A 112861-nucleotide genomic window follows, 5' to 3' on the forward strand; every position below is an offset into this window, starting at 1 on the left:
GTTCAGCGCGACGAACGCGACGACCAGCACCGCCGAGCCGGCGACCACGGCCTGCGCCTCGCCGCCGCCGTCCACGACCCCGCGCATCAGGATCATGATCCCGACGGACTGGAAGGTCGCCACGAACAGCAGCGGAATCCGCGCGACCCGGGCCCGCGACAGCTGCGCCCGGTAGACGGCCGCCAGCGACGGCCACAGCCGCGCCCGGGGGCCGAGCCCGGCCGGTTCCGGCGCGGCCTCCTCCACGGCCAGGGCGCCGCCCGGCACGACATCGGCGGGTACGACACTCACGTCGTGCTGCTCCCCTTCGCTCGGACGTTCTGCGGCGCTCGCCCTGTTCCGTACGGATGACGGGGCCCATGTGCTCACGCCTTCACCAGCCCCTGTCGAACGGCCCCGCCCAGCGCCAGGTAGACGTCCTCCAGGCTGGGCGTGGCGAGCGTGAAGTCGTCCAGGGCGGCGAAGGCGGCCCCGCCGGTGACGGTGGCGACGACCGTACGCGCCTCCTCGGGCGCGAGCCGCAGGGTCCAGCGGCGGCCCGACTCGACGACCCGGTCGCGCAGCGCGGCGACCTCGGGCACGTGCAGGGGGGCCGCCTCGCGCCACACCAGGTCGACCCGGACCTCGCCGGCGACCCGCTCCTTGAGGCCGGCCGGGCTGTCGCAGGCGATGACGCGGCCCCGGTCGAGCACGGCGACCCGGTCGAGGACGGTCTCGGCCTCGATGACGTTGTGGGTGACCAGCAGGACGGTCGAGCCGTGCTCGGCGCGGCGCCGGTCGACGGCGGACCACACCGCGCGCCGGGCCACCGGGTCCATGCCGGTGGTGGGTTCGTCGAGGACGAGCAGGGGGCGCTCCCCCACCAGCGCGGCGGCGAAGCAGGCGAGCCTGCGCTGGCCGCCGGAGAGCTTCTTCAGCGGGCGTCCGGCGATCGTGGCGAGCCCCAGTTCGTCGAGGACGTCGTCCCGCTCGGCCCGCGCCCGCCGGGCGTCGAGCCCGCGCAGTCGGCCGGTGGTCTCGGCGGCGAGCGACACGGTCAGTTCGTCGAGGGCGCTGGACTCCTGGCCGAGGTAGGCGAGGATGCGGGCGGCCCGCTCGGGGTGGCGCACGATGTCGTGGCCGAGGATCTCCACACTGCCGCGGTCGGGCCGCATCAGCCCGGTCAGCTGGCGTACGAGGGTGGACTTGCCGGCGCCGTTCGGCCCGAGCAGCCCGAAGATCTCACCGCGCCGGATGTCGAGTTCGACGTCGTCGGTGGCCCGGACCTCGGGCGTCGCGGGAACCCCGCGTCTGCCGCGTACCGCCGGATAGGTCTTGGTCAGCCCGCGCACCGCACACACGACATCACCACCGTGCCGGAATCCCTGTGCCGCGCGCGTACTCACAAGGGACGAGCCTACGGGGTCGGGGAGCCCGCCCGGTCTCCGGGGCGCCCAGTACCCGCCAAACGCACGCCAACCGTGCATTGCCCCGCCTTTCGGCGGACCGAGTCGGGTGGCGGGTGGGCATAGGCCGGGGGTCCAGGGGCGGGAGCCCTCTGGCGGGGGCACGGGGGCGGAGCCCCCGAACCGGGGCGGAGCACCGCCGGCCGCCTACTCCCCGGCGGGAGCCCTCTCCGTACCGGTACGCAGGTCCAGCTCCCGCCAGAACCCCGCCCGGATGGCGTAACGGTCCCGTTCGTCGATCTGGTCGTCCTTGTGGGCGAGCAGCCCGAAGCGCGCCGCGTAGCGCAGCAGCTCCCCGTCGACGCGGTGCGGGATGCGGGGGTACATGGCGGACAGCTTCTGGATGTGGCTCTGGTCGCCGAGCCGTTCCACCCAGCGCCGGGCGAAGACCTGCCCGACCTCGAACGGGTCCCCGCCGACGGTGGTGATGTCCTCCTCGCGGTCGGCCCACCGCTGCTCGGCCGTGGTCAGCTGGGCGAGCGTGGGCATGGAGGCGGCGTCGGCCGGCTCGGCGACGGGCCGGTCGACCCAGCCCTTGTCGGAGGACCAGCGCAGGGTCGCGGAGGCGGGCTGCTGGGGCTGGTGCGGGCCGGGGCTGCGCAGCGCGGCCAGGTCCTTGGGGGTGGGTACGCCCTTGGCCGTGGGGGTCCTCTCGGCGGTGCCGTTGTGCGCGGCGGCGGGGTGCTGCGGCTCCTGGGCGGCCCGCTCGGCCGCCGCGCCGAGCGCGGAGTCGGGCAGCGGGGCGGAGAGGATCGCGGCGATCTCCGGCCGGGGCACGGGCGGCGGGGCGCACACCCCGGTGTACTCCTTGGCCCGTACCGCCTGGGTGATCCACGCACGGTCAAGCACTCGGCGCTCGTCGGCCTCGGCGACCAGGTCCTCGGACTGGTTGTAGTCGCCGTCGGCGGCCTGGACGGCCCACAGGTGCACGGCGACGCCGTGCTCCTTGGCGGCCATCATGCCGGGCAGCAGATCGCCGTCGCCGGTGACCAGCACGATGTCGGAGCAGGCGCGGTTGCGGGCCAGCTCGGTCAGCTCGGCGTGCATCGCTGCGTCGACGCCCTTCTGCGCCCAGCGTCCGTCGCTGCGGGTCAGCGCGCCGAGCCGGACGGTGACCCGGGGCATCACGCGCAGCCTGCGGTGCTCGGGCTGCGGGACGCGGTCGGGGGCGCCGTCGAACCAGTAGATGCGCAGCAGCGGCTGCCGTGTGTCGGACTCCGCGCGCTCCCGCAGCCCCTGGATGAGGGCCGCGTGGTCGACGGTGATGCGGGACCGCGAGGGCTCCCCGGCGAGGAGACTGGCGGCGGCCCCCAGCAGATACCCGGCGTCCACCAGGACGATGCAGCGGTCCACGCGATCCACCCTCTTTCCGGGAGGTTTGCTTCGGGCTTGCTTCGAGTCTGCCCGACCACGCCAGGGTTAACGGCCCGAACTCGATCTTCGGCGTGGCGTTTCCACACTTCCTCCCCGATCACCCCGGTCACACACGGTAATTGTCCAACATGCGGCTGTTATCGGGCTATGTGAATCTGGTCCCGGCCCTGGCCCCTAGTCCCCCACAGGAGGCACCACCATGGCCAAGAACAAGAACCGTGACCGTAAGCAGCCGCAGGCCGAACGTGCCCAGCGGGCGGCCCAGCCGTCCACGATGGAGACACCGGACGAGCAGCGCACCACACAGGTCGTGCCCGGCGAGGTAGGCCGGGGCAAGGGCCGGCAGAAGCGCTTCGGCCACAACTGACATCCGTATGACGGGCCGTTGCGGCCCCGGCACATGAAGAGGGGCGCACCCACCACAGGGTGCGCCCCTCACACGCGTCGGCCGGGCGTCGCTAGCCCGCCAGGCAGGACGGTCCGAGGAGGACCTTCAGGTCGCCGAAGAGGGCCGGGTCGGGCTTGACCCGGTGCCGGTCCAGGCGCAGCACCGTCGTCTTCGTCGGCCCCTGGAGCTTGATGCGGACCTCGCTGTCGCCCTTGTGGTGGGTGAGGATCTCGCCGAGCCGGCTGACCATGGGCGGGGTCACGCGGGTGGCCGGGATGGTGAGCACCACCGGCGCGTTGGTGCCCGCGTTGGACAGGTCGGGGATCATCAGCTCCATCGCGACCAGCCGGGGCACGTCCTCCCGCTTGTCGAGCCGGCCCTTGACGAACACCACGGCGTCCTCGACGAGTTGCGTGGAGACGAGCTGGTACGTCGCCGGGAAGAACATGCACTCGATGGAGCCGGCGAGGTCCTCCACGGTGGCGATCGCCCAGGCGTTGCCCTGCTTGGTCATCTTGCGCTGGAGGCCCGAGATGATGCCGCCGATGGTGACCACCGCGCCGTCGCCGAAGTCACCTCCGGTGAGCTGCGAGATGCCCGCGTCGGCCTTGTCGGACAGCACGTGCTCCAGGCCGAAGAGCGGGTGGTCGGAGACGTAGAGCCCGAGCATCTCGCGCTCCTGGGCGAGCAGATAGGTCTTGTCCCACTCGTCGTCGGTGAAGGTGACGTCGAGGCCGAAGCCGGGCTCGCTGGTGTCCTCCTCGCCCATGCCGCCGAAGAGGTCGAACTGTCCCTCGGCCTCCTTGCGCTTCACCGCGACCACGTTGTCGATCATCGGCTCGTACTGGGCGGTGAGGCCCTTGCGGGTGTGCCCCATCTCGTCGAAGGCGCCGGCCTTGATCAGCGACTCCGTGGTGCGCTTGTTGCAGACGACCGCGTCGACCTTGTCGAGGTAGTCCGGGAAGGAGGTGTACTTCCCCTTGGCCTTGCGGCACTTGATGATCGACTCCACGACGTTGGTGCCGACGTTGCGCACCGCGGAGAGGCCGAAGAGGATCACGTCGTCGCCCTGTGCCGCGAAGTTCGCCATGGACTCGTTGACGTTGGGCGGGAGGACCTTGATGCCCATGCGGCGGCACTCGTTGAGGTAGACCGCCGACTTGTCCTTGTCGTCCTTCACCGAGGTGAGCAGCGCGGCCATGTACTCGGCCGGGTGGTTCGCCTTGAGGTAGGCGGTCCAGTAGGAGACCAGTCCGTACGCGGCGGAGTGCGCCTTGTTGAAGGCGTAGCCGGCGAAGGGCACCAGCACGTCCCAGAGCGCCTGGATGGCCTCGTCGCTGTAGCCGTTCTTGCGTGCGCCGGCCTGGAAGATGGTGAAGTTCTTCGCCAGCTCCTCGGGCTTCTTCTTGCCCATGACGCGGCGGAGGATGTCGGCCTCGCCGAGCGAGTAGCCGGCGATGATCTGGGCGGCCTTCTGCACCTGCTCCTGATAGACGATCAGGCCGTAGGTGACGTCCAGGACCTCCTTGAGGGGCTCCTCGAGCTCCTTGTGGATCGGCGTGATCTCCTGCTGGCCGTTCTTGCGCAGGGCGTAGTTGGTGTGCGAGTTCATGCCCATCGGGCCCGGCCGGTACAGGGCCGACACGGCGGAGATGTCCTCGAAGTTGTCCGGCTTCATCAGCCGGAGCAGGGAGCGCATCGGGCCGCCGTCGAACTGGAACACGCCGAGGGTGTCGCCGCGCTGGAGCAGGTCGAAGGTCGTCGGGTCGTCCAGGGGCAGCGACAGCAGGTCGATGTCGGTGCCCTTGTTGGCCTTCACCATCTTGACGGCGTCGTCCATGATGGTCAGGTTGCGCAGGCCCAGGAAGTCCATCTTCAGCAGGCCGAGCGACTCGCAGCTCGGGTAGTCCCACTGCGTGATGGTCACGCCGTCGGTGTGCCGGACCCAGACGGGCACGTGGTCGGTGATGGTCTCGCTGGACATGATCACGCCGGCGGCGTGCACGCCCATCTGCCGGACCAGGCCCTCGACGCCCTTGGCGGTGTCGATGACCTTCTTCACGTCCGGCTCGTTCTCGTACATCCCGCGGATCTCGCCCGCCTCGGAGTACCGGGGGTGGTTCGGGTCCGTGATGCCGGAGAGCGGGATGCCCTTGCCCAGGACGTCGGCCGGCATCGCCTTGGTGAGCCGGTCGCCCATCGCGTACGGGTAGCCCAGTACGCGCGCGGAGTCCTTGATGGCGTTCTTGGCCTTGATGGTGCCGTAGGTGCCGATCATGGCGACCTTGTCGGCGCCGTACTTCTCCGTCACGTACCGGATCACCTCGACGCGCCTGCGCTCGTCGAAGTCGATGTCGACATCCGGCATGGAGATGCGCTCGGGGTTGAGGAACCGCTCGAAGATCAGTCCGTGCGGGATCGGGTCGAGGTCGGTGATGCCGAGGGCGTAGGCGACGATCGAGCCGGCCGCGGAGCCTCGGCCGGGGCCGACCGCGATGCCCTGCTTCTTCGCCCACATGATGAAGTCGGCGACCACGAGGAAGTAGCCGGGGAAGCCCATCGAGATGATGGTGTCCATCTCGTACTCGACCTGCTTCATGCGGTCCTCGGGGATGCCGCCCGGGAAGCGGCGTTCCATGCCGCGCATGGTCTCCTCGCGGAACCAGCTGACCTCGGTGTACCCCTCGGGGATGTCGAACTTGGGCATCAGGTCGCGCTTCTCGAACATGCCCGTGGTGTCGACCATCTCGGCGATCAGCCGGGTGTTGGCGCAGCCCTGCTGCCAGGCGTCCGAGGAGTCGATGGCGTACATCTCGTCGGTGGACTTGAGGTAGTAGCCCGTGCCGTCGAACTTGAAGCGGTCGGGGTCGGAGAGGTTCTTGCCGGTCTGGATGCACAGCAGCGCGTCGTGGGCGCCCGCCTCGTGCGCGTACGTGTAGTGGGAGTCGTTGGTGACCAGCGGGGGGATGCCGAGCTTCTTGCCGATCTCCAGCAGGCCGTCGCGGACCCGGTGCTCGATCTCGATGCCGTGGTCCATCAGCTCCAGGAAGTAGCGGTCCTTGCCGAAGATGTCCTGGTAGTCGGCGGCCGCCTTGAGGGCCTCGTCGAAGTGGCCGAGGCGCAGCCGGGTCTGCACCTCGCCGGAGGGGCAGCCGGTGGAGGCCACGATCCCCTCGGACCACTTGGCGATGGTCTCCTTGTCCATCCGGGGCCACTTCTGGAGCCAGCCCTCGGCGTACGCGTCGGAGGAGAGGCGGAAGAGGTTGTGCAGGCCGGTGCTGTTCACCGCCCACATCGTCTTGTGGGTGTAACCGCCGGAACCGGAGACGTCGTCCCGTTTCTGGTGCGGCTGGCCCCACTGGATCTTGCGCTTGTTGCGCCGGGACTCGGGGGCGACATACGCCTCGATCCCGATGATCGGGGTGACTCCGGCCTTCTGCGCGGAATGGAAGAAGTCGTACGCCCCGTGCAGGTTGCCGTGGTCGGACATGGCGATGTGCGTCATGCCCATCTCATTGCAGGCGTTGAACATGTCCTTCAGCCGCGCGGCACCGTCCAGCAGCGAGTACTGGGTGTGGACGTGCAGGTGCGTGAACGGCGGCTTTGACACGGTGCGGCCTCCAAGGAGAACTCACGGCGACGGGCAGGCGGACAGTCCGGGGGACAGCGTCGAAGTCTATGCCCCGGGACTGACACCCGGGCGCCGTCCCGACGTACCTTCGGGCGGGGGCGCGGGCACTCCCGCGCGCCGTCGCACGTTAGGCAGGGGACGGACCAGCCGTCCCGAAACATCCCGCACCAGGAGGCACAAAGCGATGTCGGTACCGCAGCTCAACGACGAGCACCGCGGTGAGGAGATCCTCGCCGTCCTCGACACCGCCTTCGGCGAGCTCTTGGCCGCCGACCCGGCCGCGTTCCGGGTGAAGTTCCGGAAGATGGCGGCCTCGGCCTTCGCCTTCTACCGCGGGACGGCCTGCCTCTTCTACCACGATCTCGACGCCGAGTACGCCGGGGGCGGTGGGAGGACCTACAGCGGACCGTACCTGGACGAGCGGACCTCCCGGGTGTGGATCCACGGCGATCTCCACGCGGAGAACTTCGGCACGTACATGGACTCCAACGGCCGCCTGGTCTTCAACGTCAACGACTTCGACGAGGCCTACGTCGGCCCCTTCACCTGGGATCTCAAGCGCTTCGCGGCCTCCGTGGCGCTGATCGGCTACGCGAAGGCGCTCAGCGACGAGCAGATCACCGAGCTGGTGAGCATCTACACGATCGCCTACCGGGAGCGGATCCACGCGCTGGCCACCGGCGCGAAGAGCGACGAGGTGCCGCCGTTCACGCTGGACACCGCCCAGGGGCCGCTGCTCGACGCGCTGCGCGACGCCCGCTCGCTGACCCGTTTCGGGCTGCTGGACTCGATGACCGAGATCCGTGACTTCGAGCGCCGCTTCGCCTCCGGCGGCGGTGCGGTCGAGCTGGACGCCGCCACCCGCTACAAGGTGCTCGCCGCCTTCGACGGCTATCTGGAGACCCTGCCGGACGCCTCGCTGGCCCGCCCGGACTCCTACCGCGTGAAGGACGTCGTGGGCCGCCGCGGCATCGGCATCGGCTCGGCGGGGCTGCCGTCGTACAACATCCTCCTGGAGGGTCACAGCGACGCCCTGGAGAACGATGTCGTGATCTACATCAAGCAGGCCCAGACCCCGGCCGTCTCCCGGCACGTCACCGATCCGGCCATCCGCGACTACTTCCAGCACGAGGGGCACCGCACGGTGATCTCCCAGCGCGCCCTCCAGGCGCACGCCGACCCGTGGCTGGGCTGGACCGAGCTGGACGGCACCGGCCAGCTGGTCGCCGAGGTCTCGCCGTACGCCGTGGACCTGGACTGGAGCGACATCGACGACCCGGAGGAGATCGCCCTGGTCGTCGCCGACCTCGGCCGGGCCACGGCCGCGATGCACGCGGCGGCGGACGACACCTCCGGCGAGTCCCTGGTGCCGTTCTCCACCGAGCGCGCCATCGACGCCGCGATCGCCGCCGACGAGGACTCCCTGGTCCCCCTGATGGTCGACTTCGCGCACGACTACGGCGCCCGCGCCCGTGGCGACCACCAGATCTTCCTGGACCTGTTCCGCAACGGCAGGATTCCGGGATTGTGACGATCGGGACGCCCACAGGAACCCTTTAGGGATCCCTTACCGGAGCACGTGACACACTCTTCACCGCCATGGACATATCCGGAACCCAGCTCAGAGCCGTGCGCGCGGCGCTGTTCACGGCCGTCGTCGTGACGCTCAGCACCGCGTCGCACGTGCTGCTGTCCGGGGCTCCGCTGCCGCTGAACACGGTGGCCGCGATCGCCGCCGCCGTGTTCGTCCTGGCGTACGCCCTGGCGGGCCGGGAGCGTTCCTTCGGGCGGATCGCCGCCCTGCTGATCCCGCTGGAGCTGGCCGCCGACACGGCCTTCACCACCGGCCAGCACGTCTGCTACGGGCGAATGGGCGGCCCGGTCGCGGGTCCGCTGCGCTCCGTCGGCTTCGACGTGCTGTGCGGCGACGGCACCAGCGTGGGCGCGCCGCTCGCCCGGGTCACCGGGCACGCCGCCGAGGGCGGCGACCGGCTGGCGGTGCTGCTCTCCCAGGCCGACCCGGCCACCGCCTGGGCGCTGCTCGGAGCGCACATCGGGGTCGGTCTGTTCGCCGCCGCCTGGCTGCGCCGCGGCGAGCGGGCGCTGGCCCAGCTGCTGAGCGCGGTGGCCGCGACCACGTTCCGGCCGCTCCTGCTCGCGGTCGCGGCGGTGACCGTGCGCCGGGCCCCGGAGGTCCTCCGTCCGGCCCGCCGGGTCCACCGTTCCGCCACGGCCCGGACCCTGCTCCTCGCGCACTCCCTGGGACGGCGCGGACCGCCCTGCTCCGCCGCCCTCGCCTGAGGCCATCCCCGCCCGGCGAGTCCCGGAGCACCAGCAGTCCCCCATACGTATCCCGCACACGACCGTGTGCGTCCCCCGTGGAGACATCACCATGAGCAAGCGGAACAGCCAGGCGGCGAAGTCGGCGGCCCGAGAGCGGCTGCGCGTGGAGCGCGAGCGCCAGGCGAAGAAGGCGAAGGTCAGGCGGCAGCTCATCGTCGCGCTGTCGGTGGTCGGCGTGCTGGCCGCGGCCGGCGGCATCGGCTACGCGGTCGTCCAGGCCAACCAGCCCGACTACTGGGAGACCGCGAAGGACGCCAAGCTCGTCAAGCCGGCCAACACCAGCGGCAAGAACGGCACGACCGTCGTCATCGGCGAGTCCGGCGCGAAGAAGACCCTCGAACTGTACGAGGACCCGCGCTGCCCGGTCTGCGCCTCCTTCGAGCAGACGGTGGGCAAGACCATCGAGAAGGACGTCGAGGACGGCAAGTACAAGATCCGCTTCATAGGCGCCTCGTTCCTGGACCGCAACCTGACCGGCGAGGGCTCCAAGAACGCCCTGAGCGCCATGGGCGCCGCGCTGAACGTCGGCCCCGAGGCGTTCCTCGCCTACAAGAGCGCGCTCTACTCGGCCGAGTTCCACCCCGAGGAGTCGGACGACAAGTTCAAGGACGACTCGTACCTGATCGAGATCGCGAACTCGGTGGACGCCCTGAAGGGCAACAAGGAGTTCCAGGCGGACGTGAAGGACGGCACCTACGACAAGTGGGCGCTGGAGATGTCCGACGTGTTCGACAACAGCGAGGCCCAGGGCACCCCGACGCTGATGATGGACGGCAAGAAGCTCACCGGCTCCGACGGCCAGAACGCGCCGATGACGGTGGACGAGTTCAACACGGCGGTCGACGCGGCGCTCAAGGGCTGACCCGGCCGGCTGACCAGGGGCTGAAGAGCGGGCGAACTTTCGCGAGTTCGCCCGCTCTGGCGTGTACCCGTCAGTAACCTGATCGGCCGTGACCCGTCGAAACAGACCATCCGAGAGCCCCGAGTCCGCCACCACGGACGCCACCCCCCTGTCCCCGCGCCGCCGTACGGTCGTCAGGGCGGCCGCCGCCACGGCGGTGCTGGCCGGACCCCTCGCCGCCGCCCCGCCCGCGCGGGCCTCGGCCGCACAGGCCCCCACCTTCCTGCACGGCGTGGCCTCCGGCGACCCGCTGCCGGACGGCATCCTGCTGTGGACCCGCGTGACGCCGGTACCGGAGGCGATACCCGGGTCCGGGCTGGGCCCGGACACGGAGGTGAGCTGGACCGTCGCCCGCGACAGGGGCCTCAGGGACGTCGTCGCGCAGGGCACGGTCCTCGCCACCGCCGCCTCCGACCACACCGTGAAGGCGGACATCCGCGGCCTGGAGCCGGCCACCGACTACTGGTTCCGCTTCTCCGCCGGCGGCACCGACTCCCCCGTCGCCCGCACCCGCACCGCCCCGGCCGCCGACGCCGCCGTGACCGGACTGCGCTTCGGCGTGGTCTCCTGCTCCAACTGGGAGGCCGGCCACTTCTCGGCGTACCGCCACCTCGCGGCCCGCGGCGACCTGGACGCCTGGCTGCATCTGGGCGACTACGTCTACGAGTACGGCACCGGGGAGTACGGCACCCGAGGCGAGGTCGTCCGGCCGCACGCGCCCGCCCACGAGACCGTCACCCTCGCCGACTACCGGCTCCGGCACGCGACGTACAAGACCGACCCCGACCTGCGGGCACTGCACCACAGGGCGCCGGTCGTCGCCATCTGGGACGACCACGAGATCGCCAACGACGCCTGGTCGGGCGGCGCCGAGAACCACACCGAGGGGGCGGAGGGCGGCTGGGCCGCGCGCCAGGCCGCCGCCAAGCAGGCGTACTTCGAGTGGATGCCGGTGCGGCCCGCGCTGGAGGGCACCACCTACCGCCGGCTGCGCTTCGGCAAGCTGGCCGACCTCTCGCTGCTGGACCTGCGCTCCTTCCGCTCCCAGCAGGTCTCCCTCGGCGACGGCCAGGTCGACGACCCGGACCGCACGCTCACCGGGCGCGCCCAACTGGACTGGCTGAAGGCGGGGCTGACGGCGTCCGACGCCACCTGGCGGCTGGTGGGCACCTCGGTGATGATCTCGCCGCTCGCCCTCGGTTCCCTCCCGGCGAGCCTGCTGAAGCCGCTGGCGAAGCTGCTGGGCCTGCCGCAGGAGGGGATCGCCCTCAACACCGACCAGTGGGACGGCTACACCGACGACCGCCGCGAACTCCTCGCCCACCTGCGCGCCAACGCCGTCCGCAACACGGTCTTCCTCACCGGCGACATCCACATGGCGTGGGCCAACGACGTGCCGGTGAACGCGGGCACCTACCCGCTGTCCGCCTCGGCCGCCACGGAGTTCGTGGTCACCTCGGTCACCTCCGACAACCTCGACGACATCGTGCGGGTCCCCGAGGGCACCGTCTCCGCGGTCGCGTCCCCGCTCATCAGGGCCGCCAACCGGCACGTGCACTGGGTCGACACCGACCGGCACGGCTACGGCGTCCTGGACGTCACCGCCGAGCGGGCGCAGATGGACTACTACGTGCTGTCCGGCCGCACGAAGGCGGACGCCACCTCCACATGGGTCCGCTCCTACCGCACCCGCAGCGGCACACAGAAGGTCGAGCGCGTCCACGACCCGGTCTAGTCCCGGCCACCGGCCTTCGGTAGGTCGATTTTCGGCCATCCCCGGTCGCGGGGACTGCCCCGGAGGGCGGATCGCGTCGCTACGGCGGGTGGTGTGGACCGTGAGTCGAATCCGGACACACCCCCCGCCCGGTGGCCGAATCGATGACGGCCGGTTCCCAATCCCCCGGCGCCATAACGTTTCCGCATGCATCGGCTCCCCGATTGCCCCTGTTTGCCCAGCAGTTGATTGGGCTTGATCACCGCTCTTCCGGGCTGATCATGTCCACGTAATCTCCGGGCGGCGGTCAGGAAGATCCCCGGTCGCCTTTCCCCACCGCATCCGCCAGGAGCCCCCATGCGTACGCTTGCCCGGATATCGTCCCTGTCGCGCAGACGCCTGCTCGGCACCGCCGTCGTGGCCGGAACCCTGATGCTCAGCCCCGTCGCCGCGCCCACCGGCATCGCCGTGGCCGGAAGCCAGGCCGCCGAGTGCGCCGACGACACCCACGCGGCGGCCCGCGAGGCACGCCCCGGCCACGGCGAGCACATCGCCGAGCCGAACGAGATCAGCGAGGCCCGCGCCCAGGCGATGGACCGCGATCTGCGCGCCAAGCTCGACAAGCTGCGCGAGAACGGGCGGAGCACCGCGTCCGCCGCCGCCGGCACCACCATCCCGGTCTACTTCCACGTCATCCACGACGGTGAGACCGGCAAGCTCAGCTCCGCCGACATCACCGCACAGATGAACGTCCTCAACGCGGCCTACGCCGGCCAGGGCACCGGCAACACCGACTCGGGCTTCCAGTTCACGCTGGCCGGCACCGACTACACCGACAACGCCGCCTGGTACACCGTCGGCTACGGCTCGCCGGAGGAGAAGGCGATGAAGTCCGCCCTGCGCCAGGGCGGCGCGAACGCGCTCAACTTCTACACCGCCAACATCGGCGACGGCCTGCTCGGCTGGGCCACCTTCCCCAGCTCGTACAACTCCAGCCCGTCGATGGACGGCGTCGTCGTCCTGGACGCCTCGCTGCCGGGCGGCTCGGCCACCAACTACGACGAGGGCGACACGGCCACCCACGAGGTCGGCCACTGGATGGGGCTGTACCACACCTTCCAGGGCGGCTGCAACGGCAACGGCGACTACGTCGACGACACCCCGGCGGAGAAGAGCGCCGCCTACCAGTGCCCCGAGGGCCGCGACACCTGCGCCCGCAAGGACGGCGCCGACCCGATCCACAACTTCATGGACTACACCTACGACGCGTGCATGTACCAGTTCAGCGCGGGTCAGGTGACGCGCATGCAGCAGAGCTGGACCGCCTACCGGGCGGGCTGATCCCCCTCCAGCGAGTCGAGGAAGCCGAGTGCCACCCGCCAGGTGGCCTCGGCGGCCTCCTCGTCGTGGTCCTCCAGGTCGGGGTCGGTGTAGAGGTGGCCGGCCCCGGCGTACCGGTACACCTCGACCTCGGCCCCGGCGCGGCGCATCCGCAGATACCAGGCGCTGAGCCAGTCGTCCGTCTCGAACGGGTCGGGCTCCGCGACGTGCAGCTGCACCGGCAGTTCGTCCACCGAGGCGTTCTCCGCGATGTCCGAGGTGCCGTGCAGGAGCAGCAGTCCGCGCGCCTTGTCGTCGCCCAGCGCCAGCGTCTGCGCCACCGAGGCGCCGAAGGAGAACCCGGCGTACACCAGCCCCCGCTCCGAGTAGGGCGCGGCGGCCAGCACGGCCCGCTTCAGCAGCTCGTCCTTGCCGATCCCGTCCTTGTACGCCATGCCCTCCTCGACCGTGTCGAAGGTGTGCCCCTCGAAGAGGTCGGGGGTCCACACCTCGTGTCCGGCGGCGCGCAGCCGGTCCGCGGCCCGGTGCACCGCGGGCCGCAGACCGTAGGTCGAGTGAAAGAGCACGATGTTCATGAGGCCCATGGTGCCAGGCCGGTGTGACGGCGCCGGATCGCGGCACCGCTCTTGATCGGGGCGCACGTCACAGGTTCAGGCTCGCCCGTCCCGGTTAGGTTCGGGGACATGGATGACGTGCTCCGCCCATTGATCGTGGTCGGCGGCTCGGTCGTGCTCACGCTGCTGCTCGGCTGGGCCACCGACCTGCTGCTGCGCAAGGCCGACGAACGCCACCCCGAGACGCCGCTGTGGGGGCTGCTGCGGCGTGCCCGGGTCCCGTACCAACTGGTGTTGTGTGCGGCCCTGTTGAGAGGGTCGTACAGCGAGGCGAAGCTGCTCCAGGAGCACGAGGTCGGCATCGGCCGGGCCCTGACCCTGGTGCTCATCGGGTCGGCCGCCTGGCTGCTGATCCGTATCGCGGCCGCCGTCGTCGAGACCTCGTACACCCGGTACGCCAGCGCCCGCCACCAGCGCGACCCCGCCCGGGTCCGCCGGGTGCGCACCCAGGTGACGCTGATCCGGCGGGTGGTCTCCGCGGTGGTGGGCGTGGTGGCGGTGGCCGCGATGCTGCTGACCTTCCCGGCGATGCGCGCGGCCGGGGCCTCGCTGCTGGCCTCGGCCGGAATCCTCGGCATCGTCGCCGGTGTGGCCGCCCAGTCCACGCTGAGCAACATGTTCGCCGGGCTCCAGATCGCCTTCGGCGACATGGTGCGCATCGGCGACACGGTGGTCGTGGACGGCGAGTGGGGCACGGTCGAGGAGATCACGCTGACCTTCCTGACCGTGCACACCTGGGACGAGCGCCGGATCACCATGCCGGTGTCGTACTTCACGTCCCAGCCGTTCGAGAACTGGTCGCGCGGGACGCCGCAGATGACGGGCACCGTCTTCTGGCACCTCGACCACTCGGCCCCGCTGGAGGCGATGCGCGAGAAGCTCCGCGACATCCTCCGGGAGTGCCCGGCCTGGGACGGCCGCGCCTTCAACCTGACCGTGACGGACAGCACCCCGAGCACGATGGAGGCACGCGCCCTGGTGACGGCCAAGGACGCCGACGACATCTGGACGGTACGGGTCACGGTCCGCGAGGAGATGATCCGGTGGCTGGCCGCCGAGCATCCCTACGCCCTGCCCCGGGTCAACACGGCCGACGCGGTGCTGCCGCCCCGTGCCGACGGCCACCGCTCCCCCGACGGCGTACCGGCGGCCCGCCGTGCGCACCACCATCCGAGGGAGCGCTGACCTGGCCTCAGTGCCCTCGTTCGGCGCCTCCGTTGACCTGGATGATCTGCGAGGTGATGTGCGCGGCGCCCGGGGAGGCGAGCCAGTGCAGGGTGGCGGCGACGTCCCCGGGCGTTCCGGCCCTCTTGTCGGACGTCTCGGCGATCAACCGGGCCCGCCGCTCCTCGTCCATGCCGTCGCCGAAGAACCCGGTGTCCTCGACATAGCCGGGCGCGACCACGTTGACGGTGATGCCGTGCGGACCGAGGACCCGGGCCAGGTCATGGGCGTACGGGTGCAGCGACGCCTTGGCCGCCGCGTACGAATTCCGTCCGGAGCCCCGGAAGGCGGCGATGGAGCTGAGGAACAGCACCCGCCCGCCGGGTTCGGCGAGCCGGTCCCTCAGGGCCTCCGTGAGCAGCACGGCGGTCAGCACATTGAGCCGGAAGTTGACCGTCCACTCGCGGGCGACCGCGTCGAGCGGGTCGTCGCCGCCCACCGGGGGCTCGAGCCGCCCGTTGCCGCCGGCACAGTGGATCAGTACGTCCACGGCCCCGAACTCCCGGCCCACGAAGGCGGCCACGCCCCGTACGGCCTCCGGATCGGCCAGATCCGCGGCGTAGGTCAGGGCGCCCGGCACCGCGGCCCGTTCCAGGACGTCCCCGCGTCGGCCGATCAGCAGCACCTGGTCCCCGTCGGCGGCGAACACCTGCGCGGCGGCCAGCCCGATCCCCGTACCGCCCCCACTGATCACAACATTCCGAGTCATAAGGTCACTTTACGAACAGAAAGCCGCCATTGACGCCAAACCCCCACGGGAAACGCCCACTTCTCAACGAACCGAGACGGACGGTGCGTGGGTGGGAGAACACCCCTCACCGCAAGCTGCGCACATCGAGATGGCGCAGCACCCGGTCCACGACCTCCGGATCCGCCCCCGCCTCGCTCCGCGCGGCCAGCACCTCGTGCCGCGCCGCGCTGAGCATCTCGCGCTGGATCCCCCGCACCCGCTTCAGTCGCCGTGCCCGCTGCCGGTGCGCCTCCCGCCGCTCGTCCTCCACGATGTCCGGGCTGATCCGCACCCCGATGTCGAAGGCGCTGCGCAGCATCTGTTCGGACAGTTCCTCCGGAAGATCCTCGACGGCCTCGATCTCCCGCAGTCTCCGCTTCGCCGCCCTGGCCGCCCGCACCGCGAGATCGTGCTCCAACGCCTTCTCGCGCCCGGTGTCGGCCCGCACCCCCAGCCGTCCCACCAGCCAGGGCAGGCTCAGGCCCTGCACCAGCAGCGTCGCCATGATCACGCCGAACGCGATGAAGATGATCTCGCCCCGGCCGGGGAAGTCGTCCCCGGCGTCGGTCTCCAGCGGAATGGCCAGCGCCAGCGCGACGGACGCCACTCCCCTCATCCCGGCCCACCACATCACCACGGTCTCGCGCCAGCTCACCGGGATCTCCTCGGCGGTGTCCCGCGCGGCGTGCAGCCGCTTCGTCAGCCAGGTCGCCGGCAACAGCCACAGCAGCCGGACCAGGACGACCACACCCACGACCGCCGCCGCCCAGGTGAGCAGTTCGCCCCAGTGGCCGGCCGCGGTCCGCACCGCGTTGTGCAGTTCGAGCCCGACCAGCCCGAACGCGACCCCGGTGACCAGGGTGTCGACGATGTCCCAGAAGGTGTGCCCGGCGAGCCGGGTCATGACGTCGTCGGCGTCGGTGGCGTACTCGACGAGGAACAGCGCGGTGGTGAGCACGGCGAGCACGCCCGAGCCGTGCAGTTCCTCGGCCAGGACGTAGGAGGCGTACGGCACGAGCAGGCTCAGCCCGATCTGGAGGGTGGCGTCCTCGAGCAGAGCCATCAGCTTGTTGGCGCCCCAGCCCAGCGCGAGCCCGACCGCCACCGCCACCACGGCCGACAGCACCAGGTCGAGCCCGGCCTCCCAGACCGAGAAGGAGCCGCTCACGGCGGCGGCGATCGCCACGTTGTACAGGACGATCGCCGTGACGTCGTTGAACAGCCCCTCGCCCTCCAGGATCGACACCAGCCGGCGCGGCAGCCCCAGTTTCCCGGCGACGGCGGTCGCCGCGACCGGGTCGGGCGGTGCGACCAGCGCGCCGAGGGCGAAGGCGGCGGCGAGCGGCAGCCCCGGCACCACCGCGTGGGCGACGGCGGCCACGCACAGCATCGTGACGAAGACCAGCGCCACCGCGAGCAGCAGGATCGGTCTGATGTTCGCCGCGAACTGCCGCCAGGAGGTCCGTCGCACGGCGACGTAGAGCAGGGGCGGCAGCAGCAGCGGGAGGATCAGGTCGGGCGGGATCTCGACGTTCGGCACGAACTCGAGCAGCGCCAGAACGGCCCCGAAGACCGTCATCAGCACCGGCGACGGCAGCCTCAGCCGCTCCCCGACCGGGACGCTCACCACGGCCCCGAGCAGCAGGGCGAACAGTAGGGTCAACTGATCCACGGTCGGGCTCCGGGCGGATCGACGATCGGCGGGATGGATCTCCACCCTGCCACGCCGGGACCCCGACCCGGCTCTTCGCGGCCCCGGTTACAGAACGCGCCGCATGGCCCGGTGCGGCATCCCCGCGTCCGGGAACTCGGGTCCGTAGGCCTCGTAGCCCAGTCGCTCGTAGAAACCGAGGGCGTGTGTCTGCGCGTGCAGGTCGACGGCGGTGAGGCCCTGCGCGCGGGCCGCCTCCTCGATGGCCCGGACCAGCGCCGCGCCGACCCCGAGGCCTCGCGACTCACGCGTCACCGCGAGCCGGCCCAGCGAGCCGACGGACGGGTCGCCGCCGTTCTTCGCCGCCGCGGCGGCGCCGTGCAGCAGCCGTCCGGTGCCGAGCGGTGTGCCGTCCTCCCGGACCGCCAGCACATGGACGGCGCCGGCGTCGTGGGTGTCGTACTCGATGTCCTCGGGGACGCCCTGTTCGGCGACGAAGACCTCCTTGCGGACCGCGAAGCACGCCTCGCGGTCGGCGGGCTCCTCCGCCACCCGGACGACGTAGGCCCCGCTCATGCGTAGGTCTCCTCACGGACCTGGTCCAGCGCCTCCTGGAGGTCCTTGGGGTAGTCGCAGGAGAACTCCACCCACTGCCCGTCGCCGGGGTGCTCGAAGCCGAGCCGGACGGCGTGCAGCCACTGGCGGGTGAGGCGGAGCCGCTTGGCGAGCGTCGGGTCGGCGCCGTACGTCAGGTCGCCGACGCAGGGGTGCCGGTGGGCCGCCATGTGGACGCGGATCTGGTGGGTGCGGCCGGTCTCCAGCTTGACGTCGAGGAGGGAGGCGGCGCGGAAGGCCTCGATCAGGTCGTAGTGCGTGACGGACGGCTTGCCGTCGGCGGTGACCGCCCACTTGTAGTCGTGCTGCGGGTGGCGGCCGATGGGGGCGTCGATGGTGCCGCTGGTGGGGTCGGGGTGGCCCTGGACGAGCGTGTGGTAGCGCTTGTCGACCGTGCGCTCCTTGAACTGGCGCTTCAGCGACGTGTACGCGTACTCGGACTTGGCGACGACCATCAGGCCGGAGGTGCCCACGTCGAGGCGGTGCACGATGCCCTGGCGCTCGGCTGCGCCGGAGGTCGAGATGCGGTACCCGGCGGCGGCGAGGCCGCCGATCACCGTCGGACCGGTCCAGCCCGGCGAGGGGTGGGCGGCGACGCCGACCGGCTTGACGATCACGACCACGTCGTCGTCGTCGTGCACGATCTCCATGCCCTCGACGGGCTCGGCGACCACCTGCACCGGGGCGGGCGCCTGCGGCATCTCCACCTCGAGCCAGGCACCGCCGCTGACCCGCTCCGACTTGCCGACCACCGACCCGTCGACCGTGACCTTCCCCGCCGCGGCAAGCTCGGCCGCCTTGGTGCGGGAGAAGCCGAACATGCGAGAGATGGCGGCGTCGACGCGCTCGCCCTCCAGGCCGTCGGGCACGGGCAGGGTACGGATCTCGGGAATCGTGCTCACCCGTCGAGTATGCCGGACGGGTCCGGCACTCCCGTACGAGAGTCCACGGGGCCTCAGTCCTTGTGGACGGTGCCGTCCGGGTCGAGGCCCCGGAACGACAGCAGCACGATCAGGATGCCGCCACACACGATCGCCGAGTCCGCCAGGTTGAACACGGCGAAGTGCTTGGGCGCGATGAAGTCGACCACCGCGCCCTCGAAGACGCCCGGGGACCGGAAGATCCGGTCGGTGAGGTTGCCGAGGGCGCCGCCGAGCAGCAGGCCGAGCGCGATCGCCCAGGGCAGGCTGTAGAGCTTGCGGGCGAGGCGGATGATCACGACGATCACGGACGCCGCGATCACCGTGAAGATCACGGTGAAGGCCTCGCCGAAGCCGAAGGCCGCGCCCGCGTTGCGGATCGCCTCGAACCGCAGCCAGTCCCCGATGATCTCGATCGGCTCGTGGTGCTCCAGCTTGGCGACCACGATCATCTTGCTGATCAGATCGAGGGCGTACGCGAACGCGGCGACGGCGAACAGCACGGCGATCCGCCGCTTGCCGCGGGGCCGCCCGGCCTCCGCCGCCGTTCCCTCGGTGCCGGCCCGTTCCTGCTCCTCCCGGTCCGCGTCCGGGGTTTCCGGCGTACCGATGATGCGCTCCGCCTCTGCCACGTGAGTCCCTCAGCCTAGGTACCTGACTGAGGACGAGGGTACGGCACGCCCCGCGCGCCCGCCGATCAGTACCGGCGCTCCTGCTTCTGCTTGCACTCGACGCACAGGGTGGCCCGGGGAAACGCCTGCATACGGGCCTTTCCGATGGGATTGCCGCAGTTCTCGCAGAGGCCGTAGGTGCCGGCGTCGAGGCGCTGGAGGGCGCGCTCGAACTGGGTGAGCATCTCCCGCGCGTTGGCGGCGAGCGCGAGCTCGTGCTCGCGCGTGATGTTCTTGGTGCCGGTGTCGGCGTCGTCGTCGCCCGCGCCGTCGCCCGAGTCGCGCATCAGGCCGGCCAGCGCCCGCTCGGACGAGGCGATCTCCTCGCGCAGCCGCAGCACCTCGGACATCAGCTCGGCCCGCGCCTCCTCGACCTCCTGTGGAGTCCAGGGCTCCTCGCCCGGACGCACCGCGAGATCGCCCGGCTCCACCGCACCGATCCGGGCCTTGGGTACGGCGCTCTTCGCCGCCGTGGCCGTGCCAGGAGTCTTCTTCGCACCCACCGTCGTCACTCCCGTCTGCGCCGCGGCCTCGGCCGCGCCCGCGTCATCGGCCGCGCTGTGCCCGGCCACATCCTGAGTGGACCCACTGGTCCCGACCGCACCGTTCCCCGAGCGGGCGGCCTTCCGCCCGCCCGCACCCTCACCGGCCGCCGTCTTCGCCGCCGCCGCTGCCTTGCCGGCCTGCGCCGCCTTCTTCGCGGACGCCTTACCGGCGTGCGCCTTCTGCTTCGAGGGCGCCTGCCCCGCGGACACCTCCGCGACGGGCACGTCCCCGGCTGTCGCCCTCCGCGCGGGCGCCTTACTGGCGTGCGCCTCCTGCCTCCCGGGCGCGTGTCCCGCGGAAGCCTCCGCGACGGACACGCCCCCGGCCGCCACCCTCCGCGCGGACGCGCTGTCGGCGTGCGTCGTCTGCTTCGCCGATGCCGTCTTCTTCGCGGGCGCCTTCTTCACCGCGGACTTCTTGGGCGGTGCCTTCGCGGGGGGCTTCATCGCGGATGCCCCGTCGCCGGGCATCGTCTCCGCCGCCGCCTTCTTCGCCACCTTCTTGGCCGCCTTCTTCGCCGCGGTCTTCTTGGCGGGCGCCTGCCCCTCCGCCGTCTTCTTCGCCGCCGTCTTCTTCGCAGGTGCCGCCTTCTTCGCGGGCGCCGCCTTCTTCGTTGCTGCCTTCTTCGCCTTGGGCTCCTTGCCCGCTGCCCCCATACCCCGCGCGCCCCGCGCGGTGCTCCGTTCGGCGCCGCCGCCGGAGGCCGGTCCGGGTGTGCCGGACCGCGCCGACTGCTGTACGGCGGTCTTCTTCGCCACCATGGCCGCGGCCCCTTCACATATTGTGATCTTGCGCGCGAATCGTGCTGGGACGATAAATCGACTTGAGTCCCGCGGCAACGGGGCACACCGCCCGATTCCCTCGCCCCGCGGACGCCGCGCGGCGAACCTGCATGCGTTGTGCCCAGCTCCCCGCCGGGTATGCCGCCGAGCCCGAGGTCCCGGGACACGAACACCGGCGCCACGCCATTCGGGGCATATAAGCCCATATCGTGGCCTACGGAAATCCGGTCGGTCACTGTCCCCGCCGCGCCGTACACTGGGCGGAGCGAGAAGCGTGGATGGGGACGAGTAGCGGCGTACGCAGCCCAGAGCGACCCGGGGACGGTGTGAGCCCGGGGGCGAGCGCGACGTGAAGATCACCCCGGAGCTGCCGGAAGAACCCCTGCGGGGCAGTAGAACCGGCATCGCGACCCCAATGAGGGGGCTCACCGGAGCACACGACGCGCCGGGGGGCCAAGGAGGGTGGTACCGCGGGAGCGCGCCGACGGCGGCGCAGGGATCGACACAGCTCTCGTCCCTCCGGACGGAAGGCAGCAAGTCCGCCGGAGGAAGCCCGCTGATGACAACGCCGACGTACCGCCAGGTACCCGCCCAGGTCGACCTGCCCGCCCTCGAGCACGCGGTGCTCGACTTCTGGCGCGAGCAGAAGATCTTCGCCAAGAGCCTGGAGCAGTCCGAGGGCCGCCCCGAATGGGTGTTCTACGAGGGCCCGCCCACCGCCAACGGCATGCCCGGCGCCCACCACATCGAGGCCCGCGTCTTCAAGGACGTCTTCCCCCGCTTCCGCACCATGCGCGGCTACCACGTGGCCCGCAAGGCCGGCTGGGACTGCCACGGCCTCCCGGTGGAGCTGGCCGTCGAGAAGGAGCTCGGCTTCTCCGGCAAGCAGGACATCGAGGCGTACGGCATCGCCGAGTTCAACGCCAAGTGCCGCGAGTCGGTGACCCGCCACACCGACGCCTTCGAAGAGCTCACGACCCGCATGGGCTACTGGGCCGACCTCCAGGACCCGTACCGCACGATGGACCCCGAGTACATCGAGTCCGTCTGGTGGTCGCTGAAGGAGATCTTCAACAAGGGCCTGCTGGTCCAGGACCACCGCGTCGCCCCCTGGTGCCCCCGCTGCGGCACCGGCCTGTCCGACCACGAGCTGGCGCAGGGCTACGAGACGGTCGTCGACCCGTCCGTCTACGTCCGCTTCCCGCTCACCTCCGGCCCGCTGGCCGGGGAGGCGGCGCTCGTGGTGTGGACGACCACCCCGTGGACCCTGGTCTCCAACACGGCGGTCGCCGCCCACCCCGAGGTCACCTACGTCGTCGCGACGAACGGCGAGGAGAAGCTGGTCGTCGCCGAGCCGCTGGTCGCCAAGGCCCTCGGCGAGGGCTGGGAGACCACCGGCCAGTCCTTCACCGGCGCCGAGATGGAGCGCTGGACGTACCGGCGCCCCTTCGAGCTGGTGGAGTTCCCCGAGCCGGCGCACTACGTGGTGAACGCCGAGTACGTCACCACCGAGGACGGTACGGGCCTGGTCCACCAGTCCCCCGCCTTCGGTGAGGACGACCTCAAGGTCTGCCGCGCCTACGGCCTGCCCGTGGTCAACCCGGTCCGCCCGGACGGCACGTTCGCCGAGGACGTCCCCCTGGTCGGCGGCGTCTTCTTCAAGAAGGCCGACGAGAAGCTGACCGCGGACCTCGACGAGCGCGGCCTGCTCTTCAAGCACATCCCGTACGAGCACAGCTACCCGCACTGCTGGCGCTGCCACACCGCGCTGCTCTACTACGCGCAGCCGTCCTGGTACATCCGCACCACGGCCATCAAGGACCGTCTGCTCCAGGAGAACGAGAACACCAACTGGTTCCCGGACTCGGTCAAGCACGGCCGGTACGGCGACTGGCTGAACAACAACATCGACTGGGCGCTGTCCCGCAACCGCTACTGGGGCACGCCGCTGCCGATCTGGCGCTGCGAGGACGACCACCTCACGGTCGTCGGCTCCCGCGCGGAGCTCACCGAGCTGACCGGCACCGACCAGTCCGGCCTCGACCCGCACCGCCCGTACATCGACGAGGTCACCTTCGCCTGCCCGCAGGACGGCTGCGGGAAGACGGCCACGCGCGTGCCCGAGGTCATCGACGCCTGGTACGACTCGGGTTCGATGCCGTTCGCGCAGTGGGGCTACCCGTACAAGAACAAGGAACTGTTCGAGGCCCGCTACCCGGCGCAGTTCATCTCCGAGGCCATCGACCAGACCCGCGGCTGGTTCTACACGCTGATGGCGGTCGGCACGCTGGTCTTCGACAAGTCGTCGTACGAGAACGTCGTCTGCCTCGGTCACATCCTCGCCGAGGACGGCCGCAAGATGTCCAAGCACCTGGGCAACATCCTCCAGCCGATCCCGTTGATGGACCAGCACGGCGCGGACGCGGTCCGCTGGTTCATGGCGGCCGGCGGTTCCCCGTGGGCGGCCCGCCGGGTCGGCCACGGCACCATCCAGGAGGTCGTCCGCAAGACGCTGCTGACGTACTGGAACACGGTCGCCTTCCAGGCCCTGTACGCCCGTACGTCGGACTGGGCGCCGAGCGAGGCCGACCCGGCCCCGGCCGACCGCCCGGTCCTCGACCGCTGGCTGCTGTCCGAACTGCACGCGCTCACCGACCAGGTGACGCAGGCGCTGGACTCCTACGACACCCAGCGCGCCGGCAAGCTGCTGTCCGCGTTCGTCGACGACCTGTCCAACTGGTACGTCCGCCGCTCGCGCCGCCGCTTCTGGCAGGGCGACAAGGCCGCGCTGCGCACCCTGCACGAGGTCGTGGAGACGGTCACCAGGCTGATGGCCCCGCTGACCCCGTTCATCACCGAGCGGGTCTGGCAGGACCTGATCGTTCCGGTCACCCCGGGTGCCCCGGAGTCGGTGCACCTGTCCTCGTGGCCGGAGGCGGACCTGTCCGCGATCGACCCGGAGCTGTCGAAGCAGATGGTGCTGGTGCGCCGGCTCGTCGAGCTGGGCCGGGCCACGCGCGCGGAGTCGGGCGTGAAGACCCGCCAGCCGCTGAGGCGCGCGCTGATCGCGGCGAGCGGCTTCGGCACCCTCGACCCCGAACTGCACGCGCAGATCACCGAGGAGCTGAACGTCGAGTCGCTGGCGTCGCTGTCCGAGGTGGGTGGCTCGCTGGTGGACACCACGGCGAAGGCCAACTTCCGCGCGCTGGGCAAGCGGTTCGGCAAGCGGGTCCAGGACGTCGCCAAGGCCGTCGCGAACGCGGACGCCGCCGCGCTGTCCCTGGCGCTGCGCGAGGGAACGGCCTCGGTGGAGGTCGACGGTGAGACGATCGCCCTCGCCCCGGACGAGGTCATCATCACGGAGACCCCGCGCGAGGGCTGGTCGGTGGCGTCCGACGCCGGCGCCACGGTCGCCCTGGACCTGGAGATCACGGAGGAGCTGCGCCGCGCGGGCCTGGCCCGGGACGCGATCCGGCTGATCCAGGAGGCCCGCAAGAACAGCGGCCTCGACGTGGCCGACCGGATCGCCCTGCGCTGGACGGCCACGGAGCCGGCGACGATCGCGGCGCTGGCCGAGCACGCCGAGCTCATCGCCGACGAGGTCCTCGCAACGGACTTCGCCCAGGGCGAGGCGGACGACACGTACGGCGCCCCGTTCGAGGACGAGGGCCTGACCCTGACGTTCCGCCTGCGCAAGGCGTAGCCCCACGCAGGGGGCGCTGCGTCTGCCACGCAAGGTCTTCCTGCGGCTGCGGGCAGTCCGTGGCTGGTCGCGCAGTTCCCCGCGCCCCTTTGGGGCACGGGTCCTCTCCACACCCACTAGGCCCGGGTCCGCCGAGAAAAATCTTGGCGGACCCGGGCCTTCGGCGTTGTGTGCGTCGGACACCTCACCCAGGGACGAACAAACACCGCAAACACCGTGAACACGCGTAGCACAAGGGCGGGGCCCGGGTTCATGAACCCGGGCCCCGCCCTGAACGCTGCCGACTGCTACGCCGTACTCATGGCCACAGGGGCCGTCAGTTGTCGTCCTCGTCGATCAGGAAGCCGCGCATCGGCGAGGGAGCCTGACCCATCGGCGACGGGCCCTGCGGACGCACCGGAGCCATCGGCTGGGTCATCGCCGGCTGCATCTGCTGCTGACCGCCGTACGACGGGCCGGACTGGCCGCCGGGGCCGCCGCCCATCGTCTGGTTGCCGCCGTAGGACGGCGCACCGGCACCGGCCGGAGCCATCGAGGGCGCCGGGGACGGCGGCAGCGACGGCGCGGCACTCGCGGGCTGGCGCGGCGGGGCGAGCGAGTCGTCCGCCTGGGTCTCCAGCTGACGCAGCTGCGACTCCAGGTAGGACTTCAGCCGCGTGCGGTACTCGCGCTCGAAGCCGCGCAGGTCCTCGACCTTGCGCTCCAGCGTGGCGCGGGCGGACTCCAGGGAGCCCATCGCGACGCGGTGCTTCTCCTGCGCGTCCCGCTCCAGGGCGTCCGCCTTGGCACGGGCGTCACGCTCGAGACCCTCGGCACGCGAACGCGCCTCTCCGACGATCTTGTTGGCCTCGGAACGGGCCTCGGCGATCGCCTGGTCGGCGGTCTGCTGGGCCAGCGACAGAACGCGCGCGGCGCTGTCGCCACCGGGGCCACCCTGACCGGGGCCGCCCATGGGACCACCCATGGGAGGACCGCCCATCGGGCCACCAGGGCCCATCTGCCCCTGCATCGGGCCGCCCTGGCCCATCGGCCCGGGACCCTGACCCATGGGGCCGGGACCCTGCGGGCCGCCCTGTCCGCCGGGGCCGGCGGGCAGCTGAGGAGCACCGCTCGGCAGCTGGGGCGGGCCACCCATGGGGCCACCCATCTGCTGCTGCGGCGGGCCCGATATGCCGGCGGGCACCGGAGCGCCGGGACCTCGCATGCCCTGCTGGGGCATGCCCTGGGGCGGTCCCTGCGGCGGCTGCTGGTCCTGCGGCTCGGGAGGCTTGCGCATGTTCTGCTGGTTCTGGGCAGCAGCACGCGTGGCCGCGGCCAGCTTGGCGCGCAGGTCCTCGTTCTCGCGGAGCAGGCGCGTCAGTTCGGCTTCGACCTCATCGAGGAAGGCATCGACCTCGTCCTCGTCATAGCCTTCTCGGAGGCGGACGGTCGTGAACTGCTTGTTCCGCACGTCCTCGGGGGTCAACGGCATCTCTTCACCTCAACGTAGTCATCGGCAGTCGGCAAGACCGTATCGTCCACAGTCACCTCGCGAGATTGCCCACGATCGAGATCAGGATGTAGACGATGATCATCAGGACGAAGAAGGACAGGTCGAGCGCCACGCCCCCGAGACGCAGCGGCGGGATGAACCGCCGCAGAAGCTTCAGCGGTGGATCGGTGACAGTGTAGGTGGCCTCCAGGACGACCACCATCGCCTTGCCGGGTTGCCACGAGCGGGCGAACTGGAACACGTAATCCATGACCAAACGGAAGATCAGCACGATGAGGAACACCATCAGCGCGATGTAGATCACCTGCGCGAACACGCCCATGGCCTGCTTTTCCCTCTCCCCTGTACCGCTCTTTGTCCGGTCCTGCGTCTCAGCTCTGGTTGAAGAACCCGCCCTCTGCGATGCGGGCCTTGTCCTCCGCCGTGACATCGACGTTAGCAGGCGACAACAGGAACACCTTCTGCGTCACCCGCTCGATGCTGCCGTGAAGACCAAACACCAAACCGGCCGCAAAGTCGACAAGTCGCTTCGCGTCTGTGTCATCCATCTCAGTCAGATTCATGATCACCGGAGTGCCTTCACGGAAGTGTTCCCCGATGGTACGGGCCTCGTTGTAGGTCCGGGGGTGAAGTGTGGTGATCCGGTAAGGCTCTCGTTCCGACACGACCTTGGGCATGATCACCGGTGCGTTCTTCTCCAGGCTCGCGCGTTCTTGTGTGATGGATGCCACGGGCGCGATGCGCGCCGGGCGTGGCGATTCCGCCGGGAGCGAAGCGGCTCGGGCGACCGGTTCGCGCGGCGCGGGGGGATGTACGACTCGCACCTCTTCGTCCCTTTGGGACTGATGTGAACCGTGGGACTGGTGCGACGGTTCGTGCCGCCGGTGGTCCCGCTCCGGCTCCGGGTCGAGTTCGGGTTCAAAGTCGTCGTCTGGGTCGAATCCGCGGCCGTCGTACCCATCGTCCTCCACGAGGCCGAGGTAGACCGCCATCTTGCGCATCGCGCCGGCCATGCTCCGAGTCCTCCGCTCTGTGGTGGATCCGCTGACGACCGCCAAGTGCCCGCGATCCACTAGGTCTTTACGTCCGCTGTTCGGCGGAACTGACCATATTTTCTGCTGTGGTCCGACTTCTTGGCGACGTTACCCGAGCCTGGGGCGGACTCCGAGTACCGCACTGCCGACGCGCACATGTGTCGCTCCGGCGGCCACGGCCTGTTCGAGGTCCGCGCTCATCCCCGCGGAGACCATGTTCGCAGCCGGATGGGTCCGGCGCAGGTCGGTCGACAAATCCATCAACCGCTCGAACGCCGCCCGTTCGCGTCCCGCGTACTCCCCGGTGAGCGGGGCGACGGTCATCAGCCCGCCGAGCCGCAGCCCCTCGGACCGCGCGATCAGCTCGGCCAACTCCGCGATGCCGTCGGGTGCCACACCCCCGCGCTCGCCGCGGCCGCCCTCGTCGGCGTCGAACGCCACCTGGATCAGACAGCCGATCTCACGGCCGGCCCGCACGGCCTCCTTGGACAGGGTCGTCACCAGTCGGGACCGGTCGACGGACTGCACAAAGTCGGCATAACCGACCACCGAACGCACCTTGTTGGTCTGAAGCTGCCCGACGAAGTGCCAGGTAAGGGGCAGATCCGAGCACGCGGCCGCCTTGGGGGCGGCGTCCTGGTCGCGGTTCTCGGCGACGTGGCGGACACCGAGTTCCGACAGGATCCGCACATCGTCCGCGGGATAGGTCTTGGTGACCACGACGAGCGTCACCTCGTCGCGCCCGCGTCCGGCGGCGGCGCAGGCGGCGGCGATCCGCTCCTCCACGCGCGCCAGGTTCGTGGCGAGTTCGTCCTTACGGTCCGTCATGCCCCATCAGTCCAACCACACATAGCCCGCGAGCCGCCCGGTGGTGCGGTCGCGGCGGTACGAGAAGTGATCCGCCGACTCCAGCGTGCACACCGGCGACTGCTCCGGGTCGCACACCCCGAGCCGTTCGAGCTGCGCCCGCACGCCGGCGCCCACGTCGACCGCCGGTGTGCCCCAGCTCGTCTCGGCGTGCGCCGCCGGCTCGACCGCGGCCACCTCGGCCCGCATGGCCTCCGGCACCTCGTAGCACCGGCCGCAGACGGCGGGCCCGGTGCGGGCGACGATCCTGGCCGGGTCGGCGCCGAGTCCGGTCATGGCCCGTACGGCGGCCGGGACCACCCCGGCGACCAGTCCGGGCCGGCCCGCGTGGGCCGCGGCGACGACCCCGGCGACGGGATCGGCGAGCAGCACCGGCACGCAGTCCGCGGTGAGCACCGCGAGGGCGAGTCCGCGCCGCGCGGTGACGATCGCGTCGACCTCGGGGACCGGACGGTCGCCCCAGGGTTCGTCGACCACGACGGCGTCGGCCCCGTGCACCTGGTTCATCCAGACCACGCGGGCCGGTTCCACGCCGAGGGACTTGGCGGCCAGTTCGCGGTTGGTGCGTACGGCGCCGGGGTCGTCGCCGACCGCTCCGCCGAGGTTGAGCTCCTCATACGGAGCGGCGCTCACCCCGCCCCACCGGTCGGTGAAGGCGAAGTGCGCGCCGCCCACGCTCTCGCGCCGTCCTATCACTTCAGGAAATCCGGAACGTCCAGTTCCTCGGCCGCGCTGTCGTAGGTCCGCGACGGCGGGACCGGCGGCTGGGCGGCCGGGATGTCGTGCACCGGCTCCGGCGCCACCGGCTCCGGGTCCTCCTTGGGCGTGACGCTGCCGAGCGAGCCGAAGGACGGACGGCTCTCCGGCTGCCGGGCCGGGGCGGGCTCGTCGCGCTTGGCCGAGGAGGAGCCGAGCACGTTGTCCCGCTTGGCGGGCGGCTGGCCGCCGTCGAAGCCGGCCGCGATCACGGTGACCCGGACCTCGTCGCCGAGTGCGTCGTCGATGACCGCGCCGAAGATGATGTTGGCCTCGGGGTGGGCGGCCTCACTGACCAGCTGGGCGGCCTCGTTGATCTCGAACAGACCGAGGTCGGAGCCGCCGGAGATGGAGAGCAGCACACCGCGGGCGCCGTCGATGGAGGCTTCCAGCAGCGGGGAGGAGATGGCCATCTCGGCGGCGGCCACCGCGCGGTCGTCGCCGCGGGCCGAGCCGATGCCCATCAGGGCGGAACCGGCCTCGGACATGACCGACTTGACGTCGGCGAAGTCGAGGTTGATCAGTCCGGGCGTGGTGATGAGGTCGGTGATGCCCTGCACACCGGAGAGCAGCACCTGGTCCGCCGACTTGAAGGCGTCGAGAACCGACACCTGGCGGTCCGAGATGGACAGCAGCCGGTCGTTCGGGATCACGATGAGGGTGTCGACCTCTTCGCGCAGCTCGGCGATGCCGTCCTCGGCCTGGTTCGCGCGCCGCCGCCCCTCAAAGGTGAACGGGCGCGTGACCACGCCGATGGTGAGCGCGCCGAGCGAGCGGGCGATGTTGGCCACGACGGGCGCGCCGCCGGTGCCGGTGCCGCCGCCCTCACCGGCCGTCACGAAGACCATGTCGGCCCCCTTGAGGACCTCCTCGATCTCCTCGCGGTGGTCCTCGGCGGCCTTGCGGCCGACGGCCGGGTTGGCTCCGGCGCCGAGTCCGCGGGTGAGTTCACGGCCGACGTCGAGCTTGACGTCGGCGTCGCTCATCAACAGGGCTTGCGCGTCGGTGTTGATGGCGATGAACTCGACGCCCTTGAGACCGACCTCGATCATCCGGTTGATGGCATTGACACCACCGCCGCCGACACCGATGACTTTGATGACTGCGAGGTAGTTCTGCGGTGCTGCCACGTCGAAGGCCTCTCGCCTCGAGTTACGTGCCGCCGAATCACCGTGACGCGCTGCGCCCGAGCGATCCGACGACTGATGCCGAATGGGACGGTCCGTATCGCCGACCCGAACCCTAACGTTGAAGTTTAGGGTTACCAGTGTGTCTGTTCCCTGGAGTCTTCTGAACAGGACACTAAGTCGACAAGTGGCGCACGTTCAACGAACACGCCGAACCTCCCGTTTTTCTTTTCACCCTATGTGATCAGCCGTAGCGCTGCCCAACCAGGGTGCTGGCCTGCGCTGATGTGCGTCAACTCCCTGATGACGCCGGGGCCGTGGGAACGCTGACGTCGAAGTGCCGCGCGCCGGGCTCCGCTTTCATCAGTGCGGTGAGAGTACGGCTCTTCTCGGCGCCCTTCTCACCGCTTCCCCAGTCGACCGTGCGTCCGTCGGCCAACTCCAGTGAGATGTCGTCGTAGGAACGGACCTTGACGCTCCGGGTCGTCCGCGCCACCCGGTCCGGAATCGCGCCGGCCACCCGCACCGCCTCCCGTGTCAGCCGGTCCTCGCCGAAGCGGCGCAGGCTCGCCGCGGCGGAACCGGTCCCGGAGACGGCCAATTTCAGAGCGGGCACGCCCTCGGGCGCCTTGGAAACCGTGGCGAACCGGACACCTTCATCGTCCACTTCGACGAACTCGCCGCCTTTGTGGACCAGAAGAACCGGGGTGCGTTCCTTCACCTTCAAGGAGATTTCGTGCGGCCAGGAACGGACCACGTCAACCGTGTCAATTCGGGGCAACGCAGAGGAAAGCCGCGCCTCGATCGCTTCCGTGTCGACCGAAATCAACTGTTCCCCGAGGGGTACGTCGGCGGCCCGGCGCACCTGCTCGGGCGTCAGGACGCGGGTGCCCGACACCGTTACGCGCTCCACGCGCACCAGGTCCGATCCGTACAGCAGCCAGAACGCCCCGCTGCCGACGAACATCAGGGCGACAGCCAGAACGATGATCAGACGAAGCTTTCGTCGTCCGAACCGCCGGACGGGAGGCGGCGGGCCGGACGACTCCCGCTTGCGTTCACCACGCTCGGCGGTGGTCGATCCGGCCATGCTGCCTGCCTTCCGTCATACGCTTCTACCGGTGCGCACGGGCGGCGATCGCCTCGTACACCATGCCGACGAGCAGGTCGTCGGCGTCCCGGCGGCCGAACTCGGCGGCGGCGCGGGACATCTCGTACAGCCGGTGCGGGTCGGCGAGCACGGGCAGCACGTTCTGCTGCACCCACTCGGGCGTGAGTTCCGCGTCGTCGACCAGCAGTCCGCCGCCCGCCTTGACCACCGGCTGGGCGTTGAGCCGCTGTTCGCCGTTGCCGATGGGCAGCGGGACATAGGCGGCCGGGAGCCCGACGGCGGAGAGTTCGGCGACGGTCATCGCGCCCGCGCGGCACAGCATCATGTCGGCCGCGGCGTACGCGAGGTCCATCCGGTCCAGATAACTTACCGGGATGTAGGGGGGCATTCCCGGCATCTGGTGGACCTGGGGCAGTTCGTTCTTCGGACCGACCGCGTGCAGGATCTGGATCCCGGCCTGCTGGAGCCACGGGGCGACCTGCTGGACCACCTCGTTGAGCCGGCGGGCGCCCTGCGAGCCGCCGGTGACCAGCAGCGTCGGCAGGTTGGGGTCGAGCCCGAACGCCGCGCGGGCCTCGGGGCGCACGGCGGCCCGGTCCAGGGTGGCGATGGAGCGGCGCAACGGGATACCGATGTAACGGGCGCCACGCAGCTTGCTGTCGGGCGTGGAGACGGCGACCTGGGCCGCGTACCGCGAGCCGATCTTGTTGGCCAGGCCGGGGCGGGCGTTGGCCTCGTGGATGACGATCGGCACGCCGAGCCGCTTGGCCGCGAGATAGCCGGGCAGGGCGACGTAACCGCCGAAGCCGACCACGGCGTCCGCCTTGGTCCGCTCCAGGATCTGCTCGGCCGCCTTGATGGTGCCGCGCAGCCGGCCCGGAACGGTGATCAGCTCGGGGGTGGGCTTGCGTGGCAGCGGTACGGCGGGGATCAGCGCCAGCTCGTACCCGCGCTCGGGTACGAGACGGGTCTCGAGGCCGCGCTCCGTGCCCAGGGCCGTGATGCCCACGGTCGGATCCTGCCTGCGCAGGGCGTCCGCGAGGGCGAGCGCGGGCTCGATGTGGCCCGCGGTTCCTCCGCCGGCGAGTACGACATGCACCGAAATTCACCGCTCTCCGGACGAACGCGCCACCGGGGCGCGCCGTCGCATCGTGTTCCATCTCCGGGGCCGCTGTGAACCCCCGTTGCGCTTTCTACCAAAGCGGGGTTGCCGCATGGCAAGCGCCATCCGAGCAGCGGGGTCCTCACGCGCGAAGGCGATCAGCAACCCGATGGCGAACATGGTCGGCAGCAGGGCGGATCCTCCGTAGGAGAACAGCGGGAGCGGGACTCCGGCGATCGGCAGCAGCCCGAGCACCGCACCGATGTTGATCACGGCCTGGGCCGTGATCCAGGTGGTCACGCCTCCCGCGGCATACCTGACGAAGGGGTCCTCCGTGCGTCCGGCCACGCGGATACCCGCATAGCCTAGAGCCGCGAACAGGGCGAGCACCGACAGTGTCCCCGCCAGGCCCAGTTCCTCACCGGTGACGGCGAAGATGAAGTCCGTGTGCGCTTCGGGTAGTTGGCCCCACTTCTCCACGCTCGCACCGAGTCCGGAACCGAAGATGCCGCCGGAGGCGAGGGCGTAGATCCCGTGCACGGCCTGCCAGCAGTCGACCGGTCCCGACTGGGGTTCGGTGGCGCCGAGGCAGGTGAGCCGGGCCATGCGGTTGGGGCTGGTGCGGATGAGGATCGCGCCGATCAGCGCGGCGATCGACAGCACCCCGACGAACAGCCGGGTCGGCGCCCCGGCCAGCCACAGCAGGCCGAACAGGATCGCCGTCAGGATGATCGCCGTACCCATGTCGCCGCCGAGCATGATCAGTCCGAGCAGCATGAAGGCGGCCGGGACGAGCGGGACCAGCATGTGCTTCCACTGGGACAGCAGCCGCTTGTCCTGCTTGCGGGCGAGCAGATCGGCGCCCCACAGCACCAGCGCGAGCTTGCCGAACTCACTGGGCTGGAGCTGGAAGGTGCTGCCGAGGGCGATCCAGTTCTGGTTGCCGTTGACCGCGACCCCTATCCCCGGCACCTGCACCAGGGCCATCAGGAAGACGGCACCCGCCAGGATCGGGTAGGCCAGCGCCCGGTGCAGCTTCACCGGCATCCGGGAGGCCACGAGCAGTAGGACGGAGCCGATCACGGCGGCCAGCAGTTGCTTGCGGAAGAAGTAGGAGCCCGGCAGCGACATCTGGAGCGCCGTGATCTGGGAGGCCGAGTAGACCATCACCAGGCCGAGCACGGTGATCAGCAGACTGCCGCCGAGGATCAGGTAGTACGCGGTCAGCGGCCGGTCCCACGCCCTGCGTGCCCTGGTGACCAGGGTGCGGAGCGCGTTCTCCCGTGCCGGGCCGGGTACGACGGGCCGACGGGGAGCCCGCTGCACGGGCGGCCGCCCGGTACGGCTACTCGCCATGACGGCCTCCCCCATACGCCGGACAACAGGTCCTGGACGGTCCCACGCGTCCCTCCCAAGGTCGCCCGGCGCCAGGCCGGGCCGGGGTCAGGCGCCGAGCTCGCGCACCGCCTGTGCGAACGCGTCACCGCGCTTGTTGTAGTTGGCGAACATGTCCATCGAGGCGCAGGCCGGGGCCAGCAGCACCGTGTCGCCGGGCCGTGCGAGCCGCTTCGCCTCCTGGACGGCCTGGAGCATCGCACCAGTGTCGGTCCGGTCGAGGTCGACGACGGGTACTTCCGGGGCGTGTCGCGCGAGGGCTTCGCGGATCAGGGCGCGGTCCCGGCCGATCAGTACGGCACCGCGCAGCCGCTTCGCCGAGCCCGCGACCAGTTCGTCGAAGGTGGCGCCCTTGGCGAGCCCGCCCGCGATCCACACGATCGACTCGTACGCGGCCAACGAGGCTTCCGCGGCGTGCGTGTTGGTGGCCTTGGAGTCGTCGATGTACGCGACCCCGTCCACGTCGGCGACGTGCGCGATGCGGTGCGCGTCCGGGGTGAAGGCCCGCAGGCCGTCCCGTACGGCGCTCGCCGGCACCCCGAACGCCCGCGCGAGGGCCGCCGCGGCAAGGGCGTTGGCGATGTTGTGCGGGGCGGGCGGGTTGACGTCGGAGACCTCGGCGAGCTCCTGGGCGTTCTGCTGCCGGTTCTCGACGAAGGCCCGGTCGACCAGGATGCCCTCCACCACGCCGAGTTGGGAGGGCCCCGGCGTGCCCAGGGTGAAGCCGATCGCGCGGCAGCCCTCCTCGACGTCGGCCTCGCGCACCAGGTCCTCGGTCGCCTTGTCGGCGACGTTGTAGACGCAGGCGACCCGGTTGCCCTCGTAGACGCGGCCCTTGTCCCTGGCGTAGGCCTCCATGGAGCCGTGCCAGTCGAGGTGGTCCGGGGCGAGGTTCAGTACGGCCGCCGAGTGGGCGCGCAGGGACGGCGCCCAGTGGAGCTGGTAGCTGGACAGCTCCACGGCGAGCACGTCGTACTCCTCCTCGCCGAGCACGGCGTCCAGGAGGGAGACGCCGATGTTGCCGACGGCGGCGGTGCGCAGGCCGGCCGCCTTCAGGATGGAGGCGAGCATCTGGACGGTCGTGGTCTTGCCGTTGGTGCCGGTGACCGCGAGCCAGGGGGCCGCGTCCGGGCCGCGCAGCCGCCAGGCGAGCTCGACGTCGCCCCAGACGGGGACGCCGGCCCGCTCGGCGGCGGCGAACAGCGGCTTGTCGGGCTTCCAGCCCGGTGCGGTGACGATGAGGTCGGTGCCCTCGGGCAGGGTCGCCCCGTCGCCGAGGCGGACGGTGATGCCCGCCCGTCGCCCGCCACCAGCCCTATCCGAGGCGCTGCGCGCCGCCCCTGCCCAAGCCTCCAGCTCGGCGGCCTGCTCGCGCGCGCGTGCGTCGTCGCCGTCGTTGACGACGGTGACCCGCGCGCCGAGCCCGTGCAGCACCTTGGCCGCCGGGACGCCGGAGACGCCGAGCCCGGCGACGGTGACGTGCTTGCCCTGGAGTTCCGAGAGCACCGAGGAGGTCACTTGTCCGCTGCCCATCCCGCGTAGAAGAGGCCCAGTCCGACAATCACACAGATGCCCTGGATGATCCAGAAGCGGACCACCACAAGGACTTCGGACCAGCCCTTGAGTTCGAAGTGATGCTGGAGTGGCGCCATCCGGAAGACCCGCTTCCCGGTGAGCCGGAACGAGCCGACCTGGATGACCACCGACATGGTGATGAGGACGAACAGACCGCCCAGGATGGCGAGCAGCAGCTCGGTGCGGGAGCAGATCGCGAGGCCCGCGAGCACACCGCCGAGCGCCAGCGAACCGGTGTCGCCCATGAAGATCTTGGCCGGGGAGGTGTTCCACCACAGGAAGCCGAGGCAGGAACCCATCAGCGCGGAGGCGACGACCGCGAGGTCCAGCGGATCGCGCACCTCGTAGCAGGCACCCGGATTGGTGAGCGTCTCGCCGTTGGCGCAGGACTCCTGGAACTGCCAGACGCCGATGAAGGTGTAGGCGCCGAAGACCAGGACGGAGGCGCCGGTGGCGAGGCCGTCCAGACCGTCGGTCAGGTTCACGCCGTTCGACATCGCGAGGATCATGAACAGCGCCCAGACGACGAACAGCACCGGGCCGATGGTCCAGCCGAAGTCCGTGATGAACGACAGCTTGGTGGAGGCCGGGGTCTGCCCTCGGGAGTCCGCGAACTGGAGCGAGAGCACCGCGAAGGCGATGCCGACGATCAGCTGGCCGGCCATCTTCGCCTTGGCCCGCAGACCCAGCGAACGCCGCTTGACGATCTTGATGTAGTCGTCCAGGAAGCCGACCATGCCCATGCCGACCATGAGGCCCAGCACCAGCAGCCCGGAGAAGGTCGGGGGTTTGCCGGTGATCACCTTGGACAGGAAGTAGGCGGCGAGCGTCGCCAGGATGAAGGCGATACCGCCCATCGTCGGCGTACCGCGCTTGCTGGCGTGCTCGCGCGGTCCGTCGTCGCGGATGTACTGCCCGTAACCCTTGCGCGCGAGCAGTTTGATCAGCAGCGGGGTGCCGATCAGCGTCAGGAAGAGGCCAATGACTCCTGCGAACAGGATCTGATTCATCATCGGGCGGCGACCTCACCCTCGGCACCGGTCTCGAGCAGCGCCTGCGCCACGCTCTCGAGCCCGACCGAACGGGACGCCTTCACGAGTACGACATCCCCCGGGCGCAATTCGCTGCGCAACAGGTCGACCGCCGCCTGTGCGTCGGACACGTGCACCGACTCCTCACCCCACGAACCCTCGTTATATGCGCCCAGTTGCAGCCAGGCGGCTTCCCTGCCCCCGACCGCGACGAGCTTGCTGACGTTGAGCCGAACGGCGAGCCGTCCGACCGCGTCGTGCTCGGCGAGCGCCTCGTCCCCGAGCTCGGCCATCTTGCCGAGCACCGCCCACGTCCGACGTCCCTTGCCCATGGCCGCCAGCGCGCGCAGCGCGGCCTTCATGGACTCGGGGTTCGCGTTGTAGGCGTCGTTGACGACCGTCACGCCGTCCGGGCGCTCGGTGACCTCCATCCGCCAGCGGGAGAGGGAGCCCGCCTCGGAGAGCGCACGGGCGATCTCGTCTGCGGACATGCCCAACTCGTGGGCGACGGCGGCCGCGGCGAGCGCGTTCGACACGTGATGCTCACCGTACAGGCGCATGGTCACATCGGATGCACCGGAGGGTGTGTGAAGCCTGAAGGAGGGCTGTCCGCTGTCCGTGAGTCGCACGTTCTCGGCCCGAACGTCCGCTTCGTCGGACTCTCCGAAAAGGATCACCTTCGCCTTCGTACGGGACGCCATGGCCCGTACGAAGGGGTCGTCCGCGTTGAGGATCGCCGCGCCGCCCTCCTCCGCCGGGGGCAGGGCCTCCACCAACTCGCCCTTGGCCTGGGCGATCTGCTCCCGGCCGCCGAACTCGCCGATGTGGGCGGAGCCGACGTTCAGGACCAGGCCGACCCTCGGGGGCGTCAGACCGGTGAGGTACCGGATGTGGCCGATTCCGCGTGCTCCCATCTCCAGCACGAGGAACTTGGTCTCCTCGGTGGCGGTGAGCGCGGTGAGCGGCAGCCCGATCTCGTTGTTGAGCGAGCCGGGGGTGAAGACGGTCGGCGCCGTGCGCTGGAGCACCTGGGCGATCAGGTCCTTGGTGCTGGTCTTGCCGGCCGAGCCGGTGAGCGCGACGAGCGTGGTGCCGAGCCGGCCGACGACGTGCCGGGCGAGGGCGCCGAGCGCCGCCTGGACATCCTCGACGACGATCGCGGGCACGCCGACGGGCCGGGAGGCCAGCACGGCCACCGCTCCCGCCTCGACGACCGCGGCGGCGTAGTCGTGTCCGTCCACGCGCTCGCCGACGAAGGCGACGAACAGGCTGCCGGGCCCCGCCTCCCGCGAGTCCCGGACGACCGGTCCCGTGACCTGTACGGACGGGTCCGGTATGTCGTGCGTCTTCCCGCCGACGACTTCTGCGATCTCGGCGAGGGAGAGGGCGATCACAAGTTCATCCCTGGGTCTTCTTGATGGCTTCCCGAAGCACCTGGCGGTCGTCGAAGGGACGCACCACCCCGGCGATGTCCTGCCCCTGCTCGTGGCCCTTGCCGGCGACCAGCACGGTGTCGCCGGGCCGCGCCCGCGCGACGGCGGCGGCGATCGCGGCGGCCCGGTCCTCGAAGACCTGCACCTCGCCGCGCTCGTGGGCGGGCACGGAGGCGGCGCCGTGCAGCATGGTGGCGAGGATCGACAGGGGGTCCTCGGAGCGGGGGTTGTCGGAGGTCAGTACGGCGGTGTCGGCGAGCCGTGCGGCGGCGGCGCCCATGGGCTCCCGCTTGGTCGTGTCCCGGTCGCCGCCGCAGCCGAGCACGACGTGCACCCGGCCCTCGGTGACCTTGCGCAGGGCGCGCAGCACCGATTCCACAGCGTCGGTCTTGTGGGCGTAGTCGACGACCGCGAGATACGGCTGTCCGGCGTCCACGCGCTCCAGCCGGCCCGGCACCCCCGGTACGGCGGCGACGCCGTCGGCGGCGGCCTGCGGGTCGAGTCCGGCGGCGGCGAGGGCGACGATCGCGGCCAGGGTGTTGGCCACGTTGAACGGGCCCGGCAGCGGGGACCGGGCGGTGATCCGCTCGTCCTTGGGGCCGATCACGGTGAACGTCGAGTCCATCGGGCCGACCTCGACGTCCTCGGCGCGCCAGTCGGCGTCGGGGTGGCCCTCGGCGGAGAAGGTGACGACCGGGACGGTGGCCTCCTTGGCGAGCCGGCGGCCGTACTCGTCGTCGACGTTGACCACGCCGAGTTTGCTGCGTTTCGGCGTGAACAGCTGCGCCTTGGCCCGGAAGTAGTCCTCCATGTCGGAGTGGAACTCCATGTGCTCCGGGCTGAGGTTGGTGAAGACGCCGATGTCGAAGACGCAGCCGTCGACCCGGCCCAGGACCAGGGCGTGGCTGGAGACCTCCATGGCGACCGCGTCGGTGCCGCGCTCGCGCATGACGGCGAACAGCGCCTGGAGGTCCGTGGCCTCGGGCGTGGTGCGCTCGGACTTGATGCGCTCGTCGCCGATGCGCATCTCCACGGTGCCGATCAGTCCCGTGCTGCGGACGGTCCTCAGACCGCCCTCGACGAGATAGGCGGTCGTGGTCTTGCCCGAGGTGCCGGTGATGCCGATCTGGAGGAGATCGCGGCCCGGGTGACCGTAGATGGTGGCCGCCAGCTCGCCCATCCGCCCGCGCGGGTCGTCGACCACCAGCGCCGGCAGTCCGGCCGCGGCGACGCGTTCGGCACCGGACGGGTCGGTCAGCACGGCGACCGCGCCGAGGCCGGCGGCCTGGGTGACGAAGTCGGCGCCGTGGGCGCGGGCGCCCGGCAGGGCGGCGTACAGGTCGCCGGGGCGTACGGCGCGCGAGTCATGGGTGATGCCCGTGACCTCGGCGGCCTGCTCCGGGGCGGCGACACCCAGCTGACCGGCGAGTTCCGCGAGGGGTGTGGCGGAGACCTGAACCGGACGGGGCGGTCCCGGATATGTCACGGGGTGGCCCTTCTGGGTGGTTTGGGACTGATCAGCGTGTGGCACGGCGGTGAGCGTACCGGGCGTAGCGGCTCGGGGGCCAAGTGAGGGGCGGGGCGTGCTCTGGTTCCCGGGGTCGGGGGTGATCGTTGTCACGGGGTGGTTCCTGGTGGCTCGGTGCTCGGTACTGGTCAGGGTTTGAAGGTGACCGGGAGGTCGGCGGGTGCGGCGCCGGTCGGCGGCACCTGGAGGGTCTTCAAGGCGAACTCCATGACCTGCTTGTACACGGGTCCGCAGATCTGGCCGCCGAAGTAGCTGCCCTTCGTGGCGTTCTGGATGACGCAGTAGACGGTGATCCTTGGCTTGTCGGCGGGGGCGAACCCGGCGAAGGACGAGGTGTAGCCGTGGTACTTGCCGGTGGCCGGATCCACCCGGTTCGCCGTACCCGTCTTCCCCGCGACCCGGTAGCCCGGGATGCGTGCCTTGGTGCCGGTGCCCTCCTCGTCGTCCACGACCGACTCCAGCATCCGGGCGAGGGTCTTCGCCGTCTTCTCGCTGACGACCCGGGTCTTGCGGGGCTCGGGGGCGGGGGTGAAGCGTCCGTCGGGGCCCTTGGAGCCGCGCACCAGGGTGGGGTCGATCCGGACGCCGCCGTTGGCGATGGTGGAGTAGACGGACGCGGCCTGCATGGCGTTGATGGAGACGCCCTGGCCGAAAGGAATCGTGTACTGCTGCGAGGTGGACCAGGTGTCGGGCGCGGCGAGGATGCCCTTGGTCTCGCCGGGGAAGCCGAGACCGGTGTGGCCGCCGAGGCCGAACCTGCGCAGGTAGTCGTAGAGGACCTTGTTGGCCTGGGCCTGGGTCTTGCCGAGCTGGCCGGTGGCGAGGATGGTGCCGATGTTGCTGGACTTGGCGAGCACTCCGTTGAGCGTCAGGTACCAGGTCGGGTGGTCGATGTCGTCCTTGAACAGGCGGTCGCCGCGGTGCAGCCGGTTGGGTACGACGACATGGGTGCCGGGTGCGGCGACGTTCTCCTCGAGGACCGCCGCCATCGACAGCACCTTGGCGGTGGAGCCGGGTTCGAAGGCGTCCTGGACGGCCGCGTTGCCGAGCGCCTCCGGATCGGCCTCGGAGAGGTCGTTGGGGTCAAAGCCGGGCGCGTTGGCCATCGCGAGGACCTCGCCGGTGCGGGTGTCCTGGACGATGACGTAGCCGCGGTCGGCCTCGGACTCCTCCACCTGCTTGCTGATGGCGTTCTGCGCGGCCCACTGGATGTCGCGGTCGATGGTGAGCTCGACGTCGCTGCCGGGCACGGCCGGGGTCTCGGTGGAGCCCGCGGTCGGTACGAGACGGCCGCCGGACTGGGCGTAGCGGATCTTGCCGTCCTTGCCGGCGAGCCGCTTGTCGAGCTGGAGCTCGATGCCTCCGCCGCCCTTGCCCTCGGCGTTGACCCAGCCCAGTATCCCGGCGGCGAGCTCGTTATTGGGGTACACCCGCTTGCTGGTGGGCACGGAGAAGACGCCGGCGAGGACGTTGGCGGTGGACTTGTCGGACTCGGCCTTCTTGGCGAGGGCGGCCTTCAGGTCCTTGATCTGCTTCCAGACCTGCGGGGTCTGGCGGCCGGCCAGTTTGACGTAGCGCAGGGCCTTGTTGCCCGGCCGCAGCTTCTCCACCAGCTTGTCCTGGTCCTGGCCGAGGATCGGCGCGAGGAGGGCGGCGGCCTGTTCGGGGCCGTCGGCGACCTTCAGCTCGTCCGGGGCGAACATCGTGGGGTCGGCGGTGATGTCGTACGCGTCCTCGGTGGTCGCCAGGGCCACGCCGTGGCGGTCGGTGATGCCGCCGCGCTCGGCCTCCAGCACCTGGCCCACATAGCGGTTCCGGTCGGCCTTGGCGGCGTAGGTGCTCGCGTCGACGGCCTGCACCTGGAACAGGCGGACGACGAAGGCGAGCAGGACCAGGGTCAGGGCCACACCGACCAGGCGCAGCCGGGGGCGCGGACTGCCCAGCCGGATGAGCTTCGGAGGCGCGGGGCGGGGGCCCGCGGGCCTGCGGGCCGGTCGGGCGCCGGGGCCGGGGCGCTGTCCGGCGCCCGGTCGGGCGGGCCTTGCGGGGCCGGGTACCCGGCGGCGGGGCGGTTCCCTGTCGGACACTTCCGTCACCTGCCGGGGGTCGTCGCGGAGGAGGGCGTGGGTACGGCGGCCGAGGGGCTCGGCGCCGTGTCGGGCGGCGGGACCGTCGCGGTGGCCAGCGCCTCGGGGGCGAGGACCAGGGGGGCGCGGGCGGCGGAGGCGGGGCTCGGTACGCCCTTGACCTTGCCGTCGGGGCCCAGGAAGGCGGGGTCGCCGCCGGGCACCATGCCGAGCTCGCGGGCGCGGCGCTGGAGGGCGTCGGGGGCGGAGTAGGCGTCGATGTCCCGTTGCAGGGCCTGTTCCTCGTCGGTGAGGTTCTTGGTCTCCCGCTGGAGGTCGTCGAGCTGGAAGGCACCCTCGCTGAGGGCGGAGTTCAGCACCAGGAGGCCGATCAGACCGCCGCCGAGGAGCGCGACGACGAGAAGGACGAAGGGCGTGCGCGCCGCCTGGGCGCGCCCGGTGGGCAGGAGCTGCGCGAGACGGGCCGCCCTCCCCCTCAGCTCGGGTCGACCCTTCAGTTCGGGTTTCCTACTCACTCACGCTCCCCTGAGTTCGCTTTTCCCACCCGTACGCCCGGCCCGTCACCCGCCTCACGTGCCGTCCGTGACTCACGCCCGTCCGTGCCTCATGCGCCGTCCGTGCCTCATTCGGCGTCCGCCCGGATCCGCTCCGCGCCGCGCAGCCGCGCGGGGGCGGCGCGCCGGTTCTCGGCGATCTCCTCCTCGGTGGGAAGTTCGGCACCGCGCGTGAGCAGCTTGAGTCGGGGCTGGTAGCGCTCGGGGACGACCGGGAGCCCGGGCGGGGCGGTGGTGGCGGCGCCCGCCGCGAACACCTGCTTCACGAGCCGGTCCTCCAGGGAGTGGTACGACAGCACGGCGATGCGTCCGCCGACGTCGAGGGCCTTCACTGCCGCCGGGACCGCCCGCTCCAGCACGGACAGCTCGCCGTTGACCTCGATCCGCAGGGCCTGGAAGGTGCGCTTGGCCGGGTTGCCGCCGGTGCGCTTGGCGGCCTGCGGCAGCGCGTCCCGGATGAGCTCGACGAGGCGGGCGCTGTTCGTGAACGGCTCCTTCTCGCGTTCGCGCACCACGGCGGACACGATGCGCTTGGCCTGCTTCTCCTCGCCGTAGGCGCGCAGGATGCGGACGAGTTCGCCGGGCGGGTAGGTGTTGAGGACCTCGGCGGCGCTGACGCCGGTCGTCTGGTCCATGCGCATGTCGAGGGGGGCGTCCTGGGCGTAGGCGAAGCCGCGGTCGGCCTCGTCGAGCTGCATGGAGGACACCCCGAGGTCGAACAGGACGCCCCGCACGCGCGGGATGTCCAGCCGGGCGAGGACGTCGGGGAGCTCGTCGTAGACGGCGTGCACCAGGGTGGCCCGCTCACCGAAGGGGGCGAGGCGCTCGCCGGACAGGCGCAGGGCCTCCTTGTCGCGGTCCAGGGCGACGAGCCGCGCCTCGGGGAACCGCTGGAGCAGGGCCTCGCTGTGGCCGCCGAGGCCGAGCGTGCAGTCGACCACCACCGCGCCGGGCCGCTCCAGGGCGGGTGCCAGCAGATCCAGGCACCGCTGGAGCATCACCGGGACGTGTCGACTCTCGCTCAAGTCGCCCTCTCAGGTCCGGCGCCACCGTCACGCACCGCCGGGTTCCCCGCCCTCCCCCGGTGAAGGGGCGGCCGGCGCCGGGCCGACGGCGGCGGGAGGAGGCCGAGCCGTGCGTACGCGGGGCGCACGCGGGGAGAGCCCCGGGCCGTCGCCGGGCTCTCCAGGGGGAAATCAGTGCAGGGGGCACTCTCGCCTCCCGCTTCGCGTCACTTTAGTCCACGCTGTCTCCCGGTCAATCAACCGGCCTGCGCGTCGCGGTCCGCACGGGCGGTCAAGGGGTGCACGGGGAGAATCACCCGTGGGAGGGGGTTCACACCACCCCTGTGGGTTACCTCACACCAAGCCCGGCCGGTGTTCTTTGTCGCCTCTCACAACGGGCCTGATGCCCGCGTGACCAGTACCGTCATGACTATGACGACTTCCGCATCGGTTCCCACCGGCCCCGACAACACGACCGCCGGCCACGGCACGGTGACCGACCGTCTGGTCGACGCAAACCAGCAGTACGCGGCCGCCTTCACCGACCCCGGGATGGACGCCCGCCCGGTGCTCCAGGTCGCCGTGGTGGCGTGCATGGACGCCCGGCTCGACCTGCACGACGCGCTCGGCCTCTCGCTCGGCGACTGCCACACCATCCGCAACGCGGGCGGTGTGGTCACCGACGACGTGATCCGCTCCCTGACCATCAGCCAGCGGGCCCTCGGCACCCGCAGCGTGGTCCTCATCCACCACACCGGCTGCGGCCTGGAGTCCATCACCGAGGAGTTCCGGCACGACCTGGAGATGGAGGTCGGCCAGCGCCCCAACTGGGCCGTGGAGGCCTTCCGGGACGTGGACCAGGACGTCCGGCAGTCGATGCAGCGCGTGCGCACCTCGCCGTTCCTGCTGCACACCGATGACGTGCGCGGTTTCGTCTTCGACGTGAAGACGGGCCTGCTGCGCGAGATCGACCCCGCCTGACCGGGCCGCCCGCCCGGAGACGACCCGGACTCCGGAAGCCGGTACGGACCGTGGAAACGGCCGCGGAACAGGCCGTGGAACCCCTGGGACCTGACAGATCGCTGTCAGTTGTCCACAGGCGAGTGACACGAAACGGTAACGGCGGCAAGAATGCGGGAGTGGTGTCACGCGGAACTTTTCCCGCGTGGCGTCCGTGATTGGGGTGGGCCGGGCCGCACAGCAAGGCGTCGGCCCGGAACATTTGGGGTCCCCCGCTCCTTGCGGAGCGCGGGGAAAGGCCGAGGAGGGCCGGGTGACGACCTATGACGATCGAGCGAGCCTCACTGATCTGACCGCCGTGGTGGAACGCGTGCGGGATTCGGTGGAAGGCGTGATCGAGGGAAAGCCCGAGGTCGTACGGCTCTCGCTGACCGTACTGCTCGCCGAGGGACATCTGCTCATCGAGGATGTCCCGGGAGTCGGCAAGACGATGCTGGCCAAGGCACTGGCGCGGTCCATCGACTGCTCGGTGCGGCGGATCCAGTTCACACCGGACCTGCTGCCCTCGGACATCACCGGCGTGTCCATCTGGGACCAGCAGCGCCGTGACTTCGAGTTCAAGCCGGGCGCGATCTTCGCGCAGGTGGTCATCGGCGACGAGATCAACCGGGCGTCGCCGAAGACCCAGTCGGCCCTGCTGGAGTCGATGGAGGAGCGCCAGGTCACCATCGACGGCAAGACCTACGAACTGCCCAGCCCGTTCATGGTCGTGGCGACGCAGAACCCGGTCGAGATGGAGGGCACCTACCCGCTTCCGGAGGCCCAGCGCGACCGTTTCATGGCGCGCGTCTCGGTCGGCTACCCGAGCGCGGAGGCCGAACTCCAGATGCTGGACGTGCACGGCGGCGTCTCCCCGCTGGAGGACCTCCAGCCGGTGGCGCACGCGCACGAGATCCTCAAGCTGATCGAGGCGGTGCGCGGCGTGCACGTGGCCGAGCCGGTCCGCCGGTACGCGGTGGACCTGGTCTCCGCCACCCGTACGCACCCCGACCTCAGACTCGGCGCCTCCCCGCGTGCGACGCTGCACCTGCTGCGCGCGGCGAAGGCGTCCGCCGCCCTCAGCGGCCGGGAGTACGCGCTGCCCGACGACGTGCAGGCGCTCGCCGTGGCCGTGCTCGCCCACCGGCTGCTGCCCACGGCCCAGGCCCAGCTCAACCGCCGCACGTCGGAGCAGGTGGTGCAGGAGATCCTGCAACGCACCCCGGTGCCCGCGGCGGCCCCGCCGCAGACCGGCTTCGGCCTGGGCCACAGCGGGCCGGGCTACGGCCAGCAGCCGCCCCGGAGGCTGTGATGACCACCGCGGGCGCCGTCCACACGGAGGGCGACACGGGCGACCGGAGCGGTGTCAGGACGGCCCTCGCGGGACTCACCACCCGCGGGCGCTCCTTCCTGGCCGCCGGTGTGGCGGCCGCGATCTGCGCGTATGTGCTCGGGCAGAGCGATCTGCTGCGGGTCGGGCTGCTGCTGGCGGCGCTGCCGCTGGTGTGCGCGGCCGTGCTCTACCGCACCCGCTACCGGGTCGCCGGCAGCCGCCGGCTCTCCCCGGGGCGGGTGCCCGCCGGCTCGGAGGCGCGGGTGCATCTGCGGATGGACAACGTCTCACGGCTGCCCACGGGCCTGCTGATGCTCCAGGACCGGGTGCCCTACGTACTCGGCCCGCGCCCTCGGTTCGTGCTGGACCGGGTGGAGGCGGGCGGGCGCCGCGAGGTGTCCTACCGGGTCCGCTCCGATCTGCGCGGCCGCTATCCGCTGGGCCCGCTCCAGCTGCGGCTGTCCGACCCGTTCGGGATGTGCGAGCTCACCAGGTCGTTCTCGACGTACGACACGCTGACGGTGGTCCCGCGCGTGGAGCCGCTGCCGCCGGTGCGGCTGAGCGGTGAGGCGAAGGGGTACGGCGACGGGCGGCAGCGCGCGCTGGCGCTGGCCGGCGAGGACGACGTGATCCCGCGCGGCTACCGCTACGGCGACGATCTGCGCCGGGTGCACTGGCGCTCCACCGCCCGCTACGGCGAGCTGATGGTGCGCCGCGAGGAGCAGCCGCAGCGCGCGCGGTGCACGGTGCTGCTGGACACCCGGGCCATCGCCTACGAGGGCGCCGGACCGGATTCGGCGTTCGAGTGGGCGGTGTCGGGCGCGGCCTCCGTGCTGGTGCACATGCTGGAGCGGGGCTTCTCGGTCCGGCTGCTCACCGACACGGGCAACTCGGTGCCCGGCGAGGGGTCAGACGGTTTCGCGGGCGCCAGTCAGGAGTCGGCGGACGCGGCCGGGCTGATGATGGACACCCTCGCCGTGGTGGACCACTCCGACGGGGAGGGTCTGTCGCTCGCCTACGACGTGCTGCGCGGCGGCAACGAGGGGCTGCTGGTGGCCTTCCTCGGCGATCTGGACGAGGAGCAGGCCGCGGTCCTCGCCCGGATGCGGCAGCGCAGCGGCGGCGCCGTGGCCTTCCTGCTGGACAGCGGGACGTGGCTGCGGGAACCGGCCGATGTGCCGGGTGCGTTGGACAGGAGCGGGGAGCGGCTGCGGATGCTGCGTGAGGCCGGCTGGACGGCCCTGGGCGTGCCGCGGGGTGCCTCGGTGGAAGAGCTGTGGCGGCAGGCGGACCGGGAGCGTTCGGGCCTGACGGCGGCGAGCGGTGGGGAGGGACCGTGATCAGCGGGCGGGCGAGGCTGGCGCTGTGCGCGTGGGCGGCCACACTGATGGCGGCGTGCGCCCTGCTGCCGCTGGTCGAACCGTCGACCTGGCTGGTGCAGGCGGCGTTCCTGCTGGCGGTGCAGTCGGGGGTGGGCGCGGCGGCCCGGCGGGTGCCGCTGGCGCGCCCGCTGACGGTGGCGGCGCAGGTCCTGGTCACGCTGGTGCTGCTGACCCTGGCGTTCGCGCGTGAGCACGCCGTCGCCGGGCTGATACCCGGGCCGGACACCTTCCGCTTCTTCGCCGACCTGCTGGAGCAGGGCGGCAACGACGTCAGCCGGTACGCGATCCCGGCACCGCTGTCCGACGGCATCCGGCTGATGCTGATCGGCGGCGTCCTGGTGATCGGGCTGCTGGTGGACCTCCTCGCGGTCACCTTCCGCAGCGCCGCTCCGGCCGGGCTTCCGCTGCTCGCCCTGTACTCGGTGGCGGCGGGGCTGTCCGACAACGGCATCGACTGGCTGTGGTTCCTGCTGGCGGCCACCGGCTATCTGATGCTGCTGCTCGCCGAGGGCCGCGACCGCTTGTCCCAGTGGGGGCGGGTGTTCGCCGGGCCGGCCCGCAGGGCCGGCGACGACCGGCCCGGCGCCGTGGCACCGGTGCGCACCGGGCGACGGATCGGCGCGGTCGCGCTGGGCATAGCGCTGGTGGTGCCGCTGGGCCTGCCCGCGATGAACGGCGGCCTGCTGGACCCGGCCGGCACGGGTGTCGGCTCGGGCGGCGGCGGGGGCGGCACGATCTCCGCGGTGAACCCCCTGGTGTCGCTGCGCGACTCGCTGAACGTGGACGAGGACCGCCAGGTGATGTCGGTCCGCTCCGAGCTGACGGACACGTCGGACCTGTATCTGCGGATCGTGTCCCTGGACGACTTCGACGGCACCACGTGGAAACCGTCGAAGCGGTCCATCACCACCGTGCCCGACGGCAGGTTCCCGACCCCGCCGGGCCTCGGCTCCGAGGTCGGGCGCACGGAGATCGGCACGACGATCTCCACCGCCGACTGGTACGGCCAGGACTGGCTGCCGATGCCCTATCCGCCGAGCGGGGTGAGCATCCGGGGCAACTGGCGCTACGAGCCCGTGGGCATGACGCTGGTCGGCGACCACGGCCAGAACACGCGCGGGCTGACGTACGAGGTGCGCAGCCTCCATGTGCAGCCCACGGCGGAGCAGCTGGCCGACGCGCCGAATCCGGCGCCCGCCCTGCAACGCGAGTACACCGAGCTGCCCGACTCGCTGCCCGCCGTGGTGTCCCGCACCGCCCGTGACGTCACCGCGGGCGCGGACAACGCCTACGAGCAGGCAGTCCTGCTCCAGGAGTACTTCACGCTGAGCGGCGGCTTCGAGTACGACACCGAGGTGGACGTCGGCAGCGGCTCGCAGGCGATCGCGCGGTTCCTGCGCGACAAGCAGGGCTTCTGCGTGCACTTCTCGTTCGCGATGGCGTCGATGGCCCGTTCGCTGGGCATACCGGCGCGGGTCGCGGTGGGCTTCGCGCCCGGCACCCCGCAGGCGGACGGCACGGTCACGGTCGGGCTGCGGGACGCGCACGCCTGGCCGGAACTCTACTTCGAGGGGGTGGGCTGGACCCGTTTCGAGCCGACCCCGACCCGTGGTTCGACGCCGACGTACACGGTGCCGGACGCCGCGGACAGTACGGCGCCCGATCCGGCCCGGCCGTCCCAGGCGGCGCCCTCGGAGCCGTCGGCGGAGCCCACCGAGAGCGAGAGCTGCTCGGCGGAGCGCAGGCGGCTGGACGGGTGCGGGAGCGAGTCGCCGCAGGCGGTCCTGCCGGCCGGCGACGACGGGCCGAAGTGGTACACGCTGCTGGCGTGGGTGCTGGCCGGTCTGGCCGTGCTGGTGCTGCCGCTGTCGCCGATGCTGTGGCGGGTGCGGACGCGGGCGGTGCGGCTGGGCGGGCACGGACGGTCGGAGGCGGACACGGCGCCGTACGTCCTGGCCGTCTGGGACGAGCTGACCGACACGGCGTGGGACCACGGGATCGCACCGGACGAGTCGCTGACGCCTCGCGGGGCGGCGGACCGGATCGTGCGGCTCGGCCGGCTCGACACGGGGGCGGGTGCGGCGGTGCACCGCGTCGCCGACGCGGTGGAGCAGGTGCTGTACGCGCCGCGGCCTCGGCCGGTGGCGGGGCTGACGGAGGATGTCCGTCGGGTGAGTGCGGCGCTGCGGGGTACGGCCGGGCGGGGGGTGCGGGTGCGGGCGGTGTTCGCTCCGCGGTCCGCTGTGCGGGTGGTGTGGGCCGTGTCCGGGTGGTGGGCCGGGGTGCGGGAGCGGGGGCGGGCGGTGCGGCCGGTGTGGCGGCGGCCTTTCCGGCAGCAGGGCTGAGCCTTTTCGGGGGCCCCGTGCTTTGGGGCCCCCGGTGCTTTTCGGGGTCCCGAGCTTTGCAGGGTGCTGCCCGTTGGGGCCGGACGGGGGTGGGTCGCGCTGCCCGGCGCTGGCGGGTGCCGTCGCGCCCACCCGTGCCGCCCCAGCGGCACGACTGCCCGCGGATGGGCGGGCGGCTGGCCGCGGAGTGCGGGCGTGCTTCAGGGGGTGACCAACCTTGTTGGTCACCCCCTGGGGCTTGGCTTGGGGAGTTAGTGGCCGCCCTGTTCGTCTCGGCGGCGCTGCCAGCGCTCCTCTATGCGGTCCATCATGGACCGGCGTTGTCTGGCCTGACGGCCCGCCTGGGGCGGCGCGCCCGCCGTGCCTGTGGGCTGCTCACCCGGTTTGGGGGCCTTGCGCCAGCCGGTCACCGCGAGCACCGCGCATCCCAGCATCACGAGGAACCCCACGACACTGAGCCAGACCTGCTGGGCGACCATACCGGCCATGAGGAGCGCAATACCCACGAGGAAGCCCGCGACCGCCTGGTAGACCCGTCGCCGGGTGTACGTACGCAGCCCGCTACCCTCGAGCGCTGTCGCGAACTTGGGATCTTCGGCGTACAGCGCTCGCTCCATTTGCTCGAGCATGCGCTGCTCGTGCTCCGAGAGCGGCACGGAGTCCTCCTCATCGTGCAGTCGCCGGGGCGACCCGGGGGGTCCCTTCAGGATAGGCAGGGAATCGCCCCCGTGAAACCCGCCCCTCTGCGCCAATTGACCAACCGGTACCAGCCATCACGTCCCGGTCCGCTGAGGCTTCTCATTCCCCGGCGGCCGACTCGTCATGCCGGACGGTCTCCCTCGATCATACGGCGCCGAGCCGCCATTCGGGGGGCCTGTGGCGCACTCCATGCACGGCGGGGGCCGTCGGACGTGCCGCTGATCAGCAGCGCGTCACAGAGGGCCACTCACGCCCCAGAGGTCTCCCGGGTCTCACCGAGCACATGGAGTTGCGTGGCCACGGAGTGGAAGGCGGCGAGCTCGGCCGCCGCGGCCTCCAGCTTCAGCAGCGCGTCCATGGCTCCGGGCTCGGTGTCGACGAGCACTCCGGGGACGAGGTCGGCGAAGACCCGCACGCCGTGCACCGCGCCGACCCGGAGGCCCGCGCCCTCCACGAGCGCGGTGAGCTGGTCGGCGGTGAAGCGGCGCGGCACGGGGTCGCCGGTGCCCCATCGGCCGTTCGGGTCGTCGAGCGCCTGCCTGGCCTCCGTGAAGTGACCGGCGAGGGCGCGGGCGAGCACGGCGCCGCCGAGGCCCGCCGCGAGCAGGCTGAGAACGCCCTCGGGGCGCAGGGCGGCCACCGCGTTGCGGACGCCCTCGGCCGGGTCGTCGACGTACTCCAGGACGCCGTGGCACAGCACGACGTCGTAGCCGCCGCGCTCGGCCACCTCGAAGAGGCCGTGGGCGTCGCCCTGGACGCCTCGGACCCGGTCGGCGACGCCGGCCTCGGCGGCGCGGCGCTCCAGGGCGAACAGGGCGTTGGGGCTGGGGTCCACCACGGTGACGGTGTGGCCGAGCAGGGCGAGGGGCACCGCGAAGTTGCCGCTGCCGCCGCCGGTGTCGAGGACGTCCAGCGCCTGCCGTCCGGTCGCCTTGACCCGGCGTTCCAGGGCGTCCTGGAGGACCTCCCAGACCACGGCGGTACGGAGAGCGGCGCGGGGTCGCATCGGGTCCGACACGGTAGTGACTCCTCGGCGGGGCACCGCCATGGCTTTTTGGCGGGGCGGTTGGGCTTCAGGTGCTGCCCAGCCTATGGCCTGCGGCGTGGTGGGCGGTCATCCGGCCGGGGGCTCGGGGGTGAACCCTTTGTTTTCGCCCCCGCCGCCCCTTCCCGTCCCGTCCTGGGGGCTTCGCCCCCAGACCCCCGTTGCGCCCCGCGGCGGAGCCGCATGTCGACACAGCCCCGCGCCCCTGTAGGGCGCTCAGCCCGCGTCGGGCATGTTGCCGGGGTCGTCCGTGTCGTCGCGGGGCTGGGGCAGGGACGGCTGGAGGACCAGCATGCGTTCGACCAGGCGGAGGAACATCGACACGTCGCGTATGAGGTCGTCGGCGTCCCGGGCGGTGGCCGCGCCCTGGATGCCGGCCTCGGCGCGGGCGCGGCGGCCGGCTCCGGAGGCGAACAGCGCGCTCCACTCGGTGAGCTCGGGCGCTATCTCGGGGAGCACTTCCCAGGCGCTCCGGATCCTGGCCCGGGCCCTGGACGAGGTCTCGGGCCGGCCGCGTGCGGCGAGCACGGCGGCGGCGGTGCGCAGGGCGGCGAGGTGGGCCGTCGCGTAGCGCTCGTTGGGTGTTTCGAGGACGGTGGCCTCGTCGAGTCCGGCACGGGCCTGGGCGAGCAGGTCGAGGGCGGCGGGCGGGGCGGCGGTGCGGCGCAGCACGGGGTGGATGTCGCTCGCCGGGCCGTTCAGCGAGGGGGCAGGGCGGGTTGCGCGGTGCCGACGGGCCGCGGATGCGGACGAGTTGGCCATGACGAACCTCCTGTCGTCTTCGTGACGGCTCCTCTACCACGAGGTGCCGTATGTGCACATCGTGAGGTATGGCACTGACAATCCGTTCTGACCTGGGCTTTTGCTTCGCTCGACAGTTCGGGTTAGTTTTTGCACTGACCAGTCAGTTCAAAAACAGGGGGACTTGTGGACGGTCCGACCGGATTCGCCGTCACGGCCCGCGACTTCGGCCTGAAGGGGCCGCGGGGCTGGGCGTTCCGCGGGGTCTCGGCCGACGCGGAGCCCGGCTCGCTGATCGCGGTGGAGGGGCCGTCCGGCTCGGGCCGGACCTGTCTGCTGCTCGCCCTCACCGGTCGGATGCGGCCCACGGAGGGCCGGGCCGCCGTCGGCGGTCTCGAACTGCCCCGGCGGATGTCCGCGGTCCGCCGGGCGAGCGCACTCGCCCACGTCAGCGGCGTCACCGACCTCGACCCCGCCCTCACCGTCGGCGAGCACCTGCGCGAACAGGCCCTGCTGCGACGCCGCTTCGGCGACTCGCCGTACCGCCTGCTGCCGCGTCCGCGCACCGCGCGCGCCGACGAGGAACGCAGGCTCGTCGACACCGCCCTGACCACCGCCGGACTGGACCTCGCGGCCCTCCCCAAGGGCGCGCGGACCCACGTACGGGATCTGGAGCGGGTGGAGGCGCTGCGGCTGTCGCTCGCGCTGGCGCTGCTGGGGCGCCCCCGGCTGCTCGGTGTGGACGACACCGATCTGAAGCTGTCGCCCGCCGAACGGGACGGGATCTGGGCCCTGCTGAAGTCCATCGCCGGCACCGGCACCACCGTGCTGGCCGTGTGCGCCGAGGCGCCACCCGGCGCGGTGCTCGTCCGCACGGGCACCGACCGGCACGACGAGGCGAAGGAGGCCGCTGATGCGCTCGCCGCGACTGGCCGCTCTTGAGCTGCGCCGCTTCGGCCGGGGCAAGCTGCCGCGCGCGGCCCTGGTCGCCCTGCTGGTGCTGCCCCTGTTGTACGGAGCGCTGTACCTGTGGTCGTTCTGGGACCCGTACGGCCGGCTGGACCGCATCCCGGTGGCGCTCGTGAACGACGACGAGGGGGCGACCGCCGAAGGGAAGCGGATCAGCGCGGGCGACGACATCGCCGAAGGGCTGCGCGACAGCGGCACGTTCGACTGGCGGGAGGTGAGCGCCGCCGAGGCCCGGCGGGGCGTAGAGGACGGCACGTACTACCTGTCGCTGACCATGCCCGCCGACTTCAGCCGCCGTATCGCCTCCAGCTCCGGCGACTCCCCCGAGACCGGCGCCCTCCAGGTGCGCACGAACGACGCCAACAACTACATCGTCGGGCAGATCTCCCGCACCGTCTTCGGCGAGGTGCGCCAGGCCGCCTCCACGAAGACCTCGCGCTCCTTCCTGGACCGGATCTTCGTCTCGTTCTCGGACATCCACGGCGAGACGGTGAAGGCGGCGAAGGGCGCCGACAAGCTGAGCGGCGGCATCGGGAAGGCGGAGAAGGGCTCCAAGGACCTCGCCGACGGCCTGACGGACGCGCGCAAGGGCAGCGGCAAGCTGTCCAAGGGCCTTGAGGACCTCCACAAGGGCGCCGGTGACCTGGAGGACGGCTCGAAGAAGGTCGCGGCCGGCACGCGGACGCTCGCCGACAAGGTGAACGCCCTCGACGCCGAGGTGGGCCCGTTCCTCGAGGACAACGAGAAGACCATCGGCGACACCGCGCGGTTCGTCGCCGACTCGGCCGGCCGGCTCCGCGACGACCTCGACACGCTGGAGGAGAAGGCGCCGGCCGCCGCGAAGGACGCCCGCGCGGCGTCCGGCACCATGGACGACCTCCACAAGGCACGCTGCGAGGACCCCGTCCTGCCCGACCCCGCGTGCCCGGACCTGAAGAAGGCCCGGGACGCGGTGGCCACCGCGGCGACGGTCGCCGGCGACGTCGACGCCCTGGTCACCGACCACGGCGACGACCTGAAGAAGCTCGACACCCACCTCGGCACCCTGGAGAAGCAGGCCCGGTCGCTCGCCGACCGCGCGCCGCACCTCTCCGAGGACCTCGACGACGCCGTCACCCGGATCAACAAGCTCGACTCCGGGGCCGGCAAGGTCGCCGCCGGCGCGAAGAAGCTGAACAAGGGACTCGGCACCGCGGAGACCGGCGCCCGGAACCTGGACAAGGGCGTCGGTGAGCTGAAGACCGGCGCGGACGATCTGAACGGCGGCCTCTACAAGCTCGTCGACGGCTCCGGCGAACTCGCAGGCGGCCTGCACGACGGCGCGGGGAGGATCCCCGACTACGACGAGCGGGACCGCGACCGGCGCACGGAGGTGATGGCCGACCCGGTGCGGCTCGTCTCCAGCGATCTGCACAAGGCGCCCAACTACGGCACCGGCTTCGCCCCGTACTTCATCCCGCTGTCGCTGTGGGTGGGCGCGATGGTGGCGTACATGCTGATCGCGCCGATGAACCGGCGGGCGCTCGCGGCGGGCGCCTCCGCCTGGCGGATCGCGCTGGCGGGCTGGCTGCCGGTGGTGGCGATCGGGGTGCTCCAGACGGTGGCCCTGATGTCGGTGCTGCACTGGGGGCTCGGACTGCGGATGGCGCGGGCCGCCGGGACGGTGGGCTTCCTGTTCCTGGTGACGGCGTGCTTCGCGGCGATCGTGCAGTGGCTGAACGCCCGCTTCGGGGCGGCCGGCCGGATCCTCGTCCTCGCGCTGCTGATGCTCCAGCTGACCTCGGCGGGCGGCACGTACCCGGTGCAGACGAGCCCGGCCTTCTTCAACGCGCTGCACCCGTTCCTGCCGATGAGCCATGTCGTGGAGGCGCTGCGGCGGCTGATCACGGGCGGCGGCCCCGGACCGGTGTGGCAGGCGTGCGCCGTGTTGACCGCCTTCACCGCGGGTGCCCTCGCGCTGACCGCGCTGTCGGCCCGCCGCCGCCAGGTGTGGACCCTGGACCGGCTCCACCCGGAGCTGAGCCTGTGAACGGTCGGACCGGCCCTCCTGTGACAATCAGGGCCATGGAAAGCAGCAGCACCACGCCGGGCGGCAGCGCCCGCCGCGAGGCCACCCGGCAGAAGCTCTACGAGGCCGCCGTCACCCTCATCGCCGAACAGGGCTTCTCCGCCACCACCGTGGACGAGATCGCCGAGCGGGCGGGCGTCGCGAAGGGCACGGTCTACTACAACTTCGCGAGCAAGTCGGTCCTCTTCGAGGAGCTGCTGCGGCACGGCGTCGGCCTGCTCACCGCCTCGCTCCGGGAGGCGGCCGAGCGGACGGCCGCGGAGGGCGGCAGCAGGGTGGACGCCCTGGACGCGATGATCCGCGCGGGGCTCGTCTTCATCGACCGCTACCCGGCCTTCACCCAGCTGTACGTGGCCGAGCTGTGGCGCACCAACCGGGCCTGGCAGTCCACGCTGATGGTGGTGCGGCAGCAGGCCGTGGCGGTGGTCGAGGGCGTGCTGCGCGAGGGCGTGGCGAACGGCGAGTTCAGCGAGGAGATCGACGTCCCGCTGACGGCGGCGGCGCTGGTCGGCATGGTGCTGGTGGCCGCGCTGGACTGGAAGTCCTTCCAGCCGGAGCGCTCCCTGGACGACGTGCACGCGGCGCTGTCCCGGCTGCTCCAGGGCCGGGTCAGCGGCCGACCCTGAACCCGTCCGGTGCATGAGAACGCCGGCCCGGCGGTGGCCGCGTCCCCCGCGGGCCACCGGCCGGACCGGCGCCTTCCTTGCTCCCCCGTACGTCCCCCCGTGGACCCCCGTTGCGGTCGTCCCCCGGGTTCCCCCGTGCCTCGCTCCCGCCGACGGTGCCGGCGGAAGGAGCGGATCGCGGGCCCGCCGCCGTTCCGGCGCCCCGTGCCGCCGGTTCCGGGAGGCGAGCCCCTCTCCGTGGTCTCCACTCTCCCGTTCCGGCGGGCCCGCCCCATCCGCGCCCGTACTCAACTGGGCGACTGGGTACGGATACTCAGGGCTGCGCACCCGTGCCCACGGCCCGGTGCCGCCGACTGGTCCCCCGGTCGGGGGCGCGGGTACTCGGGACGGACTGTCGGTGGCGGCGGATAAAGTCCCTGGCATGGCACGGATTGCGGTGATCGGCGCCGGGATGGGCGCGATGGCGGCCGCCGCCCGGCTGGCCGTCGCGGGCCACCGGGTGGCGGTGTACGAGCGGACGGAGACCTACGGGGGCGCGCTGCGCCGTGTGGAGCGCGACGGGTTCTCCTTCGACACGGGGCCGGGTCTGCTCCCGCTGCCCGCCGTCCACCGCGATCTGTTCGTGAAGACCGGCCGGGAGCCGCTGGAGGAATGCGTCGAGCTGGTCCAGGTCGACCCGTCGTCGCACCACGTGTTCGCGGACGGTACGCGCGTGTCGCTGCCCAACGCCTCCCGCGCGGGCGTGGTCTCGGCCCTGGAGGACGCCCTGGGAGCGTCCGCCGCCAGGCGCTGGGGCGACTTCCTGGTGCGGGCCCGGGAGGCCTGGGACCGCTCGCGGCGGCCGCTCCTCGAGGAGCCGCTGTGGCCCAACTGGCAGGTCCTGGCGGAGCGTGAGCCCTATCCCGCGGTCCCCCACAAGAGGCTGCTGCGCACGCGCACGGCGGGCACGCTCGCCGAGGTCGGCGCCTGGGAGCTGCGCGATCCCCGGCTGATCGCCCTGCTGGAGAGCCACGCGCTGGCGTACGGCCTCGACCCCCGCGAGACCCCGGCGAGCGCGGCGGTGCTGCCGTACATGGAGCACGCCTTCGGCACGTGGTACGTGCGGGGCGGTATGCGGGAGCTGGCGCGGGCGGTGTACGAGCGGTGCGTGGCCCGCCGGGTGGAGTTCCACTTCGGCGCGGAGGTCGCCGGGGTGCTGGAGAAGGACGGCCGGGCGGCCGGGGTGGAACTCGCCGACGGGACGCGCGCGGAGGCGGATCTCGTGGTCGCCGGCGTGGCTCCCGGGGTGATGGACCGGCTGGGCCGGGGGACGCGGGTGCGCGGTGACGACGGGGTTCCGGCCCAGCGGGGGGCGGCGAGCCGGGTGACGGCGCTGCTGGCGCTGCGGGGCGGGCGCCCCGAGGGGACGGCGCACCGTACGGTCGTGCACGCGGAGGAGCGGGAGGCCGAGCTGGTGTCGCTGTTCGGCTCCCCCGCGGGCCTGCCCGCCCGCCCCACGGTGACGGTCCTGCGGCCGGACGACCCGGCGCTGGTCCCGGACGCCGCCCACGAGGCGGTCACGGTCACGTCGGTGGTGCCCGCGGGGTTTGAGGGCGTCTCGGAGGCGCACGTCGAGAGTCTGATCACCGCCGCCGAGCGGGCCGTACCCGGCCTGCGCGACCGGCTGCTGTGGCACGAGGTGCGCACCCCGGCCGACATCGCCGAGGAGACCGGGGCGGAGGGCGGCGCGGTGCCGGTTCCGGCGCTGGCCGCGGCGGGCGGGCGGCTGCTGCACCCGTCCAACACCACAAGGCTGCCGGGGCTGTTCACGGCCGGTGGCTGGTCCCACCCCGGCGGCGGGCTCCCGCACGCCGGGATGTCCGGGGCACTGGTCGCCGGACTGATCGTGGAGGGGCCGGAGTTCCGCGGCTCGCAGTGACCGCGCTCAGAAGCGGTACTGCTCGTCGTACCCGGGGCCGTTGCCCTGCGGCTGTCCGTCGCCCTGGTACGGGTAGGGCTGCTCCGGCGGGAGTTCACCGCCGTACGGGTCGTCGGCGCTGCGCTGCTGCGGGACCCACAGGCCGCCGGCCGGGGTCTCGCCGCCGTAGGCGCCGGCGTACGGGTCCTGGGCGTAGCCCTGCTGGGCGTACTGCTGCGGGTCGGCGTAGCCCGTGTCGTACGAGGTGTCGCCGTAGGCCGAGTTGCCGATGTACGGGTCGGAGTAGGCGGCGTACTGCTGCTGGCCCGTGGTGTCGTAGCCCTGCTGCTGGCCGTAACCGGAGTAGTCGTAGGCGTAGTTCTGGTCGGCGGCCTGGGTGGCGCCCGCGTACTGGTCCTGGGACGGGGCCGCGTACCCGGTGTCGCCGTAGACGCCGTAGGAACCGGTGTCGTCGGGCATGGGCTGCGGCTCGTAGACGGCGGTGGTCTCGGCGGCCGCCGGCTGGTCGGGGCGCGCGGCGGGGGTGAAGACGTCGTCGCGGTCGTAGTCGTCGTCCGTGCCGTAGCCGGAACGGTCGCGGTGGTCGGCGCCCTCGTCGCCGTAACCGGCGGACGTCTCCAGGTCGGAGACCTCCAGGGTGGGGTCCTGGCGCCCGCGCTCGCCCCGGCGGCCCTTGGCGGCGGCCAGCACCGGCGCGTTGACCGCCCAGCCGGCCGCGAAGCCCCTGCGGAAGGACAGCGTGACGTAGGTCTGGCCGACCGCGAAGGCGGCGGCGCCCAGCCCGATGACGATCACCGACGGAATCAGCACACCGAGCACGACACCGAGGAAGCCGGCGAAGGCGAGCAGCCGCCAGCGCAGCCGCGCCTTGTACTGAAGCAGCACCTCACCGAGCAGCCACAGCGCGACGATGCCGAACGCGATGTAGAGGACCGTCCAGCCCATGTACGCCCCTCTCCCAGTGGTCGCTACGCAGTGTGTCGTATGTCCGTGCGACCGGTCTAGGCCCGCGGTGGGTGGTGCAGGCCCAGGTTCTCGTAGATTTCCAGGGTCGCCGTGGAGTTGTTGAGCGTGATGAAGTGCAGTCCGGGCACTCCCTCGGCCAGCAGCCGAGCGCAGAACTCCGTGGCGAACTCGATACCGATGGAGCGTACCGCCGCCGGATCGTCCTTCGCTGTGAGGATCCGCTCTTTGAGGGCGTCGGGGAACGAGGCGTTACTGAGCTTTGGCAACCTCTCCAGCATCTTCACGCTGGTCACGGGCATGACTTCGGGAATCACGGGGGTCGCGCAGCCCGCCGCGTCGACTCGGTCACGCAGCCGGAGATACGACTCGGGCTGGAAGAACATCTGAGTGATCGCGTAATCGGCGCCGGCCCGGCACTTGTCGACGAAGTGGGCGACGTCGGTGTCCCAGTCAGCCGAGCGCGGGTGCATCTCGGGGAAGGCGGCGACACCGACGCAGAAGTCGCCCGACTCCTTGATGAGCCGGACGAGTTCGGCCGCGTAGGTCAGTCCCTCCGGGTGCGGGACCCAGTCACCCATCGGGTCGCCGGGCGGGTCGCCGCGCACGGCGAGCATGTTGCGGATCCCGGCGTCGGCGTACTGGCCGATGATGTTGCGCAGTTCGGCGACGGTGTGGTCGACCGCCGTGAGGTGGGCCACGGGGGTGAGGGTGGTGTCGGCGACGATCTGCTGGGTCTCCTTGACCGTGCCGGCACGCGTGGAGCCGCCCGCGCCGTACGTCACGGAGACGAAGTCCGGCGCGACCGCCTCGACCCTGCGCAGCGCGCTCCACAGGTTCCGCTCGCCCTTGGGGGTCTTCGGCGCCGAGAACTCGAACGAGTAGGTCGTCTTGCCTGCGGCGAGGATGTCGCGCACGGTGCGTGCGCGATCAGTCCTGGTGGATGCGGTTCCGAGGGCCATACGGGCAGGTTAGCCAGGGGTGGGCGGTCCCCCAACCGGACGGGTGGGATTTGTCTGAAATGACGACTTGTTGTCCACACCTTGGACAAGTCTGGGATGCGTGGGGTTCATCAGGCGTCGGAGCCGGCCGTCTGCCGCAGCCGCTTCGCGAACTCGGCCGCCGCCGCGCCCGGGTCGTCCGCCTCGGTGATGGCCCGTACGACGACGACCCGGCGGGCGCCGGCGTCCAGCACCTCGTCGAGGTTGCCGAGGTCGATGCCGCCGATGGCGAACCAGGGGCGCCCGGTGCCGAGGGCGGCGGTGTACCGGACCAGGTCCAGGCCGGGGGCGGGCCGGCCGGGCTTGGTGGGGGTGGGCCAGCAGGGGCCGGTGCAGAAGTAGTCCACTCCGGGCTGGACGGCCGCCGCCGCTGCCTCGGACTCGGCGTGGGTGGAGCGGCCGATCAGGACGTCGTCGCCCAGGATCGCGCGGGCGGCGGGGACGGGGAGGTCGCCCTGGCCGAGGTGGAGGACGTCGGCGCCGGCGGCGTGGGCGACGTCCGCGCGGTCGTTGACCGCGAGCAGCTTGCCGTGCCGGTCGCAGGCGTCGGCGAGGACGGCCAGGTGCTCCAGCTCCTCGCCGGCCTCCATGCCCTTGTCCCGCAGCTGCACGATGTCGACCCCGCCGGCCAGGACCGCGTCCAGGAACTCCGCGAGGTCGCCCTGCCGCTTGCGGGCGTCGGTGCACAGGTAGACCCGGGCGTCGGCGAGCCGGGCGCGGGCGGTGGCGGTGTCGGACATGCGGCGTCCCCCCGGATGTCGGTGGCGTACGGACCCGGCGGGCCCGGTGTGTCGGCGGTGTGCGTTCCCCGGCCGGGGAGCGCACACCGCAAGGGACCCTATGCCGCGGGCACGGGCGGGCCCTCGGCCGGGGCCCGTGCCCCGGCCGGTGTCGTGGTGGTTCGGGACGGTCGGGTGCGGGTCAGACCGCGAGCGCCTGGGCCCGGCGCTTCACCTCCGTGCCACGGTTCTCGCTGAGTGCCTGCGCCGGTGTGCCCGGCAGGGTGGGGTCGGGGGTGAACAGCCACTCCAGCATTTCCTCGACCGTGAAGCCGTCGTCCCGCAGGAGCGTCAGGGTCCCGGTCAGGCCCTTGACGACCTTGTCCCCGTCGATGAAGGCGGCGGGCACGTGCAGCGCGCGGTTCTCACCTCGGCGTACGGCGATGAGCTGGCCCTCCTTGACCAGCTGCCGGACACGTGTCACCTCGACGCCGAGCTGTTCGGCGATGTCGGGGAGGGTGAGCCAGGCGGGGACGAGAGCATCGATCTTTGCGTCAATCTCGGTCACGGAACAAGCCTGCCATCTGCCACTGACAGTCGGAAGTCAGCCCCGCCCACCTGGGCCGACGCGTCGGCCCGTGATCTCATACGGCCGCCGACTTCAGCGGACGCGCCGGGTCCGCCAGCAGCCCGGCGTCCATCGCCGTGCCCGACTCGATCAGCCGGCGCCCCTGCGCCAGGTCCCGGGGCCGCCCCACCGCGAGCAGCGCGACCAGGCGGGACTCCCGCAGCCAGCACACGGTCCACGCCGCCTCGGCGGGGTCCCCGCGCCACACGGTCCGGTCGGCTGCCGCGTGATGCCCCGCGTACTGCACGAAGCGCCCGAACTGCTCGGACCAGAAGTACGGCACCGGGTCGTAGACCGCGGGGGCCTGCCCGGTGGGCGCGCCGAGGACGTTCACGGCGACCGTGCGCGGCCCCTGGAGGGCGTTGTCCCAGTGGTGGACGAGCAGCCGCTCGCCGTAGCGGCCGGACGGGAAGGACGCGCAGTCGCCGACCGCGTACACGTCCGGCACGGAGGTCGCCAGGTGGTGGTCGGCGACGACCTCGCCGTGCGCCCCCAGCTCGATCCCGGAGCCCCCCAGCCAGGCCGTCGCGGGCCGGGCCCCGATGCCGACGACCACGGCGCCCGCGGGCAGCCGCGAGCCGTCGTCCAGCACCACGGCGCCGGGCTCGACGCGCTCCACGCGCGCGTGCGTGCGCAGCCCGACGCCGGCCTCGGCGTACCAGGCGGTCATCCGGTCCGCCACCTCGGCGGGCAGCGCCTCGGCCAGCGGGCGCTCCGCGGCCTCCACCACGGTGACCGCGCAGCCTGCCTCGCGTGCGGCCGTGGCGAACTCCGCGCCGATCCAGCCGGCGCCGACCACCACGATGTCGTGTTGCCGCGCGAGCACCGGCCGCAGCCGTTCGGCGTCGTCCAGGGTGCGCAGCAGATGCACGCCGGGCACCCCCTCGGCGCCGGGCAGCCGGACCGGTTCCGCCCCGGTGGCGACCACCAGGACGTCGTACGGGACAGGCCCGTTCTCGGTGTCCAGCTCGTGGTCGCCCGGGCGCAGGCCGAGCACCTCGCAGCCGAGCCGCAGCTCGATGCCGAGCTCCTCGAAGTCGACGTCGAAGGCGGAGTCCTCGGCCTTGCCGAGCAGGACCGCCTTGGACAACGGCGGCCTGTCGTACGGCTGGTGGGGCTCCGCGCCGATCAGGGTCACGGTGCCGGTGAAGCCCTGCTCCCGCAGCGCGACCGCGGTCTGCACACCGGCCATGCCGGCGCCCGCCACCACCACCCGCCGCGGCTCGGACGGTCCCGGTTCCTGCGTCTGCTCGCTCACCCGATCACCATAGACACCCGACGCGCGCCGATCAGTCGGAGTCCTCGTCCCCGGACAGCTGCTCGACCACGCTCGTCCCGCTGCCCGGCTGCGACTCCCACTCCCAGCTCTCCTCCAGCCGTACCCGTCCGTCGGGCAGCTCCACGACCGTCGACACGCAGTGCCCCGAGGACGTCGTGCCGTCCCGCTTGAGCTGCACGTACCGGAAGTCCAGCCGGTCTCCCGCGCGGGTGCCCACCAGATGCCCGCGGACGACGTCGCCGCCCGCGTAGTCGGCCCAGATCTCGCCGCCGCGCTCGTGGTAGACGAACCGGGTACGGGTGCCGACCTGGCCCGGGGCCTGGTCGGCGACGGGGGCGAGGACGAGTCCGTCGAGCGAGCGTGCCACGCGGAGGCTCCCTTACGAGGTCGGTGGGCCGAGGGCTAGGGTGGCCAACGTACAAGCACTCGCGGGAGCCCGGACGCACCGGGCTGAGAGGGAGGCTGGCGGCCTCCGACCGTACGAACCTGATCCGGGTCATGCCGGCGAAGGGAGGGGCTGGACGCCCATGTCGCCCACGCGTACCTCAGACGTCCTCGTCGTCGGGGGCGGAATCATCGGTCTGGTCACGGCCTGGCGGGCCGCGCAGCGCGGTCTCGCCACGACCGTGGTGGACCCCGAGCCGGGCGGCGGCGCCGCCCGGGTGGCCGCCGGGATGCTGGCCGCCGTCACCGAACTGCACTACGGCGAGGAGACCCTGCTCGCCCTGAACCTCGCCTCCGCGCGGCGCTATCCCGACTTCGCGGCCGAGCTGACCGAGCTCACCGGCCAGGACCTCGGCTACCGCGGGTGCGGCACGCTCGCCGTGGCGCTGGACGCCGACGACCGCGCCCATCTGCGGGAGCTGCACGCGCTCCAGCAGCGGTCCGGGCTGGAGTCGCAGTGGCTGTCCGGGCGGGAGTGCCGGCGGCTGGAGCCCATGCTCGCGCCGGGTGTGCGCGGCGGTCTGCGGGTGGACGGCGACCACCAGATCGACCCGCGGCGGCTGGCGGCCGCGCTGCTGACCGCGTGCGAGCGGGCGGGCGTGGTCGTGCACCGCGCGTGGGCCGAGCGGCTGGTCGTCGCCGGGGACCGGGCGACGGGAGTCGTCACGGCCGACGGCACCGAGCTGGGCGCCGGGCAGGTGGTGCTGGCCGCCGGCAGTCTCAGCGGACGGCTCGCGGGCGTACCCGCGGACGTACTGCCTCCCGTACGGCCCGTGAAGGGCCAGGTGGTGCGGCTGACGATGCCCGCCCGGCACGGTCCCTTCCTGAGCCGGACGGTGCGGGCCGTGGTGCGCGGCAGCCACGTCTACCTGGTGCCCCGCGAGAACGGGGAGCTGGTGATCGGCGCGACCAGCGAGGAGATGGGCTGGGACACGACGGTCACCGCCGGCGGCGTGTACGAGCTGCTGCGCGACGCCCACGAACTCGCCCCCGGGATCACCGAGCTGCCCCTCACCGAGACCCTGGCCGGACTGCGCCCCGCCTCCCCCGACAACGCGCCGCTGCTCGGCCCCACCGCGCTGGAGGGGCTGCTGCTGGCCACCGGCCACTACCGCAACGGCGTGCTGCTGACGCCCGTCACCGGCGACGTCATGGCGCACGTCCTCACCACCGGCGCGCTCCCGGAGGAGGCCCGCCCGTTCACCCCCCGGCGCTTCGGCGCCGCCGTCCTCACGGAGCAGTCCGCATGAACGTCTCGGTCAACGGCGAGCCCCGGGAGTTCGCCCCCGGCACGGCCCTCGACCTCGTCGTGAAGTCGCTCACCGCGGCGCCCTCCGGGGTGGCCGCCGCCCTCAACGAAACCGTCGTACCGCGCGTGCAGTGGCCCGCCACTCCCCTGTCCGAGGGGGACCGCGTGGAAGTCCTGACCGCCGTCCAGGGAGGCTGACCATGGCCGACGATCCGTTCCTCCTCGGCGGTACGTCCTACACCTCCCGCCTGATCATGGGCACCGGAGGGGCGCCGAGCCTCGATGTGCTGGAGCGGGCGCTGGTGGCGTCCGGGACGGAGCTGACGACCGTCGCGATGCGGCGGGTGGACCCGTCGGTGCACGGGTCGGTGCTGTCGGTGCTGGAGAAGCTGGGCATCCGGGTGCTGCCGAACACGGCGGGCTGCTTCACCGCGGGTGAGGCCGTGCTCACCGCGCGGCTCGCGCGGGAGGCGCTCGGCACCGATCTGGTCAAGCTGGAGGTCATCGCCGACGAGCGGACCCTGCTGCCGGACCCGGTGGAGCTGCTGGACGCGGCGGAGACGCTGGTCGACGACGGGTTCACGGTGCTGCCGTACACGAACGACGATCCGGTGCTGGCGCGGAAGCTGGAGGACGTGGGGTGTGCGGCGGTGATGCCGTTGGGGTCGCCGATCGGGTCGGGGCTCGGGATCCGGAATCCGCACAACTTCGAGTTGATCGTGGAGCGGGCGGGGGTGCCGGTGATTCTCGACGCCGGGGCCGGGACCGCGTCGGATGTGGCGCTGGCGATGGAGCTGGGGTGTGCGGGGGTGATGCTGGCGTCGGCGGTGACACGGGCGCAGGAGCCGGTGCTGATGGCTGCCGCGATGCGGGGGGCCGTGGAGGCGGGGCGGTTGGCTCGGGTGGCGGGGCGGATTCCTCGGCGGTGGTTCGCCGCGTCCGCGTCTTCTCCTGCGGAGGGCATGGCGGTGTTGGATCCGGAGCGGCCGGCTTTTTAGGTGCGGGGTGCCTTTGGCCGGGCGGGGGTGGGTTGCGCTTGCCGGCGCTTGCCGGGTGCCGCCTGCGCCCACCCGTGCCGCCCCAGCGGCACGACTGCCCGCAGCTTCGTAACGCACGTCACAGGTCCGCTTCAACGGGGGAGCAAGCGGGCGGGGGTGTCGGTGGGGGCTCGTAGACTCTGTGCGTGGATACGACCCTTCAGGACCCCCTGGTCGGGCAGGTGCTCGACGGCCGGTATCGCGTCGAGGCGCGGATCGCGGTCGGCGGGATGGCCACGGTCTACCGGGCCGTGGACACCCGCCTGGACCGCGTCCTCGCGCTCAAGGTGATGCACCCCTCCCTCGCGGCCGACGGCTCGTTCGTCGAGCGGTTCATCAGGGAGGCGAAGTCGGTCGCCCGCCTGGCCCACCCGAACGTGGTGCAGGTCTTCGACCAGGGCACCGACGGGGCGTACGTCTACCTGGCGATGGAGTACATCGCCGGCTGCACCCTGCGCGACGTGCTGCGCGAGCGCGGAGCGCTCCAGCCGCGCGCCGCGCTGGACATCCTGGAGCCGGTGCTGGCCGCGCTCGGTGCCGCGCACCGGGCGGGGTTCGTGCACCGCGACATGAAGCCCGAGAACGTGCTGATAGGGGACGACGGCCGGGTCAAGGTCGCCGACTTCGGTCTGGTCCGCGCCGTGGACTCGGTGACGAACACCACGGGCACCGTGCTGGGCACGGTCTCCTACCTGGCGCCGGAGCAGATCGAGAACGGCACCGCCGATCCCCGCGTCGACGTGTACGCCTGCGGCATCCTGCTGTACGAGATGCTGACCGGCGAGAAGCCGCACGACGGCGACTCCCCCGCGATCGTGCTCTACAAGCATCTGCACGACGACGTCCCGCCCCCGTCGGCCGCCGTGCCGGGCATGGCGTACGAGCTGGACGAGCTGGTCGCGTCGGCGACGGCGCGCAACCCCGAGGTCCGTCCGCACGACGCGGTGGCGCTGCTCGCGCGGGTCCGCGCGGGGCGCGGCCGGCTCACCGCCGAGCAGCTCGACGCGGTACCCCCACAGGCGCTGACGTCGGAGCACGACAACGCGGAGGACCGTACGAGCGTCATCCCCCGCGCGCTGACGGTCCCCCGCCCGCTGCCGGTCAACGAGGACGGGGCCGCGGACCCGGTGCACCACACCAGCCGGTTCCAGTCCCCGCCGCCGCTGCCGCCCCGGCGCCGGACGGCGCTGCGGCGCGGCCCGATGGCGATCGTCGTGGCCGTGCTCCTGGTCCTCGGCGTCGGCACGGGCATCTGGTACATCAACTCCGGCCAGTTCACCAAGGTCCCGCCGCTGCTGGCGAAGACCGAGAAGGAGGCCCGGGACCGGCTGGCGACCGCCGGGCTGGACGTCGGCGAGGTGAAGGAGGCGTACAGCGACACGGTGGAGCGGGGCGCGGTGATCAGCACCGATCCCAAGGCGGGGGCCCGTATCCGCAGCAACGACTCGGTGTCGCTGACCATCTCCAGGGGCCCGGAGACCGTGCGGGTGCCCGACCTGGACGGCTATCCGCTGGACAAGGCGCGGGACCTGCTCGGGGACGAGGGTCTGGAGCCGGGCATGGTGACGCGGGAGTTCAGCGAGGCCGTGGCCCGGGGGTCCGTGATCTCCACGGAGCCGGGCAAGGGCACCAAGGTCCGCGCGGGCTCCGCCGTGGCGCTGACCGTGAGCAAGGGCAGCCCGGTGGACGTGCCGGACGTGACCGGCGACGACGTCGAGGACGCGCGTGCCGCGCTGGAGGAGGCCGGTCTCAAGGTGAAGATCGCCCCCGAGCGGGTCAACTCCGAGCACGACGCCGGCCAGGTGGCCCGGCAGACCCCGGGCGAGGGCCGTCAGGCCGCCGAGGGCGACACCGTGACGCTGACGCTGTCCAAGGGCCCGGAGATGGTCGAGGTGCCGGACGTGGTCGGCGACAGCGTGGGCGAGGCCAAGGAGAAGCTGGAGGGCGCCGGGTTCCAGGTGGACGAGGACCGCGGACTGCTCGGCCTGTTCGGCGACACCGTCGAGGGCCAGTCCGTGGACGGCGGGGACACCGCCCCCAAGGGGTCGACGATCACCATCGAGATCGGCTGAGCGGGACGGGGCCCCGACCGCCGCGCCCCGCGGTCATGACACCCTTGACGGGTGAAGAACCACCTGTCCGGCCCCGCCCGCAACCCGATCGGCGGCCACGTCCCCGTGGCCGGCGGCCTGCACTCCGTCGGCCTCTCCTACGCCCGTGAGCTGAAGGCCGAGACCGTGCAGGTCTTCGTCGCCAATCCGCGCGGCTGGGCCACGCCCGTCGGCAACCCCAGGCAGGACGAGGCGTTCCGCGCGGCCTGCGCGGCCGAGTCGATCCCGGCGTACGTGCACGCCCCGTACCTGATCAATTTCGGGTCCCACACCGAGGCGACCGTCGAGCGGTCGGTGGAGTCGCTGCGGCACTCGCTGCGGCGGGGGCGGGAGATCGGCGCGCTGGGCGTGGTGGTGCACACGGGCAGCGCGACCGGCGGACGGGAGCGGCCGGTGGCGCTGAAGCAGGTACGGGAGCACATGCTGCCGCTGCTCGACGAGCTCACCCATGACGACGACCCGTACCTGCTGCTGGAGTCGACGGCGGGCCAGGGTGCCTCGCTGTGCTCGCGGACCTGGGACTTCGGGCCGTACTTCGAGGCCCTGGACGCCCACCCGAAGCTGGGCGTCTGCCTGGACACCTGCCATGTCTTCGCGGCCGGACACGACCTGACCGGGCCGGACGGAACGCACCGGACGCTGGATCTGCTGGTGGACACGGTCGGCGAGGGGCGGCTGAAGCTGATCCACGCCAACGACTCCATGGACGTGGTCGGCGCGCACAAGGACCGTCACGCCAACATCGGCGCCGGACACATCGGCGAGGATCCGTTCCGGGCCCTGATGACGCACCCGGCGACCGAGGGCGTACCGCTGGTCATCGAGACGCCCGGCGGCAAGGAGGGACACGCGGCGGACGTGGAGCGGCTGAAGAAGCTCCGGGACTCCTGAGGCGTCCGGCGGTCAGAGCTCGGGGCCGTCCCCGGGCTCCTCCTGGTAGGAGTAGCGCTGCTCCTTCCAGGGGTCGCCGAGGTTGTGGTAGCCGCGCTCCTCCCAGAAGCCCCGGCGGTCGGCGGTCATGTACTCCACACCGCGGACCCACTTGGGGCCCTTCCAGGCGTACAGGTGGGGGACGATCAGCCGCAGCGGGAAGCCGTGCTCGGCGGTGAGCAGCTCGCCGTCCTTGTGGGTGGCGAAGAGGGCGCGCTCGGACGTGAAGTCGGCCAGCCGGAGGTTGGAGCTGAAGCCGTACTCCGCCCAGACCATCACATGGGTGACGTCCGGGGCGGGCGGGGCGATGTCCACGATGGTGCGGGCCGGGATCCCGCCCCACTCGGCGCCCACCATGCTGAACTTGGTGACGCAGTGCAGATCGGCCACCACGGTGGTGTACGGCAGGGCCGTGAACTCCTCGTGGTTCCAGCAGTGCTTCTCACCGTCGGCGGTGGCGCCGAAGACCCGGAACTCCCAGCGCTCGGGCCGGAACTTGGGGACGGGCCCGTAGTGCGTGACCGGCCAGCCCCGCTGGAGTCGCTGCCCCGGCGGGAGCTCGAACCGCGCCGCTCCTTCTGATGCGCGCTCCCCCGCTTCGCGTTCCGCCGGCTGACCCATGCCTCCATCCTGACAGACCGGTGGCGATGCCCCTGAACCGGGCCCGGCAGATTCGGTCAAACAGGTACAAAGACGACTGAGCATGGACTTACTTACTAAGTGAAGACTTACTGGACGATCTTCTCCGCCGATGCAATCATGCGCCCCAACCTGCCAGTTCCCCCGCGCGGAAGGAGCCCATGCGATGCAGGGCGACCCCGAGGTCATCGAATTCCTGAACGAGCAGCTGACCGCCGAGCTCACGGCCATCAACCAGTACTTCCTGCACTCGAAGCTGCAGGACCACAAGGGCTGGACGAAACTCGCCCAGTACACGCGTGCGGAGTCCTTCGACGAGATGCGGCACGCCGAGGTGCTCACCGACCGCATCCTGCTCCTCGACGGCCTGCCGAACTACCAGCGGCTGTTCCACGTCCGGGTCGGGCAGAGCGTGACCGAGATGTTCCAGGCGGACCGGGAGATCGAACTCGAGGCGATCGACCGGCTGCGCCGCGGGGTGGAGGTCATGCGCAACAAGGGTGACATCACCTCGGCCAACGTCTTCGAGGCGATCCTGGCCGACGAGGAGCACCACATCGACTATCTGGACACCCAGCTGGACCTGATCGAGAAGCTGGGCGAGTCGCTGTACCTGTCGACGGTCATCGAGCAGTCCCAGCCCGATGCGTCGGGCCCGGGGACGGGCGGCTTCTCAACCCACTAGGGCAGGCGGCGGGAGCCGCCTAGGCGGCTTCCGGCAGCGTCGCCGTGAGCGGCGGCTCGCCCTGGTCGATCAGCTGCCGTCGTGGGCACGAGCCGCGGCCGAGCAGTGCCTGGATGCGCCGTACACAACCGCCGCAGTCGGTGCCCGCCTTGCAGGCGGAGGCGATCTGCCGGGGCGTGCACGCTCCGGCGTCCGCGTGACTCTTCACCTGTTCCTCGGTCACGCCGAAGCAGCTGCACACGAACACGCGGTTCACCTCCCGAAGAAGTACTGGGTCGAGCCGTACCGACCCCTGATCGGTGAGGCTAACCTAACCTTACCCGGCGCCCCAGGGGCACAAAAGAGGGGGTGGGGTGCGATCTCCTGTGATGCGCGCCCCACCCCCTCGCCGGTCGCACCGGCACCTCCGGCTACTGGTCGCGGTACATCTCCGCGACGAGGAACGCCAGGTCCAGCGACTGGCTGCGGTTCAGCCGCGGGTCGCAGGCCGTCTCGTAGCGCTGGTGCAGATCGTCGACGAAGATCTCGTCACCGCCGCCCACGCACTCGGTGACGTCGTCACCGGTGAGCTCCACATGGATGCCGCCCGGGTGGGTGCCCAGGCCCTTGTGGACCTCGAAGAAGCCCTTGACCTCGTCGAGCACGTCGTCGAAACGGCGGGTCTTGTGGCCGGAGGCCGCCTCGAAGGTGTTGCCGTGCATCGGGTCGGTCACCCAGGCCACGGTCGCGCCGGACGCGGTGACCTTCTCGACCAGCTCGGGGAGCTTGTCGCGGATCTTGTCCGCACCCATCCGGACGATGAACGTCAGCCGGCCCGGCTCCCGCTCGGGGTCGAGGCGCTCGATGTACTGGAGCGCCTCCTCGGCCGTGGTGGTCGGGCCGAGCTTGATGCCGATCGGGTTGCGGATCCTGGAGGCGAACTCGATGTGCGCGTGGTCCAGCTGCCGCGTGCGCTCACCGATCCACACCATGTGCCCGGAGACGTCGTACAGCTGACCGGTGCGGGAGTCGACGCGGGTGAGCGCGGACTCGTAGTCGAGCAGCAGCGCCTCGTGCGAGGCGAAGAACTCGACGGTCTTGAACTCCTCCGGCTCGGCACCGCAGGCGCGCATGAAGTTCAGCGCGTTGTCGATCTCGCGGGCGAGCTGCTCGTAGCGCTGGCCGGACGGGGACGACTTCACGAAGTCCTGGTTCCAGGCGTGCACCTGGCGCAGGTCGGCGTAGCCGCCGGTGGTGAAGGCGCGCACCAGGTTCAGCGTGGACGCCGACGCGTGGTACATCCGCTTCAGCCGCTCGGGGTCCGGGATCCGGGCCTCTTCGGTGAAGTCGAAGCCGTTGACGGAGTCGCCCCGGTAGGTGGGCAGCGTCACGCCGTCACGGGTCTCGGTGGGCTTGGAGCGCGGCTTGGAGTACTGGCCGGCGATCCGGCCGACCTTCACGACCGGCACGGACGCGGCGTACGTGAGCACGGCGCCCATCTGGAGCAGCGTCTTGAGCTTGTTGCGGATGTGGTCCGCGGACACCGCGTCGAAGGCCTCGGCGCAGTCGCCGCCCTGGAGGAGGAACGCCTCTCCCTTGGCGACGGCCGCCATCCGGGCGCGCAGCTGGTCGCACTCGCCCGCGAAGACGAGCGGCGGATACGACTCGAGGTCCGCGATCACTGCGCGCAGAGCCTCGGGGTCGGGGTACTCGGGCTGCTGCGCCGCGGGCAGGTCTCGCCAGGTGTTGCCAGCGCTCGCGCTGGTCTTAGCGTTCACGGTCACGGAACCCACACTACGGGGTCGGGTCGGCCGTCCATCCCGACGCTCAAAAAATGAGACGAGGGCCGCTGCGCCCCGAGATGCGCTAGGGTCTGGGACATGTTCGCGCACTCGACCCAGAACTGGTGGTGGCCCGCTACTCCGGCGGCCCACTGACTGCGCGTACGCACAGACTTCGCGAAGGCCGCCCGAGGGGCGGCCTTCCGTGTTTCCCGGGGCCGTTCCTCACGCTCATGACAGCGACGAAACGAGGAAGGCCCATCATGGACCTGGCACAGCTCCCGCACGACGACCGCCCCTTCGCCCTGCTGCGCCGCCGCACGCCGGGCCACGACGACAACGTGGTCGAGCTGCTGATCGGCCCGGTCGGCACCCGTGACCTCCTGGCCGACCTGCCCGACGAGTGCCTGGCGGTCGTCCCCTTCCGGCAGATCCGCGAGCGCGGCTTCGACGTCCGTGACGACGGCACCCCGCTGCTGGTGCTGACGCCCGAGGAGCGGCACGAGATCCCGCTCGCCGAGGCCCTGGACCGGCTCCCCGCCCACGACGTCCGCGTGGAGGGCGGCGGCTTCGACGTCGGCGACGAGGAGTACGCGGAGATCGTCGGGCGGGTCCTCGACGAGGAGATCGGGCGGGGCGAGGGCGCCAACTTCGTGATCCGGCGGACGTACGAGGGCGAGATCCCGGGGTTCGGCCGGGCCGACGCCCTCGCGCTGTTCCGGCGGCTGCTCGAGGGCGAGCGGGGGGCGTACTGGACGTTCGTCGTGCACACCGGCGACCGGGTCCTGGTCGGGGCCAGTCCCGAGGTGCACGTCCGGGCGTCCGGCGGGACGGTCGTGATGAACCCGATCAGCGGCACCTACCGCTATCCCGCCGAGGGGCCGACCCCCGAGCACCTCCTGGAGTTCCTCGCCGACGGCAAGGAGATCGAGGAGCTGTCGATGGTGGTCGACGAGGAGCTCAAGATGATGTGCACCGTCGGCGACATGGGCGGTGTCGTGGTGGGCCCCCGGCTGAAGGAGATGGCGCACCTCGCGCACACCGAGTACGAGCTGCGCGGCCGGTCCTCGCTGGATGTGCGCGAGGTGCTGAAGGAGACCATGTTCGCGGCGACCGTCACCGGGTCGCCGGTGCAGAACGCCTGCCGGGTGATCGAGCGGCACGAGGTGGGCGGGCGGCGCTACTACGCGGGCGCGCTGGCCCTCATCGGCCGCGACGAGGGCGGGGCCCAGACCCTGGACTCCCCGATCCTCATCCGCACCGCCGACATCGACGCCTCCGGGCGGCTGCGCGTGCCGGTCGGGGCCACGCTGGTGCGCGGCTCGGACCCGGCGGGCGAGGTCGCGGAGACCCACGCCAAGGCGGCCGGGGTGCTGGCCGCGCTGGGGGTGCGTCCGGGACGGCCGCGCGAGGAGACCGTACGGCCGGGGCTGGCCGACGACCCCCGGGTGCGGGCGGCGCTGGACGGGCGCCGGGCCTCGCTGGCGCCGTTCTGGCTGCGGATGCAGGAGCGGTCGGAGGCGCTGACCGGGCACGCCCTGGTGGTCGACGGGGAGGACACCTTCACCGCGATGCTCGCCCATGTGCTGCGGGCCGCCGGCCTGGAGGTGACCGTGCGGCGGTACGACGAGCCGGGGCTGCGGGAGACCGTGCTCGGGCACGAGGGTCCGCTGGTGCTGGGGCCCGGACCGGGCGACCCGTCGGACACGGCCGACGCGAAGATGCGGTTCCTGCGGGCGCTGACCGCCGAGGTCCTCCGGGAGAACCGGCACGGCGTCCTCGGGGTCTGCCTCGGTCATGAGCTGATCGCGGCCGAGCTGGGCCTGGAGATCGTCCGCAAGGAGGTGCCGTACCAGGGGGCGCAGACGGAGATCGACCTGTTCGGGCGGCCGGAGACGGTCGGCTTCTACAACAGCTTCGTGGCGCACTGCGACGACGGGGCGGCGGCCGGGCTGGCGGCGCGCGGCGTCGAGGTCAGCCGCTCCGCGAGCGGCGAGGTGCACGCGCTGCGCGGGGAGGGCTTCGCCGGGGTGCAGTTCCACCCCGAGTCGGTGCTGACCCTGAACGGCTCGGCGGTCGTACGGGAGTTGGTGGGTCAGCTCCGGGGTACCAGCACGTTCTCGGAGCGCCGGCCGGCGCTGTAGTCCAGGACGTTGCTCACCGTGGTCCCGACGATCTGCTCGACGGCGTCCACGGTGTAGTACGCCTGGTGGGAGGTGACCAGGACGTTCGGGAACGTGACGAGGCGGGCCAGGGTGTCGTCGTCGACGGCTTCCAGGGACTTGTCAAGGAAGAACAGTCCCGCCTCCGCCTCGTACACGTCCAGGCCGACGCCCGTGAAGCGGCCCTCGCGCAGCTCGGCGACGAGGGCCGCGGTGTCGATGAGGCCGCCCCGGCTGGAGTTGATCAGGATCGCGTCGTCGCGCATCGCCTTCAGGGCGTCGGCGTCGATGAGGTGCTGGGTCGCGGGCAGCAGCGGGACGTGCAGGCTGACCAGGTCGGACTCGGCGAGCAGCTGCTCCTTGGGGACGTAGGTCATACCGAGCTCACGGCAGGCGGGGTTCTCGTGGACGTCCCAGCCGAGCAGCCGCATGCCGAAGCCGTGGGCGATCCGGGCGAACGCCTCGCCGATCTTCCCGGTGCCGAGGACGCCGACGGTGCGGCCGTGCATGTCGCGGCCCATCAGTCCGTCGAGGCGGAAGTCGAAGTCGCGGGTGCGGATGGCGGCGCGGACGACCCGGCGGTTGACCGCCATGGCGAGGGTCCAGGCGAACTCGGCGACCGAGTGGGGCGAGTAGTACGACACCCGGGCGATCGTCAGGCCGAGGCGCTCGGCGACCTCCAGGTCGATGTTGTTGAAGCCGGTGGAGCGCTGGGCGACCATCCGGGTGCCGCCGGCGGCGAGGTCCGTCAGCACCTCGGCGCCTAGGTCGCAGTTGACGCTGGTGGAGATGATCTCGTGGCCGGCGGCGATGGGGGCGGTGTCGGTGTTGAGGAAGACGTCGAGGCCGCGGACCTCGTGGTGATCCTTGAAAGCCCGCTCGATCAGGGGCTTCTCGTCGGACTGTACGCCGAAGGCGAGGATCTCCACGGGGTCCCTCCGGGGGGTTTGCCGGGTTTGCTGCCGTGCTGGTGAATATACGTGGCCTGGTGGGGGTGTGCTTGGGCCGGACGGGCCCTGCGTTGGGGCGGGCCGGGGGTGGGTCGCGCGGCCCGGCGCTTGCGGGGTGCCGTCGCGCCCACCCTCCCCCACTCTCGGCTTCGCTCGAGCGGGAGGTGCCCCCATCGCCCCAGCGGCACGACTGCCCGCGGCCGGGCGGTTAGCCGAAGAAGACGCCGACCTCGTCGTAGAGGGTTGGGTCGACTGTTTTCAGGTGGGCTGTGGCTTCCGCGATGGGGACGCGGACTATGTTCGTGCCGCTCAGGGCGACCATCTTGCCGAAGTCGCCGTCGCGGACGCAGTCGATGGCGTGCAGTCCGAAGCGGGTGGCGAGCCAGCGGTCGAAGGCGCTGGGGGTGCCGCCCCGCTGGACGTGCCCCAGGACCGTGGTGCGGGCCTCGTTGCCGGTGCGTTTCTCGATCTGCTTGGCCAGCCATTCGCCGACCCCGGAGAGCCGGACGTGTCCGAAGGAGTCCAGCGACTGGTCCTTGAGCACCATGTCGCCGTCCTTCGGTACGGCACCCTCGGCGACGACCACGATCGGCGCGTAGGAGGCGCGGAAGCGGGAGGTCACCCAGGCGCACACCTGGTCGACGTCGAAGGGCTGCTCGGGGATGAGGATGACGTTCGCGCCGCCGGCGAGCCCCGAGTGGAGGGCGATCCAACCCGCGTGACGGCCCATCACCTCCACGACCAGGACCCGCATGTGCGATTCGGCGGTGGTGTGCAGCCGGTCGATGGCCTCGGTGGCGATGCCGACGGCGGTGTCGAAGCCGAAGGTGTAGTCGGTGGCGGACAGGTCGTTGTCGATGGTCTTGGGGACGCCCACGCACGGGATGCCGTACTCGTCGGCGAGCCGGGTGGCGACGCCGAGGGTGTCCTCGCCGCCGATGGTGATGAGCGCCTCCACGCCCAGCGCGGCGAGGTTGTCCTTGATGCGGCGTATGCCGTTCTCCTCGTTCAGCGGATTGGTCCGGGAGGAGCCTAGGATCGTGCCGCCGCGGGGCAGGATGCCGCGTACGGCGGGGATGTCGAGGGGGACCGTGTGCCCGTCGAGGGGGCCGCGCCAGCCGTCCCGGAATCCGGTGAATTCGTAGCCGTACTCCTGGACGCCCTTGCGGACGATGGCCCGGATGACGGCGTTGAGCCCGGGGCAGTCGCCGCCTCCGGTCAGTACTCCGACCCGCATGGAAGTGTCCCTTCGCCATGGTTGCCGAAATGCCGTTCGTTCCCACCTGGCACGGTAAGGGTGATCCGGGTCACATCGGGATGGTCGGGACGGTCAAATCCGTGGAGGGAAGGGGCCGTTGGGTCTACTCGTCGTCCAGGCCCCGCTCTATGGCGTAGCGGACGAGCTCCACGCGGTTGTGGAGCTGGAGCTTGCCGAGGGTGTTCTGCACGTGGTTCTGCACCGTGCGGTGGGAGATGACGAGCCGTTCGGCGATCTGCTTGTAGCTGAGGCCCTTGGCGACCAGGCGGAGCACCTCGGTCTCGCGGTCGGTCAGCCGGGGTGCCCCGGGTTCGCCGTCGCCGGGGGCGGGGCCGGCCGGTTCGGAGGCGAGGCGGCGGTACTCGCCGAGGACCAGTCCGGCCAGGCCGGGGGTGAACACCGGGTCGCCTACGGCGGTACGGCGCACCGCGTCACGCAGCTCCTCGGTGGAGGCCGACTTCAGCAGATAGCCGGTGGCCCCGGACTTCACCGCCTCCAGCACGTCGGCGTGCTCACCGCTCGCCGAGAGCACCAGCACGCGCACGGCGGGGTTGGCGGCGACGACCTCCTTGCAGACCTGGACACCGGGCTTGGCGGGCAGGTTCAGGTCGAGGACCAGGACGTCGGGTGCGGCGGCCTTGGCGCGGCGCACCGCCTGGTCGCCGTCGCCGGCGGTGGCGACGACCTCGAAGCCGGACTCGGACAGGTCCCGGGCGACGGCGTCGCGCCACATGGGGTGGTCGTCGACCACCATGACCCTGATCGGGTCCTCGCGGTCCCCGGTGGTGGTGTCCGTCATCGCTGTTCCGCCTTCCCCCGCGGGTGGTTCGTGTCCTGCGTGCTCTTGGGCACCTTCAGCTCGACCTCCGTGCCCTGCCCCGGCACCGAGATCAGTTCCGCGCTGCCGCCGAGGTCGCGCAGCCGGCCCCGGATGGACAGGGCCACGCCGAGCCGGCCCTCGCCCTCGGCCTGGGCGAGCCGGCCCTCGGGGATGCCGGGTCCGTCGTCCCGGACGGTGACGATCACCTCGTCCGGTTCGTCCTCGACCAGGATCCAGGCCCGCGCCTCCTCCCCGGCGTGTGCGCGGACGTTGTCCAGGGCCGCCCCGACGGCGGCGGCGACCTCCCGCGCGGCGCCCGGCGCCAGCCGGACCGGCGCCCCGGGCTCGGCGAGGCTCACCCGGGATGCCGCGAAGGGGGCGAGCAGGGCGCGCAGGTCGACCCGCTCGTCCCCGGTGTCCTCCTCGGCCTCGTCCACGGCCCGTACGACGGCGCCCTCGGCGGCGTCCTCCGAGGCCCGGGAGACCGGTACGAGGCCGCCGGAGACCAGGGTGCGCAGCGCCACCTCCTGCTCGCCGGCCAGCCGGCCCAGCTCGGCCGCCTCCCCGCCGATCACCGCGCCGCGCCGCTGCACCATCGCGAGGACCTGGAGCACGCTGTCGTGGATGTCCCGCGCGAGCCGCTCCCGCTCCCTGGTCGCCGCCTCGATCTCCAGGGCGCGGGCGAGGGTGCGCTCGGAGGCGCGGGCGACCTCCACGACGTAGCCGATGGCGATGGAGGCGACCCAGACGAGGATCACGTTGTGCACGGTGTCGCGGGCGGGGCCGCCGCGTTCGATCAGGTTGGCGACGGCGACGAGGGTGGACGCGACGGCCGCCCAGCGCCAGCCGCCCTTGATGGCGAACGCCAGCACCGAGCCGGCGGTCCAGATGGACGGCAGGGTCGGGCCGCCGTCGTGGACGCGTTCGGGCGCGTCGGCGACGGGCGTGAGCAGGATGCCGACGAGCGCGACGGTCAGGTCCGCGGTGAGGAAGCGCTTGGTGCAGGCGGCCGCACTGGCGGTCCTGGGCAGGGTGGCCAGGGTCCACACCGCGAGGACGGCGAAGTAGCCGACGGCGAGCCAGGGACGGCGGAACTCCTCGTAGGCGGTGGTGAACAGCCCGATCGCGTAGACGAGGGTGAGGACCCGGTAGCCGGTGAGCGCACGCCACAGCGGCTGCTCGACCGACATGCGCATGACTCTCTCGCGCCTGGCCATGTCCCCCACTCCCCCGGGCCCCCGTTCAGGAGTCGGACCGTCGTCCGTTCCGCTCCCGGTCGGTCTGCTCCATCGCGGCCCTCAGTTTCTCGGCCTGTTCCTTCTCCGCGCGGGCGAGCGCGGCCTTCGCCGCCTTCTCCGCTTCCTTCTCCGCCTTGGCCGCCTCCGTGAGCTGCCGCTTCATGGCGGTGGCGTACATGTCGACGTACTCCTGGCCGGAGAGCTTCATGATCTCGTACATGACCTCGTCGGTCACCGCGCGGAGCACGAACCGGTCGTGCTCCATGCCCTGGTAGCGGCTGAAGTCCAGGGGCCTGCCGATCCGGATGCCGGGCCGCATCAGCTTCGGCATCACCTGCCCCGGCGGCTGGATCTTCTCCGTGTCGATCATGGCGACCGGGATCACGGGCGCCCCGGTGGCCAGTGCCACGCGGGCGAGACCGCCCGGCTTGCCGCGGTAGAGCCGCCCGTCGGGCGACCGGGTGCCCTCCGGGTAGATCCCGAACAGCTCACCGCGTTCCAGCACCTCTATGCCGCTCTTGATCGCCGCCTCGCCCGCGCCGCGCGCGCCGGAGCGGTCCACCGGGAGCTGGCCCACGCCCTTGAAGAAGGCGGCCGTCAGCCGGCCCTTCACGCCCGGGGTGGTGAAGTACTCGGCCTTGGCGATGAAGGTGACCTTGCGGTCCAGGACGGCCGGCAGGAAGAAGGAGTCGGAGAACGACAGGTGGTTGCTGGCCAGGATGGCGGGGCCCTCGGCGGGGATGTTCTCCAGGCCCTCCACCCAGGGCCTGAAGGCGAGCTTCAGCGGCCCTCCGATGGCGACCTTCATCGTGCCGTACAACAACCGAGTGCCTCCTGTGCGTGTTGGTCAGACCATATCCCGGAGCACCGGGAATGGACCCGACGGCCCTGGTCGGTGTCAGTGCGGTCGCGTACGGTGAAGGTCCTGCAATCCGTGTGCCGCCCCGGCCGTCATGACGTGCCGGACCCTTCCTACGAGTCCCCACGAACAGGAGGCCGAAGGTGCCGCTCCTGCCCGGAGCCGAGCCGTTCCGCCACGAGGGCGGGGAGACCGCCGTCCTCCTCTGCCACGGCTTCACCGGTTCGCCGCAGTCCCTGCGCCCCTGGGCGAAGCACCTCGCCGCCCGCGGCCTGACGGTCTCGCTGCCGCTGCTGCCCGGGCACGGCACCCGCTGGCAGGACCTCGGGGTCACCGGCTGGCAGGACTGGTACGCGGAGGTCGACCGCGAGCTGCGGGTGCTTCTCGACCGCAGTGACCGGGTCTTCGTGGCCGGTCTGTCGATGGGCGGCGCGCTGGCGCTGCGGCTGGCCGCGCGCCACGGTGACGCGGTGAGCGGGGTGATGGTCGTCAACCCGGCGAACAAGGTGCACGGGGTGGCCGCGCACGCCCTTCCGGTGCTCCGCCACCTCGTCCCGGCCACGAAGGGCATCGCGAGCGACATCGCGATGCCGCTGAGCAGGGAGCTCGGGTACGACCGGGTGCCGCTGCACGCGGCGCACTCCCTGCGGACCTTCTTCCGGCTCGTCGACGGCGAGCTGCCCCAGGTCACCCAGCCGCTGCTGCTGATGCGCAGCCCGCAGGACCATGTGGTGCCGCCCGCGGACTCGGCGCGGATCCTCGGCCGGGTGTCGTCGACGGACGTCACGGAGATCCTGCTGGAACAGAGCTACCACGTGGCGACGTTGGACTACGACGCGGAGCGGATCTTCCAGGAGGGCGCCGCATTCATCGGCCGGCTGGCGCCCGGCGCCGTCAAGGAGCCCGGTCTCGGCAAGGAAGGGACGACCACAGGTGGCTGAGCACGACTCGGACCGTGAGGGCCGCGAGCCGGAGGAGAAGGGGGTTCCCTTCGACGAGGCCGCCGCGTGGGAGGCGATCGTCGCCGGGTACGGGGAGGAGCCCCCGGACCCGCCGGGCGCCAAGCCGTTCAAGTCGATCGAGGATCTGGCGCTGCTCGAGACCGAGACCAATGACGACGAGGTGGAGGCCGAGGCGCCCCGGAAGGCGGAGGACAAGCCGGCCAAGCCGCTGGGCGGCTCCGTCTCCTTCGCGCCCGGTGTCGGCGGCCCGCGTGACTACAGCGTGGCCGAGCCGTCGGAAGAGGACCTCGACGAGACCGACGAGGGCCACTTCGTACCGCCGGAGCCGCCGCCGCTGCCGGACACCGACGTCACGTCCAGGTTCGCCTGGCTCGGCGTCCTGGGCGGCCCGCTGCTCCTGCTGCTGGCGATACTGCTCGGCTGGGAGATGACCTGGTGGCTGACCACCGTGTGCATCGGCGGGTTCCTGGGCGGCTTCGCCACGCTGGTGATGCGCATGCGCACGGACGACGAGGACGACGACGACCCGGGGCGGGGCGCGGTGGTCTGACCGCGCTCACACGGCGGGAATCCTGAGGGCGGCCAGGACCGGGAGATGGTCCGTGGCCGCCGCCAGGTCCCTCTCGCTCACCCCGGGCTGTTCGAGCGGGACACCACAGCCGAGCACCTCGACGCCCTTGGTGACGAAGAGCGCGTCGATACGCCGGTGCGGGGCGTCGCGGACCCAGGTGTGCTCGCCGCCCCAGGGAGCCGCGGCCCAGCAGTCGCCGAGTGACTCGGCCAGCCGCCGGAAGGTACGCCCGTCCGGCCGCTCGTTCACGTCCCCGCCGGCAATCGCGTGCTCGACCCCCATCCCGGCGAGCCGGTCGAGGAGCATGCCGCCCTGCTCGTACCGCTCGGCCCTGTCCAGCGACAGATGACAGCTCAGCACCCCCACCCGGGCCCCGCCGAACCGCACCACGGCGGTGGCGAAGCCCCGCCGGTGCTGTCCGGGGGTGAGCGGCAGCAGCACGTCCTCGGTCCGCTCGACGGTCGCCCGCAGGGAGCACAGGATCGCGGGCCCGGCGGCCGTGGCACCCCCGGAGAGGATGACGAGGCCCGTCTCCGAGGCGAGCCGCGCCAGTTTCTTCCGCCAGCGGAAGAACCGCGGCGCCTCCTGGAGCAGCACCAGGTCGGGAGCGCAGGCGCTGATCACCCGGGCGAGGGCGCCGGTGTCGTCGCGCATCGAACGGATGTTGTAACTCAGGACCCGGATGACGGCCGAACCGTCGGACTCGGTCCGGGAGTCGGGCAGCAGCGGAGTCGTCGCCATGCGGATCAAGATACGCCGACCCGCACGACGAGGGGGCGGGTCAGTGCCCCACGCGGCCCAGGAAGTCGTGCCACGCGGCCGAGGAGACGGCGAACCGCGGCCCGTCCTGTGTCTTGGAGTCACGCACGTGCACGACCTCGGACGCGAAGGCCACCTCCACACAGCTGTCGCCCTCGGACCCGCTGTAGCTGCTCTTGAACCAGCACAGCTCGCTGATGATGCTCATAGCGCTCCCCTCATCCGCTGCAACAACCCCACCGAGTCCGCTGGGGACAGGGCGTTTGAGCGCATCTTGGCATAGCGCATCTGCATCACGCTCACCGCTTCTCGGTCAGAAATCAGCTGCCCCGTCTTCTGCCCCTCCGCATACCCGAGCCACTGCCGCTCGGGAGTCTCGAGGAGTTGCATGGGCCCGTCCGTACCCGCGTGATACGGCTGCCGCAACGGCATGATCTGCAACTCCACGTTCCACAGCTCGGTGGACGCGAGGAGATGGTCGATCAGCTCGCGCGTGACGTCCTCGCCACCCGTGTGCCGCAGCAGCACCGACTCCTCGACGATGAAGCTGAACGCGATCGGCGGCCTGCGCCTGAGCAGTTCCTGCCGCGCCAGCCGGGCGGCGATCCGCTGCTCCAGTTGCTCCTCGCTGGGCGGGGGCGGCACGTTGAGCATCACGGCCCGCGTGTACGCCTCGGTCTGGAGAAGCCCCGGCACCACCCGGCACTCGTACGTGCACAGACCGACCGCCGTCTCCTCCAGTTCCGCCCACTCGCGGAACCAGACAGCCAGCCCCCGTTGCCGCCCGACGTGCCGGAACATGGCCCGCAGCACCCCGAACCCCTCCAGCACGTCCTCCGCCCGTTCGACGAACTGTGAGGTCGGCATCCGCCGCCCCTGCTCGACCGAGGCGACGGAGGCGTGCGAGTAGCTGAGCCGCTCGGCGAGCTGCTCCTGGGTCAGCAGGGCACGTTCCCTGAACGTCTTCAAGGCCGCCCCGAAGGCCTTGAGACTGTCGGACGACTCAAGCGTGCTGCCGTTCGCCATGGACGACGACCCCCTTGTCGCGTTGCCGGCACACCTTGCAGCCGTACAACGGCCCGGCGGTCAGCCATGGTTACGCGCCAGACCCGACCACGGCCCGTACAAGCCGGCGTGTACGGGCTCGCCCGCCCGGGTGGTTCCCGGCCCGGCCGTACCCGCCGCGCTTCCCCAGGGGTACTTCACGGGTATGGGCTGTCCGCCGCAGCCTCGCTCCCCGTAACCCCGAGGAGGCTCGGAGAGGCATGTCGGACCCCGCGCGCATCGACGTGCACCAGCATCTGGTCCCACCGGACCTCGGTCGTGCGATGGCCGAGCGGGCCGCGGCCCTCGGCTGGCCCGCTCCCGCGTGGGACGTGCGGAGCGCGATCACGATGATGGACCGCAGGTCGATCGCCACCGGCCTCCTGTCGTTCCCCGCCCCTGTCGGGGCCCCTGACGACCCCGCCGGAGCCCGTGACGGCGCCCGGAGCGTGAACGAGTACACCGCCGAAGTGGTCAAGGACCGGCCCGATCGCTTCGGTCACTTCGCCGTCCTCCCCCTGCCCGACGTGGACGCCGCGCTCGCCGAGGCGGCCCGTGCGCTGGACGAGCTGAACGCCGACGGACTGACCGTCCTGTCCAACGTGCACGGCCGTTACCTCGGCGACCCGGCGTTCGAGCCGCTCTGGGCCGAGCTGGACGCCCGTGCCGCCGTCGTTCTCGTCCACCCCACCGCGCCGCCGGTCGCGCCGGTCCCCGGACTGCCCGGCCCTCTGGTGGACTTCCCGTACGACACGGCCCGCACGGCCCTCCACATGGCTCTGAACGGAGTGCCGAGGCGGTATCCCCGGATCAGGATGATCCTTCCGCACGGCGGCGGCTTCCTGCCGTACGCCGCCCACCGCTTCGCCGTGGCCGCCCGGCTCCATCCCGGCTCCACCCCCGAGAGCCTGCTGGACGACCTGCGGGGCTTCTACTTCGACACCGCCATCTCCGCCGGCCCGGCCGCCCTGCCCTCCCTGCTCGCCTTCGCCGCCCCCGGGCACGTCCTGTACGGCAGCGACTTCCCCATGCTCCCCGAGGAGTGGGCGACCGGCTTCGACAGCGGGCTGGACGAGTACCCGCACTGGGAACCCGGGCAGCTCCACGCCGTCAACCGTGGCAACGCCGAACTCCTGGTCCCCCGGCTCGCCCGGTCCTGACAGCACCCCAGGACGGAGACCCGCCATGCGCAGCGACGTGTTGGAGACCGACGGAGCACGCATCTACCACGAAGTGCGCGGCGACGGGCCCCCGCTGCTGATGATCAGCGGGGCCGGAGGGGACGCCGGGTACTACTCGGAGGTCGCCGAGGAGCTGGCCGACGCCTTCACCGTGATCACCTACGACCGGCGGGGCAACTCCCGCAGCACCGGCCGCTCCGGCGAACCGATGGACCTCGCTCAGCAGGCCGCCGACGCCCGCCGGCTGATCGAGTCGGTGGCGGACGGACGTGCCCTCGTGTTCGGCAACAGCGGAGGCGCGATCATCGGTCTCACGCTGGCCGCGCTGCACCCGCAGGTGCTGACGGGTCTGATCGCGCACGAGCCGCCCGCCGTGAACGTCCTGCCCGACGGAGACCCCGACCGCGGCTTCTTCGACGACATGGCCGCGCTGTACGCCCAGGAGGGTGCCCCGGCAGCGGGGCGCCGGTTCGCCCGGACCACGCGCGGCGAGGGGACGTACCGCTGGCCCGACGACCTCTGGAAGCGGTTCCTGGGGAACCAGGACCATCTGTTCGGTACGGAGTGGCCCGGCTTCGCCGGCTTCCGTCCCGACTGGACCGCGCTGAAGGCCGCGTCCTTCCCGATCGTGCTGGGTGCGGGCGCCGTCGACCGGGGTGCGTACTACGCGCGGCCCTCCGCCGGGATCGCCCGCCGGATCGGTGTGCCGTGGGTGGAGTTCCCCGGCATCCACATGGAGTTCCTGCGCAATCCGGCGATCTTCGCGGCGGCCCTGCGGGTGCTGGCGACACAGATGCTGAGCCGTGAGGGACGGGTGCCCGCGAAGTGGGCGGACGGGCGCGTGCCGGAATAGGGGTCCCCCATAGGGGCGGTCACGGCTGCGCCCGCCGTCCCCGGAGGGGGTCGGGCGGGCGCTGCCGTGCGGGGAACGCGGTCACATGACCGGGTCGGGCTCCCGGGCCAGGTCCGCCGCGCCCACCAGACCCGCCTTGTTGCCCAGCTGGGCGCCGAGGACCTCGGCGACCGGGCGCCAGTTGCCGCCGACCAGCCAGCGCTTGTAGGACTTGCGGATCGGGCCGAGGACCAGTTCGCCCTCGTCGGAGAGGCCGCCGCCGACGATGAACGCGGAGGGGTCGAAGAGGGAGGCCAGGTCGGCGAGGCCGGCGCCGACCCAGCGGGCCAGCTCGCGGTAGGAGTCGACGGCCACTCGGTCGCCCTGGCGGGCGGCCATGGAGACGTGCTTGCCCTCGATGCCCTCGGGGGTGCCGTCGCCGAGGGAGAGCAGCGTCTCGGCGTTCTCCGGGGTGGCGTTGGCGCGCTGCTTGGCGTAGCGGACGAGGGCGCGGCCGGAGGCGTACTGCTCCCAGCAGCCCTGCGAGCCGCAGCCGCACAGCAGGCCGTCCGGCACCATGCGGATGTGGCCGAACTCGGCGGCCACGCCGAAGTGGCCGCGGCGCAGCTTGTTGCCGATGATCACACCGCCGCCGAGGCCGGTGCCGAGCGTGATGCAGATGACGTTGCGGTGGCCGGCGCCCGCGCCGAACTTGTACTCGCCCCAGGCGGCGGCGTTGGCGTCGTTCTCCACGACGACCGGGAGACCCGTGCGGGCCTCGACCTTCTCCTTGAGCGGCTCGTTGCGCCAGTCGATGTTGGGCGCGAAGTACACCGTCGAGCGCTGGCGGTTGACGTATCCGGCCGCACCGATGCCCACGCCGACGATCTCGTGCCCCGCACGCGCGCCCTCCACCGCGGAGGCGATGGCGTCCACGATGCCCTCGGGCGTGCCCGGGGTCGGCACCTTGTGGGTCGAGAGGATGTTGCCTTCCTCGTCGACCACGCCGGCCGCGATCTTCGTGCCGCCGATGTCGACGCCGATGGTGAGTCCCATGAATCCCTCAGTTCCGGTCGAGCCCCGCTACCGCCAACGGTACCCGAGGCGCCGCCCTCGGGGCCGGGGCGTCCGTACGGTGAGCGGCCCGGCGGGGATCATGGGCGCCCCGCCGGGGACCGGGGTGTCAGTCGAGGTCGATGCGCTCGCCGGGGCCGGTGCCGGGGTCGTCGCCCCGGTCGCGGCGCTCGTCGAGGTCGCGGGGGTCGGTGTCGCGGGCCGTCCAGCGGCGCTCCTGGTCCTGTACGGCGGAGCGGTAGGCGGCGAGCAGTTCGTTGCCCGCGGCGGCGAGGTGGTCGAAGACGTCGGGGTTGCGTTCGATGACGGGTTCGACGGCGGCCTTGGCCTGCTGGACGACCTGCCGCACCACCTGCTGGGCGGCCGGCCCGGCGACCGCGCCGAACAGCGGCGACTGGAGGCCGGAGAGCCTGTCGGCGACCGCGTCGACGAACTTCTTCAGCTCCTCGGCGGCGGAACCGGGGGGCGGTCCGTACTCGGCGCGACGGCGGGCCTTCTCCGCCTCAAGGTCCTCGGCGACGGCGGTCGCCCAGGCGTCGGCGTGGGTCTCGGCCGCCCGTACGTCGTCCACCGGCTTCTCGACGATCTCGTCCCCGGCGTCGTCGGACGGAGGGAGCTGTTCGCTCATGACGGACTCCTGACTACGGATGGCACCTTCGACGTTACCCGAACGGCCGTGGTCGCTTCAGCGGGTGCGCGGCCACAGAGCCGGATCCGGCCGGAAGCGGATGCGCAGTTCCTCCTCGCGCAGGGCGGCGCCGTCGACGGTGCAGCGGCGCAGCGCGGAGGGCAGCGGGACGATGCGGCGGAACGGTCCGGCGGTGACGACGAGCTCGTCGCCGCGGCGGATCAGGTCGAGTTCGTCGCGGCGGGCGCCGGGCAGGGGGATGTGCCAGACGAGGACGCCGTCGTCGGCGAGCCGGTCGGTGACGGGCCACGTGACCGGGGCGGGGGCCGTTCCGGCGCCGGGTACGGCGAGTGCGGCGAGGTCGTCGGCGCCGCGGGGGTCGCGGCCCAGGTGGGCGACCGGGTGGACGTCGTACGTCTCCCGCCACTCCTCCAGGGTCTTGCGCTGCTGGGCGACGGGGGCGGCCAGCCAGCTGTCGCCGTCGCTCTCCGGCAGGACGCGGGTGGCGATCAGCGCGTCCGTGCGCAGTCCGCGCAGGGCGAGTCCGAGGGCCGCGGTGCGTACGGCGTCGGCGCCGGCGGGGCCCGGTTCGGCGACTAGGCGTACGGCGGTGTCCTTGTCGGCGAGCACGGCCTCGACGGCGGCGAGTTGGAGGTCGAGGCGGGCCGCCGCGTCGTACAGCCACTCGGCGGGCATCGGAACGCCGGCGAGGCGGCCGAGTACGGGGCGCAGGGCGCGGGCGGCCTGCCGCTCGGAGGGGAGGAGGCGGCGCAGGTAGCGGCGGAGTTCCTCGGGGAGGGAGAGGAGGGAGAGGGCGCGGGGGGTGGGTGGGAGATCGACCACGAGGAGGTCGTACGACTCGGAGAGCGCGGCGTCGCGCAGGGAGCGCAGGACGGCGAGTTCCTCGGCGCCGGGGAGGGGTGCGATCTCCTCGGGGTCGAGGCGGGAGGCGCCGAGGAGGTCCAGGGCGGGGGCGGCTCTTGTCTGGAGGGCGGCGAGGTCGGTGCGGAAGTCTGTGTCGGGGTCGACGTGGTGGACGGTGAGGCCGGGGGTGTCCCCCGTGTCCCCCAGGACGGGGCTCAGGGTGTCCGTGCGGTCGGTGCCGAGGAGCAGGGTGCGGGCACCCTCGCGGGCTGCGGCCAGTGCGGTGGCGGCGGCGGTCGTGGTGCGGCCGCTGCCGCCGGGGCCCGTGATCAGGAGGGTGCGCATGGGGGTGAACGGTAGTGGAGGCTGGGCGGGGGGTGTTTGCGCAACCCGGCGATTGCGGGGTGCCGCCGCGCCCACCCGTGCCGCCCCAGCGGCACGACTGCCCGCAGTTACGCGCCTGATTCCACTCGCTTCTTCAGGCCGGCCAGGGCCCGGTCGATGATGACCTTTTCGGCCTTGCGCTTGATCATGCCGAGCATGGGGATCTTGACGTCGACGGTGAGGCGGTAGGTGACCTCGGTCGTGCCCGCGCCGGCCGGGGTGAGGACGTAGGAGCCGTCGAGGGAGCGGAGCATCTGGGACTTCACCAGGGTCCAGGAGACCTCGTGCTGCCCGGTCCAGGTGTACGCCAGGGTCTGGTCGTCCTTGATCGCGCCGGCGTCCATGACGAGACGCACCTGCTCGGCGCGGCCCTCTCCGTCGGTCTTGAGGACCTCCGCCTCCTTCACCTCACCGGTCCAGTCCGGATAGCGGGCGAAGTCGGCGATCACCCCCATGACGTCGGCCGCCGCCGCCTCGATCGTGATGCTCGAGCTGGTGTGTTCCGCCATCGCCGTGGCTCCTCCAGATGCGGGCCGGTAGTCGTCATCGCCGTGCGCGGGTCGCCGAGCGCACGCGCGTGCAGCGGAAGGCTACCGCGCACCGCTCCGACGGAACTCACCCGACCTGGGACATCCTCACCATTCGAGCGCCCAGGGCGTCCCCCGGCCGGCGAAGTGCCCCACGTTCACGCACTCGGTCGCACCGATCCGCATCCGCCGCACCAGCGGCTGGTGGACGTGCCCGAACAGGGAGTAGCGGGGCCGGGTGCGGCGGATGGCGTCCAGCAGGGCGCGGCTGCCGCGTTCGAAGCGGCGCGCGACGGTGTCGTAGACCAGCTCCGGCACCTCCGGCGGGATGTGGGTGCACAGCACGTCGACCTCGCCCACGGCCTCGATCTTCGCCGCGTACTCCTCGTCGTCGATCTCGTACGGCGTGCGCATCGGCGTGCGCAGCCCGCCGCCGACGAAGCCGAAGGTCCAACCGCCGATCTCCACCCGCTGGCCGTCGAGCACCGTGGTGCCGGGCCCCGCGTACTCCTGCCACAGTGGCGGCATGTCGACATTGCCGTAGGTGGCGTACGTCGGCGTGGGGAAGACGGCGAACAGCTCGGCGTACTGCTTGCGCACCGCCTTCTCGATCACCGCCGCCCGGTCCTTGCCGATGCCCGCCCACAGCCGGCGCTGGAACTCGCGCGCCTCCTCGAAGCGGCGGGCGGTGCGCAGCTCCACGATGCGGTCGGCGTTCTCGGTGCCGAACAGATCGGGGAAGATGCCGCGGGAGTGGTCGGCGTAGTCGAGAAAGAGCACCAGGTCGCCCAGGCAGATCAGGGCGTCCGCGCCCTCGCCGGCGCGGGCCAGGTCACGGACGTTGCCGTGCACATCGCTGACCACGTGGACTCGTGTGCGCTGGTTGCCGCCTGGTGTCGATGCCATGGCGATCAAGGGTAAGCGTGTGCGGCACGCGTGAACAATGGCGGGCGGACCTGCGGTTACTGGCTCGTCGGTGAAGGGTTGGACTACTGTGCGCAATGGAACACCAACCTGTGTGACGCAGCGAACATCTCGCCGGGACCCCCTGTCGTAGACGCCATACCGGCGGGTAACGTCCGGGCAGTCCAGTCGTGCTCGGGATTTCAACTAGTGAATTCGCGAGCACCCGCCCGAGCCTTGGACCGCACCGTCGCATCGCACAACGTCGTGGCGCCGGCGCCCTAAGAGGAGCAGCAGTCTTGCGCGAGTTCAGCCTTCCGGCTTTGTACGAGGTCCCCGCGGACGGAAACCTGACCGACATCGTCCGCAGAAACGCCGCGCAGCACCCGGACGTCGCCGTCATCGCCCGCAAGGTGGGCGGGACCTGGCAGGACGTCACGGCCACCGCCTTCCTGGCGGAGGTGCGGGCCGCCGCGAAGGGCATGATCGCCGCCGGTGTGCAGCCCGGTGACCGGGTCGGCCTGATGTCCCGCACGCGGTACGAGTGGACGCTGCTCGACTTCGCGATCTGGAGCGCGGGCGCGGTGACCGTGCCCGTGTACGAGACCAGCTCGCCGGAGCAGGTGGCGTGGATCCTCGGCGACTCCGGTGCCACCGCCTGCTTCGTGGAGCTCGACACCCATGTGGCGGCCGTGGAGTCGGTGCGCGACCGGCTGCCCGCGCTGAAGAACCTGTGGCAGATCGACGCCGGCGGCATCGAGGAGCTGGGCCTGCTCGGTCAGGACGTCACCGACGAGACGGTCGAGGAGCGCAGCTCGGTCGCCAAGGCGGACGACCCGGCGACCATCGTCTACACCTCCGGTACGACCGGCCGCCCCAAGGGCTGTGTGCTCACCCACCGCAGCTTCTTCGCCGAGTGCGGCAACATCGTGGAGCGGCTGCGTCCGCTGTTCCGTACGGGCGAGTGCTCCGTGCTGCTGTTCCTGCCGCTCGCGCACGTCTTCGGGCGGCTGGTGCAGATCGCGCCCATGATGGCGCCGATCAAGCTGGGCTGCGTGCCCGACATCAAGAACCTGACCGACGAGCTGGCCGCGTTCCGCCCGACGCTGATCCTGGGCGTGCCGCGCGTGTTCGAGAAGGTCTACAACTCGGCGCGGGCCAAGGCGCAGGCCGACGGCAAGGGCAAGATCTTCGACAAGGCCGCGGACACGGCGATCGCGTACAGCCGCGCGCTGGACACGCCGTCGGGCCCGTCGCTCGGCCTGAAGATCAAGCACAAGGCCTTCGACAAGCTGGTCTACGGCAAGCTCCGCGCGGTGCTCGGCGGGCGCGGCGAGTACGCCATCTCGGGCGGCGCCCCGCTGGGCGAGCGTCTGGGCCACTTCTTCCGCGGCATCGGCTTCAGCGTGCTGGAGGGCTACGGCCTGACCGAGTCGTGCGCGGCCACCGCCTTCAACCCGTGGGACCGGCAGAAGATCGGCACGGTCGGCCAGCCGCTGCCCGGGTCCGTGATCCGGATAGCGGACGACGGCGAGGTGCTGCTGCACGGCGAGCACCTGTTCAAGGAGTACTGGAACAACCCGTCCGCGACCGCCGAGGCCCTGGCCGACGGCTGGTTCCACACCGGGGACATCGGCACCCTGGACGAGGACGGCTACCTGCGGATCACCGGCCGCAAGAAGGAGATACTGGTCACCGCGGGCGGCAAGAACGTCGCCCCGGCAGTGATCGAGGACCGGATCCGGGCGCACGCGCTGGTCGCGGAGTGCATGGTGGTGGGCGACGGGCGGCCGTTCGTGGGCGCGCTGGTCACCATCGACGAGGAGTTCCTGGGCCGCTGGGCGGCCGAGCACGGCAAGCCGGCGGGGTCCACGCCGGCGTCGCTGAGCGAGGACGCGGATCTGCTCGCGGCGATCCAGACGGCCATCGACGACGGCAACTCGGCGGTGTCGAAGGCGGAGTCGGTGCGGAAGTTCCGTATTCTGCCTGCGCAGTTCACCGAGGAGTCGGGGCACTTGACGCCTTCGCTGAAGCTGAAGCGGAGTGTTGTCGCCAAGGATTACGCTCACGAAATCGAGGCGATTTACGCCAAGTAGGGCGCGGTTTGGGGTGCCTCTTCGGCGCCGTCGGCGGGTGCGGGTGGTGTGTGGCTGGTCGCGCAGTTCCCCGCGCCCCTTTCCGGCGTTGCTCTACAGCAGTGCTTTCAAGTGCTCGGCCAAGAGGTCCCAGCGCCACTTCTGCTCGACCCATTCTCGGCCCCGCTGACCCATCCTCCGGCGGAGTTCCTCGTCGGCGAGGAGGGTGGTGATGCGGGCGGCCGTCTCCGTCGCGGAGTCGCCGGGGACGACCCAGCCGGTTTCGCCGTTCAGGACCGCGTCGGGGGCGCCGCCGGAGTCGCCGGCGACGACGGGGAGGCCGGTGGCGGAGGCCTCCAGGTAGACGATGCCGAGGCCCTCCACGTCCAGGCCCCCGCGCCGGGTGCGGCAGGGCATCGCGAAGACGTCACCGGCGCCGTAGTGGGCGGGCAGCTGCGACCAGGGGACGGAGCCGGTGAAGCGCACGGAGGCGGCCACACCGGTGTCCGCGGCGAGCCGGCGCAGGTCCTTCTCGTACGGGCCGCCGCCGACGATCAGCAGTACCGCGTCCGGCTCGGCGGCCAGGATCGCGGGCATCGCCCGGATCAGCGTGTCCTGGCCCTTGCGCGGCACCAGCCGCGAGACGCACACGACCACCGGGCGGTCGGTCAGCCCGAGCCGTGCCCGGACCTCGTCGCCGCCCGAGCCGGGGTGGAAGGTCTTCTCGTCGACGCCGGGCGGCAGCTGCACCATGCGCGCGGCCGCCTCGGGGGTCAGCGCGCCGGCGATCCGGGAGCGCGTGTACTCACCGAGGTAGGTGATCGTGTCCGTGGACTCCCCGATGCGGCGCAGCAGTTGCCGTGCGGCGGGCAGCTGGGCCCAGCCCGCCTCGTGGCCGTGCGTGGTCGCCACGATCCGCTCGGCGCCCGCCCGGCGCAGCGCCGGCGCCATCAGCCCGAGCGGCGCCGCCGCCCCGAACCACACCGAGGTGCACCCGTGCTCCCGCAGCAGCCCGACGGCGCGCCGGGTGACCCGGGGGGTCGGCAGCAGCATCGTCGTACGGTCCCGTACGACGGTGAAGGGCTGCTCGGCGTCGAAGGCGGCGGTGGCCTCGACGCCCTCCCGGGAGCGTTTCCAGGTGGAGGCGTAGACGACGAGGCGCTCCGGGTCGAGCCGCAGCGCCATGTTGTGGAGGAACGCCTGGATGCCGCCGGGCCGGGGCGGGAAGTCGTTGGTCACGATCAGGGTCTTGTGCATCGCCGCAGACCCTACCGAACGGGATTCCCCCGCCCGCCACGGCGGCGCTCTGTGGCACGTCCACCGGAGTCCGGGACATCATGGCTCCTCAGGACCGCACACCGGACGGGCAGGGAGCACATGAGGACGACGGCCGCCCGGGGCTCCCTCGCCCTGCTGCTGCTTCTGTGGGTGCTGACGCGGGCGCTGCTGCTGCTGTGCGTCCTGAAGGTGATCACCTTCCCCGGTCCGGATGTCACCAGCGACGTGTCGGTGATCTACCGGGGCTGGTACGACGTGCTGCGCGCCGGAACGTTCCCGCTGGACGACGTCACCTGGCAGTACCCGCCCGCGGCGGCCCTCGCGATCCTCTCCCCCGGTCTGTTGCCGTTCCTGGAGTACGCCACCGCGTTCTTCGTCCTGGCCCTCGTCGCCGACCTGGTCACGCTGGCGCTCCTGCTGTACGCCGGGCGGGGCGCCGGACGGTCGCCGCGCGGGGCGTGGGTGTGGGTGGCGGGCGTGCCGCTGCTCGGGCCGACGGTGTACGCGCGCTACGACGTGATGGTGACCGCCGTCGCCGTGGGCGCGCTGCTGGCGGCCGCCCGGTACCCCCGGCTGGCGGGGGCGCTCGCCGGTTTCGGGGCGCTGGTGAAGGTGTGGCCGGCGCTGCTGCTGCTCGCGGTGCGCCGGCGCGGGGCGTGGGCGTCGGCGGCGGTGACCGGCGCGGGCGTGGCCGTGCTGTTCGCCGCGCTGATGCCGGGCGCGTTCGCGTTCCTCACGTTCCAGCGGGACCGGGGTACGGAGGTCGAGTCGCTGGGGGCGCTCGTCTTCCATGTGGCCCGGCATCACGGCTGGGAGGGCGAGGTGCTGCTCAACTACGGGTCCGTGGAGTTCCTCGGGCCGTATGTGAGCTGGGTGAGCACGGGGGCGTTGTTCCTGAGCGGGGCCGCGCTGATCTGGCTGGTGCTGTGGCGGCTGATGGCGGTTCGGTTCGAGGCGCACACGGTCGCGGACGCGGGGTTCGTGGCGGTGCTGTTGTTCACGACTACGAGTCGGGTGATCAGTCCTCAGTACATGGTGTGGCTGGTGGGGGTGGCGGGGGTGTGTCTGTGCTTCCGGGGGAGTCGGATGGGGCTGCCGGTGGGGTTGGTGCTGGGGGCGTCGTTTGTGACGGTGCTGGAGTTTCCGGTGGGGTTCGGCCATGTGGTGGCCAGTGATCCGCTGGGGATCGGGTTGCTGGTGGTTCGGAATGGGCTGCTGGTGGTCGCGGCGGTGGTGGGGGCGCGGCGGCTGTGGTGTGCGACGGTGCCGGGGCGGCGGGCTGTGCCCGCGGTTCCGGGGCCGGCCCGGGCTACTGGGGCGCCGGTGTCGTCGTGACGGGTCCCGTGCCACCCGCGTTGGTGCGGGTCGGGGGTGGGTCGCGCGGCCCGGCGCTTGCGGGGTGCCGTCGCGCCCACCCGTGCCGCCCCAGCGGCACGACTGCCCGCGGGAGACGTGCGTTCAGGTCAGGGTGGTCCTTATGTAGGTCTGCCAGTCGGTGGTGAAGTCCTCCGGGGTGGTGTTGAGGACGTCGTGCATCGCGTTTTCCACCGCGCCCTCGCGGTCCTTGTGGGCGCCCACGGTGCGGTAGAACTCCCTGAGGCGGTCCTCACCCCAGCGTTCGGCGATGAGGCGGCAGGCCAGCCAGCCGCTCTCGTAGGCGCGGGCGAGGCGGTCCGCGTCGCCGGAGAAGCCGAAGTCCGCGTCGTCCGGCAGCCCGGCGGGCACCTCGCCCCGGCCCACCGCGTAGGCGAGCTCCGGCGCCGCCTCGCCGGGGGTGCGGTCGCCGCCGCGGTAGCCGACCCAGTCGGCGAAACCCTCCGACAGCCACAGCGGGGTCGCGGCGGAGGTGTGGGCGCGGGTGGCGACATGGGTGGTCTCATGGGTGAGCACGACCTGCCGGCCCGAGTCGCCGAGCAGTCCGAAGGCGTCCGGGTTGACGATGACCCGGTCCGCAGGGGCGCGTCCGTCCGTGCCGGTCGCGCCGGTGGTGACCGCCGCGATCCCCCGGTAGGAGGAGGCGGGCGAGCCCAGCAGGCCCGCCATGCCGTCCAGGGTCTCCGGGACGAGGACGACCACGCGCCGGGACCATTCCGTGCCCCACGCGTCGGACACCTCGGGGACCGCGCGGTCGGCCAGCTCCGCGTAGTCGCGCAGCTTCGCGTCGGGCTGCCCGACACCCAGCACCAGGCTCCGCTCGCCCCGGACGGCGCGGGCGGTGCCCTGGTCCCAGAGCTGCTGGCCGGACTTCTCCGCGGGCCGGTCGGAGTCGACGGACCACCGGCCGTCCCCGTCCCGGCTCAGGCTCAGTGAGCGGGCGGTGACGACCGGGGACCGGTCGTGGCCCTCGACGCGGTAGCTCAGGTCGGCGGAGGCGGTGGCCGTGTCACCGGTGCGGTCGAAGGAGGTGAGGCGGTAGGACCAGTCCGCGAGCGGTACCGCGCGCAGGTTGTCGAAGCCCGACCGGGTGCCGGTGCCGGCGTAGGCGGCGGCGTCGTGGTCGAGGACCGCCTCCGCGCGCCGGTCGAGGAGCGACTGCACCTCCGCGCGGGCGGCGTCGACGGCCGGTCCCCCGCCGCACCCGACCAGGGAGACGAGCAGCAGACACAGCGCCGCCACCACCGACGCCCCCGACACCCGCCTTCGACCAGCCACCTTTCCGAGGGTACGGGCGCCGGGCCGGTGCGGTCAGACCCTGGTGACCGACGACACCGGCATCATCCCGACCGGGTCGTAGCGCACGGGGGCGCCGGGGTAGGGCGCGTGGATCACCTGGCCGTTGCCCATGTACATCCCGACGTGGCTGGCGTCGGAGCGGTAGACGACCAGATCGCCGGGGCGCGCCTCGGAGAGCGGGACCTGCCGCCCTGCGTACCGCTGGGCCTGCGAGGTGCGCGGCAGCGCGACCCCGGCCTGGCCGTACGACCACTGGGTCAGTCCCGAGCAGTCGAAGCCGCCGGGGCCGTTGGCGCCCCAGACGTAGGGCTTGCCGAGGGCGGAGCGGGCGGCGGCGACCGCGGCGGCGGCGCGGCCCGAGGCGGGCGCGCCGGCCGGGCCGAGCAGGTCCGCGCGGGCGGAGCGGGTGGCGCGGTCCCAGGCGGCACGATCACCGGCCGGGAGGGAGTTGAGCAGGCGGCGGGCCTCGGCGAGTTTGCTCTCGACGGTCCGCTTGTGGGCGGCGGCGGCCTTGCGGCTCTTCTCCAGCGCACCGAGTTTGCCCGCCGCCTCCGCGCGGTCCTGGGCGAGGGAGCGCAGGGCGCCCCGGAGCCTCCTCAGCTCACCGGCCTGGTGGACGGTGATCCGGTCGAGGACGGAGGCCCGTTCCAGATAGTCCTCCGGGTCGGCGGAGAGCAGCAGGGCGAGGGAGGGGTCCAGGCCTCCGGAGCGGTACTGGGCGACGGCGAGCGACCCCAGTGACTCCCGCATGGTGTTGACGCGCTGCTGCCGCCGGGCGATGCCGTCCTGCGCGGTGGCGATCTCGCGGCGCAGTCCGTCGGCGCGCTCGTCGGCCTCGTTGTACGCCTCGGTCGCCTTCTCGGCCTCCCGGTACAGGCGCTCCACCTCGGCCCGGGTGTCGTCGTACGGCGTGGCCGCGGCCGGTACGGCGGCGAAGGTGGTGGCCGCCGCGGACAGCAGACCGAGGGCGACGACGGCGCCCCGGTCGGATCCGGACGACGGTGCGGTACGGCGATGGGACCCCACGGGAAGCCGCGCTCCTTCCGCTGGCGGACAGGGAAACGCGGCAGACAGTAGCCGTCACGACGGCCGGGGGACCCATGGCCGAGGCGACCGCACACAGTGACGCCCCGCCTGTGACCTGCGTCGGAGGCGGGGCGTCGGGAAGATCGACGGGGGTGTGAATCCCCCGTTCGGCGGCACGCGGGACGGGTCAGACGCGGACGCCGAACATGAACGGGCCGCCGATGGTGTTCATCGACTCGTAGCGCACGACGGTGCCGGTGCGCGGGGCGTGGATGATCTGGCCGTTGCCCGCGTAGAGGCCCACGTGGTGCAGGTCGTTGAAGAAGAAGACCAGGTCGCCGACCTTGAGCTGGCTCACCGAGTAGATCTTGGTGCCCGCGCCGGTCTGCGACTCGGAGGTGCGCGGGATGCCGACGCCGGCCTGGGCGTACGCCCACTGGGTCAGGCCCGAGCAGTCGTAGGAGGACGGGCCGGTGGCGCCGTAGACGTAGGGGCTGCCGAGCTTGCTCTGCGCGGCGGCGAAGGCGGCGGCGGCGCGTCCGGAGCCGGCCGGGACGTTGACCGAGAGCGCGTCGCGCTCGCTGGCGCGGGTGGCGCGGTTCTGCTCGTCGGCGAGCGCCTGCTTCTCCGCGGCGGTGAGGCTGTTGAGCAGCTTCTGCGCGGAGGCGAGCTTGCCCTGGACTTCCTTCTTCTTCTTGCCCAGTTCGGTGCGGGTGGCGGAGAGGTCCTTGAGCTTCTCGGACGCCTCGGAGCGCTGCTGGGCGAGTTCGCGCTGCTTCTCCTGGATCTTCTTCAGCGCGTCGACCTGCTGGGTGCTCAACTGGTCGAGGGTGGACGCCTTGTCGAGGTAGTCGTCCGGGTCGGCGGAGAGGAACAGCTGGACGGAGGGGTCGATGCCGCCGCTGCGGTACTGGGCGCTGGCCATCGAACCGAGGCCGTCGCGCAGCTCGTTGAGCTCCTGCTGACCCTTGGCGACGTTGTCCTGGATGGTGGAGATCTCCTTCTGGAGCTTCTCCTGCTTCTCCTTGGCCCCGTTGTACTTCTCGGTGGCCTGCTCCGCCTGCTCGTAGAGCTTGTCGACCTTGGCCTTGACCTCGTCCTTGCTCGGCTTCTCGCTCGGCGCGGCGTTGGCGGCCTGCGAGCTCATGACGACGGCAGCGGCGGCAGCGGTGGTGAGCACGGTGACGCGTGCACGGCTCGGCTGCTTGGGACGACGGTGGGACGCCACGGAGACGAGCTCCTTCTCGAGAGTGATCGCGCGAGCGCGGGTTCGAAGGGAGACCCTAGTGATTCTCTTGTGATCAGTTCAAATCCCTGGACACGAAATCTCCGTTACAGCGGGTTTATTTGGTCGCAACTCACCTGCAGTGACGCCCGCTTGACGCTACGTTGCGTGACGGTTCCGTCAATTCGGGCATAGATCCCCGTACGTTGCACGGGGGACGGATGCGAATGATGTGTCAGGTAAGCCTTTTGAGGAGCACCGCCGATGCGACCGGGCGTGCGCCGGCGCGCGCGACCCCGTCGGCGACCTCGCGGTCGGTGGAGGCGACGATGACGGGCCGCCCCGGCGGCTCGGCGCGCACGAGCTGACGGATCAGCTCGTCGGCGGTGACGCCCGGCTTGGAGAACAGCACCCGGACCCCGCGCGGCGGCGCGAGCAGGACCGGGGCGGCCAGTTCGGCGCCGTCGAAGACGCAGGTCACCTCGGCGCCGGTCTGGGCGGCGAGCTGGGCGAGCTGGCCCAGGAGCCGCAGCCGCTGCTTCTCCAGGGGCATCTGGGGATAGCCGGTCTTGGTGACGTTGTAGCCGTCGACGACGAGGTGCGCCTGCGGCAGCGCCAGCAGCTGGTCGAGGATGGCCGGGTCGTGCTCGGACAGCGCGCGGGCGGCGATGTCCTTCGGGGTCATGCGTCCGGGCTCGACGGCGTCCACGGTCTCGGCGGGCCGGACGGACACCGGGGGCAGCGCCAGCTCCCGCCGGAGCCCCTGGGCGGCGTCCAGCACGGTGTCGAGCAGCAGCCGGACCCGCATGTCCTCCACGCTGCGGCCCTCCCGGGCGGCGCGGCGGGCGGCCTCCAGCGCGGCCTCGGTCTCCCCCAGCCGGGCCTTGAGGCGACGGCTCTCGCTCTCGGCGGCGGACACCTGGGCGTGCCCCTCGGCACGCACGGACTCCATCTCGCCCCGCAGCTTGCGCAGGGCGGCCTCGCCGCGCTTGACGTCGCTGAGGGCGGAGCGCAGCTTGCGGTGCAGCGAATCGGACTCCTTCTTCGCCGCTTCCAGCTCGGCGCGCAGCCGCTCGGTCTCGGACTTGGTGTGCTCGCGGGCCCGGGCGAGTTCGGCGCGCAGCCGCTCCAGCTCGGCCCGGGTCTCCTCGTCGGCGCGCTCGGCGTCGGCACGCTGGGCCTCCTCGCCGGCGGCGGTCACCAGCTTCACCCAGCCGGGCTGGCGGAGCACATAGGCCGCGGCCGCCACGTCGAGCGGGTCCGCGGCCGGGGGCGGGGAGCCCGAGTCGAGGGCGCCGGTCAGTTCCGGCTGGGCCTCTCTGAGCCGTTCCCCGATGCGCTGCCGGAACAGCGGATCGGTCTCCAGCGCCGCGGCCATGGCGTTGCCGGCGAACTTGGCGCGCCGGTTCGGGGCGAAGCGCGCGTACTGCCGCAGCTGGGCGGGCAGCTCGGCGACCGTCAGCCCGCCGAAGCCGTCGGCGACGATCTGGACGACCCGGCGGCGCACTCCGTCGGGCAGCGGACGGTCGAGCACCTCGGCGGCGCCGTCCTGCGGCCCCCCGCCCGTGGTCTCCACCATCCGTCACACCCCAATGCCTGTGTGCGACCCCGTGCGCGGGGTCGCCGTCAGCGGGGCCTGCTCCCGCTCAGGAGCCGGCACCCGGCCTGTCCACGAGTTCCACCTGGTCCACGGCGTTGCACCAGCGGCACCGCACCGACTCGATCGTCTCATCGAGCACCTCGCGCTCCTCGACCTTGGGCTCTCCGGCCAGATCGAGGTGGACGTACTCGACGACCTTCGACGAGCGGGTCACGTCGAAGCGGGTCAGGTTGCCGCAGAGGGTGCAGCGCCACCGCGTCGAGGCGGTCGGCAGAGGAACCGTCATCGTGGCTGTTCGCCTTCCTTCCAGTGTCCGTGACGCACCGGCTCACCGGGGCGTGTGGCTCGTAACCCTACGGCCTGGCGGGTCCCCGCCGCCCGCCCGTCCACGGCGGCGAGGCGGTCTGTGCGGTTGCGTCCGGTTACGTCATGCTCTGTCAATGATCCGTAGCTGGAGCGCGGCGGCCGCCGGGGCGTTCCGGGGCACCTCCGCGCCGGTGACCCACACCCTCGTCGTGCTGTGCTGCCTGGTTTTCCTGATCGGACCGGCCTCGGGCCTGAATCCGGCCCATGGGTCCGGGGCGGAGCTGCTCGCCGAGCAAAGGGCCTATTTCCGGCGCTGGGGCGTGATCCCCGCAGACCTGTTCGAAGGATCCCCCGAGGCCGTGCTCACCCCCGCCACGGCGCTGTTCGTGCACGGCAGCTGGGTGCATCTGCTCGGCAACATGCTGTTCCTCCACGTCTTCGGGGCGATGGCCGAGGCACGGATGGGACGGGTGCGGTTCACCCTGTGCTACGTGGGCTGCGGCTACCTCGCGCTGCTGGGGTACGCCGCCGCCAACGCGGGCTCCGAGCGGTCCCTGGTCGGTGCCTCCGGAGCGATCTCGGCGGTGCTCGGCGCGTTCCTGCTCCTGTTCCCCCGGGCCCGGGTGACCAGTCTCCTGCCGTTCCTGTTCTTCCTGCCGGTGCGGCTGCCGGCGTGGGTGGTGCTGCCGTTCTGGGCGGCGTTGCAGTGGGCGGCGGCGGGGCGGGCGGCCGAGGGGCCGGGGGTGGCGTATCTGGCGCACCTGATCGGCTTCGGGCTGGGCCTCGGCTACGCGTGGGTGCGTTTCGGCGGGGGCTTCGGCGGGGCGACTACAGTGAAGGCCACCCCTGCTCCGGCCCCCGAGGGAGAGAACCAGCCGTGATCACCGCGATCGTCCTCATCAAGACCAGCGTGGACCGGATTCCCGAGATCGCGGAACAGATCGCCGCGCTGGACAGTGTCAGTGAGGTGTTCTCCGTGACCGGGACGTACGACCTGATCGCCATGGTGCGGGTGCGGGAGCACGAGGATCTGGCGGAGGTCATTCCCGGGCGGATCAGCAAGATCGCGGGGGTGGAGGGGACGGATACGCATGTGGCGTTCCGTACGTACTCGCAGCACGATCTGGAGGCGGCGTTCGCCATCGGGCTGGACAGTTAGGTGCCGGGCGGGGGCGTCTCAGGCATTTTTTCGCCCCCGCCGCCCCTTCCCGTCCCGTCCCCGGGGCTCCGCCCCGGACCCCGCTCCTCAAACGCCGGAGGGGCTGGGTTGTGCCGGAAGGGCTGGGTTGTGCCGGAGGCGTTGGATTGTGTCGCCGGATGAAGAGTTCTTCATCCGGGGCTCATCCGGGGGCTTCGGTGTGGTGCGCAGGATCGGGGCATGGTCTTCACTCGCCGGATGGCGGCCCTCGCGGCCGTCGTGCTGATCCCGCTGGGCGTCGCCGCGACCAGTTTCGCGCTCGCCGACAGCCCCGAACCGCCCAAGGTGCCGCCGCAGGTCGAACTGGACAGCGGCTCACCCACTCCGACACCCACGGCCCCCTCCACGCGGCCCGAACCGGCACCGAGCGACGAGGTCGTCTCCCGGCCCCCGGTGACCGACAGCTCCACGGGTGATGACGATGACGACGACGGAGGCACGGACTCCCCCGACGACGGCCCCGGCGGGGACGACTGAGGCCGACGCGCCCCGCCGACGGATCTCCGCCCGGGTCCGCATCCTGCTCTGGCTGCTGTTCGTCATGGCGGTCGCGCTCGCCTCGGTCGCCATGACCACCCGCTCCTTCCTGCTGCGCGACGTCGACCACCGGATCAGCGGGCTGCTCGCCCAGGAGGCCGGTGAGTTCGCCAACTTCGAGGAGCGCGGCTTCGATCCGGAGACGGGCCGGCCCTTCACCGACCCGGACCGGCTGCTGCGCGTCTTCCTGGAGCGGCAGTACGCCGACCCGGACGAGGAGCTGATCGGCCTGGTGGCCCGCGCGAGCGGCGGACCTGCTCAGCTCACCCAGCCCCGCGACCTGCCCGTCGCCCTGCCACTGCACCGGGACCGCGACGCCCAGCGCCGCATCTTCGAGTCGCCCGACGCCTCCGGGGTGCTGCACCGGCCCGAGGGCGAGATCCGCTGGGCCAAGGTGGCCGTGGCCAGGCACGGCGGCGGCGACCCGGCGGCGGCGTTCGTCGTCGCCTTCCATCCCGAGCGCGAAGTGGCCCGGGTGGACGAGGTGTTCCGGGTGCTGCTCGCCATCTCCGGGGTCGCGCTGCTGCTGACCACCGGCATCGGCTGGGCGGTCGCCGGACGGATCCTTCAGCCCGTACGCCTGGTGCGCACCGCCGCCGCGCAGCTCACCGAGCAGGACCTCACCCGCCGTATCCCGGTGCGCGGGCACGACGACATCGCGGCCCTCGCCGAGACGTTCAACGCGATGCTCGACCGCCTGGAGCGGGCGTTCGCCGCCCAGCGGCAGTTCGTCGACGACGCCGGGCACGAGCTGCGCACCCCGATCACCATCGTGCGCGGCCATCTGGAGCTGATGGGCGACGACCCGGCCGAACGCGAGGAGACCGTCCGCCTAGTGACCGACGAGCTGGACCGGATGAGCCGCATCGTGGAGGACCTGCTGCTGCTCGCCAAGGCCGAACGCCCCGACTTCGTCACCCCGGAACCGGTCCAGCTCGCCGAACTCACCGCCGACGTCTACGTCAAGGCCCGCACGCTCGGCGAGCGGGACTGGCAGCTCACCGACATAGCCGACCGGGAGGCGGAGCTGGACCCGCAGCGGATCACCCAGGCGATGGTGCAGCTGGCGCAGAACGCGGTGCAGCACACCGGCGCCGGCCAGACCATCCGCATCGGCTCGCGTGCCGAGGGCTCCCGGATCGAGCTGTACGTCGCCGACTCCGGCCCGGGGGTCCGGCCGCAGGACCGGGAGCTGATCTTCGAGCGCTTCCGGCGCGGCACCTCCCGGCGCGGGGCGCGCGGTTCGGGCGCCGGGCTCGGCCTGTCCATCGTCAAGGCGATCGCCGAGGGGCACGGCGGCCGGGTCGGCCTGCGCGACACCGAGGGCGGCGGCGCCACCTTCGTACTCACCCTGGAAGAGGCACGCAAGTGAACCGGATTCTGATCGTCGAGGACGAGGAACGCATCGCCTCCTTCGTGGAGAAGGGGCTGCGCGCCAACGGCTTCACCACCACCGCGGTCCCCGACGGCGAGGCCGGTTACGAGTACGCGCTGACCGGCGGGTTCGATCTGATCGTCCTGGACATCGGGCTGCCCGGCCGGGACGGCTTCACGGTCCTGCGCGAGCTGCGCGAGTCACGGGTGACGACCCCGGTGATCGTGCTGACCGCGCGGGACTCGGTACGGGACACGGTGGCCGGCCTGGAGGGCGGCGCCGACGACTGGATGACCAAGCCGTTCCGCTTCGAGGAACTGCTCGCCCGGGTACGGCTGCGGCTGCGTACGGCGGCCCGCGCGCCGGAGGTGACGGTGCTGAAGTCGGGCCCGCTCAGCCTCGACCTGCGCACCCGCCGCGCCCGCTCCGGGGAACGCACCGTCGATCTGACGGCCCGTGAATTCGTGCTCCTGGAGCTGTTCCTGAGGCATCCCGGGCAGGTACTCTCCCGCGAGCAGATCCTGTCCCATGTGTGGGGCTACGACTTCGACCCGGGCTCCAACATCGTGGACGTCTACGTGCGGGCGCTGCGCAAGAAGCTCGGCGCCGACAGGGTGGAGACGGTCCGGGGGATGGGCTACCGCCTTCCCGCGTGACGGCTCCCGCGGCCGGGTGAAGTTCCCTTCATCTTCGGCTCATCGACGGCTCACCGCCCGGGTGAATCGTCGGTGACGTGACATTGAATCCCCGTTTGACCGTGGCCCTGTGCGTGGCCCTGTCGCTGTGCGCGCTGCTCGCGGTCCCCGGCAACTTCCCCGGCCTCGGCGGGGACGCGCGCCTCACCCTCGCCGTGTTCGCGCTGGCGACCTGCGCCTGGGTCGGAACGCCCGTCGACGACACGTACATCGCGCTGGGCGCCGGACTCGCGCTGACGGTGACCGGGGTGATCAGCAGCGACACCCTGTTCGGCACTCTCGGCGACTCCACGGTGTGGCTGCTGATCTGCGCGTTCGTGCTGGCGGCCGCGGTGGGCAGGACCGGGCTCGCGGGGCGGGCCGCCGCCTTCCTGGTGGGCGGGGCCCGTACGGTACGGCAGTTGACGCACCTGACGACGGCCGCGCTGGTCGTCACGGCGTTCGCGGTGCCCGCCACCTCCGGCCGGGCGGCGCTCGCCCTGCCGGTGTTCCTCGCCCTCGCCAAGGCACTCGCCGACCGGAAACGACTGGTCGTGATGCTGGCGCTGCTGTTCCCGACCGTGATCCTTCTGTCGGCGGTGGCGACCCTGATCGGCGCGGGCGCGCATCTGATCACCGTGTCGGTGCTGTGGGAGGCCACCGGGGAGCGGGTCGGCTTCACCGAATGGCTGCTGCTCGGGCTGCCGCTGGCCGTGGCCTCCTCCCATCTCGCCGCCGAGGCCGTCCTGTTGACCACCACCCGGCGCGCGGACCGCAAGGGTCCCGTGCGCATCACGGCCGAGGAGATCCAGCGGCACAGCGACCGCCCGGTCACCGGCCCCTGGAACCAGGCCGAGAAGCGCTGCGCGCTGCTGCTGGCCACGGTGGTCGCCCTGTGGTGCAGCGAGCCGCTGCACCGGGTCTCCCCCGCGATGGTCGCGTTGATCGGCGCGGTCGTCGCCAGCTCGCCGGCGCTCGGCACCGTGCGGCTGAAGGACGCGCTGAAGACGGTGCCCTGGTCACTGCTGCTGTTCATGGCGGCGACGATGGCGATGGGCGTGGCCCTCGCGGAGTCCGGTGCGGCGAAGTGGCTGGTCGGCGGGCTGCCGGCGGGGGTCACCCCGGTGATGTTCCTCGCGGTCGTGATCGCCGTCAGTACGGCGGCCCATCTGATCCTTCAGTCCCGCTCGGCCCGTTCGTCCGTGCTGGTCCCGCTGGTGGTCGCGGCGGCCGTGGGCGCCGGGGTGAACCCGGTCGCCGCGGCGCTCGCCTCCACGGCCGCCGCCGGCTTCTGCCACACGCTCCCGGCCTCCGCGAAGCCGGTCACGCTCTTCGCGGAGATACCCGGCACCCCCACCTACACCCCCCGTGACCTGCTGCGGCTGTCCGCCGTGCTGGCCCCGCTCACCGCCGCCCTGGTCCTGCTGTTCGCCGTCGCGGTGTGGCCGCTGCTCGGCGTCCCCGTGACCCGCTAAGGAGTTCCCTCATGCTGAACCGTGTCGTCGTAGCCCCCAGCGGCTTCAAGGAGTCACTGTCCGCCCAGGCCGCCGCCGACGCCATCGCGGCGGGTGTCCGCCGGGTCCTGCCGGATGCCGAGATCGACCGGATCCCGCTGGTCGACGGCGGTGAGGGCACCGCCTCGGCGCTGGCCGAGGCGACCGGTGGCCGGCTGGTCGCGCTGGCCGCCACCGGCCCGGTCGGCGAGCCCGTCGGCACCCACTTCGCGCTGCTCGGCTCCCGGGACACGGCGGTGGTGGAGATGGCGGCGGTCGCGGGCCTCTCCCTCGTCCCCCGCACCCGGCGCGACCCGGGCGCCACCACCACGTACGGCGTCGGTGAACTGATCCGGGCCGCGCTCGACCAGGGCGTCCGGCGCGTCCTGGTGGGCTGCGGCGACTCGGGCACCTCCGACGGCGGCGCGGGCGCCCTCCAGGCGCTCGGCGCCCGGCTGCTGGACGCGGACGGGCTGGAACTCCCGCCGGGCGGCCGCGAGTTGATCCGGCTGGCGCGCATCGACCCGACCGGTCTCGATCCCCGGCTCGACACCGTGGAGCTCCTCGTCGCCTGCAACCCCTACAACGTGCTGTGCGGGGAGCGGGGCGTGGCCCGGGTGTTCGGCCCGCAGAAGGGGGCGACCCCGCGGCAGGTCGAGGAGTTGTCGGCGGGACTGGAGAACTGGGCGCGGGTCCTGACCCGCGATCTCGCCGTCACCGGCACGGATCTGCGCCTCGGGCGCGGCACGGGCGCCTCCGGGGGGCTCGGCGCCGGGCTCGCCGCCGTGGGCGGGGCGCTCCTGCCCCGCTTCCCCGTGCTGCTGGACCACCTCGGCCTGGACGCGCGGCTGGCCCGCGCGGATCTCGTCGTCACCGCGGAGGGGGCGCTGGACCACCAGACGCCGCGCGGGAAGGTGCCGGCGGAGGTGGCGCGCCGAGCGAAGCTGTCCGGGCGGCCGGTGCTGGCGTTGGCGGGGACGCTGGGGGAAGGGGCGGGGGAGGTGCCGGGGGTGGATGCCTTCCATGGCATCCTGCCTGCGCCGATGGCTCTCGCGGAGGCGCTGGTTCGAGGCGCGGAGCTCCTCACCGACGCGACGGAACGCGCGCTGCGCATGATCGTTTTGGGCACCCGTCTGCCACCGGTGCCCGCCAGGAACTAGATTTCGCCCCCGCCGCCCCTTCCCATTCCCGTCCCCCGGGGGCGCTGCCCCCGGACCCCCGCTCCTCAAACGCCGGAGGGGCTGAATTTCAGCCCGTCCGGCGTTTGAGGACGAGGCCCGAAGGGCCGAAAGGGGGTCTGGGGGCGCAGCCCCAGGGACGGGAATGGGAAGGGGCGGCCGGGGCGACAAACGTCAGTCGCGGCGAGCGCCGTCCCGTACCAGCTCACGTACCGCCCGTACGAACCGCTCCACGTGCTCGTCGGGCGTGCCCGCGCCGAAGCTGACCCGGACCGCGTTGGCCGCCCCGGGCGCACCGCACTCACCGCCCGTGCCGAGCAGCCTGCGCACCAGCGGGTGCGCGCAGAACAGCCCGTCCCGTACCCCGATCCCGTACTCGGCGGACAGCGCCGCGGCGAAGTGGGAGCTGTTCCAGCCCTCGACGACGAAGGAGAGCACACCGACCCGCGGGGCGTCGTCCCCGAACAGGGACAGGAAGCGGACCTCGGGCACGTCCGCGAGCCCTTCGCGCACCACGCGGATCAGGTGCTCCTCGCGGGCGAGCAGCGACTCGAACCCGGCCTCGGTGAGCGCCTTGCAGGCCGACGCGATGGCGTGGGCGCCGATGACGTTGGGCGAGCCGGCCTCGTGACGGGCGGCACCGTCCTGCCACTCCACGTCCACTCCCCCGTCCGTGCGCCGGGTGACCGCACGGCTGGCGCCGCCGCCGGCGAGGTACGGCTCGGCCTGCCCGAGCCAGTCGGCGCGGCCGGCCAGCACGCCGGAGCCGAAGGGGGCGTACAGCTTGTGCCCGGAGAAGGCGACCCAGTCGACGTCGAGGTCCCGCACGCTCACCGGGTGGTGCGGGGCGAGCTGGGCGGCGTCCAGCACGATCCGGGCGCCGTGGGCCTGCGCGGCGGCGGCCAGTTCCCGTACGGGCCACAGCTCGCCGGTGACGTTGGAGGCGCCGGTGACGCACACCAGGGCGGGGCCGTGGGGGGTGCGGTCGGCGAGGGCGCGCTCCAGGTTCTCCACGGCCTGCCGGGGGCTGCTCGGGGCGTCGAGGTAGGTGACGCGCGCCTCGCGCCAGGGCAGCAGCGAGGCGTGGTGCTCGGTCTCGAAGACGAACACCTCGCAGCCTTCGGGGAGCGCGGCGGCGAGCAGGTTGAGGGAGTCGGTGGTGGACCGGGTGAAGACCACCTGGTCACCGGTGCGGCAGTCGAGGAACTCGGCGACGGTCCGGCGGGCGTTCTCGAACAGGTCGGTGGAGAGCTGGGAGAGGTATCCGGCACCCCGGTGGACACTGCCGTAGTAGGGCGCGTACGCGGCCACGTCGTCCCAGACCCGCTGGAGGGCGGGGGCGCTGGCCGCGTAGTCGAGGGCGGCGTAGGTGACCTCGCCACCGGTGACGAGCGGGACGGTGACGTCCCGGCCCAGAACCGGCAGCGGGGCAGGGACGGACGGGTCGGCGGAGACGGCGGCGACAGCTGAGACGGTGGCTACGGACATGACGGAACTCCCGGTGAGGCAGGCGGAATTCCCGCGCGAGCGCACATCGCTCAAGCGCGGAAAGAAGAAGGAAGGGGGTATGCGGAGGTGGGGCTCAGCAGGCCCTAGCGCATTCGCTTGCTCACGGAAGGCTCCTCGACGACCAGGACCCCTGGTGTGCGAGGGGTCCGCGCTTGCCGTGAGCCTTGCTGCTCACGGCCTGGTCTTCACCCGGGGCACCCCGCCACGGACGGAGGGTTGCCGGACAGCCGGCCGGGGCCTGATGGCTGTCACTCATGACCTGAGAAGGAACGTACGTGAGGTGATCGATGTCCCGCAACCCGTGTCCGGATCGCGGGACATCACATCGTCGGGTCGCTACGCGTTGGTGACGGCCACCCAGCGGTCCAGGACGCGCTTGGCGGCACCCGAGTCGATCGCCTCGGCCGCCTTCGCCATCCCGGCGCGGATCCGCTCGGTGAGGGGGCCCGAGCCCGGCTCCAGGGCGACCAGCGCCGCCGCCGAGTTCAGCAGCACCGCGTCCCGTACGGGGCCCTGCTCGCCGTCCAGCAGCCGGCGGGCGACCTCGGCGTTGTAGGAGGCGTCGGCGCCGCGCAGGGCCTCAACGGGCACCAGGTCGATGCCGACGTCACGCGGGTCGAAGGTCTCCTCGTCGACCTTGCCGTCGCGGACCACCCACACCCGGGAGGTGGCGGTGGTCGTCAGCTCGTCCAGGCCGTCGTCGCCGCGGAACACCAGCGTGGAGTTGCCGCGTTCGGCGAAGACGCCCGCCATGATCGGTGCCATACGGGGGTCGGCGACTCCCACCGCCTGCGCCTTGACCCGCGCCGGGTTGGCCAGCGGACCGAGGAAGTTGAACACCGTGCGGATGCCCAGCTGGCCCCGCGCGGCGGCCACATGGCGCAGCGCCGGGTGGAACTTCACCGCGAAGCAGAAGGTGATCCCGGCCTCCTCGGCGACCTCGGCCACCCGCTTCGGTGTCAGCTCCAGATTGACGCCGAGCTTCTCCAGGACATCGGAGGCGCCGGACGCGGAGGACGCTGCCCGGTTGCCGTGCTTGACGACCTTCGCGCCGGTGCCGGCCACCACGATCGAGGACATCGTGGAGATGTTCACCGTCTTGGCGCCGTCCCCGCCGGTACCGACGATGTCGACCGTGGCGCCCGGAACCTCGATCACGTTGGCGTGGTCGTACAGCGCCCGTACGCAGCCGGTGATCTCCTCGACGGTCTCGCCCTTGGCCCGCAGGGACACCGCGAACCCGGCGATCTGCGCGTCGGTCGCCTCGCCCCGCATGATCAGGTCCATCGCCCAGGCGGTGTCGTCGGCGGACAGGTCCCGGCCGTCCAGCAGTCCGTTCAGCAGGGCGGGCCAGGAGCGGCCCGCCGCGGTGTCGCCTCCAGCGGGGGTCACAGCGCTCATAGCCGCTCCTGATGGTCGTAGAAGGGTCGTGGGGAGCCCGGAAAGGTCCCGGGCACCACCCTATCCAGCTCCGGGGACGGCGAAGGGCCCCCGTCCGCAGAACGGACGGGGGCCCTTCGCCGTCGTGTGGCGACTGAGGCGGATGATCAGTGGTGGCCGTGGCCGCTCGTGATCTCCTTGTACTCCTCGACGGTCGGCTTCGGGATCTGGGATTCCTCGCCGTAGTAGCCCTTGCTCAGCTTGGCGCGCAGCTTCTCCGTCGCCTTCACCTTGCGGCGGACGCCGTTCTCGTCGACCGTCGGGCCGATCTCGACCGGCTTGTACTGCTCGTGCGCGGTGAGGGTGTGCAGCTGCTCCTGGCTGAGCGGCTCGTGGACCTCGATGAACTCACCGTGCGGCAGGCGCTTGATGATGCCCGACTCACGGCCGTGCAGCACCTTGTCCTTGTCGCGGCGCTGGAGGCCGAGGCAGATCCGCTTGGTGACGATGAACGCCAGGACCGGCGCCACGAAGAACGCGATCCGCACGAACCAGGTGATGGCGTTGATCGACAGGTGGAAGTGCGTGGCCCACAGGTCGTTGCCACCACCGACGAGGAGCACGAAGTACCACGTGATCCAGGCGACGCCGAAGGCGGTGCGCGTCGGGGCGTTGCGCGGGCGGTCCAGGATGTGGTGCTCGCGCTTGTCGCCGGTGACCCAGGACTCGATGAACGGGTACACCGCGATCGACACCAGGACCAGCGGGAAGATGATCAGCGGGACGAACACGCCCAGGACGAGCGTGTGACCCCAGAAGTTGATCTCCCAGCCCGGCATCACACGGATCAGGCCCTCGGAGAAGCCCATGTACCAGTCGGGCTGGGCGCCGGTGGAGACCATGTCCGGCCGGTACGGGCCCAGGGCCCAGATCGGGTTGATCGTGGCGATCGCCGAGATGGCCGCGAGCACACCGAAGACCAGGAAGAAGAAGCCTCCGGCCTTGGCCATGTACACCGGCAGCAGCGGCATGCCGACGACGTTCTTGTTGGTCTTGCCGGGACCCGCGAACTGCGTGTGCTTGTGGTAGAAGACCAGGATCAGGTGCGCCACCACGAGGCCGAGCATGATGCCCGGCAGCAGCAGGACGTGGATCGAGAAGAACCTGGCCACGAAGTCGTCGCCGGGGAACTCGCCGCCGAACAGGAAGAACGAGATGTACGTGCCCACGATCGGCACGGACAGGATCGCGCCCTCCATGAAGCGGATACCGGTGCCGGAGAGCAGGTCGTCCGGGAGCGAGTAACCGGTGAAGCCGGTGAACATGCCCAGGACGAACAGCAGGAAGCCGAACAGCCAGTTGATCTCACGCGGCTTGCGGAACGCGCCGGTGAAGAACACGCGCATCATGTGCACGAACATGCCGGCCAGGAAGACCAGCGCGGCCCAGTGGTGGATCTGCCGGATGAGCAGACCACCGCGGACGTCGAAGCTGATGTCCAGCGTCGACTTGTAGGCCTCACTCATCAGCTGGCCCTGGAGCGGGACGTAGCTGCCGTGGTACTCCACCTCGTTCATCGACGGGTGGAAGAACAGCGTCAGGTACACACCCGTGAGGATGATGATGAGGAAGCTGTAGAGGCAGACCTCACCCAGCATGAACGACCAGTGGTCGGGGAAGATCTTCCGCATGTTGGCCTTGGCCAGGGAGTAGATCCCCAGCCGGCCGTCCGCCCAGTCGGCGACGCGTTCGCCGGCCGGTGCCTTCCCGCGCGAGCGGGACTCGGGGGTCGTTGTCGTACTCATCCGCGCTCCCAGAAGGCAGGACCGACGGGCTCGTCGAAGTCGCCGAGCGCTTCGAGGTAGCCCTCGTCGTTCACGCCGATGCGCAACTGCGGCAGGGCGTGACCGGCGGGACCGAAGATGACCTTGGCCCCGTCGGAAAGGTCGAAGGTGGACTGGTGGCAGGGGCACAGGGCGTGGTGCGTCTGCTGCTCGTACAGGGAGATCGGGCAACCGACGTGGGTGCAGATCTTCGAGTACGCCAGGATGCCCTCGTGCGACCACTCGAGCGAGCGCTTGTCCTTGATGTCGTCCGGCTGGATACGGACCAGCATCAGGGCGGCCTTGGCGATCTCCGTCTGGAAACCGTGGTCGTGCTCCTCCAGGCCCTCGGGCTTGGCGAAGGTCAGCGAGCCCACGATGAGGTCGGACGGCCGCAGCGGCTCGTTGGTGTTCATGTTGACGAGCAGCTTGCCCTTGGACCACAGCGTGTGGCGCAGCTTGGTCCCGGGCAGCGGCCCGAGGTCGCGCAGCAGCACCACGCCGGAGAGCGGGAACAGGGCGAGCGCGCCGAACATCGTGTTGCGGATCAGCTTGCGCCGGCCGAGCACCGACTCCTTGGCGCCCTGGCGGAAGTCGTCCATGACCTTCGCCCGGACCTCCGGGGAGGCCTCGATCGGGTGACGCTCGTCGGCGATCTCGTTGTCCGACATCAGCGTGCGGGCCCAGTGGACCGCGCCGGCGCCGATGGCGAACAGGGCGACACCGAGGGTCATGCCCAGCGCGAAGTTCAGCGCGCTGATGTGACCGATCGGGAAGATGTAGACCGACTGGTCGACCGGGATCGTCACGTACGCGGCGATGAAGCCGACGGTGGCCAGCATCGACAGCACGAACAGCAGGGCGACCGTGCGCTCGGACCGCTTGGCGGCCCGCTCGTCGATGTCCTGGATCCGGTGCTCGTGGGGCGGCAGGCCCGGGTCGGCGAACGGGTTCTTCTCGTCCGCCGGCTTCACGGCGCCGAGGGCGGTGTCCTGCGCTGCGGGCAGGTTCTCTTCGGGAATGTCTTGGCTACTCATGACTTCTTGGCCTTTGCGGTCCGAGCGGCGACCCAGACGGCGACCGCGATCAGCGCGCCCAGTCCGAAGACCCACGCGAACAGACCCTCCGAGACCGGGCCGAGGCCGCCCAGCTCGAGGCCGCCGGGGCTCTCGGTCTCTTCGCCGTTGACCGCGTGCAGGTACGCGATGATGTCCTTCTTGTTCTGCTCCGACAGCGTGCTGTCGGGGAAGGAGGGCATGTTCTGCGGGCCGGTGAGCATGGCCTCGTAGATGTGCTTGGGGGCGACGTCCTCAAGGGTCGGGGCGTACTTGCCGTGCGTGAGCGCACCGCCCTTGCCGGTGAAGTTGTGGCACTGGGCGCAGTTGTTGCGGAACAGTTCACCGCCCTTGGCGATGTCGGCGCCCTCGGGGCCGTACTGCTCCGCGGTGGGGACGGCCGGGCCGGCGCCCAGGGAGGCGATGTACGCCGCCAGCTGGTCGATCTCGGCCTGGGTGTAGACGGCCTTCTTGCGGGGGACCTGCGCGCCCTGCGAGGTGGCGGCCGGCATACGGCCGGTGCTCACCTGGAAGTCCACGGCCGCGGCGCCCACGCCCACCAGGCTCGGGCCGTCGGACGTGCCCTGACCGCCGGTGCCGTGGCAGCTGGCGCAGCCCACCGAGTAGAGCTTCTTGCCCTCCTCGATGGTGAGGGACTGGGCGGTTTCGTCGGCCTGCGCCTTGTCCGCGGGTGCGAACACGGCGTACAGCCCCCCGGTGCATGCCAGCGCGAGGAGTAGGACGACGAGCGCCGCCAGCGGATGGCGTCGTCGTGCGGAGAGCTTTTTCACGGATTACCCCGGTGTCAGGATCTTCTGCGTCGATGCTTCTGGTTGGTGCGCTCGGAGGAGCGCGCGCGGATGTGGGCCCGGCTGCTACTTGATCATGTAGATCGTGGCGAAGAGGCCGATCCAGACGACATCGACGAAGTGCCAGTAGTAGGACACGACGATGGCCGCGGTCGCCTGCTCGTGGGTGAACCTCCGGGCCGCGTAGGTCCGGCCCAGGACCAGCAGGAAGGCGATGAGACCGCCCGTCACGTGCAGGCCGTGGAAGCCGGTGGTCAGGTAGAACACCGAGCCGTACGGGTCGGAGGAGAGGGACAGGCCCTCGTGCTTGACCAGCTCGGTGTACTCGAAGACCTGACCGCCGATGAAGACCGCGCCCATGATGAACGTGACGATGAACCACATCCGGAGCTTCTTCACGTCACCGCGCTCGGCGGCGAAGACGCCGAGCTGGCAGGTGAGGGAGGAGAGCACCAGGATCGTGGTGTTCGTCGCCGAGAACGGGAAGTTCAGGGTGTCGGCCTTCTCCGACCAGAAGTCGGGTCCGGTCACCGATCGCAGGGTGAAGTACATCGCGAAGAGGGCCGCGAAGAACATCAGCTCGGAACTCAGCCAGATGATGGTTCCGACGCTGGTGAGGTTCGGTCGGTTGACCGACGGGTGCGCGTGCCCGGTATCTACTGTCGTTGCTGTCGCCACGACCGACATTATGTCGGTCGCTTATCCCGCCCTCACTCCGGGGGGTGCCGTTCGGTGTGTTCGCCCCTCCTGTACTGCCCGGATGGCCCACCCGGACGACCCTTCGAAGCCGTGTCCGAACCAGTGTTGACAAGCGGTCCGAGGGGGTAGCATCCGCGCCATCGGTACCCGAAGTTCCCGACAGAGCCGTGCCCTCTCTCTTACGCGTGGAGGAACAATGCAGGCGACCGCCACGGTGCTGGTCTACAGCGACGACGCCAACACCCGGGAGCAGGTGCGGCTCGCCACCGGGCGGCGGCCGGCGCCGGACGTGCCCGTCGTGGAGTTCGTGGAGTGCGCGACCCCGGCGGCCGTGCTGACGGAGCTGGACCGGGGTGGGATCGACGTCTGTGTGCTGGACGGCGAGGCCGTGCCCATGGGTGGCATGGGGGTGTGCCGGCAGATCAAGGACGAGGTGTTCAACTGTCCGCCGGTGCTGTTGCTGATCGGGCGGCCGCAGGATGCGTGGCTCGCGACGTGGAGTCGCGCCGAGTCCGCGGTCACCTTGCCGGTGGAGCCGGTCGAGTTCGCCTCGGCGCTGGCGTCTCTGCTGCGGCAGAAGTCTTTGGCAGGGGCCTAAGAGCCCGGACCTGTCCGTCGTGGGGCGGCCTCGGGCCGGTGGGGGTTTGTCGCGCCGTTCCCCGCGCCCCTGGGGGTGCTGCCCCTAGGGGCGTTTACACGGTCTGTGGGCTGAGGCGGGCCTGTTCTGTCTGGCTGGGGGCGTTGTTGGGGGTCAGGGCGCTGCCCGCGCGCCATTTGGTCCAGTCCAGGTTCCAGTCGCCGTAGCCGTTGCCGAAGGGTTCCATCGTTTCGCCGGCCGAGTTCTCGACCTTGACGATGTCGCCCTCGCGGACGGTGTCGAAGAACCACTCCGCGTTGGCGGTGCTCATGCCGACGCAGCCGTGGCTGACGTTGGCGTAGCCCTGGGAGCCGACGGACCAGGGGGCGGCGTGCACGTACTCGCCGCTCCAGGTCACCCGGGTCGCGAAGTGGACGTCCAGGTCGTACGACTCGGACGAGCCCTCGGCGATGCCGACGGTGGTGCTGCGCATACGTACGAAGCGTTCCTTGGCGAGGACGACCTTGACCCCGTTGCGGGTCTCGAAGCCGGGCTTGCCGGTGGTGACCGGGATCCGCTTGATCTCCTCACCGTTCTTGAGGACCGTCAGCTGGTGCGTGGCGGCGTCGGTGACTGCTATCACCCGGTCGCCGGTACGGATCGTCAGGGGCTTGGCCTTGCCGCCCCGGAGCCGGTCGTTGACCTTGATGCCCTCCAGGGTGCTGCGCATGCTGATGGTGGCGTGGGCGGGCCAGTAGTCCTGGGGGCGGTAGTGCAGCTTCTTGTCGTCCACCCAGTGCCAGGTGCCGGACACGGCGGGTGTGGACTCGACCTTCAGGGAGCGCTCCACGACGGCCCGCTGGGCACGGTCCTTGACGGGTTCGTTGAGTTCGGCGGTGAGGGGCTGGCCGACGCCGTAGGTACCGGCCTGGGGGCCGAAGGTGACGGCCAGCTGCTTGGTCCTGCTGGGCTTGCCCGTGGCGAAGGTGAGGACCTTGCGGCCGGGGGCGCCGTCCTCGTCCTCGGTGCTCACACGGACCGTGTACTGGGCGCTGGCGGCCAGCGGGGAGGTGCTGTGCCAGCGGCTGCCGTCGGC

Annotated in this window: 103 protein-coding genes and 2 riboswitches (2 of these 105 running past the window's edge); of the genes, 38 read left to right on the top strand and 65 right to left on the bottom strand. The window is 71.7% G+C overall.

Features of this window, described 5'->3' with window-relative positions; genetic code table 11:
• From ACZ470_RS23390 to ACZ470_RS23400, 3 genes are all read right to left on the bottom strand, one after another.
• On the bottom strand, positions 1-291 hold the beginning of the coding sequence (locus ACZ470_RS23390) for an ABC transporter permease (protein WP_468430010.1). Its footprint begins 531 nt before the window's first position; 291 of the gene's 822 nt are visible here — the first part of the coding sequence; it begins with the start codon at positions 289-291; its stop codon lies off the left edge, out of view.
• Positions 292-365: 74 nt separating this feature from the next.
• Complete coding sequence (locus tag ACZ470_RS23395) at positions 366-1340, bottom strand: ABC transporter ATP-binding protein (protein WP_468430241.1); 975 nt, start codon at positions 1338-1340, stop codon at positions 366-368.
• 252 nt (positions 1341-1592) lie between these two features.
• The gene (locus tag ACZ470_RS23400) at positions 1593-2798 is read right to left on the bottom strand and encodes an NYN domain-containing protein (protein ID WP_468430012.1); all 1206 of its coding nucleotides are present in this window, start codon (positions 2796-2798) and stop codon (positions 1593-1595) included.
• A gap of 220 nt (positions 2799-3018) precedes the next feature.
• On the opposite strand from ACZ470_RS23400, the gene ACZ470_RS23405 reads away from it, so the two are divergent.
• Positions 3019-3186: a hypothetical protein gene (locus ACZ470_RS23405; RefSeq protein ID WP_468430014.1), complete on the top strand. Its 168-nt coding sequence runs from the start codon at positions 3019-3021 to the stop codon at positions 3184-3186.
• A 91-nt stretch (positions 3187-3277) separates the two neighbouring features.
• Here the strand turns inward: ACZ470_RS23405 and dnaE are convergent, their stop codons facing one another.
• Positions 3278-6817 carry a DNA polymerase III subunit alpha gene (gene dnaE / locus ACZ470_RS23410; RefSeq protein WP_468430016.1) on the bottom strand — a complete coding sequence of 1180 codons (3540 nt, stop codon included), beginning with the start codon at positions 6815-6817 and terminating at the stop codon, positions 3278-3280.
• A 205-nt stretch (positions 6818-7022) separates the two neighbouring features.
• Between dnaE and ACZ470_RS23415 the strand changes: the two genes are divergently transcribed.
• The 5 genes from ACZ470_RS23415 to ACZ470_RS23435 all read left to right on the top strand — a co-directional run bounded on the left by ACZ470_RS23415 (position 7023) and on the right by ACZ470_RS23435 (position 13137).
• Positions 7023-8369 carry a DUF2252 domain-containing protein gene (locus ACZ470_RS23415; RefSeq protein WP_468430017.1) on the top strand — a complete coding sequence of 449 codons (1347 nt, stop codon included), beginning with the start codon at positions 7023-7025 and terminating at the stop codon, positions 8367-8369.
• A gap of 68 nt (positions 8370-8437) precedes the next feature.
• Positions 8438-9139 carry a hypothetical protein gene (locus tag ACZ470_RS23420; RefSeq protein ID WP_468430019.1) on the top strand — a complete coding sequence of 234 codons (702 nt, stop codon included), beginning with the start codon at positions 8438-8440 and terminating at the stop codon, positions 9137-9139.
• Positions 9140-9230: 91 nt separating this feature from the next.
• Entirely contained in the window at positions 9231-10043 is an 813-nt protein-coding gene (locus ACZ470_RS23425) for a DsbA family protein (RefSeq protein WP_468430021.1), read from the top strand.
• Between the two features lie 88 nt (positions 10044-10131).
• Positions 10132-11817, top strand: a complete 1686-nt coding sequence (locus ACZ470_RS23430; protein WP_468430023.1) for an alkaline phosphatase D family protein — start codon at positions 10132-10134, stop codon at positions 11815-11817.
• A gap of 336 nt (positions 11818-12153) precedes the next feature.
• A complete protein-coding gene (locus ACZ470_RS23435) occupies positions 12154-13137 on the top strand; it encodes a zinc metalloprotease (protein ID WP_468430024.1) in 984 nt (327 codons plus the stop codon).
• Here the strand turns inward: ACZ470_RS23435 and ACZ470_RS23440 are convergent.
• Positions 13122-13712, bottom strand: coding sequence for a dienelactone hydrolase family protein (locus tag ACZ470_RS23440; RefSeq protein ID WP_468430025.1), 591 nt, complete (start codon positions 13710-13712; stop codon positions 13122-13124). The genes ACZ470_RS23435 and ACZ470_RS23440 overlap by 16 nt on opposite strands.
• A 108-nt stretch (positions 13713-13820) precedes the next feature.
• Between ACZ470_RS23440 and ACZ470_RS23445 the strand changes: the two genes are divergently transcribed.
• On the top strand, positions 13821-14936 hold the full coding sequence (locus ACZ470_RS23445) for a mechanosensitive ion channel family protein (protein WP_468430026.1): 1116 nt from the start codon (positions 13821-13823) through the stop codon (positions 14934-14936).
• Between the two features lie 7 nt (positions 14937-14943).
• Here ACZ470_RS23445 and ACZ470_RS23450 read toward each other — a convergent pair whose 3' ends face one another.
• The 6 genes from ACZ470_RS23450 to ACZ470_RS23475 all read right to left on the bottom strand — a co-directional run bounded on the left by ACZ470_RS23450 (position 14944) and on the right by ACZ470_RS23475 (position 20869).
• Positions 14944-15684 carry an SDR family NAD(P)-dependent oxidoreductase gene (locus ACZ470_RS23450; RefSeq protein WP_468430027.1) on the bottom strand — a complete coding sequence of 247 codons (741 nt, stop codon included), beginning with the start codon at positions 15682-15684 and terminating at the stop codon, positions 14944-14946.
• Between the two features lie 106 nt (positions 15685-15790).
• Entirely contained in the window at positions 15791-17377 is a 1587-nt protein-coding gene (locus tag ACZ470_RS23455; protein WP_468430028.1) for a Na+/H+ antiporter, read from the bottom strand.
• Between the two features lie 87 nt (positions 17378-17464).
• The gene (locus ACZ470_RS23460) at positions 17465-17932 is read right to left on the bottom strand and encodes a GNAT family N-acetyltransferase (RefSeq protein WP_468430030.1); all 468 of its coding nucleotides are present in this window, start codon (positions 17930-17932) and stop codon (positions 17465-17467) included.
• A complete protein-coding gene (locus tag ACZ470_RS23465) occupies positions 17929-18873 on the bottom strand; it encodes an RluA family pseudouridine synthase (protein WP_468430032.1) in 945 nt (314 codons plus the stop codon). The genes ACZ470_RS23460 and ACZ470_RS23465 overlap by 4 nt, the downstream gene beginning before the upstream one ends.
• Positions 18874-18926: 53 nt before the next feature.
• Positions 18927-19523, bottom strand: a complete 597-nt coding sequence (lspA, locus tag ACZ470_RS23470; RefSeq protein WP_468430034.1) for a signal peptidase II — start codon at positions 19521-19523, stop codon at positions 18927-18929.
• A gap of 65 nt (positions 19524-19588) precedes the next feature.
• Positions 19589-20869, bottom strand: coding sequence for a TraR/DksA family transcriptional regulator (locus ACZ470_RS23475; protein ID WP_468430036.1), 1281 nt, complete (start codon positions 20867-20869; stop codon positions 19589-19591).
• Between the two features lie 580 nt (positions 20870-21449).
• Here ACZ470_RS23475 and ileS point away from each other — a divergent pair.
• On the top strand, positions 21450-24593 hold the full coding sequence (ileS, locus tag ACZ470_RS23480; protein WP_468430037.1) for an isoleucine--tRNA ligase: 3144 nt from the start codon (positions 21450-21452) through the stop codon (positions 24591-24593).
• Between the two features lie 316 nt (positions 24594-24909).
• On the opposite strand, the gene ACZ470_RS23485 is transcribed toward ileS, so the two are convergent.
• The 16 genes from ACZ470_RS23485 to rsmH form a co-directional block, all read right to left on the bottom strand.
• Complete coding sequence (locus tag ACZ470_RS23485; RefSeq protein ID WP_468430039.1) at positions 24910-26064, bottom strand: DivIVA domain-containing protein; 1155 nt, start codon at positions 26062-26064, stop codon at positions 24910-24912.
• A gap of 52 nt (positions 26065-26116) precedes the next feature.
• Positions 26117-26407, bottom strand: a complete 291-nt coding sequence (locus ACZ470_RS23490; protein WP_037937545.1) for a YggT family protein — start codon at positions 26405-26407, stop codon at positions 26117-26119.
• Between the two features lie 49 nt (positions 26408-26456).
• Positions 26457-27098 (bottom strand): cell division protein SepF, encoded by a 642-nt coding sequence (locus ACZ470_RS23495; protein WP_468430041.1) that lies wholly within the window; start codon positions 27096-27098, stop codon positions 26457-26459.
• A 129-nt stretch (positions 27099-27227) separates the two neighbouring features.
• Positions 27228-27947: a YggS family pyridoxal phosphate-dependent enzyme gene (locus tag ACZ470_RS23500; protein ID WP_468430042.1), complete on the bottom strand. Its 720-nt coding sequence runs from the start codon at positions 27945-27947 to the stop codon at positions 27228-27230.
• Positions 27948-27953: 6 nt separating this feature from the next.
• Positions 27954-28682 carry a peptidoglycan editing factor PgeF gene (gene pgeF, locus ACZ470_RS23505; protein WP_468430044.1) on the bottom strand — a complete coding sequence of 243 codons (729 nt, stop codon included), beginning with the start codon at positions 28680-28682 and terminating at the stop codon, positions 27954-27956.
• Positions 28679-29872, bottom strand: a complete 1194-nt coding sequence (gene ftsZ / locus ACZ470_RS23510; RefSeq protein WP_468430046.1) for a cell division protein FtsZ — start codon at positions 29870-29872, stop codon at positions 28679-28681. Before ftsZ ends, pgeF begins: the two co-directional genes overlap by 4 nt.
• A gap of 289 nt (positions 29873-30161) precedes the next feature.
• Positions 30162-30959 carry a cell division protein FtsQ/DivIB gene (locus ACZ470_RS23515; protein WP_468430048.1) on the bottom strand — a complete coding sequence of 266 codons (798 nt, stop codon included), beginning with the start codon at positions 30957-30959 and terminating at the stop codon, positions 30162-30164.
• 25 nt (positions 30960-30984) lie between these two features.
• On the bottom strand, positions 30985-32079 hold the full coding sequence (murG, locus tag ACZ470_RS23520) for an undecaprenyldiphospho-muramoylpentapeptide beta-N-acetylglucosaminyltransferase (protein WP_468430050.1): 1095 nt from the start codon (positions 32077-32079) through the stop codon (positions 30985-30987).
• A 6-nt stretch (positions 32080-32085) separates the two neighbouring features.
• Positions 32086-33438, bottom strand: coding sequence for a putative lipid II flippase FtsW (ftsW, locus tag ACZ470_RS23525; RefSeq protein WP_468430052.1), 1353 nt, complete (start codon positions 33436-33438; stop codon positions 32086-32088).
• Between the two features lie 87 nt (positions 33439-33525).
• Positions 33526-35010 (bottom strand): UDP-N-acetylmuramoyl-L-alanine--D-glutamate ligase, encoded by a 1485-nt coding sequence (gene murD, locus ACZ470_RS23530; RefSeq protein WP_468430054.1) that lies wholly within the window; start codon positions 35008-35010, stop codon positions 33526-33528.
• Entirely contained in the window at positions 34992-36065 is a 1074-nt protein-coding gene (gene mraY / locus ACZ470_RS23535; protein ID WP_468430056.1) for a phospho-N-acetylmuramoyl-pentapeptide-transferase, read from the bottom strand. Before mraY ends, murD begins: the two co-directional genes overlap by 19 nt.
• Positions 36062-37477 (bottom strand): UDP-N-acetylmuramoyl-tripeptide--D-alanyl-D-alanine ligase, encoded by a 1416-nt coding sequence (locus tag ACZ470_RS23540; protein ID WP_468430058.1) that lies wholly within the window; start codon positions 37475-37477, stop codon positions 36062-36064. The genes mraY and ACZ470_RS23540 overlap by 4 nt, the downstream gene beginning before the upstream one ends.
• Positions 37478-37481: 4 nt before the next feature.
• Entirely contained in the window at positions 37482-39002 is a 1521-nt protein-coding gene (locus ACZ470_RS23545) for a UDP-N-acetylmuramoyl-L-alanyl-D-glutamate--2,6-diaminopimelate ligase (protein ID WP_468430243.1), read from the bottom strand.
• A gap of 170 nt (positions 39003-39172) precedes the next feature.
• Entirely contained in the window at positions 39173-41131 is a 1959-nt protein-coding gene (locus ACZ470_RS23550) for a peptidoglycan D,D-transpeptidase FtsI family protein (RefSeq protein ID WP_468430059.1), read from the bottom strand.
• A gap of 5 nt (positions 41132-41136) precedes the next feature.
• Positions 41137-41646: a cell division protein FtsL gene (ftsL, locus tag ACZ470_RS23555; protein ID WP_468430060.1), complete on the bottom strand. Its 510-nt coding sequence runs from the start codon at positions 41644-41646 to the stop codon at positions 41137-41139.
• Between the two features lie 107 nt (positions 41647-41753).
• Complete coding sequence (gene rsmH / locus ACZ470_RS23560) at positions 41754-42710, bottom strand: 16S rRNA (cytosine(1402)-N(4))-methyltransferase RsmH (protein WP_468430062.1); 957 nt, start codon at positions 42708-42710, stop codon at positions 41754-41756.
• Positions 42711-43121: 411 nt separating this feature from the next.
• Here rsmH and ACZ470_RS23565 point away from each other — a divergent pair, with 411 nt between their 5' ends.
• The 4 genes from ACZ470_RS23565 to ACZ470_RS23580 all read left to right on the top strand — a co-directional run bounded on the left by ACZ470_RS23565 (position 43122) and on the right by ACZ470_RS23580 (position 48748).
• Positions 43122-43670 (top strand): beta-class carbonic anhydrase, encoded by a 549-nt coding sequence (locus ACZ470_RS23565; protein ID WP_468430064.1) that lies wholly within the window; start codon positions 43122-43124, stop codon positions 43668-43670.
• 292 nt (positions 43671-43962) lie between these two features.
• On the top strand, positions 43963-45000 hold the full coding sequence (locus tag ACZ470_RS23570; protein ID WP_468430066.1) for an AAA family ATPase: 1038 nt from the start codon (positions 43963-43965) through the stop codon (positions 44998-45000).
• Positions 45000-46361, top strand: a complete 1362-nt coding sequence (locus ACZ470_RS23575; protein WP_468430068.1) for a DUF58 domain-containing protein — start codon at positions 45000-45002, stop codon at positions 46359-46361. Before ACZ470_RS23570 ends, ACZ470_RS23575 begins: the two co-directional genes overlap by 1 nt.
• 47 nt (positions 46362-46408) lie before the next feature.
• The gene (locus tag ACZ470_RS23580; RefSeq protein ID WP_468430245.1) at positions 46409-48748 is read left to right on the top strand and encodes a transglutaminase TgpA family protein; all 2340 of its coding nucleotides are present in this window, start codon (positions 46409-46411) and stop codon (positions 48746-48748) included.
• A 251-nt stretch (positions 48749-48999) separates the two neighbouring features.
• On the opposite strand, the gene ACZ470_RS23585 is transcribed toward ACZ470_RS23580, so the two are convergent.
• The 3 genes from ACZ470_RS23585 to ACZ470_RS23595 all read right to left on the bottom strand — a co-directional run bounded on the left by ACZ470_RS23585 (position 49000) and on the right by ACZ470_RS23595 (position 51254).
• Entirely contained in the window at positions 49000-49404 is a 405-nt protein-coding gene (locus ACZ470_RS23585) for a DUF3040 domain-containing protein (protein WP_468430070.1), read from the bottom strand.
• A 290-nt stretch (positions 49405-49694) separates the two neighbouring features.
• Positions 49695-50465, bottom strand: a complete 771-nt coding sequence (locus ACZ470_RS23590) for a methyltransferase (protein ID WP_468430071.1) — start codon at positions 50463-50465, stop codon at positions 49695-49697.
• Positions 50466-50708: 243 nt separating this feature from the next.
• The gene (locus ACZ470_RS23595; protein WP_468430073.1) at positions 50709-51254 is read right to left on the bottom strand and encodes an SAV_6107 family HEPN domain-containing protein; all 546 of its coding nucleotides are present in this window, start codon (positions 51252-51254) and stop codon (positions 50709-50711) included.
• A gap of 165 nt (positions 51255-51419) precedes the next feature.
• On the opposite strand from ACZ470_RS23595, the gene ACZ470_RS23600 reads away from it, so the two are divergent.
• The 4 genes from ACZ470_RS23600 (at position 51420) to ACZ470_RS23615 (ending at position 56814) form a co-directional block, all read left to right on the top strand.
• The gene (locus ACZ470_RS23600; protein ID WP_468430075.1) at positions 51420-52175 is read left to right on the top strand and encodes an ATP-binding cassette domain-containing protein; all 756 of its coding nucleotides are present in this window, start codon (positions 51420-51422) and stop codon (positions 52173-52175) included.
• Positions 52147-54231: a YhgE/Pip family protein gene (locus tag ACZ470_RS23605; protein WP_468430077.1), complete on the top strand. Its 2085-nt coding sequence runs from the start codon at positions 52147-52149 to the stop codon at positions 54229-54231. Before ACZ470_RS23600 ends, ACZ470_RS23605 begins: the two co-directional genes overlap by 29 nt.
• 35 nt (positions 54232-54266) lie before the next feature.
• A complete protein-coding gene (locus ACZ470_RS23610; RefSeq protein ID WP_468430079.1) occupies positions 54267-54896 on the top strand; it encodes a TetR/AcrR family transcriptional regulator in 630 nt (209 codons plus the stop codon).
• Between the two features lie 421 nt (positions 54897-55317).
• Positions 55318-56814 (top strand): phytoene desaturase family protein, encoded by a 1497-nt coding sequence (locus tag ACZ470_RS23615; RefSeq protein WP_468430080.1) that lies wholly within the window; start codon positions 55318-55320, stop codon positions 56812-56814.
• Positions 56815-56820: 6 nt separating this feature from the next.
• On the opposite strand, the gene ACZ470_RS23620 is transcribed toward ACZ470_RS23615, so the two are convergent.
• The 6 genes from ACZ470_RS23620 to ACZ470_RS23645 all read right to left on the bottom strand — a co-directional run bounded on the left by ACZ470_RS23620 (position 56821) and on the right by ACZ470_RS23645 (position 61771).
• Complete coding sequence (locus ACZ470_RS23620; protein ID WP_468430082.1) at positions 56821-57759, bottom strand: SCO2102 family sporulation regulator; 939 nt, start codon at positions 57757-57759, stop codon at positions 56821-56823.
• 56 nt (positions 57760-57815) lie between these two features.
• Positions 57816-58739, bottom strand: a complete 924-nt coding sequence (metF, locus tag ACZ470_RS23625; RefSeq protein WP_468430084.1) for a methylenetetrahydrofolate reductase [NAD(P)H] — start codon at positions 58737-58739, stop codon at positions 57816-57818.
• Between the two features lie 110 nt (positions 58740-58849).
• Complete coding sequence (gene thiE, locus ACZ470_RS23630) at positions 58850-59518, bottom strand: thiamine phosphate synthase (protein ID WP_468430086.1); 669 nt, start codon at positions 59516-59518, stop codon at positions 58850-58852.
• A gap of 181 nt (positions 59519-59699) precedes the next feature.
• On the bottom strand, positions 59700-60065 hold the full coding sequence (locus ACZ470_RS23635) for an Rv2175c family DNA-binding protein (protein WP_468430088.1): 366 nt from the start codon (positions 60063-60065) through the stop codon (positions 59700-59702).
• Positions 60066-60141: 76 nt separating this feature from the next.
• On the bottom strand, positions 60142-61383 hold the full coding sequence (locus ACZ470_RS23640) for an NAD(P)/FAD-dependent oxidoreductase (RefSeq protein ID WP_468430090.1): 1242 nt from the start codon (positions 61381-61383) through the stop codon (positions 60142-60144).
• Between the two features lie 31 nt (positions 61384-61414).
• The gene (locus ACZ470_RS23645; RefSeq protein ID WP_468430092.1) at positions 61415-61771 is read right to left on the bottom strand and encodes an avidin-fold protein; all 357 of its coding nucleotides are present in this window, start codon (positions 61769-61771) and stop codon (positions 61415-61417) included.
• 51 nt (positions 61772-61822) lie between these two features.
• A riboswitch (TPP riboswitch) is annotated at positions 61823-61934 on the top strand.
• Between ACZ470_RS23645 and thiO the strand changes: the two genes are divergently transcribed.
• The 5 genes from thiO (at position 61932) to ACZ470_RS23670 (ending at position 67136) form a co-directional block, all read left to right on the top strand.
• The gene (gene thiO, locus ACZ470_RS23650) at positions 61932-63098 is read left to right on the top strand and encodes a glycine oxidase ThiO (protein ID WP_468430093.1); all 1167 of its coding nucleotides are present in this window, start codon (positions 61932-61934) and stop codon (positions 63096-63098) included. (Overlaps the previous riboswitch by 3 nt.)
• Positions 63095-63295: a sulfur carrier protein ThiS gene (gene thiS, locus ACZ470_RS23655; protein ID WP_468430094.1), complete on the top strand. Its 201-nt coding sequence runs from the start codon at positions 63095-63097 to the stop codon at positions 63293-63295. Before thiO ends, thiS begins: the two co-directional genes overlap by 4 nt.
• A gap of 2 nt (positions 63296-63297) precedes the next feature.
• Positions 63298-64095 (top strand): thiazole synthase, encoded by a 798-nt coding sequence (locus ACZ470_RS23660; RefSeq protein ID WP_468430096.1) that lies wholly within the window; start codon positions 63298-63300, stop codon positions 64093-64095.
• Positions 64096-64280: 185 nt separating this feature from the next.
• On the top strand, positions 64281-66206 hold the full coding sequence (pknB, locus tag ACZ470_RS23665) for a Stk1 family PASTA domain-containing Ser/Thr kinase (RefSeq protein ID WP_468430098.1): 1926 nt from the start codon (positions 64281-64283) through the stop codon (positions 66204-66206).
• A gap of 51 nt (positions 66207-66257) precedes the next feature.
• Entirely contained in the window at positions 66258-67136 is an 879-nt protein-coding gene (locus ACZ470_RS23670; RefSeq protein WP_468430100.1) for a deoxyribonuclease IV, read from the top strand.
• A gap of 12 nt (positions 67137-67148) precedes the next feature.
• On the opposite strand, the gene ACZ470_RS23675 is transcribed toward ACZ470_RS23670, so the two are convergent.
• Positions 67149-67796, bottom strand: a complete 648-nt coding sequence (locus tag ACZ470_RS23675; RefSeq protein ID WP_468430102.1) for a sulfite oxidase-like oxidoreductase — start codon at positions 67794-67796, stop codon at positions 67149-67151.
• 184 nt (positions 67797-67980) lie between these two features.
• Between ACZ470_RS23675 and bfr the strand changes: the two genes are divergently transcribed.
• A complete protein-coding gene (bfr, locus tag ACZ470_RS23680; protein ID WP_468430104.1) occupies positions 67981-68499 on the top strand; it encodes a bacterioferritin in 519 nt (172 codons plus the stop codon).
• 19 nt (positions 68500-68518) lie between these two features.
• Here the strand turns inward: bfr and ACZ470_RS23685 are convergent, their stop codons facing one another.
• A complete protein-coding gene (locus tag ACZ470_RS23685; protein ID WP_468430106.1) occupies positions 68519-68755 on the bottom strand; it encodes a (2Fe-2S)-binding protein in 237 nt (78 codons plus the stop codon).
• A gap of 154 nt (positions 68756-68909) precedes the next feature.
• Entirely contained in the window at positions 68910-70262 is a 1353-nt protein-coding gene (locus ACZ470_RS23690) for a class II 3-deoxy-7-phosphoheptulonate synthase (RefSeq protein WP_468430108.1), read from the bottom strand.
• Positions 70263-70358: 96 nt separating this feature from the next.
• Between ACZ470_RS23690 and ACZ470_RS23695 the strand changes: the two genes are divergently transcribed.
• Positions 70359-70415, top strand: coding sequence for a trp operon leader peptide (locus ACZ470_RS23695; protein ID WP_468430247.1), 57 nt, complete (start codon positions 70359-70361; stop codon positions 70413-70415).
• A gap of 107 nt (positions 70416-70522) precedes the next feature.
• The gene (locus ACZ470_RS23700; RefSeq protein WP_468430110.1) at positions 70523-72403 is read left to right on the top strand and encodes an anthranilate synthase family protein; all 1881 of its coding nucleotides are present in this window, start codon (positions 70523-70525) and stop codon (positions 72401-72403) included.
• Here ACZ470_RS23700 and ACZ470_RS23705 read toward each other — a convergent pair.
• The 5 genes from ACZ470_RS23705 to ACZ470_RS23725 all read right to left on the bottom strand — a co-directional run bounded on the left by ACZ470_RS23705 (position 72355) and on the right by ACZ470_RS23725 (position 77495).
• Positions 72355-73350, bottom strand: a complete 996-nt coding sequence (locus ACZ470_RS23705; protein ID WP_468430112.1) for a 2-hydroxyacid dehydrogenase — start codon at positions 73348-73350, stop codon at positions 72355-72357. The genes ACZ470_RS23700 and ACZ470_RS23705 overlap by 49 nt on opposite strands.
• A gap of 229 nt (positions 73351-73579) precedes the next feature.
• Entirely contained in the window at positions 73580-74608 is a 1029-nt protein-coding gene (locus tag ACZ470_RS23710; protein WP_468430114.1) for a 6-phosphofructokinase, read from the bottom strand.
• A gap of 124 nt (positions 74609-74732) precedes the next feature.
• The gene (locus tag ACZ470_RS23715) at positions 74733-75428 is read right to left on the bottom strand and encodes a response regulator (RefSeq protein ID WP_468430115.1); all 696 of its coding nucleotides are present in this window, start codon (positions 75426-75428) and stop codon (positions 74733-74735) included.
• Positions 75425-76666 (bottom strand): MacS family sensor histidine kinase, encoded by a 1242-nt coding sequence (macS, locus tag ACZ470_RS23720; protein ID WP_468430117.1) that lies wholly within the window; start codon positions 76664-76666, stop codon positions 75425-75427. The genes ACZ470_RS23715 and macS overlap by 4 nt, the downstream gene beginning before the upstream one ends.
• Positions 76667-76691: 25 nt before the next feature.
• Positions 76692-77495 carry a lysophospholipid acyltransferase family protein gene (locus tag ACZ470_RS23725; RefSeq protein ID WP_468430248.1) on the bottom strand — a complete coding sequence of 268 codons (804 nt, stop codon included), beginning with the start codon at positions 77493-77495 and terminating at the stop codon, positions 76692-76694.
• A gap of 194 nt (positions 77496-77689) precedes the next feature.
• Between ACZ470_RS23725 and ACZ470_RS23730 the strand changes: the two genes are divergently transcribed.
• Positions 77690-78487: an alpha/beta hydrolase gene (locus tag ACZ470_RS23730; RefSeq protein WP_468430119.1), complete on the top strand. Its 798-nt coding sequence runs from the start codon at positions 77690-77692 to the stop codon at positions 78485-78487.
• Positions 78480-79058: a hypothetical protein gene (locus ACZ470_RS23735; RefSeq protein ID WP_468430120.1), complete on the top strand. Its 579-nt coding sequence runs from the start codon at positions 78480-78482 to the stop codon at positions 79056-79058. Before ACZ470_RS23730 ends, ACZ470_RS23735 begins: the two co-directional genes overlap by 8 nt.
• A 6-nt stretch (positions 79059-79064) precedes the next feature.
• On the opposite strand, the gene ACZ470_RS23740 is transcribed toward ACZ470_RS23735, so the two are convergent.
• The 3 genes from ACZ470_RS23740 to ACZ470_RS23750 are packed head-to-tail and all read right to left on the bottom strand — an operon-like array spanning position 79065 to position 80864.
• The gene (locus ACZ470_RS23740; protein WP_468430122.1) at positions 79065-79820 is read right to left on the bottom strand and encodes an endonuclease/exonuclease/phosphatase family protein; all 756 of its coding nucleotides are present in this window, start codon (positions 79818-79820) and stop codon (positions 79065-79067) included.
• Between the two features lie 40 nt (positions 79821-79860).
• Entirely contained in the window at positions 79861-80046 is a 186-nt protein-coding gene (locus ACZ470_RS23745; RefSeq protein WP_468430124.1) for a DUF397 domain-containing protein, read from the bottom strand.
• Complete coding sequence (locus ACZ470_RS23750) at positions 80043-80864, bottom strand: helix-turn-helix domain-containing protein (protein WP_468430126.1); 822 nt, start codon at positions 80862-80864, stop codon at positions 80043-80045. Before ACZ470_RS23750 ends, ACZ470_RS23745 begins: the two co-directional genes overlap by 4 nt.
• Positions 80865-81103: 239 nt before the next feature.
• Between ACZ470_RS23750 and ACZ470_RS23755 the strand changes: the two genes are divergently transcribed.
• Both ACZ470_RS23755 and ACZ470_RS23760 read left to right on the top strand, forming a co-directional pair.
• On the top strand, positions 81104-82042 hold the full coding sequence (locus ACZ470_RS23755; RefSeq protein WP_468430128.1) for an amidohydrolase family protein: 939 nt from the start codon (positions 81104-81106) through the stop codon (positions 82040-82042).
• Positions 82043-82067: 25 nt separating this feature from the next.
• On the top strand, positions 82068-82916 hold the full coding sequence (locus ACZ470_RS23760; protein WP_468430130.1) for an alpha/beta fold hydrolase: 849 nt from the start codon (positions 82068-82070) through the stop codon (positions 82914-82916).
• Positions 82917-82997: 81 nt separating this feature from the next.
• Here ACZ470_RS23760 and ACZ470_RS23765 read toward each other — a convergent pair whose 3' ends face one another.
• The 5 genes from ACZ470_RS23765 to ACZ470_RS23785 all read right to left on the bottom strand — a co-directional run bounded on the left by ACZ470_RS23765 (position 82998) and on the right by ACZ470_RS23785 (position 87278).
• Positions 82998-83951, bottom strand: a complete 954-nt coding sequence (locus ACZ470_RS23765; protein WP_468430131.1) for an ROK family glucokinase — start codon at positions 83949-83951, stop codon at positions 82998-83000.
• 127 nt (positions 83952-84078) lie between these two features.
• On the bottom strand, positions 84079-84597 hold the full coding sequence (locus tag ACZ470_RS23770) for a DUF5304 domain-containing protein (RefSeq protein WP_468430133.1): 519 nt from the start codon (positions 84595-84597) through the stop codon (positions 84079-84081).
• Between the two features lie 57 nt (positions 84598-84654).
• A complete protein-coding gene (locus ACZ470_RS23775) occupies positions 84655-85806 on the bottom strand; it encodes an ArsA family ATPase (protein ID WP_468430135.1) in 1152 nt (383 codons plus the stop codon).
• A 107-nt stretch (positions 85807-85913) separates the two neighbouring features.
• On the bottom strand, positions 85914-86354 hold the full coding sequence (locus tag ACZ470_RS23780) for an SRPBCC family protein (RefSeq protein ID WP_468430136.1): 441 nt from the start codon (positions 86352-86354) through the stop codon (positions 85914-85916).
• Between the two features lie 126 nt (positions 86355-86480).
• Positions 86481-87278, bottom strand: a complete 798-nt coding sequence (locus tag ACZ470_RS23785; RefSeq protein WP_468430138.1) for a metallophosphoesterase family protein — start codon at positions 87276-87278, stop codon at positions 86481-86483.
• 296 nt (positions 87279-87574) lie between these two features.
• On the opposite strand from ACZ470_RS23785, the gene ACZ470_RS23790 reads away from it, so the two are divergent.
• The gene (locus tag ACZ470_RS23790) at positions 87575-89371 is read left to right on the top strand and encodes an AMP-dependent synthetase/ligase (protein ID WP_468430140.1); all 1797 of its coding nucleotides are present in this window, start codon (positions 87575-87577) and stop codon (positions 89369-89371) included.
• Between the two features lie 93 nt (positions 89372-89464).
• Here the strand turns inward: ACZ470_RS23790 and ACZ470_RS23795 are convergent, their stop codons facing one another.
• Positions 89465-90607 (bottom strand): glycosyltransferase family 4 protein, encoded by a 1143-nt coding sequence (locus ACZ470_RS23795; protein ID WP_468430142.1) that lies wholly within the window; start codon positions 90605-90607, stop codon positions 89465-89467.
• 120 nt (positions 90608-90727) lie between these two features.
• Here ACZ470_RS23795 and ACZ470_RS23800 point away from each other — a divergent pair, with 120 nt between their 5' ends.
• Positions 90728-91963 (top strand): glycosyltransferase 87 family protein, encoded by a 1236-nt coding sequence (locus tag ACZ470_RS23800; RefSeq protein WP_468430144.1) that lies wholly within the window; start codon positions 90728-90730, stop codon positions 91961-91963.
• A gap of 123 nt (positions 91964-92086) precedes the next feature.
• Here ACZ470_RS23800 and ACZ470_RS23805 read toward each other — a convergent pair whose 3' ends face one another.
• The 5 genes from ACZ470_RS23805 to ACZ470_RS23825 form a co-directional block, all read right to left on the bottom strand.
• Positions 92087-93280: a hypothetical protein gene (locus ACZ470_RS23805; RefSeq protein ID WP_468430146.1), complete on the bottom strand. Its 1194-nt coding sequence runs from the start codon at positions 93278-93280 to the stop codon at positions 92087-92089.
• Positions 93281-93313: 33 nt separating this feature from the next.
• On the bottom strand, positions 93314-94327 hold the full coding sequence (locus ACZ470_RS23810; protein ID WP_468430148.1) for a C40 family peptidase: 1014 nt from the start codon (positions 94325-94327) through the stop codon (positions 93314-93316).
• A 187-nt stretch (positions 94328-94514) separates the two neighbouring features.
• A complete protein-coding gene (locus tag ACZ470_RS23815) occupies positions 94515-95555 on the bottom strand; it encodes a C40 family peptidase (protein ID WP_468430150.1) in 1041 nt (346 codons plus the stop codon).
• A 232-nt stretch (positions 95556-95787) separates the two neighbouring features.
• Positions 95788-97131 carry an NYN domain-containing protein gene (locus tag ACZ470_RS23820; RefSeq protein WP_468430152.1) on the bottom strand — a complete coding sequence of 448 codons (1344 nt, stop codon included), beginning with the start codon at positions 97129-97131 and terminating at the stop codon, positions 95788-95790.
• A gap of 67 nt (positions 97132-97198) precedes the next feature.
• Positions 97199-97438, bottom strand: coding sequence for a hypothetical protein (locus ACZ470_RS23825; protein ID WP_073936621.1), 240 nt, complete (start codon positions 97436-97438; stop codon positions 97199-97201).
• 154 nt (positions 97439-97592) lie between these two features.
• Here ACZ470_RS23825 and ACZ470_RS23830 point away from each other — a divergent pair, with 154 nt between their 5' ends.
• The 7 genes from ACZ470_RS23830 to ACZ470_RS23860 all read left to right on the top strand — a co-directional run bounded on the left by ACZ470_RS23830 (position 97593) and on the right by ACZ470_RS23860 (position 103895).
• Complete coding sequence (locus ACZ470_RS23830) at positions 97593-98339, top strand: rhomboid family intramembrane serine protease (RefSeq protein ID WP_468430154.1); 747 nt, start codon at positions 97593-97595, stop codon at positions 98337-98339.
• Positions 98336-98617 (top strand): Lrp/AsnC family transcriptional regulator, encoded by a 282-nt coding sequence (locus ACZ470_RS23835; protein WP_468430156.1) that lies wholly within the window; start codon positions 98336-98338, stop codon positions 98615-98617. The genes ACZ470_RS23830 and ACZ470_RS23835 overlap by 4 nt, the downstream gene beginning before the upstream one ends.
• A 219-nt stretch (positions 98618-98836) precedes the next feature.
• Positions 98837-99133 (top strand): small secreted hydrophilic protein, encoded by a 297-nt coding sequence (locus ACZ470_RS23840; RefSeq protein WP_468430157.1) that lies wholly within the window; start codon positions 98837-98839, stop codon positions 99131-99133.
• Positions 99078-100565: a sensor histidine kinase gene (locus ACZ470_RS23845; RefSeq protein ID WP_468430159.1), complete on the top strand. Its 1488-nt coding sequence runs from the start codon at positions 99078-99080 to the stop codon at positions 100563-100565. The genes ACZ470_RS23840 and ACZ470_RS23845 overlap by 56 nt, the downstream gene beginning before the upstream one ends.
• Complete coding sequence (locus ACZ470_RS23850; RefSeq protein WP_468430161.1) at positions 100562-101224, top strand: response regulator transcription factor; 663 nt, start codon at positions 100562-100564, stop codon at positions 101222-101224. Before ACZ470_RS23845 ends, ACZ470_RS23850 begins: the two co-directional genes overlap by 4 nt.
• 77 nt (positions 101225-101301) lie before the next feature.
• A complete protein-coding gene (locus tag ACZ470_RS23855; RefSeq protein ID WP_468430163.1) occupies positions 101302-102717 on the top strand; it encodes an SLC13 family permease in 1416 nt (471 codons plus the stop codon).
• A gap of 11 nt (positions 102718-102728) precedes the next feature.
• Positions 102729-103895 (top strand): glycerate kinase, encoded by a 1167-nt coding sequence (locus tag ACZ470_RS23860; RefSeq protein ID WP_468430165.1) that lies wholly within the window; start codon positions 102729-102731, stop codon positions 103893-103895.
• Positions 103896-104087: 192 nt separating this feature from the next.
• Here ACZ470_RS23860 and ACZ470_RS23865 read toward each other — a convergent pair whose 3' ends face one another.
• From ACZ470_RS23865 to ctaE, 6 genes are all read right to left on the bottom strand, one after another.
• Complete coding sequence (locus tag ACZ470_RS23865) at positions 104088-105401, bottom strand: aminotransferase class V-fold PLP-dependent enzyme (RefSeq protein WP_468430167.1); 1314 nt, start codon at positions 105399-105401, stop codon at positions 104088-104090.
• Positions 105402-105565: 164 nt separating this feature from the next.
• Positions 105566-105682, bottom strand: a riboswitch (SAM riboswitch).
• 76 nt (positions 105683-105758) lie between these two features.
• Positions 105759-106823, bottom strand: coding sequence for an anthranilate phosphoribosyltransferase (gene trpD / locus ACZ470_RS23870; RefSeq protein WP_468430169.1), 1065 nt, complete (start codon positions 106821-106823; stop codon positions 105759-105761).
• 146 nt (positions 106824-106969) lie between these two features.
• A complete protein-coding gene (gene qcrB, locus ACZ470_RS23875; RefSeq protein ID WP_468430170.1) occupies positions 106970-108607 on the bottom strand; it encodes a cytochrome bc1 complex cytochrome b subunit in 1638 nt (545 codons plus the stop codon).
• Positions 108604-109662 (bottom strand): cytochrome bc1 complex Rieske iron-sulfur subunit, encoded by a 1059-nt coding sequence (qcrA, locus tag ACZ470_RS23880; protein WP_468430172.1) that lies wholly within the window; start codon positions 109660-109662, stop codon positions 108604-108606. Before qcrA ends, qcrB begins: the two co-directional genes overlap by 4 nt.
• Positions 109659-110471 carry a cytochrome bc1 complex diheme cytochrome c subunit gene (gene qcrC, locus ACZ470_RS23885; RefSeq protein WP_468430174.1) on the bottom strand — a complete coding sequence of 271 codons (813 nt, stop codon included), beginning with the start codon at positions 110469-110471 and terminating at the stop codon, positions 109659-109661. Before qcrC ends, qcrA begins: the two co-directional genes overlap by 4 nt.
• Before the next feature lie 84 nt (positions 110472-110555).
• Positions 110556-111176: an aa3-type cytochrome oxidase subunit III gene (gene ctaE, locus ACZ470_RS23890; protein ID WP_468430175.1), complete on the bottom strand. Its 621-nt coding sequence runs from the start codon at positions 111174-111176 to the stop codon at positions 110556-110558.
• 208 nt (positions 111177-111384) lie between these two features.
• On the opposite strand from ctaE, the gene ACZ470_RS23895 reads away from it, so the two are divergent.
• The gene (locus ACZ470_RS23895; RefSeq protein WP_468430177.1) at positions 111385-111786 is read left to right on the top strand and encodes a response regulator; all 402 of its coding nucleotides are present in this window, start codon (positions 111385-111387) and stop codon (positions 111784-111786) included.
• Positions 111787-111880: 94 nt separating this feature from the next.
• On the opposite strand, the gene ACZ470_RS23900 is transcribed toward ACZ470_RS23895, so the two are convergent.
• Positions 111881-112861: the 3' portion of a L,D-transpeptidase gene (locus ACZ470_RS23900; RefSeq protein WP_468430178.1), read on the bottom strand. The gene runs 297 nt beyond the window's last position; only the last 981 of its 1278 coding nucleotides appear in the window; its start codon lies off the right edge, out of view; its stop codon occupies positions 111881-111883.

The organism is Streptomyces sp. NPDC031111, from assembly GCF_055570675.1.

What these genes read in the sequence shown, in the direction of transcription:
- ACZ470_RS23440 (WP_468430025.1), bottom strand. Translation starts at nt 13,712, where the DNA reads ATGAACATCGTGCTCTTTCACTCGACCTACGGTCTGCGGCCCGCGGTG.
- thiS (WP_468430094.1), top strand. Translation starts at nt 63,095, where the DNA reads ATGAACGTCTCGGTCAACGGCGAGCCCCGGGAGTTCGCCCCCGGCACG.
- ACZ470_RS23845 (WP_468430159.1), top strand. Translation starts at nt 99,078, where the DNA reads ATGACGACGACGGAGGCACGGACTCCCCCGACGACGGCCCCGGCGGGG.
- ACZ470_RS23450 (WP_468430027.1), bottom strand. Translation starts at nt 15,684, where the DNA reads ATGACTCGGAATGTTGTGATCAGTGGGGGCGGTACGGGGATCGGGCTG.
- ACZ470_RS23445 (WP_468430026.1), top strand. Translation starts at nt 13,821, where the DNA reads ATGGATGACGTGCTCCGCCCATTGATCGTGGTCGGCGGCTCGGTCGTG.
- ACZ470_RS23605 (WP_468430077.1), top strand. Translation starts at nt 52,147, where the DNA reads ATGCGCTCGCCGCGACTGGCCGCTCTTGAGCTGCGCCGCTTCGGCCGG.
- ACZ470_RS23830 (WP_468430154.1), top strand. Translation starts at nt 97,593, where the DNA reads ATGATCCGTAGCTGGAGCGCGGCGGCCGCCGGGGCGTTCCGGGGCACC.
- ACZ470_RS23820 (WP_468430152.1), bottom strand. Translation starts at nt 97,131, where the DNA reads ATGGTGGAGACCACGGGCGGGGGGCCGCAGGACGGCGCCGCCGAGGTG.
- macS (WP_468430117.1), bottom strand. Translation starts at nt 76,666, where the DNA reads ATGGCCAGGCGCGAGAGAGTCATGCGCATGTCGGTCGAGCAGCCGCTG.
- ACZ470_RS23420 (WP_468430019.1), top strand. Translation starts at nt 8,438, where the DNA reads ATGGACATATCCGGAACCCAGCTCAGAGCCGTGCGCGCGGCGCTGTTC.
- ACZ470_RS23745 (WP_468430124.1), bottom strand. Translation starts at nt 80,046, where the DNA reads ATGAGCATCATCAGCGAGCTGTGCTGGTTCAAGAGCAGCTACAGCGGG.
- ACZ470_RS23865 (WP_468430167.1), bottom strand. Translation starts at nt 105,401, where the DNA reads ATGTCCGTAGCCACCGTCTCAGCTGTCGCCGCCGTCTCCGCCGACCCG.
- ACZ470_RS23660 (WP_468430096.1), top strand. Translation starts at nt 63,298, where the DNA reads ATGGCCGACGATCCGTTCCTCCTCGGCGGTACGTCCTACACCTCCCGC.
- ACZ470_RS23615 (WP_468430080.1), top strand. Translation starts at nt 55,318, where the DNA reads ATGGCACGGATTGCGGTGATCGGCGCCGGGATGGGCGCGATGGCGGCC.
- ACZ470_RS23765 (WP_468430131.1), bottom strand. Translation starts at nt 83,951, where the DNA reads ATGGGACTCACCATCGGCGTCGACATCGGCGGCACGAAGATCGCGGCC.
- ACZ470_RS23565 (WP_468430064.1), top strand. Translation starts at nt 43,122, where the DNA reads ATGACGACTTCCGCATCGGTTCCCACCGGCCCCGACAACACGACCGCC.
- thiE (WP_468430086.1), bottom strand. Translation starts at nt 59,518, where the DNA reads ATGTCCGACACCGCCACCGCCCGCGCCCGGCTCGCCGACGCCCGGGTC.
- mraY (WP_468430056.1), bottom strand. Translation starts at nt 36,065, where the DNA reads ATGATGAATCAGATCCTGTTCGCAGGAGTCATTGGCCTCTTCCTGACG.
- ACZ470_RS23740 (WP_468430122.1), bottom strand. Translation starts at nt 79,820, where the DNA reads ATGGCGACGACTCCGCTGCTGCCCGACTCCCGGACCGAGTCCGACGGT.
- ACZ470_RS23715 (WP_468430115.1), bottom strand. Translation starts at nt 75,428, where the DNA reads ATGACGGACACCACCACCGGGGACCGCGAGGACCCGATCAGGGTCATG.
- ACZ470_RS23515 (WP_468430048.1), bottom strand. Translation starts at nt 30,959, where the DNA reads ATGGCCGGATCGACCACCGCCGAGCGTGGTGAACGCAAGCGGGAGTCG.
- ACZ470_RS23775 (WP_468430135.1), bottom strand. Translation starts at nt 85,806, where the DNA reads ATGCGCACCCTCCTGATCACGGGCCCCGGCGGCAGCGGCCGCACCACG.
- ACZ470_RS23750 (WP_468430126.1), bottom strand. Translation starts at nt 80,864, where the DNA reads ATGGCGAACGGCAGCACGCTTGAGTCGTCCGACAGTCTCAAGGCCTTC.
- ACZ470_RS23485 (WP_468430039.1), bottom strand. Translation starts at nt 26,064, where the DNA reads ATGCCGTTGACCCCCGAGGACGTGCGGAACAAGCAGTTCACGACCGTC.
- ACZ470_RS23415 (WP_468430017.1), top strand. Translation starts at nt 7,023, where the DNA reads ATGTCGGTACCGCAGCTCAACGACGAGCACCGCGGTGAGGAGATCCTC.
- ACZ470_RS23490 (WP_037937545.1), bottom strand. Translation starts at nt 26,407, where the DNA reads ATGGGCGTGTTCGCGCAGGTGATCTACATCGCGCTGATGGTGTTCCTC.
- ACZ470_RS23825 (WP_073936621.1), bottom strand. Translation starts at nt 97,438, where the DNA reads ATGACGGTTCCTCTGCCGACCGCCTCGACGCGGTGGCGCTGCACCCTC.
- ACZ470_RS23435 (WP_468430024.1), top strand. Translation starts at nt 12,154, where the DNA reads ATGCGTACGCTTGCCCGGATATCGTCCCTGTCGCGCAGACGCCTGCTC.
- bfr (WP_468430104.1), top strand. Translation starts at nt 67,981, where the DNA reads ATGCAGGGCGACCCCGAGGTCATCGAATTCCTGAACGAGCAGCTGACC.
- ACZ470_RS23495 (WP_468430041.1), bottom strand. Translation starts at nt 27,098, where the DNA reads ATGGCCGGCGCGATGCGCAAGATGGCGGTCTACCTCGGCCTCGTGGAG.
- ACZ470_RS23755 (WP_468430128.1), top strand. Translation starts at nt 81,104, where the DNA reads ATGTCGGACCCCGCGCGCATCGACGTGCACCAGCATCTGGTCCCACCG.
- trpD (WP_468430169.1), bottom strand. Translation starts at nt 106,823, where the DNA reads ATGAGCGCTGTGACCCCCGCTGGAGGCGACACCGCGGCGGGCCGCTCC.
- ACZ470_RS23575 (WP_468430068.1), top strand. Translation starts at nt 45,000, where the DNA reads ATGACCACCGCGGGCGCCGTCCACACGGAGGGCGACACGGGCGACCGG.
- ACZ470_RS23725 (WP_468430248.1), bottom strand. Translation starts at nt 77,495, where the DNA reads ATGAAGGTCGCCATCGGAGGGCCGCTGAAGCTCGCCTTCAGGCCCTGG.
- ACZ470_RS23770 (WP_468430133.1), bottom strand. Translation starts at nt 84,597, where the DNA reads ATGAGCGAACAGCTCCCTCCGTCCGACGACGCCGGGGACGAGATCGTC.
- ACZ470_RS23610 (WP_468430079.1), top strand. Translation starts at nt 54,267, where the DNA reads ATGGAAAGCAGCAGCACCACGCCGGGCGGCAGCGCCCGCCGCGAGGCC.
- metF (WP_468430084.1), bottom strand. Translation starts at nt 58,739, where the DNA reads ATGGCCCTCGGAACCGCATCCACCAGGACTGATCGCGCACGCACCGTG.
- ACZ470_RS23475 (WP_468430036.1), bottom strand. Translation starts at nt 20,869, where the DNA reads ATGGTGGCGAAGAAGACCGCCGTACAGCAGTCGGCGCGGTCCGGCACA.
- ACZ470_RS23460 (WP_468430030.1), bottom strand. Translation starts at nt 17,932, where the DNA reads ATGAGCGGGGCCTACGTCGTCCGGGTGGCGGAGGAGCCCGCCGACCGC.
- ACZ470_RS23795 (WP_468430142.1), bottom strand. Translation starts at nt 90,607, where the DNA reads ATGCACAAGACCCTGATCGTGACCAACGACTTCCCGCCCCGGCCCGGC.
- ACZ470_RS23785 (WP_468430138.1), bottom strand. Translation starts at nt 87,278, where the DNA reads ATGGCATCGACACCAGGCGGCAACCAGCGCACACGAGTCCACGTGGTC.
- ACZ470_RS23595 (WP_468430073.1), bottom strand. Translation starts at nt 51,254, where the DNA reads ATGGCCAACTCGTCCGCATCCGCGGCCCGTCGGCACCGCGCAACCCGC.
- ACZ470_RS23760 (WP_468430130.1), top strand. Translation starts at nt 82,068, where the DNA reads ATGCGCAGCGACGTGTTGGAGACCGACGGAGCACGCATCTACCACGAA.
- thiO (WP_468430093.1), top strand. Translation starts at nt 61,932, where the DNA reads ATGTCGCCCACGCGTACCTCAGACGTCCTCGTCGTCGGGGGCGGAATC.
- ACZ470_RS23620 (WP_468430082.1), bottom strand. Translation starts at nt 57,759, where the DNA reads ATGGGCTGGACGGTCCTCTACATCGCGTTCGGCATCGTCGCGCTGTGG.
- ACZ470_RS23580 (WP_468430245.1), top strand. Translation starts at nt 46,409, where the DNA reads ATGGCGGCGTGCGCCCTGCTGCCGCTGGTCGAACCGTCGACCTGGCTG.
- murD (WP_468430054.1), bottom strand. Translation starts at nt 35,010, where the DNA reads ATGGGCAGCGGACAAGTGACCTCCTCGGTGCTCTCGGAACTCCAGGGC.
- qcrB (WP_468430170.1), bottom strand. Translation starts at nt 108,607, where the DNA reads ATGAGTACGACAACGACCCCCGAGTCCCGCTCGCGCGGGAAGGCACCG.
- ACZ470_RS23675 (WP_468430102.1), bottom strand. Translation starts at nt 67,796, where the DNA reads ATGGGTCAGCCGGCGGAACGCGAAGCGGGGGAGCGCGCATCAGAAGGA.
- ACZ470_RS23710 (WP_468430114.1), bottom strand. Translation starts at nt 74,608, where the DNA reads ATGCGGGTCGGAGTACTGACCGGAGGCGGCGACTGCCCCGGGCTCAAC.
- ACZ470_RS23860 (WP_468430165.1), top strand. Translation starts at nt 102,729, where the DNA reads ATGCTGAACCGTGTCGTCGTAGCCCCCAGCGGCTTCAAGGAGTCACTG.
- ACZ470_RS23800 (WP_468430144.1), top strand. Translation starts at nt 90,728, where the DNA reads ATGAGGACGACGGCCGCCCGGGGCTCCCTCGCCCTGCTGCTGCTTCTG.
- ACZ470_RS23425 (WP_468430021.1), top strand. Translation starts at nt 9,231, where the DNA reads ATGAGCAAGCGGAACAGCCAGGCGGCGAAGTCGGCGGCCCGAGAGCGG.
- ACZ470_RS23500 (WP_468430042.1), bottom strand. Translation starts at nt 27,947, where the DNA reads ATGACGGACCGTAAGGACGAACTCGCCACGAACCTGGCGCGCGTGGAG.
- ACZ470_RS23405 (WP_468430014.1), top strand. Translation starts at nt 3,019, where the DNA reads ATGGCCAAGAACAAGAACCGTGACCGTAAGCAGCCGCAGGCCGAACGT.
- ACZ470_RS23780 (WP_468430136.1), bottom strand. Translation starts at nt 86,354, where the DNA reads ATGGCGGAACACACCAGCTCGAGCATCACGATCGAGGCGGCGGCGGCC.
- ctaE (WP_468430175.1), bottom strand. Translation starts at nt 111,176, where the DNA reads ATGTCGGTCGTGGCGACAGCAACGACAGTAGATACCGGGCACGCGCAC.
- ACZ470_RS23895 (WP_468430177.1), top strand. Translation starts at nt 111,385, where the DNA reads ATGCAGGCGACCGCCACGGTGCTGGTCTACAGCGACGACGCCAACACC.
- ACZ470_RS23700 (WP_468430110.1), top strand. Translation starts at nt 70,523, where the DNA reads ATGGACCTGGCACAGCTCCCGCACGACGACCGCCCCTTCGCCCTGCTG.
- ileS (WP_468430037.1), top strand. Translation starts at nt 21,450, where the DNA reads ATGACAACGCCGACGTACCGCCAGGTACCCGCCCAGGTCGACCTGCCC.
- qcrA (WP_468430172.1), bottom strand. Translation starts at nt 109,662, where the DNA reads ATGAGTAGCCAAGACATTCCCGAAGAGAACCTGCCCGCAGCGCAGGAC.
- ftsW (WP_468430052.1), bottom strand. Translation starts at nt 33,438, where the DNA reads ATGGCGAGTAGCCGTACCGGGCGGCCGCCCGTGCAGCGGGCTCCCCGT.
- ACZ470_RS23840 (WP_468430157.1), top strand. Translation starts at nt 98,837, where the DNA reads ATGGTCTTCACTCGCCGGATGGCGGCCCTCGCGGCCGTCGTGCTGATC.